Source organism: Massilia niabensis (genome assembly GCF_042655085.1).
Classification (GTDB): domain Bacteria; phylum Pseudomonadota; class Gammaproteobacteria; order Burkholderiales; family Burkholderiaceae_D; genus Telluria; species Telluria niabensis.
In genome coordinates this window covers 112,479-224,334 of record NZ_JBHSMU010000015.1, presented here as the reverse complement: position 1 = coordinate 224,334, position 111,856 = coordinate 112,479, and the positions used below count along the sequence as shown (strand labels likewise).

General features: G+C 63.7%; 106 protein-coding genes (2 of these 106 only partly in view). 43 read left to right on the top strand and 63 right to left on the bottom strand.

From position 1 onward, the window contains the following. Nucleotides 1–1,242, top strand: partial view of a zinc-ribbon and DUF3426 domain-containing protein gene (locus tag ACFPN5_RS15495; RefSeq protein WP_379784656.1) — the 3' portion only. The gene continues 249 nt to the left of window position 1, outside the view; the window shows 1,242 of its 1,491 coding nt (coding positions 250–1,491); its start codon lies off the left edge, out of view; the stop codon is at nucleotides 1,240–1,242. Between the two features lie 4 nt (nucleotides 1,243–1,246). Then, nucleotides 1,247–2,188: a carbohydrate kinase family protein gene (locus tag ACFPN5_RS15490; protein ID WP_379784655.1), complete on the top strand. Its 942-nt coding sequence runs from the start codon at nucleotides 1,247–1,249 to the stop codon at nucleotides 2,186–2,188. 84 nt (nucleotides 2,189–2,272) lie between these two features. On the opposite strand, the gene ACFPN5_RS15485 is transcribed toward ACFPN5_RS15490, so the two are convergent. After that, nucleotides 2,273–2,806, bottom strand: coding sequence for a YggT family protein (locus tag ACFPN5_RS15485; protein WP_379784654.1), 534 nt, complete (start codon nucleotides 2,804–2,806; stop codon nucleotides 2,273–2,275). A gap of 79 nt (nucleotides 2,807–2,885) precedes the next feature. After that, nucleotides 2,886–4,550 carry a hypothetical protein gene (locus ACFPN5_RS15480; RefSeq protein WP_379784653.1) on the bottom strand — a complete coding sequence of 555 codons (1,665 nt, stop codon included), beginning with the start codon at nucleotides 4,548–4,550 and terminating at the stop codon, nucleotides 2,886–2,888. Nucleotides 4,551–5,206: 656 nt separating this feature from the next. Here ACFPN5_RS15480 and ACFPN5_RS15475 point away from each other — a divergent pair. The 7 genes from ACFPN5_RS15475 (at nucleotide 5,207) to ACFPN5_RS15445 (ending at nucleotide 16,033) form a co-directional block, all read left to right on the top strand. Further along, entirely contained in the window at nucleotides 5,207–6,022 is an 816-nt protein-coding gene (locus ACFPN5_RS15475) for an SGNH/GDSL hydrolase family protein (protein ID WP_379784652.1), read from the top strand. A 22-nt stretch (nucleotides 6,023–6,044) separates the two neighbouring features. Continuing rightward, complete coding sequence (locus ACFPN5_RS15470) at nucleotides 6,045–8,003, top strand: MFS transporter (RefSeq protein ID WP_379784651.1); 1,959 nt, start codon at nucleotides 6,045–6,047, stop codon at nucleotides 8,001–8,003. A 450-nt stretch (nucleotides 8,004–8,453) separates the two neighbouring features. Then, a complete protein-coding gene (locus tag ACFPN5_RS15465; RefSeq protein ID WP_379784650.1) occupies nucleotides 8,454–9,305 on the top strand; it encodes a WYL domain-containing protein in 852 nt (283 codons plus the stop codon). Next, nucleotides 9,287–10,753, top strand: a complete 1,467-nt coding sequence (locus tag ACFPN5_RS15460) for a Wadjet anti-phage system protein JetA family protein (RefSeq protein ID WP_379784649.1) — start codon at nucleotides 9,287–9,289, stop codon at nucleotides 10,751–10,753. The genes ACFPN5_RS15465 and ACFPN5_RS15460 overlap by 19 nt, the downstream gene beginning before the upstream one ends. Then, nucleotides 10,750–11,427, top strand: a complete 678-nt coding sequence (locus tag ACFPN5_RS15455) for a DUF4194 domain-containing protein (protein WP_379784648.1) — start codon at nucleotides 10,750–10,752, stop codon at nucleotides 11,425–11,427. The genes ACFPN5_RS15460 and ACFPN5_RS15455 overlap by 4 nt, the downstream gene beginning before the upstream one ends. Beyond that, nucleotides 11,424–14,861, top strand: a complete 3,438-nt coding sequence (locus ACFPN5_RS15450) for an SbcC/MukB-like Walker B domain-containing protein (RefSeq protein WP_379784647.1) — start codon at nucleotides 11,424–11,426, stop codon at nucleotides 14,859–14,861. The genes ACFPN5_RS15455 and ACFPN5_RS15450 overlap by 4 nt, the downstream gene beginning before the upstream one ends. Continuing rightward, the gene (locus tag ACFPN5_RS15445; RefSeq protein ID WP_379784646.1) at nucleotides 14,861–16,033 is read left to right on the top strand and encodes a Wadjet anti-phage system protein JetD domain-containing protein; all 1,173 of its coding nucleotides are present in this window, start codon (nucleotides 14,861–14,863) and stop codon (nucleotides 16,031–16,033) included. The genes ACFPN5_RS15450 and ACFPN5_RS15445 overlap by 1 nt, the downstream gene beginning before the upstream one ends. Before the next feature lie 25 nt (nucleotides 16,034–16,058). Here ACFPN5_RS15445 and ACFPN5_RS15440 read toward each other — a convergent pair whose 3' ends face one another. After that, the gene (locus ACFPN5_RS15440) at nucleotides 16,059–16,541 is read right to left on the bottom strand and encodes a hypothetical protein (protein WP_379784645.1); all 483 of its coding nucleotides are present in this window, start codon (nucleotides 16,539–16,541) and stop codon (nucleotides 16,059–16,061) included. Between the two features lie 38 nt (nucleotides 16,542–16,579). On the opposite strand from ACFPN5_RS15440, the gene ACFPN5_RS15435 reads away from it, so the two are divergent. Beyond that, the gene (locus tag ACFPN5_RS15435; RefSeq protein WP_379784644.1) at nucleotides 16,580–17,002 is read left to right on the top strand and encodes a helix-turn-helix domain-containing protein; all 423 of its coding nucleotides are present in this window, start codon (nucleotides 16,580–16,582) and stop codon (nucleotides 17,000–17,002) included. Here ACFPN5_RS15435 and ACFPN5_RS15430 read toward each other — a convergent pair. From ACFPN5_RS15430 to ACFPN5_RS15380, 11 genes are all read right to left on the bottom strand, one after another. Further along, a complete protein-coding gene (locus ACFPN5_RS15430) occupies nucleotides 16,977–18,071 on the bottom strand; it encodes a hypothetical protein (protein WP_379784643.1) in 1,095 nt (364 codons plus the stop codon). The two genes, ACFPN5_RS15435 and ACFPN5_RS15430, sit on opposite strands and share 26 nt — an antisense overlap. A 578-nt stretch (nucleotides 18,072–18,649) precedes the next feature. Beyond that, a complete protein-coding gene (locus ACFPN5_RS15425; RefSeq protein ID WP_379784642.1) occupies nucleotides 18,650–19,762 on the bottom strand; it encodes a ribonucleotide-diphosphate reductase subunit beta in 1,113 nt (370 codons plus the stop codon). A gap of 85 nt (nucleotides 19,763–19,847) precedes the next feature. Beyond that, the gene (locus ACFPN5_RS15420; RefSeq protein ID WP_379784641.1) at nucleotides 19,848–22,790 is read right to left on the bottom strand and encodes a ribonucleoside-diphosphate reductase subunit alpha; all 2,943 of its coding nucleotides are present in this window, start codon (nucleotides 22,788–22,790) and stop codon (nucleotides 19,848–19,850) included. 561 nt (nucleotides 22,791–23,351) lie between these two features. Further along, nucleotides 23,352–23,522 carry a hypothetical protein gene (locus ACFPN5_RS15415; RefSeq protein ID WP_379784640.1) on the bottom strand — a complete coding sequence of 57 codons (171 nt, stop codon included), beginning with the start codon at nucleotides 23,520–23,522 and terminating at the stop codon, nucleotides 23,352–23,354. A 2-nt stretch (nucleotides 23,523–23,524) separates the two neighbouring features. After that, nucleotides 23,525–24,970, bottom strand: coding sequence for a sigma-54-dependent transcriptional regulator (locus ACFPN5_RS15410; protein ID WP_379784639.1), 1,446 nt, complete (start codon nucleotides 24,968–24,970; stop codon nucleotides 23,525–23,527). After that, entirely contained in the window at nucleotides 24,967–26,709 is a 1,743-nt protein-coding gene (locus ACFPN5_RS15405) for a sensor histidine kinase (protein WP_379784638.1), read from the bottom strand. The genes ACFPN5_RS15410 and ACFPN5_RS15405 overlap by 4 nt, the downstream gene beginning before the upstream one ends. A gap of 52 nt (nucleotides 26,710–26,761) precedes the next feature. Next, complete coding sequence (locus ACFPN5_RS15400; RefSeq protein ID WP_379784637.1) at nucleotides 26,762–27,013, bottom strand: PP0621 family protein; 252 nt, start codon at nucleotides 27,011–27,013, stop codon at nucleotides 26,762–26,764. Continuing rightward, on the bottom strand, nucleotides 27,010–27,819 hold the full coding sequence (locus tag ACFPN5_RS15395; RefSeq protein ID WP_379784636.1) for a cytochrome C assembly family protein: 810 nt from the start codon (nucleotides 27,817–27,819) through the stop codon (nucleotides 27,010–27,012). The genes ACFPN5_RS15400 and ACFPN5_RS15395 overlap by 4 nt, the downstream gene beginning before the upstream one ends. A gap of 96 nt (nucleotides 27,820–27,915) precedes the next feature. Continuing rightward, nucleotides 27,916–28,755, bottom strand: coding sequence for an ABC transporter ATP-binding protein (locus tag ACFPN5_RS15390; RefSeq protein WP_379784635.1), 840 nt, complete (start codon nucleotides 28,753–28,755; stop codon nucleotides 27,916–27,918). A 1-nt stretch (nucleotide 28,756) separates the two neighbouring features. Beyond that, nucleotides 28,757–29,581: an ABC transporter permease gene (locus ACFPN5_RS15385; protein ID WP_379784634.1), complete on the bottom strand. Its 825-nt coding sequence runs from the start codon at nucleotides 29,579–29,581 to the stop codon at nucleotides 28,757–28,759. Nucleotides 29,582–29,596: 15 nt separating this feature from the next. Beyond that, complete coding sequence (locus tag ACFPN5_RS15380; protein ID WP_379784633.1) at nucleotides 29,597–30,583, bottom strand: ABC transporter substrate-binding protein; 987 nt, start codon at nucleotides 30,581–30,583, stop codon at nucleotides 29,597–29,599. A gap of 218 nt (nucleotides 30,584–30,801) precedes the next feature. On the opposite strand from ACFPN5_RS15380, the gene ffh reads away from it, so the two are divergent. After that, entirely contained in the window at nucleotides 30,802–32,172 is a 1,371-nt protein-coding gene (gene ffh / locus ACFPN5_RS15375; protein WP_379784632.1) for a signal recognition particle protein, read from the top strand. 246 nt (nucleotides 32,173–32,418) lie between these two features. Then, entirely contained in the window at nucleotides 32,419–32,835 is a 417-nt protein-coding gene (locus tag ACFPN5_RS15370; RefSeq protein WP_379784631.1) for an SWIB/MDM2 domain-containing protein, read from the top strand. A 119-nt stretch (nucleotides 32,836–32,954) separates the two neighbouring features. Here ACFPN5_RS15370 and ACFPN5_RS15365 read toward each other — a convergent pair whose 3' ends face one another. From ACFPN5_RS15365 to ACFPN5_RS15350, 4 genes are all read right to left on the bottom strand, one after another. Then, the gene (locus tag ACFPN5_RS15365) at nucleotides 32,955–34,361 is read right to left on the bottom strand and encodes an alkaline phosphatase (protein WP_379784630.1); all 1,407 of its coding nucleotides are present in this window, start codon (nucleotides 34,359–34,361) and stop codon (nucleotides 32,955–32,957) included. A gap of 35 nt (nucleotides 34,362–34,396) precedes the next feature. Further along, nucleotides 34,397–35,833, bottom strand: a complete 1,437-nt coding sequence (locus ACFPN5_RS15360; RefSeq protein WP_379784629.1) for an alkaline phosphatase — start codon at nucleotides 35,831–35,833, stop codon at nucleotides 34,397–34,399. A gap of 103 nt (nucleotides 35,834–35,936) precedes the next feature. Beyond that, entirely contained in the window at nucleotides 35,937–36,593 is a 657-nt protein-coding gene (locus ACFPN5_RS15355) for a lytic transglycosylase domain-containing protein (RefSeq protein ID WP_379784628.1), read from the bottom strand. Next, a complete protein-coding gene (locus ACFPN5_RS15350; RefSeq protein ID WP_379784626.1) occupies nucleotides 36,593–38,323 on the bottom strand; it encodes a proline--tRNA ligase in 1,731 nt (576 codons plus the stop codon). Before ACFPN5_RS15350 ends, ACFPN5_RS15355 begins: the two co-directional genes overlap by 1 nt. 204 nt (nucleotides 38,324–38,527) lie before the next feature. Here ACFPN5_RS15350 and ACFPN5_RS15345 point away from each other — a divergent pair, with 204 nt between their 5' ends. Together ACFPN5_RS15345 and ACFPN5_RS15340 are read left to right on the top strand one after the other, a co-directional pair. Further along, entirely contained in the window at nucleotides 38,528–39,160 is a 633-nt protein-coding gene (locus ACFPN5_RS15345) for an RNA pyrophosphohydrolase (protein WP_379784625.1), read from the top strand. A 169-nt stretch (nucleotides 39,161–39,329) separates the two neighbouring features. Continuing rightward, on the top strand, nucleotides 39,330–39,758 hold the full coding sequence (locus ACFPN5_RS15340) for a DUF1841 family protein (protein WP_379784624.1): 429 nt from the start codon (nucleotides 39,330–39,332) through the stop codon (nucleotides 39,756–39,758). A 57-nt stretch (nucleotides 39,759–39,815) separates the two neighbouring features. On the opposite strand, the gene ACFPN5_RS15335 is transcribed toward ACFPN5_RS15340, so the two are convergent. The 3 genes from ACFPN5_RS15335 to ACFPN5_RS15325 form a co-directional block, all read right to left on the bottom strand. Beyond that, complete coding sequence (locus ACFPN5_RS15335) at nucleotides 39,816–41,336, bottom strand: SulP family inorganic anion transporter (RefSeq protein WP_379784623.1); 1,521 nt, start codon at nucleotides 41,334–41,336, stop codon at nucleotides 39,816–39,818. A 123-nt stretch (nucleotides 41,337–41,459) separates the two neighbouring features. Continuing rightward, complete coding sequence (locus ACFPN5_RS15330; RefSeq protein WP_379784622.1) at nucleotides 41,460–41,813, bottom strand: c-type cytochrome; 354 nt, start codon at nucleotides 41,811–41,813, stop codon at nucleotides 41,460–41,462. 10 nt (nucleotides 41,814–41,823) lie between these two features. Continuing rightward, the gene (locus ACFPN5_RS15325; protein ID WP_379784621.1) at nucleotides 41,824–42,159 is read right to left on the bottom strand and encodes a c-type cytochrome; all 336 of its coding nucleotides are present in this window, start codon (nucleotides 42,157–42,159) and stop codon (nucleotides 41,824–41,826) included. A 199-nt stretch (nucleotides 42,160–42,358) separates the two neighbouring features. Here ACFPN5_RS15325 and ACFPN5_RS15320 point away from each other — a divergent pair, with 199 nt between their 5' ends. From ACFPN5_RS15320 to ACFPN5_RS15310, 3 genes are read left to right on the top strand one after another with little or no spacing between them, the layout of a single operon-like run. Continuing rightward, on the top strand, nucleotides 42,359–43,213 hold the full coding sequence (locus ACFPN5_RS15320) for an AAA family ATPase (protein WP_379784620.1): 855 nt from the start codon (nucleotides 42,359–42,361) through the stop codon (nucleotides 43,211–43,213). Next, nucleotides 43,210–43,809, top strand: coding sequence for a GNAT family N-acetyltransferase (locus ACFPN5_RS15315; RefSeq protein WP_379784619.1), 600 nt, complete (start codon nucleotides 43,210–43,212; stop codon nucleotides 43,807–43,809). Before ACFPN5_RS15320 ends, ACFPN5_RS15315 begins: the two co-directional genes overlap by 4 nt. 1 nt (nucleotide 43,810) lies before the next feature. Continuing rightward, nucleotides 43,811–44,983, top strand: coding sequence for a vWA domain-containing protein (locus ACFPN5_RS15310; protein WP_379784617.1), 1,173 nt, complete (start codon nucleotides 43,811–43,813; stop codon nucleotides 44,981–44,983). A 2-nt stretch (nucleotides 44,984–44,985) separates the two neighbouring features. Here the strand turns inward: ACFPN5_RS15310 and ACFPN5_RS15305 are convergent, their stop codons facing one another. Further along, nucleotides 44,986–45,585, bottom strand: a complete 600-nt coding sequence (locus tag ACFPN5_RS15305) for a CPBP family glutamic-type intramembrane protease (RefSeq protein ID WP_379784616.1) — start codon at nucleotides 45,583–45,585, stop codon at nucleotides 44,986–44,988. A 246-nt stretch (nucleotides 45,586–45,831) separates the two neighbouring features. Here ACFPN5_RS15305 and ACFPN5_RS15300 point away from each other — a divergent pair, with 246 nt between their 5' ends. Beyond that, complete coding sequence (locus ACFPN5_RS15300) at nucleotides 45,832–47,046, top strand: cation:proton antiporter (protein WP_379784615.1); 1,215 nt, start codon at nucleotides 45,832–45,834, stop codon at nucleotides 47,044–47,046. After that, on the top strand, nucleotides 47,036–48,172 hold the full coding sequence (locus ACFPN5_RS15295; protein WP_379784614.1) for a YbdK family carboxylate-amine ligase: 1,137 nt from the start codon (nucleotides 47,036–47,038) through the stop codon (nucleotides 48,170–48,172). Before ACFPN5_RS15300 ends, ACFPN5_RS15295 begins: the two co-directional genes overlap by 11 nt. A 6-nt stretch (nucleotides 48,173–48,178) precedes the next feature. On the opposite strand, the gene ACFPN5_RS15290 is transcribed toward ACFPN5_RS15295, so the two are convergent. Further along, complete coding sequence (locus tag ACFPN5_RS15290) at nucleotides 48,179–49,387, bottom strand: MFS transporter (RefSeq protein WP_379784613.1); 1,209 nt, start codon at nucleotides 49,385–49,387, stop codon at nucleotides 48,179–48,181. Between the two features lie 101 nt (nucleotides 49,388–49,488). Between ACFPN5_RS15290 and ACFPN5_RS15285 the strand changes: the two genes are divergently transcribed. Beyond that, nucleotides 49,489–50,427 (top strand): LysR family transcriptional regulator, encoded by a 939-nt coding sequence (locus ACFPN5_RS15285; RefSeq protein WP_379784612.1) that lies wholly within the window; start codon nucleotides 49,489–49,491, stop codon nucleotides 50,425–50,427. Nucleotides 50,428–50,461: 34 nt separating this feature from the next. Here ACFPN5_RS15285 and ACFPN5_RS15280 read toward each other — a convergent pair whose 3' ends face one another. The 3 genes from ACFPN5_RS15280 to ACFPN5_RS15270 form a co-directional block, all read right to left on the bottom strand. Next, nucleotides 50,462–50,746, bottom strand: a complete 285-nt coding sequence (locus ACFPN5_RS15280) for a hypothetical protein (protein ID WP_379785724.1) — start codon at nucleotides 50,744–50,746, stop codon at nucleotides 50,462–50,464. Between the two features lie 119 nt (nucleotides 50,747–50,865). Continuing rightward, a complete protein-coding gene (locus ACFPN5_RS15275) occupies nucleotides 50,866–51,849 on the bottom strand; it encodes a gamma-glutamyl-gamma-aminobutyrate hydrolase family protein (RefSeq protein WP_379784611.1) in 984 nt (327 codons plus the stop codon). Between the two features lie 62 nt (nucleotides 51,850–51,911). Next, on the bottom strand, nucleotides 51,912–52,709 hold the full coding sequence (locus ACFPN5_RS15270; protein ID WP_379784610.1) for a response regulator: 798 nt from the start codon (nucleotides 52,707–52,709) through the stop codon (nucleotides 51,912–51,914). 300 nt (nucleotides 52,710–53,009) lie between these two features. Here ACFPN5_RS15270 and ACFPN5_RS15265 point away from each other — a divergent pair, with 300 nt between their 5' ends. Next, complete coding sequence (locus tag ACFPN5_RS15265; protein WP_379784609.1) at nucleotides 53,010–55,007, top strand: DNA topoisomerase IV subunit B; 1,998 nt, start codon at nucleotides 53,010–53,012, stop codon at nucleotides 55,005–55,007. Nucleotides 55,008–55,023: 16 nt separating this feature from the next. Continuing rightward, nucleotides 55,024–57,351: a DNA topoisomerase IV subunit A gene (parC, locus tag ACFPN5_RS15260; protein WP_379784608.1), complete on the top strand. Its 2,328-nt coding sequence runs from the start codon at nucleotides 55,024–55,026 to the stop codon at nucleotides 57,349–57,351. Nucleotides 57,352–57,424: 73 nt separating this feature from the next. Here the strand turns inward: parC and ACFPN5_RS15255 are convergent, their stop codons facing one another. From ACFPN5_RS15255 to ACFPN5_RS15245, 3 genes are all read right to left on the bottom strand, one after another. Continuing rightward, entirely contained in the window at nucleotides 57,425–57,982 is a 558-nt protein-coding gene (locus ACFPN5_RS15255) for a hypothetical protein (RefSeq protein WP_379784607.1), read from the bottom strand. Nucleotides 57,983–58,126: 144 nt separating this feature from the next. Next, nucleotides 58,127–59,542 carry an IgA Peptidase M64 gene (locus ACFPN5_RS15250; RefSeq protein WP_379784606.1) on the bottom strand — a complete coding sequence of 472 codons (1,416 nt, stop codon included), beginning with the start codon at nucleotides 59,540–59,542 and terminating at the stop codon, nucleotides 58,127–58,129. 82 nt (nucleotides 59,543–59,624) lie between these two features. Beyond that, on the bottom strand, nucleotides 59,625–60,074 hold the full coding sequence (locus tag ACFPN5_RS15245) for a hypothetical protein (RefSeq protein ID WP_379784605.1): 450 nt from the start codon (nucleotides 60,072–60,074) through the stop codon (nucleotides 59,625–59,627). Between the two features lie 181 nt (nucleotides 60,075–60,255). Here ACFPN5_RS15245 and ACFPN5_RS15240 point away from each other — a divergent pair, with 181 nt between their 5' ends. After that, nucleotides 60,256–60,783 (top strand): hypothetical protein, encoded by a 528-nt coding sequence (locus ACFPN5_RS15240; RefSeq protein WP_379784604.1) that lies wholly within the window; start codon nucleotides 60,256–60,258, stop codon nucleotides 60,781–60,783. 36 nt (nucleotides 60,784–60,819) lie between these two features. Here ACFPN5_RS15240 and ACFPN5_RS15235 read toward each other — a convergent pair whose 3' ends face one another. The 3 genes from ACFPN5_RS15235 to ACFPN5_RS15225 all read right to left on the bottom strand — a co-directional run bounded on the left by ACFPN5_RS15235 (nucleotide 60,820) and on the right by ACFPN5_RS15225 (nucleotide 63,228). Next, complete coding sequence (locus ACFPN5_RS15235; RefSeq protein WP_379784603.1) at nucleotides 60,820–62,034, bottom strand: cyanophycinase; 1,215 nt, start codon at nucleotides 62,032–62,034, stop codon at nucleotides 60,820–60,822. Nucleotides 62,035–62,103: 69 nt separating this feature from the next. Beyond that, nucleotides 62,104–62,541 (bottom strand): GNAT family N-acetyltransferase, encoded by a 438-nt coding sequence (locus ACFPN5_RS15230; RefSeq protein ID WP_379784602.1) that lies wholly within the window; start codon nucleotides 62,539–62,541, stop codon nucleotides 62,104–62,106. A 90-nt stretch (nucleotides 62,542–62,631) separates the two neighbouring features. Beyond that, on the bottom strand, nucleotides 62,632–63,228 hold the full coding sequence (locus ACFPN5_RS15225; protein ID WP_379784601.1) for a hypothetical protein: 597 nt from the start codon (nucleotides 63,226–63,228) through the stop codon (nucleotides 62,632–62,634). A 130-nt stretch (nucleotides 63,229–63,358) separates the two neighbouring features. Here ACFPN5_RS15225 and argH point away from each other — a divergent pair, with 130 nt between their 5' ends. Further along, nucleotides 63,359–64,756 carry an argininosuccinate lyase gene (gene argH / locus ACFPN5_RS15220; protein ID WP_379784600.1) on the top strand — a complete coding sequence of 466 codons (1,398 nt, stop codon included), beginning with the start codon at nucleotides 63,359–63,361 and terminating at the stop codon, nucleotides 64,754–64,756. 31 nt (nucleotides 64,757–64,787) lie between these two features. On the opposite strand, the gene ACFPN5_RS15215 is transcribed toward argH, so the two are convergent. Then, on the bottom strand, nucleotides 64,788–65,216 hold the full coding sequence (locus tag ACFPN5_RS15215; protein ID WP_379784599.1) for a hypothetical protein: 429 nt from the start codon (nucleotides 65,214–65,216) through the stop codon (nucleotides 64,788–64,790). Nucleotides 65,217–65,431: 215 nt separating this feature from the next. Here ACFPN5_RS15215 and ACFPN5_RS15210 point away from each other — a divergent pair, with 215 nt between their 5' ends. Next, nucleotides 65,432–66,067, top strand: coding sequence for an SAM-dependent methyltransferase (locus ACFPN5_RS15210; RefSeq protein WP_379784598.1), 636 nt, complete (start codon nucleotides 65,432–65,434; stop codon nucleotides 66,065–66,067). A 37-nt stretch (nucleotides 66,068–66,104) separates the two neighbouring features. Here the strand turns inward: ACFPN5_RS15210 and ACFPN5_RS15205 are convergent, their stop codons facing one another. The 6 genes from ACFPN5_RS15205 to ACFPN5_RS15180 form a co-directional block, all read right to left on the bottom strand. Next, nucleotides 66,105–66,401: a hypothetical protein gene (locus tag ACFPN5_RS15205; RefSeq protein WP_379784597.1), complete on the bottom strand. Its 297-nt coding sequence runs from the start codon at nucleotides 66,399–66,401 to the stop codon at nucleotides 66,105–66,107. Nucleotides 66,402–66,602: 201 nt separating this feature from the next. After that, complete coding sequence (locus ACFPN5_RS15200) at nucleotides 66,603–68,516, bottom strand: hybrid sensor histidine kinase/response regulator (protein ID WP_379784596.1); 1,914 nt, start codon at nucleotides 68,514–68,516, stop codon at nucleotides 66,603–66,605. A 421-nt stretch (nucleotides 68,517–68,937) separates the two neighbouring features. Then, nucleotides 68,938–69,582 carry a glutathione S-transferase family protein gene (locus ACFPN5_RS15195; RefSeq protein ID WP_379784595.1) on the bottom strand — a complete coding sequence of 215 codons (645 nt, stop codon included), beginning with the start codon at nucleotides 69,580–69,582 and terminating at the stop codon, nucleotides 68,938–68,940. Between the two features lie 282 nt (nucleotides 69,583–69,864). Then, entirely contained in the window at nucleotides 69,865–71,211 is a 1,347-nt protein-coding gene (locus ACFPN5_RS15190; protein ID WP_379784594.1) for an amidohydrolase, read from the bottom strand. 90 nt (nucleotides 71,212–71,301) lie between these two features. Next, nucleotides 71,302–71,724 carry a GFA family protein gene (locus tag ACFPN5_RS15185; RefSeq protein ID WP_379784593.1) on the bottom strand — a complete coding sequence of 141 codons (423 nt, stop codon included), beginning with the start codon at nucleotides 71,722–71,724 and terminating at the stop codon, nucleotides 71,302–71,304. Between the two features lie 61 nt (nucleotides 71,725–71,785). Next, on the bottom strand, nucleotides 71,786–72,562 hold the full coding sequence (locus tag ACFPN5_RS15180; protein WP_379784592.1) for a hypothetical protein: 777 nt from the start codon (nucleotides 72,560–72,562) through the stop codon (nucleotides 71,786–71,788). Nucleotides 72,563–72,587: 25 nt separating this feature from the next. Here ACFPN5_RS15180 and ACFPN5_RS15175 point away from each other — a divergent pair, with 25 nt between their 5' ends. Next, the gene (locus ACFPN5_RS15175; protein WP_379784591.1) at nucleotides 72,588–73,391 is read left to right on the top strand and encodes a lipid II flippase Amj family protein; all 804 of its coding nucleotides are present in this window, start codon (nucleotides 72,588–72,590) and stop codon (nucleotides 73,389–73,391) included. Between the two features lie 48 nt (nucleotides 73,392–73,439). Then, nucleotides 73,440–73,667 (top strand): hypothetical protein, encoded by a 228-nt coding sequence (locus ACFPN5_RS15170; RefSeq protein WP_379784590.1) that lies wholly within the window; start codon nucleotides 73,440–73,442, stop codon nucleotides 73,665–73,667. 17 nt (nucleotides 73,668–73,684) lie between these two features. Here ACFPN5_RS15170 and ACFPN5_RS15165 read toward each other — a convergent pair whose 3' ends face one another. The 13 genes from ACFPN5_RS15165 to paaA form a co-directional block, all read right to left on the bottom strand. Then, entirely contained in the window at nucleotides 73,685–74,242 is a 558-nt protein-coding gene (locus ACFPN5_RS15165; protein ID WP_379784589.1) for a cupin domain-containing protein, read from the bottom strand. Between the two features lie 94 nt (nucleotides 74,243–74,336). Then, a complete protein-coding gene (gene paaZ, locus ACFPN5_RS15160) occupies nucleotides 74,337–76,427 on the bottom strand; it encodes a phenylacetic acid degradation bifunctional protein PaaZ (protein ID WP_379784588.1) in 2,091 nt (696 codons plus the stop codon). A 101-nt stretch (nucleotides 76,428–76,528) separates the two neighbouring features. Then, nucleotides 76,529–77,122 carry a phenylacetic acid degradation protein PaaY gene (locus ACFPN5_RS15155; RefSeq protein WP_379784587.1) on the bottom strand — a complete coding sequence of 198 codons (594 nt, stop codon included), beginning with the start codon at nucleotides 77,120–77,122 and terminating at the stop codon, nucleotides 76,529–76,531. 5 nt (nucleotides 77,123–77,127) lie between these two features. Next, nucleotides 77,128–78,333 (bottom strand): 3-oxoadipyl-CoA thiolase, encoded by a 1,206-nt coding sequence (gene pcaF / locus ACFPN5_RS15150; RefSeq protein WP_379784586.1) that lies wholly within the window; start codon nucleotides 78,331–78,333, stop codon nucleotides 77,128–77,130. Between the two features lie 14 nt (nucleotides 78,334–78,347). Continuing rightward, a complete protein-coding gene (gene paaK / locus ACFPN5_RS15145; protein WP_379784585.1) occupies nucleotides 78,348–79,664 on the bottom strand; it encodes a phenylacetate--CoA ligase PaaK in 1,317 nt (438 codons plus the stop codon). 34 nt (nucleotides 79,665–79,698) lie between these two features. Then, nucleotides 79,699–80,136, bottom strand: a complete 438-nt coding sequence (gene paaI / locus ACFPN5_RS15140) for a hydroxyphenylacetyl-CoA thioesterase PaaI (protein WP_379784584.1) — start codon at nucleotides 80,134–80,136, stop codon at nucleotides 79,699–79,701. Then, nucleotides 80,129–81,715 (bottom strand): 3-hydroxyacyl-CoA dehydrogenase PaaH, encoded by a 1,587-nt coding sequence (gene paaH, locus ACFPN5_RS15135; protein ID WP_379784583.1) that lies wholly within the window; start codon nucleotides 81,713–81,715, stop codon nucleotides 80,129–80,131. The genes paaI and paaH overlap by 8 nt, the downstream gene beginning before the upstream one ends. Then, complete coding sequence (gene paaG, locus ACFPN5_RS15130) at nucleotides 81,712–82,503, bottom strand: 2-(1,2-epoxy-1,2-dihydrophenyl)acetyl-CoA isomerase PaaG (RefSeq protein ID WP_379784582.1); 792 nt, start codon at nucleotides 82,501–82,503, stop codon at nucleotides 81,712–81,714. Before paaG ends, paaH begins: the two co-directional genes overlap by 4 nt. A gap of 29 nt (nucleotides 82,504–82,532) precedes the next feature. Continuing rightward, nucleotides 82,533–83,609 carry a 1,2-phenylacetyl-CoA epoxidase subunit PaaE gene (gene paaE, locus ACFPN5_RS15125; RefSeq protein WP_379784581.1) on the bottom strand — a complete coding sequence of 359 codons (1,077 nt, stop codon included), beginning with the start codon at nucleotides 83,607–83,609 and terminating at the stop codon, nucleotides 82,533–82,535. Between the two features lie 17 nt (nucleotides 83,610–83,626). Further along, the gene (paaD, locus tag ACFPN5_RS15120; protein WP_379784580.1) at nucleotides 83,627–84,145 is read right to left on the bottom strand and encodes a 1,2-phenylacetyl-CoA epoxidase subunit PaaD; all 519 of its coding nucleotides are present in this window, start codon (nucleotides 84,143–84,145) and stop codon (nucleotides 83,627–83,629) included. A 10-nt stretch (nucleotides 84,146–84,155) separates the two neighbouring features. Then, the gene (paaC, locus tag ACFPN5_RS15115; RefSeq protein ID WP_379784579.1) at nucleotides 84,156–84,923 is read right to left on the bottom strand and encodes a 1,2-phenylacetyl-CoA epoxidase subunit PaaC; all 768 of its coding nucleotides are present in this window, start codon (nucleotides 84,921–84,923) and stop codon (nucleotides 84,156–84,158) included. A gap of 8 nt (nucleotides 84,924–84,931) precedes the next feature. Beyond that, nucleotides 84,932–85,216 (bottom strand): 1,2-phenylacetyl-CoA epoxidase subunit PaaB, encoded by a 285-nt coding sequence (paaB, locus tag ACFPN5_RS15110; RefSeq protein WP_078033736.1) that lies wholly within the window; start codon nucleotides 85,214–85,216, stop codon nucleotides 84,932–84,934. A 28-nt stretch (nucleotides 85,217–85,244) separates the two neighbouring features. Then, nucleotides 85,245–86,234, bottom strand: coding sequence for a 1,2-phenylacetyl-CoA epoxidase subunit PaaA (gene paaA, locus ACFPN5_RS15105; protein WP_379784578.1), 990 nt, complete (start codon nucleotides 86,232–86,234; stop codon nucleotides 85,245–85,247). Between the two features lie 119 nt (nucleotides 86,235–86,353). On the opposite strand from paaA, the gene paaX reads away from it, so the two are divergent. From paaX to ACFPN5_RS15080, 5 genes are all read left to right on the top strand, one after another. Beyond that, nucleotides 86,354–87,286, top strand: a complete 933-nt coding sequence (gene paaX, locus ACFPN5_RS15100; RefSeq protein ID WP_379784577.1) for a phenylacetic acid degradation operon negative regulatory protein PaaX — start codon at nucleotides 86,354–86,356, stop codon at nucleotides 87,284–87,286. 43 nt (nucleotides 87,287–87,329) lie between these two features. Continuing rightward, nucleotides 87,330–88,463 (top strand): M14 family metallopeptidase, encoded by a 1,134-nt coding sequence (locus ACFPN5_RS15095; RefSeq protein ID WP_379784576.1) that lies wholly within the window; start codon nucleotides 87,330–87,332, stop codon nucleotides 88,461–88,463. A gap of 77 nt (nucleotides 88,464–88,540) precedes the next feature. Beyond that, complete coding sequence (locus ACFPN5_RS15090; RefSeq protein ID WP_379784575.1) at nucleotides 88,541–88,774, top strand: hypothetical protein; 234 nt, start codon at nucleotides 88,541–88,543, stop codon at nucleotides 88,772–88,774. Between the two features lie 186 nt (nucleotides 88,775–88,960). Further along, the gene (locus ACFPN5_RS15085) at nucleotides 88,961–90,484 is read left to right on the top strand and encodes an ATPase domain-containing protein (RefSeq protein ID WP_379784574.1); all 1,524 of its coding nucleotides are present in this window, start codon (nucleotides 88,961–88,963) and stop codon (nucleotides 90,482–90,484) included. Continuing rightward, nucleotides 90,471–92,198 carry a response regulator gene (locus ACFPN5_RS15080; protein ID WP_379784573.1) on the top strand — a complete coding sequence of 576 codons (1,728 nt, stop codon included), beginning with the start codon at nucleotides 90,471–90,473 and terminating at the stop codon, nucleotides 92,196–92,198. Before ACFPN5_RS15085 ends, ACFPN5_RS15080 begins: the two co-directional genes overlap by 14 nt. A gap of 174 nt (nucleotides 92,199–92,372) precedes the next feature. Here the strand turns inward: ACFPN5_RS15080 and ACFPN5_RS15075 are convergent, their stop codons facing one another. The 3 genes from ACFPN5_RS15075 to pmbA are packed head-to-tail and all read right to left on the bottom strand — an operon-like array spanning nucleotide 92,373 to nucleotide 94,456. Beyond that, the gene (locus ACFPN5_RS15075) at nucleotides 92,373–92,795 is read right to left on the bottom strand and encodes a DUF1801 domain-containing protein (protein WP_379784572.1); all 423 of its coding nucleotides are present in this window, start codon (nucleotides 92,793–92,795) and stop codon (nucleotides 92,373–92,375) included. 28 nt (nucleotides 92,796–92,823) lie between these two features. Then, entirely contained in the window at nucleotides 92,824–93,063 is a 240-nt protein-coding gene (locus tag ACFPN5_RS15070; protein WP_379784571.1) for a hypothetical protein, read from the bottom strand. A 40-nt stretch (nucleotides 93,064–93,103) separates the two neighbouring features. After that, on the bottom strand, nucleotides 93,104–94,456 hold the full coding sequence (pmbA, locus tag ACFPN5_RS15065; RefSeq protein WP_379784570.1) for a metalloprotease PmbA: 1,353 nt from the start codon (nucleotides 94,454–94,456) through the stop codon (nucleotides 93,104–93,106). Nucleotides 94,457–94,550: 94 nt separating this feature from the next. On the opposite strand from pmbA, the gene yjgA reads away from it, so the two are divergent. From yjgA to ACFPN5_RS15045, 4 genes are read left to right on the top strand one after another with little or no spacing between them, the layout of a single operon-like run. Beyond that, a complete protein-coding gene (gene yjgA / locus ACFPN5_RS15060) occupies nucleotides 94,551–95,150 on the top strand; it encodes a ribosome biogenesis factor YjgA (RefSeq protein ID WP_379784569.1) in 600 nt (199 codons plus the stop codon). After that, nucleotides 95,131–95,760, top strand: a complete 630-nt coding sequence (gene mog, locus ACFPN5_RS15055) for a molybdopterin adenylyltransferase (protein ID WP_379784568.1) — start codon at nucleotides 95,131–95,133, stop codon at nucleotides 95,758–95,760. The genes yjgA and mog overlap by 20 nt, the downstream gene beginning before the upstream one ends. Then, nucleotides 95,757–96,425 (top strand): alpha/beta hydrolase, encoded by a 669-nt coding sequence (locus ACFPN5_RS15050; RefSeq protein ID WP_379784567.1) that lies wholly within the window; start codon nucleotides 95,757–95,759, stop codon nucleotides 96,423–96,425. The genes mog and ACFPN5_RS15050 overlap by 4 nt, the downstream gene beginning before the upstream one ends. A 50-nt stretch (nucleotides 96,426–96,475) precedes the next feature. Further along, a complete protein-coding gene (locus tag ACFPN5_RS15045) occupies nucleotides 96,476–96,673 on the top strand; it encodes a hypothetical protein (protein WP_379784566.1) in 198 nt (65 codons plus the stop codon). A 21-nt stretch (nucleotides 96,674–96,694) separates the two neighbouring features. Here the strand turns inward: ACFPN5_RS15045 and ACFPN5_RS15040 are convergent, their stop codons facing one another. Continuing rightward, nucleotides 96,695–97,213 carry a carboxymuconolactone decarboxylase family protein gene (locus ACFPN5_RS15040; RefSeq protein WP_379785723.1) on the bottom strand — a complete coding sequence of 173 codons (519 nt, stop codon included), beginning with the start codon at nucleotides 97,211–97,213 and terminating at the stop codon, nucleotides 96,695–96,697. A gap of 177 nt (nucleotides 97,214–97,390) precedes the next feature. Here ACFPN5_RS15040 and ACFPN5_RS15035 point away from each other — a divergent pair, with 177 nt between their 5' ends. After that, entirely contained in the window at nucleotides 97,391–98,716 is a 1,326-nt protein-coding gene (locus ACFPN5_RS15035; protein ID WP_379784565.1) for an aspartate aminotransferase family protein, read from the top strand. A 21-nt stretch (nucleotides 98,717–98,737) separates the two neighbouring features. Here ACFPN5_RS15035 and ACFPN5_RS15030 read toward each other — a convergent pair whose 3' ends face one another. From ACFPN5_RS15030 to ACFPN5_RS15020, 3 genes are read right to left on the bottom strand one after another with little or no spacing between them, the layout of a single operon-like run. Continuing rightward, nucleotides 98,738–99,586, bottom strand: a complete 849-nt coding sequence (locus ACFPN5_RS15030) for a fumarylacetoacetate hydrolase family protein (RefSeq protein ID WP_379784564.1) — start codon at nucleotides 99,584–99,586, stop codon at nucleotides 98,738–98,740. 47 nt (nucleotides 99,587–99,633) lie between these two features. Continuing rightward, nucleotides 99,634–100,008: a c-type cytochrome gene (locus tag ACFPN5_RS15025; RefSeq protein ID WP_379784563.1), complete on the bottom strand. Its 375-nt coding sequence runs from the start codon at nucleotides 100,006–100,008 to the stop codon at nucleotides 99,634–99,636. Continuing rightward, complete coding sequence (locus tag ACFPN5_RS15020; protein ID WP_379784562.1) at nucleotides 100,005–100,604, bottom strand: c-type cytochrome; 600 nt, start codon at nucleotides 100,602–100,604, stop codon at nucleotides 100,005–100,007. Before ACFPN5_RS15020 ends, ACFPN5_RS15025 begins: the two co-directional genes overlap by 4 nt. A gap of 90 nt (nucleotides 100,605–100,694) precedes the next feature. Here ACFPN5_RS15020 and ACFPN5_RS15015 point away from each other — a divergent pair, with 90 nt between their 5' ends. The 4 genes from ACFPN5_RS15015 to ACFPN5_RS15000 are packed head-to-tail and all read left to right on the top strand — an operon-like array spanning nucleotide 100,695 to nucleotide 104,901. Further along, nucleotides 100,695–101,090, top strand: a complete 396-nt coding sequence (locus tag ACFPN5_RS15015; RefSeq protein WP_379784561.1) for a c-type cytochrome — start codon at nucleotides 100,695–100,697, stop codon at nucleotides 101,088–101,090. Further along, nucleotides 101,087–102,016 (top strand): cytochrome c oxidase subunit II, encoded by a 930-nt coding sequence (gene coxB / locus ACFPN5_RS15010; protein WP_379784560.1) that lies wholly within the window; start codon nucleotides 101,087–101,089, stop codon nucleotides 102,014–102,016. Before ACFPN5_RS15015 ends, coxB begins: the two co-directional genes overlap by 4 nt. Further along, on the top strand, nucleotides 102,013–104,541 hold the full coding sequence (ctaD, locus tag ACFPN5_RS15005; protein WP_379784559.1) for a cytochrome c oxidase subunit I: 2,529 nt from the start codon (nucleotides 102,013–102,015) through the stop codon (nucleotides 104,539–104,541). The genes coxB and ctaD overlap by 4 nt, the downstream gene beginning before the upstream one ends. 3 nt (nucleotides 104,542–104,544) lie before the next feature. Further along, entirely contained in the window at nucleotides 104,545–104,901 is a 357-nt protein-coding gene (locus tag ACFPN5_RS15000) for a hypothetical protein (RefSeq protein ID WP_379784558.1), read from the top strand. 6 nt (nucleotides 104,902–104,907) lie between these two features. On the opposite strand, the gene ACFPN5_RS14995 is transcribed toward ACFPN5_RS15000, so the two are convergent. The 3 genes from ACFPN5_RS14995 to ACFPN5_RS14985 form a co-directional block, all read right to left on the bottom strand. Then, entirely contained in the window at nucleotides 104,908–106,224 is a 1,317-nt protein-coding gene (locus tag ACFPN5_RS14995; protein ID WP_379784557.1) for a PQQ-dependent sugar dehydrogenase, read from the bottom strand. Between the two features lie 93 nt (nucleotides 106,225–106,317). After that, a complete protein-coding gene (locus ACFPN5_RS14990) occupies nucleotides 106,318–107,598 on the bottom strand; it encodes an MFS transporter (protein WP_379784556.1) in 1,281 nt (426 codons plus the stop codon). Between the two features lie 11 nt (nucleotides 107,599–107,609). Further along, a complete protein-coding gene (locus ACFPN5_RS14985; RefSeq protein ID WP_379784555.1) occupies nucleotides 107,610–109,016 on the bottom strand; it encodes a KamA family radical SAM protein in 1,407 nt (468 codons plus the stop codon). A gap of 294 nt (nucleotides 109,017–109,310) precedes the next feature. Here ACFPN5_RS14985 and ACFPN5_RS14980 point away from each other — a divergent pair, with 294 nt between their 5' ends. Together ACFPN5_RS14980 and ACFPN5_RS14975 are read left to right on the top strand one after the other, a co-directional pair. After that, nucleotides 109,311–109,766: a cache domain-containing protein gene (locus ACFPN5_RS14980; protein ID WP_379784554.1), complete on the top strand. Its 456-nt coding sequence runs from the start codon at nucleotides 109,311–109,313 to the stop codon at nucleotides 109,764–109,766. Nucleotides 109,767–109,823: 57 nt separating this feature from the next. Then, nucleotides 109,824–111,557 carry a methyl-accepting chemotaxis protein gene (locus ACFPN5_RS14975; RefSeq protein WP_379784553.1) on the top strand — a complete coding sequence of 578 codons (1,734 nt, stop codon included), beginning with the start codon at nucleotides 109,824–109,826 and terminating at the stop codon, nucleotides 111,555–111,557. On the opposite strand, the gene ACFPN5_RS14970 is transcribed toward ACFPN5_RS14975, so the two are convergent. Next, nucleotides 111,550–111,856 carry the 3' portion of a DNA-3-methyladenine glycosylase gene (locus tag ACFPN5_RS14970; RefSeq protein WP_379784552.1) on the bottom strand. It continues 275 nt past the right edge of the window, so the window shows 307 of its 582 coding nt (coding positions 276–582); its start codon lies beyond the right edge, outside the window; its stop codon occupies nucleotides 111,550–111,552. The two genes, ACFPN5_RS14975 and ACFPN5_RS14970, sit on opposite strands and share 8 nt — an antisense overlap.

Sequence of the window (111,856 nt, the reverse complement as noted above, 5' to 3'; positions counted from 1 at the left end):
GACGACGCCCTGCCCTTCGTCATCGTCGAACCCGAGGACAGCACCGCCCCCGACAGCCCGGCCGCGCCAGCGCTGCCCGAGTCGCCGGATTTCGACGGCCAGCCGGTCTATACGCTCGACTTCGACCACACCTTCGACCCGCTCGGCATCCTGCCGAAGGTGGCGTCGCCCGACGCCGGCGGCGAGGCCGAACCCGCCGCGCCGGCGGACGAGGACATCGATCCGCTCTCGCTGCTGCAGCCCTGGTCGCGGCCGCCGGCTGACGCCGAGCCAACCGTGCAGGAAGTGCCGTCCGCGCTTGACGATGAGGGTGAGGCTGAGGCTGAGGCTGAGACGGCTGTCGTGGCCGCCGAGCCTGCCCCAGCGGCGCCTGCGCATGCACCTGCGCCTGCCGCCGTGGCACCAGCACCCGCCGGCCGCTACGAGCCCACCTTCGACCTGCCCGTGGACGAAGAGCTGGTGGCAGCGCCCCTGCCCGGCCACGAGCCCGATCCTCAGCCAGTTATCAGCGCCGCGCCGCAGGCGAAGCAGCGCGCCCACGACGCGCCACCGCTGCTGACGCGCGAGTCCGCTGCCAGCATCGCTACCGCCCCCGCAGCGGCCTTGCCGCCGATGGCAGGCACGCCGGCCGCCAAACGTGCCGAAAAGGCTGCCGCGCGCCGCTCCAAGCTCACCCCGACCAAAATCGGGTCGCAGCCGAAACTGCGCGTGGCGGAGATCGACGAGCCTGAATTCGTCAAGCGCAGCCGCCACCAGGAGCAGCTTGGCCGCACGCGCAGGATCGCCATGCTGGCGGGCTCGATCGTGCTGCTGCTCGTGTTGATCGCGCAAGGCGCCATCACCTTCCGCAACGCCCTCGCCGCCCGCTTCCCCTCGACGAAAGCCGCGCTGGCCTCCAGCTGCGCGCTGCTGGGCTGCCGCGTCGAGCTGCCCGCGCAGGTCGACAAGCTCGTCATCGAAACGGGCGAACTGACCACCTTGGGGGGCAACGCCTATTCGTTCACGACCGAGCTGCGCAACGGCGCCGGCACCGCGCAGGCCTGGCCGAGCCTGGAGCTGACCCTGATCGACGCCAACGACAAGCCACTGGTGCGCCGCGTGTTCCCCCCAACTGACTACCTCGCGCCGGAAACGCCGCTGGCGAACGGCATGGCGCCCGGCGCCGAGCAACCGGTCAAGCTGCGCTTTCGCGTGGACGACCTGAAACCATCCGGCTACCACATCGCCGTCTTCTACCCCTGAATCTATGACCCACACCACCCTGATCTGCGGATCGCTGGCTTTCGACAAAATCATGCAGTACCACGGCCGCTTCGCCGAAACGCTGCTGGCGGACCAGCTGCACCGCGTCAACGTCTCGTTCCTGGTGCCGACCCTGCGCACCGAATACGGCGGCTGCTCGGCCAACATCGCCTACAACCTAAAGCTGCTGGGCGGCGACCCGCTGATCATGGCGACCATCGGCCAGGACGGCGGCGACTACCTCGAGCGCCTGCGCAACTTCGGCATCAAGACGCGCGCCATCAAGACTATTCAAGACGCCTACACGGCCCAGTGCTTCGTCACGGCCGACCAGGACAACAACCAGATCAACGCCTTCCACCCTGGCGCGATGCAGTTCTCGCACGAGAACAACGTGGCCGACTGCGGCGCGCTGCGCGTCGCCATCATCGCCCCGGACGGCCGCGACGGCATGCTCAAGCACGCACGCGACTGCGCCGCGCAGGGCGTGCCCTTCATGTTCGACCCGGGCCAGCAGCTGCCGATGTTCAGCGGCGAAGAACTGCTCAGCTTCATCGAGCAGGCTACCTACCTGGCCGCAAACGACTACGAATTCGAGATGGTGATGGAACGCACCAAGCTGACGCTCGAGCAGATCGCAGCGCGCCTGGACGCGCTGATCGTCACGCGCGGCGAGAAAGGTTCGGAGATCTACGCCGGCGGCGAACGCTACGACATCCCGGCCGTGCCGGCGGCCAGCGTGGTCGACCCGACCGGCTGCGGCGACGCCTACCGCGCCGGCCTCCTGTACGGCATCGCCCAGGGCTACGACTGGAACACGACGGGCCGCCTGGCCAGCCTGCTCGGCTCGATCAAGATCGCCCACCAGGGCGGCCAGAACCACACGTTCACCCCTGTTGAAATCGCCAACCGCTTCGAAGCCGCCTTCGGCTACCGTTTCAATTAAGCTGGGCACACGCAGCGCAAAAAAAATGGGCAGCCCAGGCTGCCCATTTTCACATCCGGCCGGAAGACCTCAATACGGTCCCGCTCAGTATGGTCCCGGTATCACAATCCTCAGCAGGTACAAGGCAATCTGCAGCAGCAATACCGCCACCAGCACTGACAGATCCAGCCCGCCGATCGGCGGCACCACCCGGCGGATCGGCCGCAGTAGTGGAGCATTCAGCTCGTGCACGAACGGCGCCAGCGGCGCGTGCGGATTGACCCAGCTGAAGATGGCCTCGATGATCAAGAGCGCGACGAAGCCGTAGATGATCCACTTGATGAAGCGGGCCAGCGCGAACAGGAACACCTGTTCCCCACTGACGCCGGCAAGCAGGTAGATCGAGGTCGCGAGCAGCACCACGAGGAAGGCCGCGATCAGGCTCGCCCAGTCGTAGCCGCCGGCGCCCGGCACGATGCGGCGCAACGGCTTGACCAGCCAATCGCTCAGCGTGAAGGTGAACTGCGCCACGGACGAGGGAGGACGAACGCGGATGGCCTGCATCCAGAAACGCAGGAGCAGCACCGCACCCAATATGGTGGCAACGGTATCGACGATCAACTGAAGAATGGGCAGCACGACTACTCCTTGAAATAAAAAACCGCTGTGTGAACAGTTCACACAGCGGTATTTTGCCCTAAGCGGGCGTGTCCTGCTGTTATGGACGGCTGCTGGTCGGGAACGGCCAGGCGGCCGCCGGCGACAGCGTGGTCTTCGCAGCCGGAGCCGCTGCGGCTGGCTTGGCCTCGGCGCCTGCCTGGGCGGCCGGCTGCGCTGCCGGTTGGCCTGCCGGCTTGCCGTCGGCGCTGGACGCGCCCTTGGCGGCCGGCTTCTTCGCTGCCGGCTTTTTCGCTGCCGTCTTGGCCGCTGCCGCTTCAGGCTTGGCTTCGGCTTTCACCGCTTCAGGCTTGGCTTCGGCCTTCATCGCTTCTGGCTTGGCTTCGGCTTTCGTCGTTTCAGGTTTGGCTTCGGCCTTCGTTGCTTCAGGCTTGGCTTCGGCCTTCGTTGCGGCTGGCTTGGCAACCGGCTTGGCTGCGGCTGATTTGGTCGCTGCCGCTTTCGGCGCTTCCGTTACGGCTGGCTTGGCTGCCGGCTTGGTGGCTGCCGCCTTGGCTGGGGCCTGGGCTGCAGTTTTCGTAGCTGCGGTCTTGGCTGCAGTCTTGGTCGCTGCCTGCTTCGCTGGTGCCTTGGCTGCAGTCTTGGCTGCTGCCTGCTTCGCTGGTGCCTTCGTGGCGGTCTTGGCTGCTGCCTGCTTCGCTGGTGCCTTCGTGGCGGTCTTGGCTGCTGCCTTGGCTGGTGCCTTGGCCGCGGTCTTTGCTGGAGCTTTGGCTGTAGTCTTGGCCGGAGCTTTGGCTGCGGTCTTTGCTGGAGCTTTGGCTGCGGTCTTTGCTGGAGCTTTGGCTGCGGTCTTTGCTGGAGCTTTGGCTGCGGTCTTTGCTGGAGCGTTGGCTGCGGTCTTGGCTGGAGCTTTGGCTGCGGTCTTGACCGGAGCTTTGGCTGCGGTCTTCGCTGGAGCTTTGGCTGCGGTCTTCGCTGGAGCTTTGGCTGCGGTCTTCGCTGGAGCTTTGGCTGCGGTCTTCGCTGGAGCTTTGGCTGCAGTCTTCGCTGGTGCTTTGGCTGCGGTCTTCGCTGGTGCCTTGGCGGCGGTTTTCGCTGGAGTTTTGGCGGCAGTCTTGGCTGGGGCCTTGGCTGCAGTCTTGGCTGGCGCCTTGGCTGCAGTCTTTGCTGGTGCCTTGGCTGCAGTCTTTGCAGGTGCCTTGGCCGCAGTCTTGGCTGGTGCTTGCGCGGCGGCCTTGGCTGGTGCCTTGGCGGCCGTCTTCGCAGACGTCCCCTTGGCGGCGGTCTTGGCTGGTGCTTTGGCAGCAGTCTTGGCTGGTGCTTTGGCAGCAGTCTTCGCTGGGGCCTTTGCTGCGGTCTTGGTTGCGGCTGCCTTGACTGGCGCTTTCGCCGCCGGCTTGGTCGCTGCGGCTTTTGCTACTGACTTGGCTGCGGTTTTTGCTGCCGGCTTTGCGGCGGCAGTCTTCTTCGCTGCCGGCTTGGCGGCGACTTGCTTGGCTGCCGGCTTGGCCGCAGCTTTTGCTGCCGGCTTCGCTGCAGCTTTTGCCGCCGGCTTCGCAGCCGGTTTCGCCGCGGCCTTGGCGGCTGGCTTTGCTGCAGCCTTGGCCGCTGGCTTGGCTGCCGGCTTGGCGGCCGTTTTTGCAGACGTCCCCTTGGTGGCGACAGCCGACTTGGCAGCTGGTTTTTCTGCGGCGGCCTTGGCGGCCGGTTTGGCGGCAGTCTTGGCTGCCGGTTTTGCTGCTGGTTTCTTTGCGGCTGTTGCCATTTCGTTCTCCTTCTCTGCGATGAGAAAATACGCTACAAGGTTGAAATCCGGCCGACCCTGGAGTCAGGCGAATGGTTCATCGGCACTACCAATCGGTTACTGCCATTGAACCCGGCACCAGCTGAACTGCTGCAACTCCTCACGATTGCAGCGCTTCAGCCAACGACGTCGGGACACTCACCCACTACTTCAGTAGCGCTTTCACATCGCTACCCTCGCGGGCACGAAAAGAAAAAGCCGCCTTGCCTGAAAAAGATCAGGCAGTGCGGCTTGTTCTTTTCGTTACGCTTTTTGTGCATACTGATGGTATCAGCGTCCCAAGAATTCGATCGGTTTAGTTTGCCCCGGAACATGCAAAAACTTCCATGTTCACGTTTTGACAAATTCAATCACGTAAAGTACACGAAAACCTTGTCAGTGCGCAACCCGCGCACAGTTAAAACGCCCTATTGGACCATTTAGCGACGCCCCGTGCACGCAAGAGAGCTTGATCAGGATCAGTCGAAGCGCACATGACGTAGTGAGCGCCCGTCGAAAAGCACCCGCGAATGCGTCAGAGCCAGCATAAAAACGGCTGAATTTCCCCCTCCCCACCATGTCTAATCTCGAAAACGATAGCGCGCCTGCCGCTGGCACGCTGAACAAGGGAGAGGGAAATGGCACGACGAAACGTGTTTTGGGATGAGCGGGATATGGAGCGCGATGGCGAAAGAATTTATCCCTCCATCCTGGCCATTGGCGACTCCTGGTTCTGGTACCCCTTCCCCGGCGGCTCCCTCATCAGCCAGCTTGGAAAACTTGTCGAATCAAAAGAGCACAACATCCTGGCGCTTGGCTATAACGGTGCCGAAGCTTTCGACTATGTCTTCGGCAAGTATGAAAAAGCCGTACGCAGGGCCTTGCAGCTGTACGGCGACAGCCTGTCTGCCGTCTTTGTCAGCGGTGGCGGAAACGATTTCGCCGGATTCAACGACTTGCGCCCACTCCTGTTACGGGATTGTTCCAAATCAAAGAGCGCGAAAGCCTGCTTCAATGCGTCGCCCGGTGGAGAACTGCCCCGCCTGATGGAAAAAATCCAGAACAGCTATATCACCCTGCTCGGTCGTATCCTTATCCACTGCCATTCGCCTGGCTTCAAACGCATCTTTATGCATAACTACGATTACGCGATCCCGTCCGGTATCGGGGTATTCGGGCAGCAGGCCACCTGGCTGAAAGCCGCGCTGGACGATGCAAAGGTCCCGGGCGAATACCAGGCCGCTTGCATTCGCTATGTCCTCGATCAGTTCACCCTGGCCCTGGAAGAAATCGTCCAAAAGAACAGTGACCGTGTCGTGCTGGTGAACAGCAATGGGACACTCACGCCCTCCGACTGGGCCAATGAGCTGCACCCCAGGCAAAGCGGCTTCAAGAAGATTGCGAACGAGCGGTGGAAGCCGGCATTGCAGCAACTCGGGCTCGCGGCAGCATAGAAACAGGACAAGAGAGGCGGTCATGATCGACGATGCGGGCGCGAACGAGATGCCGCTGACGGCTACTGCGCTGAAAGCCTCGGGCGGCGGTGTTCCGATGGAGAAGATCATTGTGGCGATCCATGGGGTCGGAAACCAATTGCGCAGCAGTACGATCCGGTCCGTGGCGCGCCGCTTCGGCGACCGGAGCACGCCTCCGCTGCCCGTCATGCCCCTCGGTTACTTCAGTAGCGCGGCTGGCAGCAATGTGCGGTGGAGCCGGCTCGACGCCAAGCCGGACGACGTGCTGGCGAAAATCGGTTTTGCAGAAGTCTATTGGGCCGATATTCCCGCCCAGGTCGTGAAAGCGAATGACACGCTGGAAGAAACCAAGGCGTGGGGACGTACCGTCGTCAGCCGTGCTGAATCCGTGTATGAGAAATCGGTCCCGAATGGAAACCTGACGCCCCAGGACTTCGCACTCGGCATCGGCGTGGTGGAGGAACTCATTGAAACGATCGACGTCCTCGAAAACCTCTTGTGGGTAACGGCCAAAGCCGGCGTGTTCAAGTTCGAGATCGGGGAACTGCTCCGCGATTATGTTGACGATGTCCAGATCGTCACGGATTTCCCCGTGTATCGGGAAAAAATCCTGTATCGCCTGCACAGCGCGCTGGCGGCGATCGTCGCCACTTATCAGGAAACCTATCCGGGACGCGTGCCCGACATTTACCTGGTGGCGCACAGCGAAGGCACGGTCATCAGCCTGCTGGGCCTGCTCCAGGCGCTGTCGAACCAGGTTATTCCGGACCATGAAGACCCGGCAAAATCGGTGGACACCTCGTGGGTCACCTTCGTTCGTGGCTTCATGACCATTGGATCGCCCATCGACAAGCACATTACCCTGTGGCCCAAGCTGTGGGACGACTTCAATATGACGAGCAGTACCGACGAATCCGGTGCAGTCGTGCTCACCACTGGAAACCAGACCCCGGTACGGCTGCCGCGCAAAATCAAGTGGCGCAATTATTTCGATTATGGCGATCCGATCGGCTTCAAGCTGGAAAGCGCAGTCGATCTTTTACAGGACAAAGGCTGTGCAGCCTTTGAGTTCGCCACTGCGGAACATGATTTCGGATTCAGCCGTTACCCGATGCCGGGCAAGGCGCACAACGACTACTGGGACGATGCGGATGTGTTCGGCCACTTTATCGAGGATGTCGTCATCGGATCCGGCCAGGCCCAGCCACCGGCCAACCGGAGGTTTGCCAGTGTTATCAGCAAGTGCATCCCTTACTTCGCCACCTTCCTGCTGCATCTCATCGCAGTGTTTGTACTGTACAAGGCGGTCACTGCCACCTCGGATACGATATTTACAGCAGAAATTGTCTTGTCCGCGGGCGCCATTGGCTTGCTTGGCGTTTTATTGACGTGCATTACCGTGGCGGCGCGCATCCCCCGCCTGGTCAAACCAAACGGCGCGCGATGGGAAATCGTGTCGATGATATTTCTCTTGATTGGCGCGCTTTGCGTGGCCTATTTACCGACAGACGTGGCAACATTTTTAGGCGAGCGCCTGCCGAGCTTGCCGTTCACCTTGTATCCTGGCGACGAATCGGCGGCAAAGACCGCGCTGATGACTGCGGCCGTTTTTGTCGTCGTCATTGCCGGCTGGGTGGTGCCGCGCAGGCCAAAGCTGAGCCGCAGGGCATTGCTCGGTTCCGGTGCGTGCGTGATCGCCTATATCATCGGCGCACGACTGTTTTTTGACGACAGTATTGACGCGTTACCGATATGGCCCGTCATTCTTGCAGGATTGATGTTTCTGTACCTGTGGTGGCTGGCGATCATGCTGTTCGACCTGACCTTCGTCTGGCACCGTTATGTGCGCGAAGCGGTGTTCGTCCAGGCACTCAGATGCTGGCGCCGCCGCGAGGACGCCAAGCCGCGACCCATGATGGGCCTCGGTCCCGAACCGCCCCCTGTGGGCAGTCCGGTATAAAAGGTGCTGCCTGCCTTGCAGGCAGCACCGGAAATACCTGCACCGGACGTCACGCGACACACAGTCTTACATTGAGCTTGCTGTCGTCTCAAGCACTTACGGAGTCCTGCGCCTTTTTGGGAACGACACCCGGGCACATAGTCTTACTTTTTTTTCAAATCGCGACAGATAGTTGTACATTCTCTGACCTGCTGTCGATAGAAGAGAACCACACTGGACCTAATGAAGCCATCTACATCACCGACAGCCAACACCAGCCGCTACAACGAACTGCAGCGTCACTGACGGCATGGTGAAGGACAGCCATGGCTGACATCACCGATGGCCTCAAGGAACTGCGTCTACATAGCATGGCCGGCGACTGGATGCAGCGCGCATCTTATCAAAAATCACATCTTATCCAAAAAGATATGTTATCCTAAAAAATAACAACTCTTGCGCGATCTCCCCATGTCCGAAGTGTCCGACGTACCGCTAGAAGAACTGGCCCTCTTGCTTCAATGGGAGGGCTGGCTGAGCAACGCTCGTGTTCGCGAAGTCTGTGGCGTGCAAGCCGTCCGCGCGAGCGTGCTGATCCGTCAGTTTCGAGAGGCCCACCCCAAATGGCTTTATCACGACACTAAGACCAAGGCCTATTACCCCACAAGGGCATATTTCGAGCACGTGCGCAAGCAACCGTCACGGCGCGCCTACGCCGACAACTTAGTACGCTACCTTGCCTTGGTCGGCTTACCTTATGCGACACCAGTTAAGCCCGATCATCGCTACTTGGTCACGGCTCATACAGACCTATCGACCCCGTTCCCCCTTCACTTCGCCGCGCTACACGCTGCTGCGCGCGAACGGCGCGTTGTGCGCATCGCCTATCGCTCCATGACGCACCCTGAGGCGCATTTCCGTGAGATCTCGCCGCATACGGTGGTGCGCGCCGGGCGGCGCTGGCATGTCCGCGCATTTTGCGACGTGGCCAAGGACTACCGCGACTTCACCCTGGGGCGTATTGCCGGCGTCGAAACCTTGGAGCGGACGGCAGAACGGTACGTTGAACATGACATAGCCTGGCAAACACAAGTAAAGGTACGTCTTTTCCCGCATCCTGCGCTCACGCATATGCAGGCGGAGGTAATTCGCGCTGAGTACATGGGCGGAACGGCCGGACTTGTTGAGACCTGCCGCGGCGCGCTGCTCAAATACTTTGTGCAAGATGCGAGGGCGGCCGTCTCGGACGCCCAGCAGCCGCCGGAATACCAGCTAGCCGTCGAAAACGTGAAGGAGATCGAACCGTGGCTCTTCCTGAAGTAGTTCCGATCCGCGCCAAGCCGTTGTACCCGGACCTTTTCGGACGCCTGCCGGGCGACCTATTCAAGCCCCTTGCGTCGGCTAACCATGAGCGGTACTGGGCACTCCTTACCCGGCTGCACCGCAATCGATTTGGTCCAGATGCACCGCTGCCTCCGGCGGAGGGGTTACCAGTACGTGACCTCGTGGTCGACATCGAGCGGGAACTATCCGAGAACGACCCATGGGAAGAGGAGGACGGCACTACGCCCACCACCACCTCCATCAATGCACGCGCTCACATGATCTTGGGTCGTCTGGTTGAGACTGGGTGGCTGGAGAAAGGAAAATATGGGGCGGAGAAGGTAATAACGATGAGCCCTGTCATCGGACACTTTCTCGATCAGCTTGTCAGCTTCGCTGAAAGTGGGCCCGTCTACATCGGCGCGAAGATCCATTCCATCGAAGGCCTTATCGACCGTGTACACGACGGCGATGCAGGCGGTGATGTGCTCATGGAAGCCGCACAGCAAACCCGCAACCTACTCCAGTACGTGCGCAATACCAGCAACCTCATCCGCGAGATGATGGCCTCGCTGCGCAAAACGAATAACCCAGCTGATTTCGTCAACCAGTTCTTCGATTACATCGAGCGGGTCTTCCTTGGCGACTACCGTGAACTGCGCACGCGCGAGCATCCGCTCGCCAAGCGGCACGCCATTATGCGTACGGTGGAAGCGGTCGATGAGTCACCGGACGAACGCAACCGCTTAGTCGAGTGGTACGATGAAAACCGGTTCCCGGGCGACCGCCGCCGCGCCGAGGTGCAGTACGAACGAGACTTGTCGCGCCTACGTGAGCTGTCCCGAATGGACGAATATCTCGACAGGCTCGATAACGAAGTGCGCAGGGCGAACCGGCAGGCGCGCGTCTACCTTGACTATTCCATCCGAACGGTGCGTCCCATCGACCAACTGGTGCGCAATGCCATCCATGCTCTTGAAGTGGGCAAAGTGATCGATCTCGGTGACCCCTTCCCAGCGGGTGGCCTTGTGAGTGCCGATGGTTTGGCGATGCCCCGGACGAGGACCGCACGTCCTCAGGCAAGTGCGCTGCGTACGGTTCAGCCGTCACCTATGGAGATTGCGCGCTCGCGCTTGGCCCAACGGGCGATGCATGCACGGATGCTGTTTGGGCCAAAGCTGACAGCCTACTTACTCGCCCAAGCCTCCAATAACGAGGTAGGTTCGAACGCACTTGATACCTCCACCGTGGAAAACGGCCGGGCTTATCAAGAGCTGGCTAAGATCGCGTTCCACCTTCGCGCTGGAGACGTCAAGGTCAAGCGTGACGCCGCTTCGCAAGTGCCGGGGTTCGTCGTCACCCCGCAAGGAAACACCGAAGAAGACCATCCATTCATCAGCGGAGTCCCGTTTTCGGTGGCCCGTCGGACACAAAGGAGCAAGGCATGAACGGACACTGGCTGGCGCTCACTGAGCGCAGTGGCGGCACCTATACGCCGGAGGAAATCGAAGTCGCCCTATACCGTCTGGTGACGGAGCAGGTGCTCTACCACAGCGACCGGCGCAGCAGACGTGATTACGACATCGTCGCAAGCTACGAGCGGGATCTGCGGGGCGCGCTTGCGGCGCTGGGCGTGGAGCTGCATGTGGACCGTGCCTTGCGCTATGCCTACGCTTTGCCACGTCACGCGAAGACGGGAGCGATCAGCACCGGCCAGACCATCTTCGCCCTGATCCTTCGCCAGATCTACGACGAAGCTCTACGTCAAGGTAAGGATGTCAGTGACAGCGGCGAGGTGATGTGCGACCTTGTCGAACTGGAGGAAAAATACCGTCTCCTGACAAAACGGCCGTTCCCGGCATCGAAAAGCGAGCTGCGCGACTACGTGCGCGCCGCCCGACGCTGGGGAATCGCGCGGGTATCGGATGGCACCGGGAACGACCTGCCCGAGTCGGCACTGCAGGGCCAGGACTTCGTCATCCTTATCCGCCCTGCTATCACCGTCGTACTCGGCGAGGCTGCGCTCTCGCGCATTGCGGGGTGGGCCGCTACCGGTGCGGAAGATCATACGGAAGTTGGTACAGCTATCGAGGAAGACAGTATGGAGAGCGAAGAGCAATGAAACAACTCGTCAGCATCAAACTCATACAGTTCTTCCTGTACGAGAAGGAAGAGTTTCAGGTTGGCCTAAACACGGGTATTTTCGGCCCGAACGGCGCGGGCAAAAGTGCAGCTCTAGATGCCGTCCAGATCGCTCTCTTTGGCGCAAACCAGAACCTTACCGCGCTCAACGCGCAAGCCGAGGACGCCACTGGCAAGCGGACCATTCGTGAATACTGCCTTGGCCAAAGTGGTGGCCCCGACGAGCGTGCTCGTGATGTGGCCACAACCTATATTACGCTGACGTTTCGCGATACCGACACGAACGCACCAGTCACCGTGGGAGTCTGCATTCACGCGTCGGTGGATCAGGAGCGTCACGAGGTTCTCGGCCGGTACGTGATTCCCGATTTGGAGCTGGCCATTGGGGACCATCTCGAAGAGGCCGACGGCAAGCTCAGACCACGTGACTGGAAGAGCTTTCGCCACAGCCTATTACAGCGCTCTCGACTACCCGAGGATGAGATCATCTTCACGAGCAGTGGTGAACAATTCGTCAAAGGGTACCTGCTAGCACTGCGCGGCAAAAATGGCGCGGCCAATATGCAGGCGTTCCAGCGCGCGCTCCGTTTCGCGTTGCGGCTGAACCTCGGCAGCTCGGTCGATGGAATCGTGCGCGACGAGATCCTGGAACATAAGCCTACCGACACCAAAAAATTCAAGGACAACGTCCGCTCATTTAAAGAACATGTTGACCTCATCGCCACCGTCAAAAGCAAGATCGCAGGCGGCGAAGCGATTGTCGAGCAGCTCGCCAAGGCACAGCAGGAGTCAGTACGGGCGGCCACGTGGGATGCAACGCAAGTCGCGTGCATACGCGAAACGATGTTCTCACGACTTGAAGAAGCCCGTCAGTCCAAGCTGGCGGCGGACGAGCAGCATGGGTTGGCCTTGGCGCAGCTCGACAACGCGAAAGAAGCCCTTTCCAGCACCCGCGCATTGATCGACCATCTGCGTGTGCAGCGCGATGCCCACCATGCTCACCGCGACCATGGGGCCCTGCAAGCGTCCATCGAAGAGGGCCGGCAGCGCATCACACGATCGGACCGAGAAGTGTCAGCGTTCCTCTACCAGACAGACAAAATCCTCGCTAATTGTGCTGCCCACCCGGCCTTACTTAGCTCCACGGCCAGCACGCTGTTGGCATGCCGCGCCAAGCTGCCCAGTGCTGTCGACGATGCGCTGGGACTCTCACAAGGGGATCGTGACACTCTCGGCGAGATCGTGCGTAGGCAGGCCAGCGCCGTCGGCGGCGAACTCATGAAGCTGGCGATGGCGCTAAACAATGAACTCGCACACAAACAGGCGGACCTGACCAAGGCGCAGGACGAGCTGGATCAGATCAACACGGGCGGTCCAGGCCTGTCGGGGGACACAAAGCGGTTGTGGGCGGCGCTGAAGGCGTTGGGTCTGCATCCCGAGCCGGTGTTCCACCTGGTGCGCGTGACCGACGCTACGTGGCAGCCAGTCATAGAAGCGATGCTCGGGTCACACCGCGATGCGTTGATCATTCCCGAAGGCGAGGAGCGTGCCAGCTTTGACTGCTACCAATCACTTGATGGCATCTATGGCATCAAGATGGGCATGGCATCGCGGCAAAACCTTGGATTTGTACCAAAAACCGGTTCGATTGCCCAACTTATCGTCGGGGACAATCCTGCCGCCGTGGCCTACGTGCGCGCCAAATTCGTCGACTTCATGTGCGCGGAATCAAGCAAAGACGCGCTGGCCGCCGGTCGCGCATTGACGAAGGATGGAATGCGAGTTGCCGGGGGAGACCTCGACCGTATCCGGCCCGTCCCGGCAAAAGAGTTCCGTTTGGGGCGAACCAACGCCGACCGGCGTGCCGAGCTCGCTCGCCTTGTCAGCCGCCTCACAACCGAAGTCGTGCAGCTCCAAACGCAATACAACGTAGTCGATGCTTTGGTTAAGGATGTCGGGTGGCTGAGCCGCCCAGCAACATGGGAACAGGTGCTAGCCACCATCGCACTGGCCAAGCAGGCCCGCGACGAGAAAGCTCTGCTCGATGAGCGCATGGCCAACAGTGCCGATGTCGAATATCAGCGTTTGAACCGCGATCTGGAAGCGGCGATGAAACGCATGCCCACGCTAGAAAAGGAACTTGAGGGCTTTCAAGAAAGAATATTGACAGCAAATAGCAGAGCGGTAACCGCCCAGCAGTCAGCGCACAAGGCCGAAGAGGGGCATGCCGAGGTGTCAGACACGTTTAATACGGCGCGCGCTAACCCCGACTACGATCCGACACTCGCATCTACTCTGTGGGATCAATGCCTTGAGCAGTATGGGGAAGCCTATGAGGCAATGGCAGGGCATTGCCGCAAACAGGCGGATGCAGCGCGCGTCCGACTTGAAAATGCGAAGTCTCGTGGCATGAGCTCGTTTGGTACCTTCTTGACCGATCACCGCGAACAGGTTGATCTCAGCGTGCAGGAGAACTGGCGGCAGGCACGAGACTGGGTTGCAGCGCTGATCCAGCGTCTACGCGATATCGCGCTGGTTGAACATGAAGCGCGCGCTGAGGAAGCCTATCGCGTAGCGCAGGATGCGTTCACGACCGACGTAGCCGTCCGCTTAAATGAGCAAATTGAGGCCATGGAACGCACACGCAGTCGCTTGAACACCGCACTGCTCGCCTGCCCTGCGTTTTCCAACAACGAACGCTATGAGTTTGTGATCACGCCGCGCCCGGCATTGGAAGGTCTGCTGAAATTCGTACGTGATGCTGCTGGCTTGATGTTCTCACCCGGCGGGGAGATGCCCGAGCAGTTCAGGATGCTGCTGGACGACGTGGTGGTCGATGGCAATCGCGGTGCGCGCAACGCGCTGGAAGACTACCGCGAGTTTTTCTCCTTCGACATTGCAATCCATCGCGAGGATCCGTCCACGGGCACGCGTCGACGCATCGGCTATCTTAGCGCACGTCTAGGCAAAGGCTCCGGTGGTGAGCATCGCGCGCCACTTTACGTTATCGCCGGTGCAGCGCTGTCATCTGCATACAAACTCGACGCCAAGAATCGTGACAGCATGGGCCTCATCATGCTCGACGAGGCTTTCCACCGAATGGACGTCACGAACATCATCGCCACCATGCGCTATTACGAGGACTTGGGATTACAGGTTCTCCTTGCCGGGCCCGGCGAACACTTAGCCACGTTGACGGCCTTCCTTCATCGTTACTATTTGCTGGTGAAGGGTACGAGCTCCAACGCTATCGAGCTGGATCGCCATACGATCTCGGCAGAGGCGCGTGAGCTATACCGTTCGGACCTGCCTGAATTTCATCCCGAACTCGTCGACGAAGAGTTGCGGCGCATTGTCGCACCTACCGCCCATACCGCAGATAGTTCCGGTGTAACACAGCTTGTGGAGGCTTAATGGAGCTTGCATACAGTTTGCTGGGACAACTCCTGACAGCATCCGAGCGTGCGCACGCGGGTGTGAGGACGCGCCCGGCGGTGCTGACAGCCCACGATTTGCGTGCTTACCGCGAGACGAAGTCACTGAAGGAAAAGGACGAGTTTGAGGCAGTAATGAAGGCGTGCCGTGCACAACACGCGGTGAATTTATTTTGGGATCATGGGGCGGGGTCGGCGAGCGACGCATTTATTAAACGGGTATGCGCCATCGACGTGCAGGCACTGGCGTCATTTGTCGGACGCACTCCGCACAGCACATTAGTAGCCGCAGCGCGCGCCTCACTGGCGGCCCATTTCGAAGCGCACCCAGTTCTGGAGCAAGTGTTAGCGCAATGGGACCGCTTAAAGCTCGTACGCCGCACGGGGCCGGCAGATATGGCTGATTGGGTGGACGCTGTCAGGATCTTAGAGCTGGCTATGGATATGCAGGCTGAAGCAAGCATTCAGCTTCCAATACGCGAGGCTAGCTACCGCATTTTCCACGATACCAAACGTTTAGAAAAGTTGGCTGGCCCAGTCGATGTTCTGCTTTTAGGCGATATCGATACGGCGCCGCGGTCCGCAAATGACGTCTGGCAGGAGCTAGGACTGTTTCGTGAAGAGCAGCCATTTCGCCTTTCCGGGAATGTTGTGATTCAGCGGACACGGGTGACTGCAACGCTGGATGCGCCCTATGCCGCGTTCTCTGCCACGACCGTGCTGGGACTCCAGACGCCGCCAAAGTATGTCCTTAGCATTGAAAACCTCACGACGTTTCACAGCGAAGCTCGCAGGCTGTGCGACGAGCCAGTGCTTGTTTTGTACACAAACGGCATGCCGAGCCCTACGTGGCGAGAGGCTTACCTGCGCTTGGTTCACTCCACACCGCTGGAAACGCCTATCCGTCACTGGGGCGACGTAGACGAGGGAGGCTTTCGTATTGCCGCCCTCTTGGCATCGGACCTGCGAAACGCGAACCGCATGCTATCGCCGTGGCGCATGCATCCAGACGATATCGCCAAGCCGCTGCGTCGCCCCGCGTCCGAAGCTCTGGCTAACCGCATGGCATGCCACGCAAGAAAAGCAGGTTGGGACGATCTGGCCAGGCAGGTGCAACTCGCAAAGATTACCGTGGAGCAGGAAGGGCTCTAGACGGCCGTGTAGCTGATTGATGGCTTCATTTGTTCTTCCTGCTCTCTTGCCAAGCTAACCAGCCTTCCCGGTGCGCTCTCGCATCATGAAGCGCGTGATGCCATGGTCCGTTACGTTCGTGATATCGCACCACGGCATGATGAAATTCCGATGAATCGACATGTCTACGTAAATCGTATCTACCTGTTAGGTTCGATGGGCGTGTATCGCCAAACGCATCGAGAAGGAATTCCCAATCCGTAAAGCTGTCGCAAGCGACGGTGACGCTGCGTGGCAGCGTTGTGAACCATGATGTTAAGCGTGCCGAAAATTCGTCCCAGCTGAGTGCCGGTCCTGCTCTCCCAAGCTTTGGAAGAACTGCCGCACGGACAAACGAATTGCACCAATCGACTCTATAATCGGCCCGTTCCATATACAGCTCATGCTGGCCATCTTCAGCAACCATTCCTATGCTGATCAGGTCGCAGTTCAATGAGTCCGTGAATTCCGTGTCGAGAAATATCAGCATTAGATTCCAGCTTCAGTCTATTGAATAGCAATTTTCATATGAATTTTCCGATGATGACTGACGGGCTGAGCTCATCACGAAGCTCGCAACGTTCAACGTACACTTCACCATCTAGGACAATTCCGTTGCTAAATTCATACCGATGCGCACAGCGCACTGTATGTGCAGCCCCAGTCACAATATCCTGTTTTGGGATATTCCTGCGGAGATGCTCCCATCCGTGGATGAAATCTATCCATGATCCTCGGTATGTACAATTTATTGAGTTGCTTAAACAGGCTAGAGAAACGGCTGAGATCACGCAAGTAGAACTCGCCAAGAGACTCGCAAAGCACCAGTCGTATGTGGCTAAGGTTGAAAATCTCGACAGACGACTTGACATCGTTGAGCTCGTCGACTGGCTTCATGCCCTTAAGATCGTGCCTCAAGAGTTCACTAATCGCTTGTCCTGGTGGCGGTAGTCCAGGTACTCTCGCCACGAACATCTTCTTTTCGACACAAACGCACAGCACCGCTCTCTCCCATGCGGATTGCAATTGCCGCCCCTCTTCTTTCGAGGTTCGCCATGTGGGACCGGTGCGTGTTAAGTTGCCGACCGGCCTCACTGGGAGTCAGGTAGTTAGTGCGTAGACGTTTCACCTGTTCGACGTCAACCTTCTTAACGAGACGCCATGGACCGAGAGCCAAATGCTGGACAATTCCGCCTTTGATCCACGTCTTGGTAAGGGCAGTGACGCTAATTCCGATATCTTCTGCAGCGTCAGCAACACGCATCCACTCTGGGCTGTCAAGGAGCTTTTGAAATTTTCGAAGCGAAGAGCGTTTGACAAAAATCGGTCGAGTGATGGGACTCTCCTGAATAAGGAAACCCTTTCGAACTAGTTGCGCTACCTTTTGCGTGCTAATCTGAAGTATCGCAGCGACATCGCTCATCGGCAACGCTCTAGGATATCGACGAATAGGCTGGTGCCCATGTGGCCGCCTTCCCGTTCTTGTCGGATACTCTTCAATGGCTGCTATTACCTCACTGTCGATCTGCGTAAGGGCATCACGGCGAAAGAGCGAAGTCATAACAGCATCCAGGCCAGGCCCACCTACAGGGTAAACGCCGATACTTTGCAGTTTCTCTCGAAGATTCGTCGAGTTTACGCTCCACTCGCTAGCCAAGGTGCCGACTAATACAAATTCATTCTCGAACTCAAGCAGCTTATCCAACGGGACTACTGTCTTGCGTCTCCCCCCAAAGGTGCATGAAACGCTGGCGAGCCATCCAGCCCGTACCAATGTCCGAACAACGTCGGGGTGAACCCTTAATCGTTCGCCCACAGCGATGATATCTGCCCATTCGTGCGATTCCCTGACTATCGTGTAGCGCCTACGATTGACACTTGAAGTACCCGATTCTCGATGGCGGATCACCCGATCAATGTCCATCGCCGAAATTTTCTGCTGCCTACCGCCATAGCTTGGCCAATTCACCGTCCCGTTACGGATAAAGTTCTGAAGCTGAAAATGCGAAATTCCTAGCACGGCGCATACCTCATGGCACGTATATTATTTTAGCAGTAATAGACGTTTTTTGCCCCGCTATTATGCGAGTTGAACTGTATAAGAATCAAAGATTGCCATTTACAGGCATCGCTGCCAGCAATCAACGTTCCCGCACTTTATACAGGTAGGAAGATTCGCCTGTCCCTCCGCAGGGAACACATATCTTTAGCTTTCCGAGTGCAGGCCACGCGCCTGTGCCTCCACACATCGCGCAGTCGTCGCCCTTTTCTACTAGTATTAATGCACGAGTCAATCGGAAGTTCCACTCGTCTAATATCATATCGTTCTGTTCTGAATTCATCACTAAATAGGTGATTTGCAGAGCTCTGTGTCACAGCCCCAATTTAATATATCCGTCTATAAAATTATCCTTTTTTAGGATATTTTTTTGGAAAAGAAAGCCTCGGGAACCGAGGCTCAAAAACAAACTGGTTACGCTAAGGCATTAAACAACTTCGCGACGGCACTTGATTATGCATGTAGTAACATTTTTGTCGTACTAAGTAAAAGTATGCGTCGTAAATGTAAGACTATGTGCCGCGCGACGCCGGATACCATCAATCCCAGTTCAGCGCCCCACCCGTCTGGTACTCGGTCACGCGCGTCTCGAAGAAGTTACGCTCCTTCTTCAGGTCGATCATCTCGCTCATCCACGGGAACGGGTTCTCTTCGTTCGGGAACAGCGGATCGAGGCCGATCTGCACGGCGCGGCGGTTCGCGATGAAGCGCAGGTAGCCCTTGAACATCGGGGCGTTCAAACCCAGCACGCCGCGCGGCATGGTGTCTTCGGCGTAGCGGTATTCCAGTTCCACGGCTTCCAGGAACAGGGTCTTGATCTCGTCGCGGAAGGCCGGCGTCCACAGCAGCGGGTTTTCCATCTTAATCGTGTTGATCAGGTCGATGCCGAAGTTCACGTGCATCGACTCGTCGCGCAGAATGTACTGGTACTGCTCGGCGGCGCCCATCATCTTGTTCTGGCGGCCCAGCGCCAGGATCTGGGTGAAGCCGACGTAGAAGAACAGGCCTTCCATCAGGCAGGCGAAGACGATGATCGATTTGAGCAGCTTCTGGTCGTTTTCCAGCGTGCCGGTCTCGAATTTCGGGTCGGTCAGGGTCTCGATGAACGGGATCAGGAACTGGTCCTTGTCATGGATCGAGGCCACTTCGTTATACGCGTTGAAGATTTCCTGCTCGTCCAGGCCGAGCGACTCGACGATGTACTGGTAGGCGTGGGTGTGGATCGCTTCCTCGAACGCCTGGCGCAGCAGATACTGGCGGCATTCTGGCGCCGTGATGTGGCGGTAAGTGCCCAGCACGATGTTGTTGGCGGCCAGCGAATCGGCCGTCACGAAGAACCCGAGGTTGCGCTTGACCAGGCGGCGCTCGTCTTCCGACAGGCCGTTCGGGCTCTTCCACAGCTCGATGTCGCGCTGCATGTTCACTTCCTGCGGCATCCAGTGGTTCGCGCAGCCGGCCAGGTACTTGTCCCAGGCCCACTTGTACTTGAACGGCACCAGCTGGTTGACGTCGGTCTTGCCGTTGATGATGCGCTTGTCGTCGGCGTTCACGCGCTTGGCGACCAGGGCGGCGTCGACGGCTGCGGGTTCGCCTGCGCCTTGCGGTGGACGCGCAACTGGCGCGCTCGTTGGTTCATCGTCCCATGACAGCATGATAGTTCCTTCTTTTCTATTCTAGACGGCAGCGCCCGGCGCGAAGGCCGGGCGTGCATTTCAATTTTTAATACTTACTGCCAGCTTATTGGCAAGCTTCGCATTCATCGAAACCGGCGTCGCCAGGACGCAGGTAGCAGGCGGCGCCCTCTTCGATTTCCGCCGTGGCGGCCGAAGTAGAAGTAACAGCGGTAGCCGCAGGTGCAGCAGCAGCCGCTGCCGGAGCGGCATGACCCACCATGCCACCCGAGACCGACACCGCATTCAGCGCGCCGGTACGGCTGGTCGACTTCTCCATGTGCGTCGCCGCGATGGTGCGCAGGTAGTAGGTCGTCTTCAGGCCGCGCAGCCAGGCCAGCTTGTAGGTTTCGTCCAGCTTCTTGCCCGAGGCGCCGGCCATGTAGATGTTCAGCGACTGCGCCTGGTCGATCCACTTCTGGCGGCGCGATGCCTGCTCGACCAGCCACTTCGGCTCGACTTCAAACGCGGTGGCGTAGATGTCGCGCAGGTCTTGCGGCACGCGGTCGATCTTCGACAGCGAACCGTCGAAGTACTTCAGGTCGGCGATCATGACTTCGTCCCACAGGTCGCGTGCCTTCAGGTCGCGCACCAGGTACGAATTGATCTCGGTGAACTCGCCCGACAGGTTCGACTTCACGTACAGGTTCTGGAAGGTCGGCTCGATGCAGGCCGACACGCCGATGATGTTCGAGATCGTCGCGGTCGGTGCGATCGCCACGCAGTTCGAGTTACGCATGCCGAACTGCTTGATGCGGTTGCGCACCAGGCTCCAGTCCATCGATTCGCTCGTGTCCTGCTCGAGGTAGCCGCCGCGCTCGTCCGCCAGCAGCTTGATCGAGTCCTGCGGCAGGATGCCGCGGTCCCACAGCGAACCCTCGTACGACTCGTAGCGGCCGCGCTCTTCGGCCAGCTCGGTCGAAGCTAGGTAAGCAAAATAGCAGACGGCTTCCATCGAACGGTCGGCGAATTCCACCGCTTTGTCCGAGGCAAACGGCACACGCATCATGTGCAGGCAGTCCTGGTGGCCCATGATGCCCATGCCGACCGGGCGGTGGCGCAGGTTCGAATTGCGCGCCTTCTCGACCGCGTAGTAGTTGATGTCGATGACATTGTCGAGCATGCGCATCGCGGTGCGGATCGTCTTTTGCAGTTTTACATGATCCAGGCCATCGCCCTTCATGTGCTGCGGCAGGTTGATCGAGCCCAGGTTGCAGACCGCGATTTCGTCGGCGCTGGTGTTCAGGGTGATCTCGGTGCACAGGTTCGACGAGTGCACGACGCCGATGTGCTGCTGCGGCGAGCGGATGTTGCACGGGTCCTTGAACGTGATCCATGGGTGGCCGGTCTCGAACAGCATCGACAGCATCTTGCGCCACAGGTCGAGCGCTTCGATCTTCTTGAAGACCATCATTTCGCCGCGCTCGGCTTTCGCTTCGTACGCCAGGTAGGCGGTCTCGAAGGCCTTGCCGACCAGGTCGTGCAGGTCCGGGGTTTCGCTCGGGGTGAACAGGGTCCAGTAGCCCTTTTCCATCACGCGCTTCATGAACAGGTCGGGAATCCAGTTCGCCGTGTTCATGTCGTGGGTGCGGCGGCGGTCGTCGCCGGTATTCTTGCGCAGGTCGAGGAATTCCTCGATGTCCATGTGCCAGGTTTCCAGGTAGGCGCAGACCGCGCCCTTGCGCTTGCCGCCCTGGTTCACGGCCACGGCCGTGTCGTTGACCACTTTCAGGAACGGCACCACGCCTTGCGACTTGCCGTTGGTGCCCTTGATGCGCGAGCCGAGCGCGCGCACCGGGGTCCAGTCGTTACCGAGGCCGCCGGCGAATTTCGACAGCAGCGCGTTTTCCTTGATGGCGTCGTAGATGCCTTCCAGGTCGTCGCCGACGGTGGTCAGGTAGCACGACGAGAGCTGCGAGCGGCGCGTGCCCGAGTTGAACAGGGTCGGGGTCGAGCTCATGAAGTCAAACGACGACAGCAGGTTGTAGAACTCGACGGCGCGCTCTTCGCGGTCCGCTTCGCGCAGGGCCAGGCCCATCGCGACGCGCATGTAGAAGGCTTGCGGCATCTCGATGCGGGTGTCACGCACGTGCAGGAAGTAGCGGTCGTACAGGGTCTGCAGGCCGATGTAGCCGAACTGCAGGTCGCGGTCGGCGACCAGGGCTTTCGCCAGGCGCTCGAGGTCGTACTTGCCCAGTTCGGCGTCGAGCAGTTCGTTCTCGATGCCCTTGGCGATGTATTGCGGGAAGTAAGTCACGTACTCGGCCGCGGCTTTCGCTTGCGGGACTTCCTTGCCGAAGACTTCCTTGCGGATCGTGTGCAACAGGATTCGTGCGGTCACCTGGCTGTAGGCCGGGTCCTTTTCCATCAGCGCGCGCGCAGCCAGGATGGCGGACTTGTGCAGCTCTTCGACCGGCACGCCGTCGTACAGGTTTTTCAGGGTCTCGGCGACGATCGCATCGGCGTCGACGTGCTTTTCCAGGCCGACGCAGGCGGCGTTCACCAGGCCGTGCACGGCATCCATGTCCAGCGGACGGCGCTCGCCGCCGTCGATCACGTGGATCTGCGGCGCGGCGATCTGCGATCCACCCGCAGCTTCTTTTGCTGCGCGGCGCTCTTCCATCTGCTTGGCGCGGTACAGCACGTAGGCGCGCGCGACATCGTGCTCGCCCGAGCGCATCAAGGACAATTCGACCTGATCCTGCACATCTTCGATGTGGAAGGTGCCGCCGTTCGGCTGGCGGCGCATCAGGGCAGCGACCACGTTGTTGGTCAGCTCTTCCACCAGCTCGCGGATGCGGGCCGAAGCCGCGCCCTGGCCGCCGGCCACGGCCAGGAAGGCCTTGGTCATCGCGACCGAGATCTTGTTCGGCTCGAACGGCACGACGGCGCCGTTACGGCGCAGGATGCGGTAGTCGGCGCGGGCGGCCAGTTCGGCGGCGCTGTTGCCGCTGGCTGGCGTGCCTGGTGCCGCGTGCGGGTGGATGGAAATGTCTTGTGAAGTCTGCATGGGGCCTCCAGGAAGGGCAGTCAGGCTGCCCCTATGGTTGTCGGTCGATCGCCCGCAAGGGCGGGCAGCCAATATGTATTAAAAATTCGAAACAAAAAACTGCAAAGCAAAACGCATCCCGGCCAGCCGGATTCACCAGGCTGGACGACGTTCTCGCGGATGGATTAACTTGCTTGAAACAAATATGAAGCTGTTGAGCTATTGCTGTCTGTGTCACACGCCAGATCTTGAATACTTGAGTCTGGTACCACTAGATCTAGTGCCTTGGTTTGACAATGGACTAATTGTAGTACCGGGGCGGCGCAAGTCGCAAGCGATTAAATTTCCGAAATCAGGGGTTTTTTACACGCGCAGCTCTTGACATTGGATGGTTTGACATCGAATGCGACGTCGCAGGTAAGTGAGCACTAACCTGCTGCTTAAAGCTTGTTCAGCACACGCCGGCATTGCCCAATCGCAGTGCAGAGTGCACTATTTTGCACTGGCAAAAAGGCAACGCTTTTTGACAAGTTCAGGGTTGAGATGACGCAAAGCCGGGTGCCAGGTCACCACGCATCGACTTCACCCCGGCCGGCTGCCTGTCGGCGCCACGGGCGCCACGCAGGCATTCGCCCTGCTGTCCCATTGCCCGCCGGCCTTGCGGCAGGCATTGGCATCGCGTTCACTCTTCATCCACATCAGGGCGGCGACAATCGCAATCGCGAGGGCCATATACCGTAAGCGTTTTGGCATGGTTAATTCTCCGGAGCCTGGATATCGAGTTTCTGCATCTGGTAACGCAGCTGGCGCACGCTGATGCCCAGCAGGCTGGCGGTCTTCGTGCGGTTGAACTGGGTCTGCTGCAAGGCGCGGCCGATGATGTCGCGCTCAACCTGTTCGAGGTAGGCCGGCAGGTTGCTCGGCAAGGATTCAGGGCCCAGCGCTGCCGCTTCGACGGCAACCGGTGCCGCCGGAGACGGCGGCGGCACGGCCGATGTGGGCGCGATGGCCACCACCGGAGACGGCGCTGCCTCGGGCCGCGCCATCTCCGCGAGCCGCGCCGCTTTTAAGGACAAATCCTCGACCTCGATCATGCCGCCATCGGCAAAGGCCAGCGCCCGTTCCAGCACGTTCTCCAGTTCGCGCACGTTGCCGGGGAAGGAATACGCGCGCAAGGCCTCCAGCACCCCCGGCCCGAGCGCGGCGCCGCCGGGCCCGGCCAGGCGCGCCAGGATCGCGTTCGCCAGCACCGGCAGGTCATCTAACCGTTCGCGCAGCGGCGGCAGCGTCAGCTCGATCACGTTCAGGCGGTAGAACAAATCCTGGCGGAAGACGCCGGTCTCGACGCATTTCGCCAAATCCTTGTGCGTGGCGCTGATGATGCGCACGTCCACCGGTTCCTCCAGGGTGGCGCCGATCTTGCGCACGCGCCGCTCCTGGATCGCGCGCAGCAGTTTTACTTGCATCGCCAGCGGCAGGTCGGCCACTTCGTCGAGCATCAGGGTGCCGCCGTTGGCTGCCTGGAAGAAGCCTTCTCGCTCTTCCCCGGCGCCGGTGAAGGCGCCCTTGCGGTGGCCGAAGAATTCGGACTCCATCAGGTTTTCCGGGATCGCGCCGCAGTTGACGGCGACAAATGGCCGGGCCGCGCGCGAACTCTGGGCGTGGATTTCGCGCGCCGCCAGTTCCTTGCCGGCGCCGGATTCGCCGTTGATCGCAATTGGCGCCATCGAGCGCGCCAGGCGCGCGATCTGGGCGCGCAGCGACTGCATGGCTTGCGAATTGCCGATCAGGCGCGAGCCGGTGCCGCCCTCGCCCTGCGCGGCGCCGGCAGGCGTTTCGGAGAGCTTCAAGGCCGAGCGCACCATCACGCGCAGCTCGTCCAGCACGACCGGCTTGGACACGTAGTCGAAGGCGCCCGCCTTCAGTGCCACCACGGCGTTCTCGGCACTGCCGAAGGCGGTAATCACGGCGATCGGCGTTTTCGAGCTGCCCGAGACTTCGCGCACCAGCTCCAGCCCCAGCCCGTCGGGCAGGCGCATGTCGGTCAGCACCAGCGCATAGGCGTGATCGGCAACCAGCCGGCGCGCTTCGCGCAGGGTGGCGGCGCAGTCGACATCGAGTCCCATCTTGACGAGGGTGATCTCGAGCAGGTCGCGCAGGTCGGGTTCGTCGTCGACAACAAGGATGCGGGGAGAACTCATGACTGCCTTTCAAGAACCGGGCGCGCCGCGCCGGGCGCGGGCGGCTGGGCGAAGGTGATGACAAACCGCCCGCTCGCCCCGGCATCGGCGCCTGGGCGCAGGTCGAAGCGCGACTCGTAATCGAGCTTCGCGCCATTGTTCAGGCACAGCTCGCGCGCCAGGTACAGGCCCAGCCCCGTGCCCTTGCTCGAGGTCGTGTAGAAGGGCTCGAACAGGTGGGCGCGCACTTCGGGCGTGATGCCGGGGCCGTCGTCCTGCACGTGCAGTTCCAGCGTACCAAAGGCGTCGAGCTCGGGCCAGATGCGGATGCTGCCGGGTGCGCGGCTGGCGTAGCGGATGGCATTGCCGAGCAGGTTGACGAGCACTTCCCGCAGGTGCAGCGCGTCGAAGCGCACCTCGATGGCGCCGGCCCCTCCGAGCCACACTATATCATCGGCCAAACCCTGGGTTTCGCAGAATTCCGCCTTCAGCTCGGCCAAAAATTGCGCCAGCAGCAGCGGCTCCGCATACGGCTGCGCCTTGCGCGACAGCTGCAGGATGTCCTCGACCATCCGGTTCACGCGCGCCACGTTGTCGCCGATGATCTTGAGCAGGCGCACCTCGGCCTTGCCGTGCAGGTCCTCGGCCAGCAGCGCCGTGGCGTGGCCGATCGCCGACAGCGGATTCCTCACCTCGTGCGCGATGCTCGCGGTCAGGCGCCCCATCGACGCCAGTTTCAGTTGCTGCGCCTGGTTTTCGATGGCGCTCACGTCCTGCAGGAAAACGACATGGCGGCCAGGGGCGCCGGGGCCGGCTCCGGCAACCTGTGCAAAGCGCAGTTTCAGGTGCGCCGGCTGGTCGCGCCGCGCGCGCAGGCCACCCTCGCCAGCTGTCGCTTCCTGGAACGGCTTCAGGATCACCCAGGCCGCATCCGGCCCGGCCTCGCCCGGCACCGGCTGAATTGCTGCCAACTGCGCGGACAGCGCGGACGGGATCGCTCCCGTGCCGAGCCAGGCGGCAAACGCCTGCGCCACCGGCTCCAGGCCCGGCTCGTCCATGCGCAGCAGCGCCGCACCCTCGAACCCCAGCATGCGCCGCGCCGCCGGGTTGGCGGTATGGATCGCGCCGTCGGCCCCGACCACCAGCACGCCGTCGCCGACGTCCGCGATGACGATCTCGTTGATCGCCTGCTGCACCTGCAGGTCGGCGCCGCGCTGGGCGGCTAGTTCTTCCTGGCCGATCAGGCGCGCCGCCAGCCGGTTAACCAGCCAGACCACGGCGAAAAAGGCGATGCCGTACATCCCGCCGCGCATCAGGGCCGGCTCGCCGTGCGTGACGGTCTGCCACAGCGCCTCGAGCAGGATGAAGATGGTGGCGAGCGCTGCCGAGAACAGCGCCAGCACCAGCGGCGCGAGGATCGCGGCGCCGGCGAGCGGGAACAGGTAGAGGATGCCCAGGCCGCTGCGCACGCCGCCGGCGGCGAGATACAGCAGCGAGATGACCGCCAGGTCGACTGCGACCTGGGCCCCCAGCTGGGCCAGGAAGCGCCTGCGCCACAGGGTCGTCAGCGCGCCGAAGCAGAGGGCCGCGCCGAGGTAGAAGAAACAGGTGCGCGCATACGCGGGTGCAGCCTGGGCCTGGCCACCGCGCACGTCGAAGGCCAAGTACAGGATCAGCACCAGCGCGATGACGATGCGCGTGACGTTCAGGGCCTGGAGCGAGCGCCAGAACGTGTCGCGCGCCTGGCTGGATAATGGCAAGGACAGTGGCAAGGACAGGGGCAAGCGCGTACTCAATGTGTTGGCGCGCCCATCAATTGTTCAACTTGGCGGCATGGGCGGGGCTGCAGTAGTCCTGGCCCTCGGCGCGCACGGCTTCCGAGGCCGGGAAATGCAGGCCGCAGTGCGCGCAGCTGGTCATGTTTTCGATGACGGCGGTGCTCTGCGCGGCGGGCCGCGGCGGCGGCACATGCGTCTCGGCACGGCGGATGGCGGCTCTCAGCTTTGCCCTGATGGCAAACCCGACCACGATGATGAGGATGACCCAGAACACGATGCGGCTCATGCGACACCCCGCTGCAGCACGACTTCGAGCACGAAGCGGCTGCCGACATAGGCCAGCGCCAGCGTGGCGAAGCCCGCCAGCGTGAAGCGCAGTGCCGTCTTGCCGCGCCAGCCGCGCCAGCGCCGCCCGGCCAGCAGGGCCGCGAACAGGAGCCAGGACAGCAGCGCGAACACGTTCTTGTGGTCCCAGCGCATGGCGCGGTCAAAGAGCTGCTCGGAGAACACGACGCCAGACAGCACCGTCAGGGTAAGCAGCACGAAGCCGATCCCGATCAGGCGAAACAGCAGCTTTTCCATCGTCAGCAGGGCCGGCAGCTGGTCGAGCGCCCCGCCGAACCAGCCGCTGCCGGCGACCACGGTGCGCGCATGCAGGCGCGTTTCCTGGAGCGCCATCAGCACCGCGTGGAAGGCGGCGATCGTCAGCGTGCTGTAGGCCAGCACTGCCACTGCGACGTGCCAGCCGAAGGCGCTCGACTGCCCCTGCAGCGGCATCAGCGCGCCCGGGAACAGCACCGGCAGCAAGGTCGCCAGGACGGCGCAGGGCATGACCAAGCGGCGCAGGCCGTCGAGGGCGAAGTTGCGGTTCTCGACCCAGTAGGCGGCAACCGACACCCAGAGGGCGGCCGAGAGCATGATGGCGAAACCGATGCGCAGGCTGCCGGGGGCGAACGCATCGCTCCACAGGGCGGCGCCGTGCACGGCCCAGGCCAGCGCGGTCACGCCTGAAATGACAGCGCCCCGGCTTGAAGGCAGCAGGGCGCAGGCCGCGTACAGGAAAGCCGCGGCAAGAAAAAGGGTGTTGTGCATAACGGCAGTCTACACCAACGGGCACCACCGGTGGCAGGGCGGCCGGCAGCGGCCCTGCCACCGGCAAGCGCGTTTCTACAACTTCTTTCCTGCTGCCTAATCCACCGCCGCCATGCGCAGCTCGTCGCTGTGGTGGCGCTGCTGCTCTTCCATGACGAGGTGGCCCAGCTCGCGTTTGAGCTCGTTGAAATCGGGCGCGGCCGGGTCGCGCAGGCGCGGGATCTCGACCAGCATGTCGCGCTTGACCGTGCCGGGGCGGTAAGTCATGACGACGATGCGGTCGGCCAGGTAGATCGCTTCCTCGATGCTGTGGGTCACGAAAATGATGGTTTTCTGCAGTTCCGACCAGATGCGCAGCAGCTCGTCCTGCAGGTTGCGCCGGGTCAGCGCGTCGAGGGCGCCGAAGGGCTCGTCCATCAACATGATCGGCGAATCGAGCGCCAGCACGCGCGCGATCGCCACCCGCTGGCGCATGCCGCCGGACAGGTCCTTCGGGTAGCGCGCGCGAAAGTCCGACAGCGACAGCATTTTCAGGAGCCGCTCGACGATGGCGTCGATCTCGGCCTTCGGCCGGCGCTTGATTTCCAGGCCGAACGCGATGTTCTTCTCGACCGTCATCCATGGGAATAGCGCGTACTCCTGGAACACCATCCCGCGCTCCGGGCCGGGTCCGGTCACTTCCCTGCCGTCGACCAGGATGCGGCCGGAACTGGGCAGCGAAAAGCCCGCGACCGCGTTGAGCAGGGTCGACTTGCCGCAGCCCGAGGGACCGAGCAGGCAGACGAACTGGCCGTGCGGGATGGCGAGGTCGATATCCTGCAGCGCCACGACCTGGCGCCCTTCGCTGGCAAAGACCTTGCCAACGCCGTTGACGCGGATATGCGCTGCGTGGGCCGCAGTGGATGCCGCAGTGGATGCATTAGTGGAGGTGTTCATCTCAGTGCTCCAGGCCGCGGTGCCAGCGCAGCAGGTAGTTGTTCAGGCGGTTCATGCCAATGTCGATGGCCAGGCCCAGCATGCCGATGGTGATCATGCCGGCGATGATCTTGTCGGACCAAAAATACTCGCGCGCTTCCAGTATCCGGAACCCGAGGCCGTTGTTCACCGCGATCATCTCGGAGACGATGACGACGATGAAAGCGGTGCCGATGCCGATCCGCACACCCGACAGGATGTAAGGCACGGCGGCCGGCAGGATCACGCGCAGGAACATGGTGTTCCGGCTGGCGCCGAGGTTGCGCGAGGCGCGCAGATAGATGCCGTCGACCTGGCGCACCCCGGCGATGGTGTTCATCAGGACCGGGAAAAACGCGCCCAGCGCAATCAGGAACACAGCGGGCGGGTTGCCCAGCCCGAACCACAGGATCGCCAGCGGAATGTAGGCAATCGGCGGGATCGGGCGCAGGATCTGTACCAGCGGGTTCATCCACGCATAGACCGCCGGGCTGGCGCCCATCGCCAGGCCCAGCGGCAGGGCCAGCGCGCCGCCGATGGCGAAGCCGACCACCACCCGGTACAGGCTGGTCAGGGTGTCGACCACCAGCTCGCCCGAGAACGCCCACGACCACCAGTCGCCGCCGGTGTACTCCGCAAAAGGCGCCAGCGGCAGCAGGTACTCGACCCACTTGCGCCCGACATCGATCGGCGCCGGCAGTACCTGGGGATTGACCAGGCCCGCGCTGGCCACCGATTGCCACAGGACGATCGCCAGCAGCGGCACCACCATGCCGATTGCAAGCTCGCGCCAGTTCCGCTTTTCCATGTTCGCTCCTGTCTTTCAGTTCACGTTCAGGTTTTTCTTGGCCGCGGCCAGCATGTCGGTGCGCACCCAGTCGCGCGCCACGGGCGGCTGGCGCATGCGGCCGACGCCGGTCTTCATCATGGTATCGGTCGTGACCTGGATGTGCTCCGCCGTCACGTCATACGAAAACGGCGCATTGCCGATCGCGTCGTTGTAGTCGTCCACGCTGATCTGGCCCTTGAACAGCACCTCGCGCACGTATTTCGCAGCGAGGGGCTTGTTCTCGATGAAGGTTTTGGTCGCCTCGACAAAGCAGCGCATGAATTTTTCGGCGGTCGGGCGCCGCTCGCGATAGAACTTTTCGGTCATGACCATCGTGCGCACCGGCTCGCCGATCGCGGTGCCGTAGGGTTTCAGCACTTCGGCACCGAAACCCTTGTTGATCGCCTGCGAGGCCTGCGGCTCGGACTGCATCATGGCGTCGATCTGCTTGCCCAGGAGAGCCCCGTTCAGGTCGGGATAGGACAGGTAGACCAGCTGCACATCCTTGCCGGGTGCGGCGCTCGAGCTCAGCTTGTGCTTGTCCAGCTCGGCCATGAGCAGCACTTCCTGGATCGCGCCGCGCGTCACCCCGACGCGCTTGCCCTTGAGTGCGGCCACGTTCGTGATGTTCAGCCCGGGCCGCGCCACCAGGCGCGCCCCTCCCCTGGCAAAGCCGGCCACCACCAGCACCGGCGCGCCGCCGGCCCGTCCCGAGATCGCCGCTTCCGATGCGGTGGCGCCGACATCGAGCTCGCCGGCGATAATCGCCTGCATCACGTCCAGCCCTTTCGCGAAGGTCTTTTCCTCGACCCGGATCCCGCAGCGGGGCGCGATCTCCTTGATGTATGAGACGGCGCCAAAATGCGCCAGTTTCAGGTTCCCGAGCCGCACCACCGGTGCGGCGATCCGATCTTCGGCCTGGGCGCCGCCCGTCCCCAGGAGGACGAATGCGACCAGGGCCTTGCCACATGCTTTTTTCATGCACTTCTCCGTTTTTCATGCATCAAGACGATGCCAAAAGGAAAGAACTCTCCGCGAATCGAGAATGTGTCAGATAAAGCAAGCCCGGCTTTTGATGCGGCACAGATACCACAGCCAAAAATTCGCGTTACGCATCCCGCATTGGCGGGCAGGCCGGCTGACCGCAGGGTAAAATGGAGGTTTGCCGAATGCCGTCCCCTTATATAGTCAGGTAGAACATGCTAGATAACCTTACCCAACGCCTTGCCAAGGTCGTCAAGACGATGCGTGGCGAAGCGCGTCTGACCGAAGCGAACACCGCCGAGATGCTGCGCGAAGTGCGCCTGGCCCTGCTCGAGGCCGACGTGGCCCTGCCCGCGGTGCGCACCTTCATCGCCAACGTGAAGGAAAAAGCGCTGGGCGAAGAAGTCGTCGGCTCGCTCAGCCCCGGCCAGGCGCTGGTCGGCGTGGTGCAGCGCGAGCTGGCCTCCCTGATGGGCGCCGACCTCGGCCCGGAAGCGACCCAGCTCTCGTTCGCCCAGCAGCCGCCGGCGATCATCCTGATGGCCGGCCTGCAGGGTGTCGGTAAGACGACCACCGTCGGCAAGCTCGCCAAGTACCTGAAGGAACAGAAGAAGAAAAAGGTCCTGACCGTCTCGGCCGACGTGTACCGCCCGGCCGCGATCGCGCAGCTCGAGTCCGTGACGAAGCAGGTCGGCGCCGACTTCTTCCCGTCCACCTCGACCGACAAGCCGGTCGACATCGCGCGCAATGCGCTGGACTGGGCGAAAAAGCACTACCACGACGTGCTGATCATCGACACCGCCGGCCGCCTCGGTATCGACGAAGCGATGATGCAGGAGATCGCCGCGGTCCACGCCGCCGTGAAGCCGATCGAGACCCTGTTCGTGGTCGACGCCATGCTCGGCCAGGATGCGATCAATACCGCCAAGGCCTTCAACGACGCCCTGCCCCTGACCGGCATCGTGCTGACCAAGCTCGATGGCGACTCGCGCGGCGGTGCGGCCCTGTCGGTGCGCCACGTCACCGGCAAGCCGATCAAGTTCGCCGGCGTGTCGGAAAAGCTCGATGGCCTGGAAGCCTTCGATCCGAGCCGCATGGCTAACCGCGTGCTCGGCATGGGCGACATCCTGGCGCTGGTCGAAGAAGCGCGCAAGGGCGTCGACGAGAAAGCGGCAACCGACCTGGCCAACAAGATCAAGGTGGGCGGCCGCTTCGACATGAACGACTTCAAGGCGCAACTGGCGCAGATGAAGAAGATGGGCGGCATGGCCGGCCTCATGGACAAGCTGCCGGCGCAGTTCCAGCAGGCGGCCGGCAACGCCAACATGGACCAGGCCGAAAAGCAGGTGCGGCGCATGGTCGGCATCATCGACTCGATGACGCCGCTTGAGCGCGCCAAGCCGGAACTGATCAAGGCCAACCGCAAGCGCCGCATCGCCGCCGGCGCCGGCGTGCAGGTGCAGGAAGTCAATCGCATGCTGACCCAGTACGACCAGATGCAGACGATGATGAAAAAACTGAAAGGCGGCGGCCTGATGAAGATGATGCGCGGGATGAAGGGCATGATGCCTGGAGGGATGCGCTAAGCGCGTTTTCCTGCTTTAAACCCGCTCCCGAACGCCGTGCCCGCATCTTGCCGGCGCGGCGTTTTTACACCTGTTTTTGACCGATTCTTCACTCTATGACGCCGAGTTGCGTATAAACCCTGTTTTTTGGGCTTGTCAGAGTGAAAAAGTTTAGAAAAAGACTTGCAGGAACAGTAAAACGCCACCAATATAAGCCGTGCGATGTATTGCGCAATTTCTCATATTGTTCGTTTAGGAGGCTCGAAGATGGCAACAGCCAAGAAATCCCCAGCAGCGCCCGCAAAGAAGGCGACGTCTGCGAAGACGTCGGACAAACCGGCAGCCGCAGCCAAGCCTGCAGCGAAGAAAGCAGCAGCTCCTGCCAAGGCAGCAGCGCCAAAAGCAGCAGCAGCAAAGAAACCGGCCGCAGCGCGCAAGCCAAACGCCGCTTTCATGAAAGAACTGACGCCATCGGCCGAGCTGGCTGCAGTGGTCGGCAACAAGCCGCTGCCACGCACCGAAGTGACGAAGAAAGTCTGGGAATACATTAAGAAACTGGACCTGCAAGCTGCAGACAACCGCCAGATGATTAATGCCGACGACAAGCTGAAAGCTGTTTTCGGCGGCAAAGAGCAGGTCTCGATGTTTGAAATGACCAAACTCATTTCGAATCATCTGAAATAAGAAAAGTCTGGCTGTCCGCTAGCCTGAACGTTAAAAGCCCCGATCGCAGATCGGGGCTTTTTGTTTTGGAGAGGAATATACCTCTCCGTCACCGACCGCGGCGGCGCGGCCCGCGTCGATTAATACCCGAACGCCGCTTTCATCAGCGTGAACACATGCGTGTTCTCGATCGTCCCCTTGAACGGCGCCGAACCGGCGCCGGTCGCATACAGCTTCACGTCGCCGCCGCCGTGCGATTCGCTCGACCAGCGCACGCCGCTCTCCTGGCGATAGTCGTGGGCGAGCGCCTGCGCGCTGTCGACGTCCGCGCGCACGTCGGGGCGGTTCGGGCCGTTGCCGAAGACGAGCGCCGTATAGGTCTTGCCGTCGGCGTCCTTCGTCGGCTGGCCGTCGCCGACGTTGCGCACGATGTCGAGCACCGGATTACCGCGCTTCGCATAGCCGTTCAGGACCATCGTGTGGTCGTGGTCGGCGGTGACGACGATCAGCGTGTTGTCCAGGCCCGGATCGAGCGCGCGCATGCGCTCCACCGCCGCCTGGATCGCCTCGTCAAACGCCACCGTCTCCACCAGCGCATTCCTCGCATTCGTGTCGTGCAGGGCGTGGTCAATCTTGCCGCCTTCGACCATCAGGAAGAAGCCCTTCGGGTTCTTCGACAGCAGCTCGATCGACTTGGTCGTCATCTCGGCCAGCGTCGGCTGCTCGGGACGGCGCTTGGCCGCGTAGTCGAGGTGGCTTTCGGCGCTGTAGATGCCGACGAACTTGCGCCCCGTGGGGGCGGACGCCATGTCGGCGCGGGTATTGGCCACGAAGTAGCCCTGGTTTTCCAATTCCGCGATCAGGTTGCGGCCATCGCCCCGGCCCTTCGGGTTGGTCTTCGCGTCAAAAGGCGTGAAGTGGTTGCGCCCTCCCCCCATCAGCACGTCGACGCCATCGAGCAGGCGTGCGTTGTACCCGGCGCCGCCCGGCACCACCTGCTGGGCGATGGTATAGGCCATGTCGCGGTCACACACGTGCGAGAAGGTCGAGGCGGGCGTCGCGTGGGTCAGTTCGGTGGTGGTGATCGCGCCCACGGCCTTGCCGCCGGCCTTGGCCAGTTCCAGGATCGTCATTGGCGCGCTGCCGTTGTTCCCGCCGTTTACTGTACTGCAGCGGTCGATGCTGGCAATGCCGTTTGCATCCTTGGCCGGCGCAACAGGCTTGGCATCCTTCAGCGAGATCACGTCGTTGTTGATCTTTACGCCGGTCATGTACGCGCCCATCGAGGGCGCGCTGTCGGTCACCTGGGCGTCGGCGGAATAGGTCTTGATGCGCGCCGTGCGATCCAGGCGCTCGAAGTTCAGCAGGCCGTCTTCGCCGGCCTTGAAGATGCGCGCGGCGGTGATCGTGGTCGGGCCCATGCCGTCGCCGAGGAAGAAGATGATGTTCTTCGCTTGCGGTTTGGCGGTGGGCACTGCGGGTGCAGCTTGTGCGTTCAGGGTGAAGCAGGCTGCGACAAGCAGCGCGGAGAGTCGGATGGTGGTCATCGGGTGCTTTCTGGCGGCGGTGGTCATCATGTAACTCACAGGCCCGCCGCGGTCTTGATCAGGCTGAAAACGCGGGTGTTGTCGATGGTGCCGCGGAACAGCTCCGCATTGGCGCCAATCGCGCCAAGGTAGACATCGGCGCCACCATGGGTCTCGGCACCGGTACGGGTGCGCACCACGGCTTCCTGGTGGTAGTCGTCGGCGGCGGCCATCTCGTCGGTCAGCTGAACAATCTTGCGGCTGCCCTGCACGCGGTGTTCGCCCGTGCCGAAGCCCAGGATCGTGAACGGCGCGCCGTCCTTGTCCAGGCGGATTTTCCCGTCCGGGATGCTGCGCACCAGGCCCAGGATGCCGGGGTTGGTAGGCGTGGTCTTGCCGGTGCGCGGCGAGTAGCCGTTGATCAGCAGGGTGTGGTCGTGGTCGGCGGTGGCGACGATCAGCGTGTTCTTCAGGCCCGGATCGATGGCCTGCATCTTGTCGATCGCGCGTTTGAGGGCCGCGTTGTAGCTCACCGTTTCCTGCAAGGCGCGCTTGGCCTGGGTCGCGTGCAGCGCATGGTCGATCAGGCCGCCCTCGACCACCAGGAAGAAGCCGTTCGGGTTGCGCGCCAGGATGTCGATCGCCTTGTCGGTCATGTCGGCGAGCAGCGGCTGCTTGACCGGATCGCGCGCGGCCTCGAAGGCCAGGTGCGACTGGCCGAACAGGCCGATCACCGGCTGCGGCGTGGCGGCCAGCGCCGTCATTTGCGCGGTGTTGGTTGCGACGCGCCAGCCCTTGGCCTGCAGTTCGTCGACCAGGTTGCGCCCGTCGGCGCGCTTGCCGCCCTGCGCGAACGGCGTGAAGAACTGGGTGCCGCCGCCGAACACCAGATCCAGGCCGTTTGCGCCCAGGGCCTTGTTGTAGCCGGCGCCGCCGGGCACGAGGGCTGCGGCGATGTCGGTTTCCAGCCTGCGCGTGCAGGCGTGGGCATAGGTCGCGGCCGGGGTGGCGTCGGTGACGTTGGTGTTGGTGACGACGCCGGCGGCCATGCCGCGCGCTTTCGCCAGTTCGGCCAGGGTCGGCACGGGTTTGCCGTTCTCGCAGCGGCTCACCAGGCGATTGCCATTGGCATCCGCGGCCGGGGAAATGGCGCGCGTCTCAGTGGACATCGAGATCACGTTGTTGTTCTGCTTTACGCCCGTCATGTAGGCCGACATCGACGCGGCGCTGTCGGTCACCTGCGCATCGTTCGAGAAGGTTTTGACGAAGGCCGATTCGGGCAGCGTGTCGATGGTCAGTTCGCCGTCTTCGCCCGCGTGGTAGATGCGCGCCGCGGTGAGCGTGTTGATGCCCATGCCGTCGCCGAGGAAGAAGATGATGTTCTTTGCCTGTCCGTCCACGGCAGGACGCGGATTGGTGCCGGCCGGGCCGGTCGAAGCGCAGCCGGCAAGCGCCGCCAGCGCGCACGCGGCGGCGAGAGTATTGATTCGCATGATGGATGTTGTGGCGGGAAAAGCGGGAAGTCTACACCGGGACGGGGGGCTGTGGTTCGGTTGATATGTTGTGGGATTGTTGGAGGCGCCGGCTGGCGCCTCCCTACCGCTGCGCCACCTGGACCGGATTGAACTCCCACTTCTTCCACGCCGCCAGCACCGCGTTCGGGTACTGCGGACGGCCGCGGCTGCCGTTGTAGCGGCCGAGCGCGAGATACAGGTTGCCGCGTTCCATGTCGATGTACATGCGCAGGATCGAGCAGCCGTAGCGCAGGTTGGTCTGCATGTGGAACAGTTTGCGGCGGTCGTTGTCGCCGATGACCTTGGCCCAGAACGGCATCACCTGCATGTAGCCGCGTGCGCCCGCGATCGACACGGCGTACTTGCGGTAGGCCGATTCGACCTGGATCAGGCCCAGCACCAGGCCCGGATCGAGCCCGGCGCGGGTCGATTCGTACCAGGCCGATTCCAGGAATTCGGTACGCGACTGCTCGTCCGGCAGGCGCTTCTTCAGGCGCGCCGACATCTCCGTGAACCAGGCCTGGTAGCGCACGCGCGCCGCCTCGTCGCGAAAGCTCGGCTTCGGCGGGCGCGTGTCGGCGATGGCATTCGCCAGCGCCAGGCGCACCGAATCGGCCATCGCTTCTTCCTTCTGGTTGCCGGCGTACGCCGGCACGCCGGCAAGGGCGGCAGCCAGGGTTGCAAAGCGCAAGGCGCCTCCCAGCCAGGCCGCGGCCCGGCTGTGTACCTTCGTCGGCATCACTGGCCCAGCTTGCCCTTGATGAAGCCGGCAAGATCCGCTACCGGCACCGCCGTGGCCTCGGACTCGCGGCGGCCCTGGTATTCGAGGTTGCCCTCTTTCAGGCCGCGCTCGCCGATGACGACGCGGTGCGGCACGCCGATCAGTTCCCAGTCGGCGAACATCGCGCCCGGGCGCAGGCCGCGGTCGTCGACGATCACATCGATGCCCGCCGCCAGCAGCTCGGCATAGAGCTTTTCGACCTGTTCCTTGACCATCTCGCTGCGGTCCATGCCCATCGGGCACAGCACCAGCTGGAACGGCGCCAGCGCGTCCGGCCAGACGATGCCCTTGTCGTCGAAGTTCTGCTCGATCGCCGCGCCCAGGATGCGGGTCACGCCGATGCCGTAGCAGCCCATCTGCAGCGGTGCAGGCTTGCCGTTCTCGTCGAGGAAAGTCGCGTTCATGGCCTTCGAGTACGCTGTGCCGAGCTGGAACACGTGGCCCACTTCGATGCCGCGCTCGATCGCCAGCACGCCCTGGCCATCCGGCGACGCGTCGCCTTCGACGACGTTGCGCAGGTCGGCAACGATTGGCTCCGGCAGGTCGCGGCCCCAGTTCACGCCGGTCAGGTGGAAGTCCGCCTCGTTGGCGCCACATACGAAGTCCGCCATGTTCGCGGCCGTGCGGTCGGCAACAATCGTCACCGGCTGCTTGGGGGCGACCGGGCCCAGGTAGCCCGGCACGGTGCCGTAGACTTCCTGGATTTCGGCTTCCGTCGAGAAGCGGTGGTTGCTCAGGCCTTCGACCTTGCCGACCTTGACCTCGTTGAGCTCATGGTCGCCGCGCAGCAGCAGCATGAAGTACTGCTTCGTCACCTTGCCGTCGACTTCCTTTTCGACCGTCAGCGCGATGGTTTTCACCGACTGCGACAGCGGCAGGCCGAGCAGTTCGACCACGCTTTCGCACTTGGTCTTGCCTGGGGTCGGCACTTTTTTCATGTCCTGCGTCGCCGCGCCGCGCTCGCCGATCGCCATTGCCTCGGCCGCTTCCATGTTGGCCGCGTAATCCGAGTTCGGGCAGTACACCAGCGCGTCTTCGCCGGTGGAGGCGATCACGTGGAATTCGTGCGAGCCGGTGCCGCCGATGGCGCCGTTGTCGGCTGCCACCGCGCGGAACTTCAGGCCAAAGCGGTTGAAGATGCGCACATAGGCATCGAACATGACCTGGTACGACTTCTGCATGCCTTCGACGTCGCGGTCGAACGAATAGGCATCCTTCATCGTGAACTCGCGGCCGCGCATCAGGCCGAAGCGCGGACGGCGCTCGTCGCGGAACTTGGTCTGGATGTGATAAAAATTCAGCGGCAGCTGGCGGTAGGATTTGATTTCGCCCCGCACGACATCGGTGACCACTTCTTCCGACGTCGGCTGGATCGCGAATTCGCGGCCATGACGATCCTTGACGCGCATCAGTTCCGGACCCATCTTGTCCCAGCGGCCGGTCTCCTGCCACAGCTCGGCCGGCTGCACGACCGGCATCAGGAGTTCGAGGGCGCCCGACTTGTTCATTTCTTCGCGGATGATGGCCTCGACCTTGCGGATCACGCGCAGGCCGGTCGGCATGTACGTGTAGATACCGGAGCCGAGGCGCTTGATCATCCCCGCCCTCATCATCAGCTGGTGGCTGACGATCTCGGCGTCGGACGGCGCTTCTTTAAGAGTTGAAATAAAAAATCGTGAGGCGCGCATATCGATGAATTCTTTTTAAAAAGAGAGAGTTATAATCGACCTAATTTTAAAGGATTAGCTGGCTGATGCGTCCAATCTTTGTACAAATGGGTCCGGAACACGCAGCGTCCGCCGTTTTCGTCACGAGCGAGGGCAGTTGACGCGAGGATTTGTAGGTAAAAATATAACGGACACAGAGGCCGGCAGAAAGTTTCGAGGTGCACTATGCTCGATCGGGAAGGGTTTCGCCCCAACGTCGGCATCATCCTGCTGAACGCCAACAACGAGGTGTGGTGGGGCAAACGGGTGCGCGAGCACTCATGGCAGTTTCCGCAAGGGGGTATCAAATACGGCGAGACGCCGGAACAGGCCATGTACCGCGAGCTCGAGGAGGAAATCGGTTTGCGCCAGGAGCATGTCAAGATCGTGGGCCGCACCCGCGACTGGCTGCGCTATGAGGTGCCGGACCATTTCATCAAACGCGAGATCCGCGGCCATTACCGCGGCCAGAAGCAGATCTGGTTCCTGTTGCGCATGGTTGCGCGCGACAACGACGTGAACCTGCGCCTGACCGACCATCCGGAGTTCGACGCCTGGCGCTGGCACGATTACTGGGTGCCGCTGGACGTGGTCATCGAGTTCAAGCGCGATGTCTACCAGCGTGCATTGCAGGAGCTGTCGCGCTTCCTCTCGCTGCCCGCGAATGGCGGTGCGCACACCGAGCGCCGCCACAGCGCGCGTTACCTGCGCCAGCCGCGCGGCCAGGGTAATGCGGGCGGAGCCGGCGCCGGGAAAGCGGCTCCCAAGCTGCGTGAGACTGTAGTCGAATCGCAACTGATGCTGGCGCCGGACAAGTAGCGTATAAGCAACATTCGCTGCAAGGCGACAAAGGCAGGCACACCGTGCAAACGGTGTCGCCTGCTTTTTTTTCGCGGGCGCGGAGCGGCGCTGCACGGCGCCACCGCCGGCGCCCGGGCCGCCATCGCGTTACAATGGCGCCCCTCCCTTTCGTTCCCGATTCCTTCCCATGTTCACTCCGTCCTCGCACGACGTGCGCCGCTTTTTCTGCGAAGCCTACCGCAAGCAGCGCGCTGGTGAAATCCTGACGCCGATGGACGCCATCGCCGCCGACTGGATCGTCCAGCATCCCGAATACCACGACGCCCTGTTCGATGCCGACGAAGCCGTCGCCCGCGATTATTCAGTCGAAGGCGGCCAGCCGAACCCCTTTCTGCACCTGTCGATGCACCTGTCGATCGCCGAGCAGGTCTCGATCGACCAGCCGCGCGGCATCAAGGCCGCCCACGACCTGCTGGTCGCCCGCATCGGCGAGCATGACGCCCACCACGAAATCATGGAGTGCCTGGGCGAGATGATCTGGAAGTCGCAGCGCACCAGCACGCCGCCCGATACCGAGGCGTATATCGAATGCGTGCGGCGGCGCGCGACGCGTTGAGGCTTTAAAAAAAGCGATACAAAAAAAGCGGCCAAGGCCGCTTTTTCGCATCATGTCTTAACTTAGTTGATCGTCGGCGACCCGATACCGCGGGTCTTCCACCACATTCACTTCGATCATGTCCTGCGCGCGGCCGAGCAGCTCGCGGCAGTCCGCGCTCAGGTGGCGCAGGTGCAGGCGCTTGCCCAGCGCCCGGTAGCGCTCGGCCAGGGCGTCGATCGCCTGGATCGCCGAGTGGTCCATCACGCGGGCGCGCAGGAACTCGACCACCACGTCCTGTGGATCGTCCTTTGGCGTGAACAGCTCGTTGAAGTTGGCGACCGAGGCAAAGAACAGCGTGCCATCGAGTTCATAGACCTTCCAGCCCTGCGTATCGACGCTGGTCCGCGCCCTGATCTGCTTCGCATGCTGCCAGGCGAAGACGAGCGCCGAGACGATCACGCCGACGATCACCGCCACCGCGAGGTCGAACACCAGCGTGATCGCGGCGACCAGCACCACCACCAGCGTGTCCGCGCGCGGCACCTTGCCGATCGTGCGGAAGGTGCCCCACTCGAAGGTCTTCTCGCACACCACGAACATCACGCCGATCAGCGCGGCCAGCGGAATCTGCTCGATCCAGCTTGACCCAAACAGGATGAACGACAGCAGGAACAGCGAAGCCGCGATGCCCGACAGACGGCCGTAGGCGCCATTGTTCACGTTGATCATGCTCTGCCCGATCATCGCGCAGCCGCCCATGCCGCCGAAGCAGGCCGTGACGACGTTGGCCGCGCCCTGCGCCATGCATTCGCGGTTCGGCTGGCCGCGCGTCTCGGTGATCTCGTCGACCAGGGTGAGCGTCAGCAGCGACTCGATCAGGCCGACGCCCGCCAGCACCAGCGCATACGGGAAGACGATTTTCAGGGTGTCGAGGTTGAACGGCACATCGGGCAGCGCAAACTGCGGCAGGCCGCCGCCGATCGAGCCGAGGTCGCCAACGGTCTTCGATTCGATGCCAAGCAGCGCCGCGCCGAGCGTGACCACCAGGATGCCGACCAGGGTCGCGGGCACCGCCTTCGTGATGCGCGGCGTGATGTAGATCACCGCCATCGTCGCCGCCACCAGGCCCAGCATCGTGTAGAGCTGCGCGCCTTCCATCCACTGCGGCACGCCGTCCGGCCCTGCCACCTTGAAATGCCCGAACTGGGCAATGAAGATCACCAGCGCCAGCCCGTTGACGAAGCCGAGCATCACCGGATACGGCACCATGCGGATGAACTTGCCGAGCCGCGCGGCGGCGAACAGCATCTGCAACAGGCCCATCAGCACGATCGCCGCGAACAGGTACTGCACGCCATGCTCCACGACGAGCGCCACCATGACCACGGCCAGCGCCCCGGCCGCACCCGAAATCATGCCGGGCCGCCCGCCAAAGGCGGAGGTGATGAACGACACCAGCACGGCGGCGTACAGGCCCGTCAAGGGCGACACGTGGGCGACCAGGGCAAAGGCGATGGCTTCGGGGACCAGCGCCAGCGCGACGGTCAGGCCGCTGAGCAGGTTGGTTTTCAGGTAAGCAGGTGAGACGGACTGCAAGATGACGACTCCAACAATGGCGCGAACGCCGGAAAAATAAAATCCCCCGGTGCGGCTGGCACGCCGCATCCGGGGGATGCTCATACGATGTCAACTCGTCCGGCGAACCGGCGGCAGGCTATTTTACTTGCGCACGACCAGCTGCGACGGCAGGCTGGCGAGGTAGGCGCCGATGTCGATCATGTCCTGGTTCGACAGCGGCTTCGCAAAGCCGGCCATGATCGGGTTGCTGCGGCCATTGGCCTGGTCGCCGCCACGCTTGTACGCCCGCAGCGCGTGCGCGATGTAGTCGGCGTGCTGGCCGGCCAGCTTCGGATAGCTCGGGTCGATCGGCTTGTTATAGTCGGCGCCATGGCAGGAGGCGCAGTTGTACTTCTTGGTCAGCTCCTCGCCGCGCTTGACGTCGGCGGCAAAGCTGGACGATGCGGCAGTGACGGAAACGGCGCCGAAGGCCAGCGCGATGATCAGTTTTTTCATGGCGTAGTCCTTACTTCCGGCTCTGGGCGTTCTGCTGCGAATAATAGGCGGCGACGTCGGCAATGTCCTGGTCGGACAGGCTCATGGCAATCCCGCGCATCGACGGATGCTTGCGGTCGCCCTTCTTGTAGGCGTGCAGCGCGGATTCGATGTACTTGGCGGACTGGCCGCCGATCATCGGCACCTGGTAGACCTCCGGGAAGGTGGCCTTATAGCCCGGGATGCCGTGGCAACCGATGCACATTTCGATCTTGTTCGGCGCTGCCTTCGCGTTGCCGACAACATCCGCGGCGGACGCAGTGGCGGCACAACCGGCCAGGACGAGTACTGCCAAAAGTTTTTTCATGGTGGGAATCGCAAGATTTTTAATCGAATACCGCTACCGCACGAACTTGGCTAAAACCTGTTGATATAGATTTTATTACTACTAACCTATGGATTCTAGCCCAACAAAAGATTGCAGTCTACCAACCTCGTGCGCCCCCTCCGCCGGCCTGCCGGTTCTGGCATATACTCGGGATTTTCCCTCCTGACGATTGACGCGTATGCAAGCCCACACCCGCTTCGAAGGCACCGAAAGCTATGTCGCCACCGACGACCTGAAACTGGCCGTAAATGCCGCCCTCACCCTGCAGCGCCCGCTGCTGATCAAGGGCGAGCCGGGCACCGGCAAGACCATGCTCGCCGAAGAGGTAGCGGCGGCGCTCGACATGCCGCTCCTGCAGTGGCACGTGAAGTCCACCACCAAAGCCCAGCAGGGCCTGTACGAATACGACGCCGTCTCGCGCCTGCGCGATTCGCAGCTGGGCGACGAGCGCGTGCGCGACATCCATAACTATATCGTCAAGGGCGTGCTGTGGCAGGCTTTCACGGCGCCGGAACCCGTGGTGCTGCTCATCGACGAGATCGACAAGGCCGACATCGAATTCCCGAACGATTTATTACGCGAACTCGACCGGATGGAATTCTTCGTCTACGAGACGCGCGAAATGGTCGTCGCCAAACACCGCCCGCTGGTCATCATCACCTCGAACAACGAGAAGGAACTGCCGGACGCTTTCCTGCGCCGCTGCTTCTTCCACTACATCAAATTCCCGGACCGCGAGACGATGGCCGACATCGTGCAGGTGCACTACCCGCGCCTCAAGCAGGAACTGCTGGCCGCCGCGCTGCAAAGTTTTTACCAGGTGCGCGACGTGCCCGGCATCAAGAAGAAGCCCTCGACCTCGGAATTCCTCGATTGGCTCAAGCTCCTGATGGCCGAGGACATACCGGCCGAAGCCCTGCACAGCCAGGACAACAAGGCCGTGGTGCCGCCGCTGCATGGCGCGCTGCTCAAGAACGAGCAGGACGTGCACCTGTTCGAGCGCCTGATTGCCATGGCGAGGACCAACCGATGACTCCCGTGAAAGTGGCGGTCGAGCCGGTAACGCTGGAATTCAACGGGGTGCGGCTCGAGCCTTTGACGCTCGAGCACGTGGATGGCCTGCGCGCCGCCGCCGCCGACGGCCAATTGTGGAACCTGCGCGTGACCTCGGTGCCGGAGCCGCACCGCACGCAAGCCTATGTGCACACCGCGCTCGAAACACCGAACCGCGTCGCCTTCGCCGTGGTGGATTCGTCATCCGGCGCGGTGCTGGGCACGACCAGCTACCACGACATCCTGCCCGAGATCGGCCGCGTCGAGATTGGCTACACCTGGTATGCGAAGAGCGTCCAGCGCAGCCATGTGAACACCAGCTGCAAGCTCCTGCTGCTGTCGCACGCTTTCGACACGCTCGGCTGCGCAGTGGTCGGTTTTCGCACCGATAACTTCAATCATGCCTCGCAGGCGGCCATCGAACGGCTGGGAGCGAAGAAGGATGGCGTGATCCGCCACCACTTCGCGCGCCGTGACGGCACCGTGCGCGACACCGTCATGTACAGCATCGTGCGCGGCGAGTGGCATGAGATCAAGACGCACCTGCACTACCTGCTTACCCGACACGCCAACTGAGATGCTGATCGATTTTTTCTTCGCCCTGCGCAGTGCCAAGGTTCCGGTCTCGATCAAGGAATTCCTGACCTTGCTCGAGGCGCTGGAAAAGAGCGTGATCGCGCCCTCGCTCGACGAGTTCTACTACCTGGCGCGGCTGGTGCTGGTGAAGGACGAAGCCCATTTCGACAAGTTCGATCGCGCCTTCGGCAGTTACTTCAAGGGCATCGAGGCCGTGTTCGACACGACGAAGGGCGAGATTCCGCTCGAATGGCTGATCAAGCGCATGGAGCGCGAGCTCACGCCGGAACAAAAGGCGGCGCTGGAAAAATTCGGCTACGACAAGCTGATGGACCGCCTGAACGAACTCCTGAAGGAACAGAAGGAGCGCCACGAAGGCGGCAGCAAATGGATCGGCACCGGCGGCACTTCCCCTTTCGGGCACGGCGGCACCAATCCGGAAGGCGTGCGCATCGGCGGCCAGGGCCGGAATCGCACGGCGGTGAAAGTCTGGGACCAGCGCAGCTACCGCGATTACGACGACGAGCGGGAACTCGGCACACGCAACATCAAGGTCGCGCTGCGCCGCCTGCGCCGCTTCGCGCGCCATGGCGCGCTCGACGAATTCGCGCTCGACGACACCATCCGCGCCACGGCCAGCAACGCCGGCTACCTCGACATCCGCATGCAGCCCGAGCGCAAGAACAGGATAAAAGTGCTGATGCTGCTCGACGTGGGCGGCACCATGGACGACCACATCGAGCGTACCGAGGAACTGTTCTCGGCGGCGAAGAGCGAATTCAAGAACATGGAGTTCTACTACTTCCACAACTGCGTCTACGACTACCTGTGGAAGAACAACCGGCGCCGCCATGCGGAGCGTTTTCCGACCTGGGACATCCTGCGCAAATACCCGCCCGACACGCGCGTGATTTTCGTCGGCGACGCCACCATGAGTCCCTACGAGGTGCTGTCGCCGGGCGGCTCGGTCGAGTACCACAACGAGGAAGCCGGCGCCGAATGGCTGGCGCGCTTCTGCAATGCCTTTCCGAAATTCGCCTGGCTCAACCCGGAACCGGAAAGCCTGTGGCAATACCGCCAGTCGATCGCCGTCATCCGCCAGATCATGAACAACCGGATGTTCCCGGTGACGATCGAAGGGCTGGAGCGGGCGATGCGGCTGCTGAGTAAATAGGGTTAGCTGCGCGCACCACGCAAGACGTTACGCACCACATACAGGCCGACCACATCCAGCGCCGTATGCACCAGCACCGCCGCCAGCAAGCCCACGTACTGGTAGATAAAGCCCAGCGCCACGCTGGCCCCGAACACGCCCGCCGCCTGCACCAGCGTCGCCAGGTTCAGTTTGCGGAACTGGTACACCGGCGTATGCGTCAGCAAGAAAATAAGCGAGGTGATCCACACCCCCAGCAAGGGCTGCAGCGCCGCGCGGAACAGCAGCTCTTCCCCGATCGCCGCCGCCAGGCTGATCCACACGGGATTGAGTCCGGATAAATCGAGGCGGCCATACGCCGTGATGGTATTGCGGGTCGCCTCCGATTGCGCCGTCAGGCGGAAGCTTACATACGAGGCGACTGCCGCCAGCGCCGACAGGCCAAGCCCGAACAGCAGCTGCGAGCCCCAGCCCATCGGCCCCGTGAACACGGCACGCGGTGCGTCCTGGGCCGCGAAAATGATCACGAGGGCGAGCAGCGAGAATGAGACGCAGGTCAATACCTGGGCGGTCAGGCGGATCGGGGGACGCTGTTGTGGCTGGCTTGGCGGTTGGGAAGACATGAAGGCGCGTCGGGCAGGATCGACGAATGAGGAATCGGAAGGCCATGGGCCGCAAGTAGGGCGTCGCCCTGGCGACACCGTTCGCCATTCTACCAACGCCGCCGCGCCTGACGACGAACACGTCAGTTGATAGAGACACCTGGCGGCACCAATCGTGCGCAGGTTCGGCCACCCCTGCCTTGTAAAATCGGCAAAAGACCAGCCCGTAGCGAGCCTTGCTTTCCCTCACTATTTCAAGGACCTTGCATGCCCGACCTGCTGCCGTTCCTGACCAGCCTCGCGTGGCCCTTCGCGCTCGCCATCGCGTGGATTGCGGGGGAATTCGGGCAGCGTTGGACGGGTTTGCCGCGCATCAGTTTCTACGGCCTGGTCGGCTTCGCGCTGGCCGGTCCCCAGCTCGGCGTGCTGCCCCTGCCCGACGGCGGCGCCGTGCCGATGCTGGCCGACGTCGCTTTCGGCCTGATCCTGTTCGAACTCGGCTACCGCATCAACCTGCGCTGGCTCAAGAGCAATCCATGGATTGGCGTTTCCGGCCTGGTCGAGTCGCTGACCACCTTCATTGCCGTCTACCTGATTGCGCTCGCCTTCGGCACGCCGCAGCTCACCGCCCTGATGCTGGCCTCGCTGTCGATGGCAACCTCCCCCGCCACCGTCGTGCGTGTAATCAACGAGCAGCGCAGTTCGGGCCAGGTAACCGAGCGCGTGCTGCACCTCACCGCCCAGAACTGCGTCCTCGCCGTGTTCGCCTTCAACGTCGTCGTGGCTTTCTGGATCTTCCGCACCTTCGAGGACCTGGGCGACGCCATCTGGAACAGCCTGGTGCTGCTGGCCGTGTCGCTCCTCACCGGCGCCGTGTTCGGGCTTGCCGTGCCGGCCCTGCTGCGCGCCATTGGCAACCCGCGCCAGGATCCGACCGTCGCGTTTGCGCTGGCCGTGATCCTGCTGGTGGCCATCTCGTACGCGGGCGGACTGTCGCCGGTCGTGTCGACCCTCGCCTTCGGCCTCGTCGCGCGCCACCGCCGGGTGGCGTTCAGCCAGGCGCAGCGCGGTTTCGGCGCGCTGGGCGAATTATTGACGGTGCTGCTGTTCGTGTTCGCCGCTTCCACCCTCGACTGGGAGAAAGTCGCCGCCGGCAGCCTGCTGGCGGTCGTCATCGTGCTGGCGCGCCTGGTGACCAAGACGGCGGGCGTCGCCGCATTCGCACACCTGTCGGGCATATCGTGGCGCAAGGGGGCCCTGTCCGGGGTGGCGCTCGCGCCGCTGTCGGTATTCGTCATCCTGCTGCTCGAGCATGCGCGCCTGGCCGGGGTGCACCTGGTCGAGCAATTGCAGTCGGTGGCGGCGGTGACGATGATGCTGGAGGTGTTCGGCCCGATCATCATCCAGCGCGCCCTGATGTGGGCTAGAGAAGCGCCCGAGACCAACGCGCAGACCAGGCCGGAGACCAACCATGCCGCTTGAACCCTTCACCCAGTCAACGCCGCTGACTTTCGGCGTCGAGCTCGAGCTGCAGCTGGTCAGCCTCTCCGACTTCGACCTGACCGCGGCCAGCCCCGACCTGCTGTACCTGTTGTCGCGCAAGCCCTTCCCCGGCAATGTCACGCCCGAGATCACGGAGAGCATGATCGAGATCAACTCGAGCGTGCATTCGAGTTACGCGCCCCTGCTGGCCGAGCTGCAGGACATTCGCGACACCCTGGTGACGGCGGGCGACACGCTCAACATCGGCATCGCCGGCGGCGGCACCCATCCGTTCCAGCAATGGTCCGAGCAAAAAATCTTCCCCAAGCCGCGCTTCGAGCATTTATCGTCGCTCTACGGCTACCTGGCCAAGCAGTTCACCGTGTTCGGCCAGCACGTGCACATCGGCTGCGGCAATGGCGACAACGCCATGTACCTGCTGCACGCACTGAACCGCTACATCCCCCATTTCATTGCCTTGTCCGCCTCGTCCCCGTTCGTGCAGGGGCACGACAGCCATTTCGATTCCGCGCGCCTGAATTCCGTCTTTGCTTTTCCGATGAGCGGGCGGGCGCCCTTCACGCTCGGCTGGCAGGACTTCGAGACGGCGTATTACGCCAAGATGGAGCGCACCGGCATCGTCAAGAGCATGAAGGATTTTTACTGGGACCTGCGCCCGAAACCCGAATACGGCACGATCGAGCTGCGCGTCTGCGACACGCCGCTGACGGTGGAACGCGCCGCCGCCCTGGCCGCCTACCTGCAGGCCCTGTGCAGCTACCTGTTGCAGCGGCTGGAAGCGCCCCCCGTCGAGGACGATTACCTCGTCTACAACTACAACCGCTTCCAGGCCTGCCGCTTCGGGCTGGAGGGCACGATTTCGCACCCGAAGAGCTACGAGAACGTATCGATCCGCGAGGACATCCTGGCGACCTTGCGCAAGATGGAGTCGTATGCCGAAGAGCTGGGCAGCATCGAGGGCTTGCGCCACCTGGAGGCGGCCGCGGCGGGCGGCAGCGATGCGGCGCTGCTGCGCCAGCAGTACGAGCGCCAGGGCAGCGTCGAGGGGATGGTGCATGCGGCCATTAATTGGTTCCGCGGGGAGCGGCGGTTTCGTCGCAGGTAGGCACGCTTACGCGGCATCCGGGGTGGCCGCCTGCCCGGCATACTCACCGATCCAGGCCAGCAGGCCGGTCACAGGCAGCGCCATGCCAGCCAGCAAGGCGGCATGCCAGCCCTGGCTCGCATACAGCCAGCCGCCGACCGCCGAACCAAAGGCGCCCCCGGCGAAGAACAGCGCGAAATACAGGCCGTTCAGGCGGCTGCGCACCTCGGCCCCGAGCGTGAACAGTGCGCGCTGGCCCAGCACCAGGTTGGCGGCGACGGCTGCGTCCAGCACGATGGCGGCAAGGGCCAACAGGCCCAGCGCGAGCCAGTGCGACTGCGGCGCCAGCAGTGGCAGGGCGAAGCTGAGCGCTCCCAATGCCAGCGCTGCGGCCGTGGCCTTGAGCGTATGGCCGGCGTCGGCAAGGCGGCCCGCGATGGGCGAGGCAACCGCGCCCGCCATGCCGAGCAGGGCAAACACCGCGATCCCGCCCTGCGTCAGACCGAAGGCCGGGCTGGCCAGCGCCAGCGGAACCACCGTCCAGAACAGGCTGAACGCGCCGAACAGGCCTGCGTGATAGAACGCGCGCCGGCGCAGCAGCGGGGTACCGCGCAACACGGTCCACAGCGAAGTGATCAGGGCGAGATAGCGCAGCTTCGCCTCCGGATGCCGCTGCGGCAGGCGCAGGCGCAGCACGGCTGCCAGCACGAAGACCAGGACGGCGGCGATGCCGAACACGGCCTGCCAGCCTCCGGCTTCGGCCATCAGGCTGGCGGCCGGCCGTGCCACCATGATGCCGAGCAGCAGGCCACTGACGACCTTGCCGACCGTGGCCCCGCGCGTGGCTTCGGGCGCCAGGTGGGCCGCGAAGGGCACCAGCACCTGGGCCACCACCGCGCCCAGGCCGATCGCCAGCGCGGCGAACAGGAACTGCGCGCTGGTCGATGCGGTCGCCGCCAACAGCAGGGCGGCGCCGGTCGCCAGCAGGCCGCAGACGATCAGCCGGCGGTTCTCGAACAAGTCGCCAAGCGGCACGATGAACAGCAGGCCCAGGGTATAGCCGACCTGGGTGAGTGTCACGACCAGGCCGGCGGCGGCGGGCGCCAGGCCGATGGCTGCCCCGATCGGGCCGACCAGGGGCTGAGCGTAATACAGGTTGGCAACGATGATGCCGGCCGCCGTGGCCAGCAACAGGACCAGTCCGCGCGACAGGGTGGGTTCATGGGGGGATTGCATGATGCGCTCCTTGGGATAGGTTGATTCCATTGTAAGGAAGCATCGACTAAAGATAATGAGGGCATAATGCACTTACATATTTCATTTAATGTGAACAATCCATGGACAAGCTCCGGGCCATGCACGTCTTCGTGCGCATTGTCGACGCCAACAGTTTCTCGCGCGCGGCCGAGACACTGGACCTGCCGCGCGCCGCGCTCAGCGCCACCATCAAAAAACTGGAAACCTACCTCGGCGCCCAGCTCCTCCAGCGCACCACGCGCACGCTGTCGCTGACACCCGAAGGCGAACGCTACTACAACGAATGCGCCACGATCCTGGAAGCCGTGGAGGCTGCCGAAGCCCCTTTCCTCGGACAATCGGCGGCGCAACTGCAGGGACGCCTGCGGGTTGGCCTGCCCGGTTCACTGGGGCGGAAGATCGTGCTGCCGCACATTCACAGCTTCCGGGAGCGCTATCCGGACCTCGACCTGATCATCAGCCTGACCGACCGCCTGGTCGATTTGACCCAGGAAGGCATTGATTGCACAGTGCGGGTAGGGACACTGCCGGATTCGAGTTTCATCGCCCGCCGACTGGGGACGATGCGTTTCCTGCTGGCGGCTGCACCGGGATACGTGGCGCGGCGCGGTATGCCGGCCCATGTCGGCGACCTGGCGTCCCACGAAGGGATCATGCATTTCTCGGGTCGCACAGGGCGTGCCTTCGATTGGGAACTGGAGACCGCCGAGGGGGTGGTCAAAGTGGCGGTCGGCGGCGGCCTGGCGGTGAACGACGCGGACGCCAACCTGGGCTGCGCGCTGCAGGGCCTGGGCCTGGCGCAACTGGCGCGCTACCAGGCGCGCCCTTACCTGGCCAGCGGCGAACTGGTCGAGGTGCTGCCCGGCGTCACGCCGACCGCCATGCCGGTGTCGCTCCTGTATGCGCGTGGGCGCATGGCCAGTCCGCGGCTGCAGGCGTTTGCGCAGTGGTTGGGCGAGGTCTTCTCCAGGGAACCGGATGTGGGACCGGACCCAGACGGCATTGAACAGCGTTCATAGCGTCTTGTTGGGACCGCGGCTGCGAACCCATTTCCTAGGCCAGGCGCGTTCCCAGCCTGTTCCCCATCATCCGCTCGATGAAACTGGGTTTGGCAGGCGGTGGCATGCCATCGTCCACCAGTCCCGCCCATTTCTCGCACAACTGCTCGCAGGTAGCACGCAGCACCGGATCGAGATCGGGCAGGCGCGCCAGTGCGCACAGGTGGCGCTCGATGACGGACGCCAGGCGCACGCAGGGACGGTCGTTGCCGTCGCGCGCCGTGTAGTGCGACATCAGGTGCAGCACGGACGCGAGCATGACGGCATCCCGCTGAGGCATGCCCGGCGCGGGCGGCAGTGGTTCATTTGCGAACTGGTCTTTCATGGCGATCCCCTTCATATAAATGAGAATGATTCTCATTCATTATGCTGAAGGGGCGGATGGGATGCAAGGAGAAACTACAATCGTGTTTCGCGTGCCGCCCGCAAGAATTCGTCCAGCACCGGCGTGCAATCGAGCAGGTCCGTCCCGCCCGCCCTGTGGAATTCCGGATGCCACTGCAGCCCCATCACGAAATCGGCCGGCTCGTAGCGGATCGCTTCCACAATTCCGTCCGGATACGAGACTGCCTCAATGCGCACCCCTCGTCCCAGTTCCTTGACCGCCTGGTGGTGGATCGAATTGACGATCGGCCGCGCCACATGCGGGAACATGTGGCCCAGGGAGGAACCCGGGGGGAACTCGATTGCGTGGCGGTGCGCGTCGTAGTCGGTGTGCACGTGCGCCAGCGCCTCGGGCCTGTTGGTCGCCACGTCCTGGTACAGCGTGCCGCCAAAGGCGACATTGATCAGCTGGCAGCCGCGGCACACCCCCAGCACCGGCTTTCCGGCCTCGACGAATTCGTGCAGGAGCTCGAGCTCGTACAGGTCGCGCGCGCGGTCGCCGCTCCATTCGGGACGGGTGGGCGATTCGGAATAGGTTTGCGGCGACACGTCGGCCCCGCCCTGCAGCACCAGCCCGTCGAGGTGGCGCGCATAGTGGCGCAGCGTGATGTTGCTCGGGTGGAGCAGGCCGTTCGTGTTCACCGTGGGGATCATGAAGACCAGCACGTCGCGCGACATCACCCACTGCGCGATCGACTCTTCCAGATACTGCAGGTTCTTGCTGCGCAGGCCAGTGGAGCCGGGTTCGGGATGGAAGATACGGGCCGAGACGCCGATGCGCAGGGTACGGCGCATGAAGTCCCGGCTGAAGCGGTCGCGCAGGGCTCGCCAGCGCGAGGACAGGACGCGGCCGACCAGCGAGAGCCGGGTGTCGCCGGGACGGCTGTAGCGTGCCGGTCCGTCCGAGCGGCGGTCGGGCACGCGCTGCGGCGCATCGGCGCGCGGCTCCAGCGGCGGGCCAAGCGCTTCGCCGCGCTGCGGTTGGGGATCGTCTGCCATGGCCTTAAATATAGCCCTGCCATTTTCGCGCACGATTCGAAGTTGTAACAAATTCCGAATGTTCAAGCCAGGCGCTGCAGCATTGCCACCAGACTGCGATCCCCCACCGGCTTGTCGAGCAGCCCCCGCACGCGGGCATCGCGCGCGCGCTCGCTGTCGTACGGGAAGCCCTTTCCGACCAGGAGCACGACGGCGGTACGCCCCGCCCCTTCCTGCGACTTGATGGCGAAACTCAGGGCATAGGGGTCGATATTCGGCGCCGCGGTATTGATCATGGCTAGCGATACCGGCATCTCGTCGCACAGGCGCACGGCGGTCGGCGCGCTGTCGGTCCAGGCAATCGCCAGCGGGCGTTCAAAGGCGAGGCGCGCCAGGTGGTCGCGCAGGGCGCCGCCCTTGTCGACGATGAGCACCTTGCCGGGGCGTGGCGGCTGGCGCCGCAGCGCGCAGCCGTCGATGGCCGGCCCGAGGCGGGGCTGGCGCCGGCGTTCGGCCAGCAGCGGCTCGCCGCGCGCGGAGAGGAGCGCCAGCGCGCGCCGCCGTTCGGCCAGCAGCCGGGCCATGGCCTCGTGCAGGACGGAGGGCTCGACCGGCGGCTCGACGTGGACATGGCCGTCGCCGTCGCTGCCGCCTACCAGCAGCGCCGGCGGCGCACAGCGCATGCCATCCAGCTGCGCCAGGGCGGCGGGACTGGTGCCGTCGGCCAGGACAATGTCGGGCTCCTGTAGACTGTCATCGTGCAGGGGGGAATACAGTGGCCCGGAACGCGGCGCGTCTGCCAGCAGCGCGGCCATGCGCTCGCCCTCGCCGGGCGAGAAGCCCAGCAAGCGGACGGCGGTTGGAATTTTCTGTGCATGCATAAGAATTCACCCGGTTCGTGCCACACAATAGCCTTGACCTGTTGCACGTCGCGTCATGGCGCGACGCCGAACCTTGCGATAATAACTGTATGCATGTACAGTACTGCCTAAGCCCGCGCCCTCGCTCGACGGTTTTCCAGGGCTGCCTGGTGTGGCAACCGCGTTAGCAAGCGTGGTAGCAACCGTGCGTACCAATCTAGTCACGTTTGTGCGTGTTGACAAGCACAATCCAACACGCCATTCCTGCATTTTCCTCACGACAAGATAGAATGCGCAGGCATTCGATAAAACCTGATCAGCATGGCAACCAAGAAACCCGCACCCGACTACAGCGAATCATCCATCCGTGTCCTGAAGGGACTCGAACCCGTGAAGCAGCGTCCGGGCATGTACACCCGGACTGAAAACCCGCTGCACATCATCCAGGAAGTGATCGACAACGCCTCCGACGAGGCGCTCGGCGGTTACTGCAAGAACATCGGCGTGTCGCTCAATGCCGACGGCTCCGTGACCGTCGAGGACGATGGCCGCGGCATCCCGGTCGGCATCCACCCGGAAGAAGGCGTCTCCACGGTCGAGATCGTGTTCACGCGCCTGCACGCCGGCGGCAAGTTCGACAAGGGCTCGGGCGGGGCCTATGCCTTCTCGGGCGGCCTGCACGGCGTCGGCGTGTCCGTCACCAACGCGCTCTCGAAGCGCCTGGAGATCACGGTCTTTCGCCGCGACGACGAAGGCAACGGCGTCCACCGCCTGACCTTCGCCGACGGCGACGTGATCGAGCCCCTCACCTCCGCGCCCTTCGAGCGCGGCGGCAAGAAGAACGGCACCCGCGTCACCGCCTGGCCGGACGGTAAATATTTCGATTCGCCGAACATCCCGATGGGCGACCTCCAGCGCCTGCTGCGTTCGAAAGCCGTGCTGCTGCCGGGCGTGACGGTCACCCTCACCATCGAGAAGACCGGCGACGTCCAGACCTGGCGCTACGACGAAGGCCTGCGCGGCTACCTGATGGAAGCCATGAACCAGAGCTCGAGCGGCCAGACCGTGATCCCGCTGTTCGAGGGCGCGGCCTATGCGGCCCCTGGCGACGAAAGCTTTGCCGAAGGCGAAGGCGCGGCCTGGGTCGTGGCCTGGAACGAGGAAGGCGGCGTCGTGCGCGAGTCCTACGTGAACCTGATCCCGACGCCAAGCGGCGGCTCGCACGAGTCCGGCCTGCGCGACGGCCTGTTCGGCGCCGTGAAAGGCTTCGTGGAGCTGCACGGCCTGCTGCCGAAGGGCGTGAAACTGCTGCCGGAAGACGTGTTCGCGCGGGTGTCGTTCGTGCTCTCGGCGAAGGTGCTGGACCCGCAGTTCCAGGGCCAGACCAAGGAACGCCTGAATTCGCGCGACGCGGTCAAGCTGGTGTCGACGTTTACGAAACCGCCGCTCGAGCTGTGGCTGAACCAGCACGTCGAATACGGCAAGAAGCTGGCCGACCTCGTCATCAAGCAGGCACAGTCGCGCATGCGTTCGCTGCAAAAGGTCGAGAAGAAGAAGTCCTCGGGCGTGGCCGTGTTGCCAGGCAAGCTGACCGACTGCGAATCGACCGACCTGACCCGTAACGAACTGTTCCTGGTCGAGGGCGACTCCGCGGGCGGTTCCGCAAAAATGGGCCGCGACAAGGAATACCAGGCGATCCTGCCGCTGCGCGGCAAGGTCCTGAATACCTGGGAAACCGACCGCGACCGCCTGTTCGCGAACAACGAGATCCACGACATTTCGGTGGCGATCGGGGTCGACCCGCACTCGCACGGCGATTCGCCGGACCTATCGAATCTGCGCTACGGCAAAATCTGCATCCTGTCGGACGCGGACGTCGACGGCTCGCACATCCAGGTGCTGCTGCTCACCTTGTTCTTCAAGCACTTCCCGGCCCTGTTCAGGCACGGCCACATCTGCGTGGCGCGCCCGCCGCTGTACCGCGTCGACGTGCCGCCGCGCGGCAAGAAGCCGCTGCAAAAGCTGTACGCGCTGGACGACGGCGAACTGCTGGCGATCGAGGACAAGCTGAAAAAAGATGGCCTCAAGGAAGGCAGCTGGAACATCTCGCGCTTCAAGGGCCTGGGCGAGATGAACGCCGAGCAGCTCTGGGAAACCACGATGAACCCGGACACGCGCCGCCTGCTGCCGGTGGCGCTGGGCGGTTTCGATCACGGCGAATCGAGCGCGCGCTTCAATATGTTGATGGGCAAAGGCGAAGCCGCCGCCCGCCGCGCGTGGATCGAGGAACACGGGAACGAGACGGAAGCGGATATTTGATCGAACACACTGAATTATGACTACCCAAGCAAACCTCTTCGAACAAGCTGCCGAGCCGGCCGACGACCTTGAAACGCTGACCCTGTCGACCTTCGCCGAGCGCGCCTATCTCGACTACGCCGTCTCGGTGGTCAAGGGCCGCGCCCTGCCGGATGTGGCCGACGGCCAGAAGCCGGTGCAGCGCCGCATCCTGTACGCGATGAACGAGCTGGGCCTCGGCCCGACCGCCAAGCCGCGCAAATCGGCGGCCGTGGTCGGCGACGTGCTCGGTAAACTGCACCCGCACGGCGACCAGTCGGTGTACGACGCGCTGGTGCGCATGGCGCAGGACTTTTCCCTGCGCTACCCGCTGATCGACGGCCAGGGCAACTTCGGCTCGCGCGACGGCGACGGCGCCGCGGCGATGCGTTACACGGAAGCGCGCCTGACCCCGATTTCGCGCCTGCTGCTCGACGAAATCGACATGGGCACGGTCGACTTCCAGCCGAACTACGACGGCTCGACCAACGAGCCGCGCACGCTGCCGGCGCGCCTGCCGATGGTGCTGCTCAATGGCGCTTCCGGCATTGCCGTGGGTATGGCGACCGAGATCCCGTCGCACAACCTGCGCGAAGTGGCCGAGGCCGCGGTCGCCATGATCCGCAATCCGAAGATCTCGAACGCCGAGCTGATGACGCTGATGCCAGGCCCGGACTTCCCGGGCGGCGGCCAGATCATCACCCCGGCCTCGCAGATCGCCGACATGTACGCCAGCGGCCGCGGTTCGCTGAAGGTACGTGCGCGCTGGAAGATCGAGGAACTGGCCCGCGGCCAGTGGCAGGCGGTGGTCACCGAACTGCCACCGGGCACCTCCGCCGCGCGCGTGCAGCAGGAAATCGAAGAGATCACCAACCCGAAGGTCAAGCTGGGCAAGAAGACGCTGACGCCGGAACAGATCGCGCTCAAGCAAACCATCCTGAACTCGCTCGACACGATGCGCGACGAGTCCGGCCGCGAAGCGGCGGTACGCCTGGTGTTCGAGCCAAAATCGAAGAACCAGGACCAGAACGAGTTCATGCTGCTGCTGCTGGCGCATACCTCGTTGGAGACCTCCAGCCCGATCAACCTGGTGATGATCGGCGGCGATGGCCGTCCGCGCCAGAAGGGCCTGAACGACATCATCCAGGAGTGGATCGACTACCGCTTCGTGACGGTCAAGCGCCGTACCGAATTCAAGCTGGGCAAGGTCAACGACCGCATCCACATCCTGGAAGGTCGTGAGATCGTCCTGCTGAACATCGACAAGGTGATCGCGATCATTCGTAATTCGGATGAGCCGAAGGCGGCGCTGATGGACGAGTTCCGCCTGTCCGACCGCCAGGCCGAGGACATCCTGGAAATCCGCCTGCGCCAGCTGGCGCGCCTGGAAGCGATCAAGATCGAGCAGGAGCTGGCGCAGCTGCGCGGCGAGAAGGACAAGCTGGAAGACATCCTGGCCAACCCGTCGACCATGAAGCGCACGATCATCCGCGAGATCGAAGCGGACGCCAAGCAGTTCGGCGACGACCGCCGCACCATCATCGAAGAAGCGCAAAAGGCCGTGGCCGAGCAGAAGATCATCGACGAACCGGTGACGGTGATTATTTCCGAAAAAGGCTGGGTGCGCGCGCGCACCGGCATCGGGCACGACCAGGCCCAGTTCACCTTCAAGCCGGGCGACTCGCTGCTTGCCGCCTTCGAATGCCGCACCGTCGATGCACTGGTCGGTATCGGCGACAACGGCAAGACCTATTCGGTGCCGGTGGCTGCCCTGCCCGGCGCGCGCGGCGACGGCGTGCCGATCACGACCCTGGTCGACCTGTCGGGCGGCGTGCGCATATTGCACTACTTCGCCGGCAATGCCGACACCCGCCTGCTGCTGGCCGCCTCGAACGGCTTCGGCTTCATCTCGAAGGCGGGCGACATGGTCAGCCGCCTGAAGGGCGGCAAGTCCTTCATCACGCTGGACGCCGGTGCGGTGCCGCTGGCGCCGCGCGTGGTGCAGGACCAGGCCGGCGCGGTGGCCTGCCTGTCGAGCAGTGGCAAGGTGCTGGTGTTCGGCATCGACGAGATGAAGGTGCTGACCAACGGCGGGCGCGGCGTGACGCTAATCGACCTCGACCCGAAGGAAACGCTGCTGGCAGCGCAGCCGATCAGCCAGAAAGGCGTCAACGTGATCGGCACTTGGGCCGGCTCCAAGCCGCGCGTGGTCGAGCTGTTCGCCTCCGGCCTGGAACCGCACTTCGGCAAGCGCGCGCGCAAGGGCAAGCCGCTGTCGGCCAAGCTCAAGGCGACCGACCTGGCGATGCGCTCCACCGGCGAGTAATTGCCGTCACGCCTCTGCAACACCAAAAAAAATGCCGGCTCATGCCGGCATTTTTCATTTACATCCAACCCAATCAGTTCTTGGCTGCGGCCTTGTGCACGTCGGCCATCGCCTCGGCGCGCGCCTGCTCGGCCTTGGCCGATGCGGTCGCCTTGTCGGCGGCGGCGTCAACCTGCACTTTCAAGGACTTTTCGTCGGCCTTGATCATCGCTTTCTCGGCCTTCAGGTTCGCTTCCGATACCTTTTCCTCGGCACGGGCGATCACCGTGGCGCGGTCTTCCGGATCGGCACGGGTGATATTCTCGGCCGCTTCCGCATGCACCTTCACAGCCTTGGCGTGCGCCTTGGCTTTCTTTTCCTGGGCGTCGGCGACGGCCTTGGTGGCTTTCTCGTCGGCCTTGGCAACAGCCTTCATTTCCTTCGCTTCGGCCTTGGCGACATCGGTCTCGGCACGGGCTTCGGCCTTCACGATGGCTTTGGTGGTGCGGGCGGTGGGGTTCGTGTTCGTGGTCGTGGTGTTCGCGACGGCGGCGTTCGGCGTCGTGGTGGTCGTGGTCGTGGTGACGGCGGTCTGTGCGTAAGCGCTGGTGGCCAGGAAACCGGCGATCAGGGTGGCAAGCAGTTTGTTCATGTTGTGTCCTTTCGATGCTATGGTGGGTCGCGGGTCTCTTGCCCGCGCTTTTAACTTTTTGCTAAGTTAACCCCAGAATAGGCGCTGTCGAAAGCCGGGTCTGTTCGCCACCACACAGTTGCTTTTTGCGTCAGATCAGGAGGATCAAGGCCTCGCCTTCCCCGCGTACAGGTCAATGATGTCCGTAATGCCGTCCTGGCACACCGGGCAGAACGCGTCGCTGCGGTCGAACATCAGGCACTGCATGGCCGGGCGGTAGTAGCCGCTCGCTTCGTAGTTCGCGCCCTCGAAGGCGCCGATCGCGTGGCGGTGCGGCTGCTTCGCGAACAAGGCCTTGGTACGGGCCAGGTCTTCGCGGAACAGCGCATTCATCTCGCTCTCGGGACGGTTCGCTGCCCGCAGCGCGGCGCGACGTTTTTGATAGGCGCGCGAATCTTCCTCGTACTTCGCCTTTGGCCAGGGCGTCGGCAACGGCGTGCCCGCCTTGACGTGCTGCTTCCATTTCAGCCTGGCCGGATCGCGCAGGGCGGTCACGTTCGGCTCCCATGGCTCCATGCGCGTGCTGGTGGACGCGTAGGCCACGGGCGAGGTGTAGTACTCGTCCGCCAGGCCGGCGAAATGGTGGCCGAACTCGTGCACGAACAGGTAATCGGCCCATTCGTTGCCGGCCGCCGCCGTGCTGAACTGGCCGAAGATGCCGCCGCCGCCATAGGTCTCGTTGCTGACCAGAATTTCGATGAATTCGTAGGGCGCGTGCTGGGCGATGTCGCGCAGCGCGCGATTGTCGAGCGTGAGCACGTAGCGCTCGCTGCCGAAGATGTCGTAGCGCGTGCCCAGCGGGGACGCCTTGTGCACCCCGGTCGAGGGACGCGAGACGCCCGACTCCTGGGTCGGCACGGCCAGCGCCCAGACGTTGAAATCGTTCGCGCGCTCCCTGAACGGCGATACCGTAAAGAGGTGCTTCGACAGGCGGCGCGCATCCGCCTCGAATTTCGCCATGTCCGCCTGCGTGTAGCCGTCGCCCATGATCAGGAGGTCGACCTTCTGCGGCGACGGTCCGCTGACGTGCACCGGGATCGGCTTCGCGGGCGCCGGCGGCAGCTTTTTCACCACCTCGGGCGCATCGGTATCGACTTCCACGCTCCAGGCCACCGAGAAGTCGTTACGCTCGTCGCGTTTCAGGATGCGCACCCGCACCGGACGGTCGGGCTTGGGAAAGCGGACCGACTCCTGGAAGGATCGGCTCATCTTGCCCGCTTCTTCCGTCGTGCGCCACTCGCCGAAGATGGTCGAGAAGCCGCGCGAATACAGCAGGTCGCCCGTCTTCGCATCCACCACCTCGACCCGGTTCTGGCCGCGGTTGGTGTTGTCCAGGCTGCGCGTCGTGTCGCCGGCCCAGGGCAGCGGCTCGATCAGTACCTGTTCCAGGGCATAGGTGTCGGATAAAGCGTTGCCGCTGTGGGTATAGTCGACGCGGACGGTGGCGGGTTGGGCGGCCCCGGCAATGCCGGCGCAGAGCGCCAGCCCGGGGACCAGCAGTCGAATCAGACGGGCAAACATGGAATTCCTTCGCGGTGAATATCGCACATTGTAATGCTGACAAGGGCGCTCGAATACCTCGGCATGCGCCTGGCCAATAGCCTCAATTCAGCCACATAAGCTGCGCAAAGACGCCTGCGGCGAATACGAGCTTGAGTGCAAAATAAGTGGCGATGCCCATCCCCACTGCGGTCCAGCGCGACCGGAAAAGGCCGCCTTCGTTCCGATACCGGGCATGTGTGCGCGCAAGAAGATGCCGGGCTACCATCCACCAGAGGATGACCTGCAGAAGATGAGGAAGCAACTGCGAAATCACATCTGGCGGAACGCTGAAAATCAAATAAAACCAGAGCGCAATCAACGGCCCAAACCAGGCAGCGCAGGCACGAAGCCGATCGGATAAACCAAGGGTTTTCAGGTCACAACAGGTCAAATACGCTATCGCCAGCGGCCCGCCAAACAGGCCCGCGAGCGCAAGTCCGCCGGTACTGAAAATCCGGGGCGCAACGTCGCGGGCATCTGTGGCGGACGGGCTGCCTTCGTGAACTTGCATGATTTCCCTTGTGCATGAGTTCCGCTCATTGTAGTGTCGAAACAATCATAAAAGCCGGGTCGGAATGTCGATGAATCGAATATTGAGTGCAGTGGTGCTAACGTTGATCAGTGTATTTCCCGCATGTGCGGGCGCGTCACCGGAAATTCGTTTCTGGCAGTGGTTCTAGGCGAACCAGGAAATGCTGTACGAGTTCGAACGGGATCAAGAGCGGATCTTCGATAGCTTGGCCGCACAATTGCACAAAGTAGACAAGGACTTGACCTTCGAGTTTGGTCCTAAACAGGACGGCAAGCGCGAGTTCGTCATTAGCGCGGGTGGAATACGTGAGGCGTTCCCCAAGGTGGAAGCGCTGCACGCTGCGGCGCCGGCTTTGCCGAACTGGACCATCGTAAAGTTCCGGCCGAGGCGTGCACCGTTCGACATTCGCGTCGGGGAGAAGGGTGTCAATGCGGCCGACGTCCATGTCGTGCTGCACGCGCAGGGTGAAAAAGTCGGGCTGACTGTGTCGATACCGGGTTACAAGGCGAGCGAGCACACTCCCTATGCCACGATCGGGTATCTCTTCCTCGACCAGACCCTTGGCGAGTTCGACGTAGAGACGCGTGTCGGCGCAATCCAGTTCCAGGCGCCATCGGGCTCCGATACCATGGCCGTGTCCTTGCACGAATTACCTGCTGCCTTCGATGCCTACTTTGCACGCCGATAAGCACGCCAGCGGCCCGCCCGTTCGCGCTGCCCATGGCTACTTGTACTGATACAGCGGCCTCCTCACCACGATCGGCCGGATATCGAGCCGCACGTTGTAGACCGAATACGCCTCGGTCGCGGCCGACATGTAGCCCACGCTCTCGCCCGTGCGCGAGAAGCGGAATTCGAAGCCGAGGTCGGGCTGCACGCCGTGCGGGCTGTCGAGGGTGAGGCCGATGGCGTCGACCTGGTCGCTGTCGATCAGCTTGCCCATCAGGTCGACCACGGTGCTGTTGCCGAGAATGTCGGCCGAGAACAGCGGCTCGCGGTAGTAGGGACGGGCCGGGTCGAGGCGGCCGTCGGCCTTGTCCGGCGCGGGGGTAAACGTGTGGCTGGCGATGTTGAAGCGGTCGCCGTTGTCGAGGTAGCTCAGCTTGACGTTGCTGACGTTGAAGGCGCCCTGCTGGGCCCGGGCGCTGGACAGGTCGACCACCAGCGCGCCCTTGTAGCCGACCACCTCCACGTCGCGATTCGGACCGACGATCATCGCCGTGTTCTCATCGATGCCCAGCCCCAGCTTGTAGCCCTTTTGCAGCATGGCCGGCAGCATGCGCGCAAAGCGCCCGCGCACCAGCAGGTGCTGGTCGACGAAGACGTCGTTGCCGATGAAGCCGAGGCCGGGCGTGATTTCCTGGCCGTCGGTGAGGCCGAGTTTCAGCGTGGCCAGGATCGGCTTCGGGTTGCCGAACATGGTGCTGCTCATGATGGCAGCGCCCGCACTGCTGCCGGCAATCACGCCGCCGCGCCGGTACAGGTCCCACAGGGCATCGAGCACCAGGGTGTTGCTGCCGTCCGGGCGGCGCAGCGCGCGCGTGATGCGGGCCTGGTCGCCGCCGGCGAAGTAGGCGCCGCCAGCGTTGCGTACGGCGGCGGCAAGTTCGGGATTGTCGGCGGCGGCCTGGTAGTCGGTGCCGGTCAGGCGCACTGCGACCGGCACAAAAAATCCCTGCGCGCCATATTTTCCGAGCCGCTCGACGAGGGCGCTGCCGGCTTTTTCAGGATTGGCCGAGGCCGAGGCGAATACCGCGATACGGGCGCCCTGCCCGCCCGCGAGCTGCACGATGCGCTCCCACACGGCGGCATTGTCGGGACGCAGCGCACCGCCGATGATGACGAGCGACCCCTTCGAGGCCGGCAGCTCGGCGGCCTGCGCGGAAAAAATGGTCAGCAAGGAAACAACAAGTGCGACAGCACCAGCGATCGGCCACATACGACCTCCTTCACGATCACAGCCAATCCACAGCGTGATTCGGGAGGTCGGGCGGCATGTTGAGCTGAGTCAGGAGAGATAAATGTTCGGAAAGTAACGCTCCATCAGCGTTTCCGGATTGCGCGGCGCGGTGAAACCGAAGCGTTCATACAACCCTTGCGCGTCGTTAGTCGCGAGCGTGAAGCGGCGCAGGCGCTGCAGGCTGGGATGGCGCAGCACGGCGGCCACGAGTTGCTTGCCGTAGCCGTGCCCGCGGTATTCCGGCAGCACGAACACGTCGACCATATTGGCAAACGTGGCGAAATCGGTGATCACCCGGGCAAAGGCGATCTGGCGCCCGTCCAGGTAGCCGCCGAAGCAGAGTGAATTTTCGATGGCCCGTTCGACCAGCGGCTGCGAGATTCCCACCGCCCAGCTCGACTGCTCGCTGAGGAAGCGGTAAATCATGGGAATGTCGAGCCGTTCCTGATCGGTGCTGACCTGGAAACTGGAGTCGTTGGTAGTCATTGCCGTCTTATCTGAGGATCAATCTGGCGAAAAAACCAATTCTAGTCCCGTTTGCACTTTCGATAAGATTCAATTGGACTGGGTGGCAAACTAGCGGGGCGCCGCTCCCTGGCGGCCCTGCAGATAGCGTTCTGGCAGCACCAGCCCATTGTCTTCCGCGCGCCAGACGAGGTTGGCGATCCACCAGCGCTTGCCGTCGTGCGCGAGCTGGATGCTGTTAATGCCGCGCAAGAAGGGCTTGGCATCGTTGGGCGAACGCAGCAGTTCATAGGTGCTGAACACGTGCACCAGCTGGCCGAAGGACTCTGTGGTGCGCGCGACTTCGCGCTCGTAGAAGCCGCTGGTGTTGAAGGCGCTCATGTTGCGGCCGATGTAGTCCTCGACCGTCATCGCGCGCAGGCCGAAGCCGCCTTCCGGGCGCGCCGCGATCACCATCAGTTTCGCGTCGGGCGCGAACAGGGCGCGCATCCGGTTCCAGTTACGCGGCGCCCCGGCGGGGCCGGAAATCACGTCGTACAGGGCGGCAACGATGGAGTCGACCGAGGCGCCGTCGGCTTCCCTGGCCGCCGCCGGCTGGGCCGGGGCGAGTTGTACCGGCGGCGCCGGCTGCGCCAGCGCAGTGCCGCTCCCCCCGCCCGCGCCAAGTGCGATTGCAGCGGCAAAGCCGAGCCTCGTCCATCGTTTCATCGTGTTCTCCCAGGTTGCATATGTTGACATTCGAATAATGGGCCATTTTGCCTTCTTTGTCATCCCGCAGCCACCTCGGCGACCCTGCAAGTTAGCGGTTTATAATCTGGTAAATCAACCGGAACCCACCATGACCGAACAATTCTCCAAAAAAGCCGAAGCCTGGTCGGCGCGCTTCTCCGAACCTGTGTCGGACCTCGTAAAACGCTATACCGCCTCCGTCTTCTTCGACAAGCGCCTGGCCATGTTCGACATCGAAGGGTCGCTCGCCCATGCCGAGATGCTGGCCGCGCAAGGCATCATCAGCACGCAGGACCGCGCCGAGATCGAGCGCGGCATGGCGCAGATCCGCAGCGAGATCGAGGCCGGCAGCTTCGAGTGGCTGCTCGACCTCGAAGACGTGCACCTGAATATCGAAAAACGCCTGACCGAACTGGTGGGCGACGCCGGAAAACGCCTGCACACGGGGCGCTCGCGCAACGACCAGGTGGCGACCGACATCCGCCTGTACGTGCGCGCGGCGATCGACGATGTCGTGGCATTGCTGGGCAATTTGCGCACCGCGCTGACGGACCTGGCGGAGCGCCACTTCGACACCATCATGCCGGGCTTTACGCACCTGCAGGTGGCGCAGCCGATTACCTTCGGCCACCACATGCTCGCCTACGTGGAGATGTTCGGCCGCGATGCCGAGCGCATGCTCGACGCGCGCCGCCGCGTGAACCGCCTGCCGCTGGGCGCCGCGGCGCTGGCCGGCACCACCTTCCCGATCGACCGCCTGCGCGTGGCGAAAACCCTCGGCTTCGAGGACGTCTGCCACAACTCGCTCGACGCCGTCTCGGACCGCGATTTCGCGATTGAATTCACGGCGGCGGCGTCCCTCATCATGATGCACGTGTCGCGCATGTCGGAAGAACTGGTCATGTGGATGAGCCCGCGCGTCGGCTTCATCGACATTGCCGACCGTTTCTGCACCGGCTCGTCGATCATGCCGCAAAAGAAAAACCCGGACGTGCCGGAACTGGCGCGCGGCAAGACCGGCCGCGTCTACGGGCATCTGACTGCCCTCCTGACCCTGATGAAAGGCCAGCCGCTGGCCTACAACAAGGACAACCAGGAAGACAAGGAACCGCTGTTCGACACCGTCGACACCGTGCTGGACACGCTGCGCATCTTCACCGACATGGCCGGCGGCATCACCGTCAAGGCGGACAACATGCGCGCCGCCGCCCTGCAGGGCTATGCCACCGCCACCGACCTGGCCGACTACCTGGTGAAAAAGGGCCTGCCTTTCCGCGACGCGCACGAAGCCGTGGCACACGCAGTGCGTGCCTGTGACGACGCACAATGCGACCTGTCGGAGATGTCGCTCGAGCGCCTGCGCACATTCTCGCCGCTGATCGAGGACGACGTGTTCGCCGTGCTGACGCTGGAAGGCTCGGTGGCCGCGCGCGACCATGTCGGCGGCACCGCGCCGAACCAGGTGCGCAAGGCTATCGAACGCGTGCGCGGGCAGCTCGCAGGCTGAGGAGACTGCCCGGGCGCGCCTGCCGCCGCGCTCAGCGGCGGCAGGCCAGGCGTAGCGTTTCGTGCTCGCGCGCGACCACCCGTAGCGGCGCGTCGTCGCCGCAACGATAGACGACGGTCAGGCGCTTCTCTTCGTTATAGGCTGGGTCACCGCACAGGTGATTGCCGGCCAGCACGGCACCGTTGCGTTCGACTTCACGGCGCACCGCCTGGCGCGCGTCGCACATCCCACGCCGCGCGCCGTACTGGGCCTCTTCGACGCGCACCCGGCCCCAACCCTGGCCGCGGCCACGGTCGCCGCGGTCGCCACCACCGGCACGCAGGCCGGCGGCATAACCGTCCTCGTAACCACGGCGATATTCCGCACTCTGGGCAAACGCCGACGTGGACACACTGGCGGACGCGGCGGCCAGGGCCAGGACGGCGGCCACGCGCATGAGGTGTTGGTTAGCAAGTCGCATTATTTTCTCCCGATGGGGTTGGATGGGGTGCAGCTATCGTGCGGCCTCGGCCGGCGCTGCACGCATGTCCAGAGTGTGTACCGAAAGACAGCAAAAGCGGATGATGACACTGTAAAAAGAGTGTCAATCTGTAAGCAGCAGCCGTACGCCGCCCTGCCTGGCCGCGCCATCGGTGGCTTGCTGTATCATCCCGCTCCTGAAAACGAAAGCCGCACATGCTCATCATCACCATCAAACAGGGTAAGGAAAAAGGCCTGCTGGCCGGCGACCCGTGGATTTACGTCTCCGCCATCGACAAGGTCGACGGCAAGCCGCAAGAGCGCAGCAAACCGGGCGCCACGGCCATCGTGCAATCCTCCAGCCGCCAGTTCCTGGCCCGCGCCGCCTACAACGCAAAGTCGCAGATCGCCGCCCGCGTCTGGACCTTGCGCGAGGACGAACCGATCGACCACGCCATGATGAAGCGCCGGGTGCAGGCGGCCGTGGCGCGCCGCGCCGATGCCTGGCGCACCGCCGATCCACAGGCGCTGTTCCAGCTGATCGATGGCGAAAAGGATGGCTTGCCGGGCCTGCTGGTGCACAGCTATGGCGGGGGCGACGGCTACCTGGTGTGCCAGTTCAATGCCGGCGGCGTCGAGATGTGGAAGGTGCCGATCGTGCAGGCCTTGCTGGCTGCCACCGGCTGCCGCAACGTCTACGAACGCTGCGATCAGCTGCTGCGCCAGGGCGAAGGACTGCACGTGCTGTCGCGTGCGCTGGTTGGCGACGAACCGCCGCAGAAGTTGATGGTGCGCGAGGGCAAACGGCTGGCGCCGATGGATATCCGGACTGGGTTTACTTACCCGCGCTGAGGGGGAGGCGCGCTGGGTTAACAGTACCGTTGCTCGATCACACGGGCGGTGCAGGATTTCGTGCGCGCAATTCATCGAAGGTCACGACGTCCCCGTCCTCCGTCGTAAAGCGCAGGTTCTCGACCGGCACGCCGACGCGCTGGCTGGCATAGATGACTTTACCCGTCCCCTTGTAGTACTCGTTCTTCGCGGGTTCAATCACCAGAATGAGGTTCGGATCACGCTGCAGAGCCAACCGGAGTGCGTCGGCAAGCTCGTCCTGCTCAACGAGCTTGCGTCCATCAAGCAAAATGGTCTCGTCGTCCAGAATCACTGCCTTTAATTGATTGTCCATAAACTCTTAATTTGAAGTGAAACATAGCGCGCTCATGCCGAATGCAGACCTGGCTTCGCAGTACGCTTCCGGCCCCAACCGTGCCCTACTGAAGCAGGAGCGACGACCGCTTCTGGTGGATAGGGGCGGTATTGTAGCGTCCGCTTCCGACCCAAAGCGGACTATGCGACGCCTAAGCGGAACTACGTCAAGGCGAAAGGTTTAATGGCGGACACTACGGGGACTTACTGCTGCCAACACCTCAGACAGCGCATCGAGATCTGCAGGCTTAACGAAGTAATGATCAAATCCGACCTGCGTAGCCTTGTCCCGATCACGCCTCGTTCCGAAACCGGTCAGAGCTACTAAGACAGGCTGCATGGACGATATCTTCCGAATGTTGGTAGCAAGGTCGTATCCGCTGCTGTCGGGCAGGCCAATATCAAGAATGCACACGTCTGGTGCAAATGATTTGAACATTTCCAGCGCCTGGGTTGCCGTGTGCGCAAGCGACACTTGGTGTCCCATAGTCGAAAGGAAAAATTGCATCATTTCAGCTGCATCAATGTTATCGTCCGCGAGCAGAATCGACAGGTTAGGATTGGCAACAGGCAGTTCAACAAGACGGTCAACGCTGCGCCGATCTGGAACAACTTCGTCTGGTGCCAGGGACGGTATACACGCAATGAACCGACTGCCCCGGCCCAGGCCTTCACTGTGGCACTTTACTGTGCCGTTATGCAGCTTGATCAGGCTGCGTACCAGTGCCAGCCCAATACCAAGGCCCCCCAAGGTTCTATCTGACGTACGCTGGACCTGCTCGAACAACTCGAACACGACCTCCTGTGTGGCCGGGTCGATGCCGATACCGTTGTCCATCACGACGATACAGACATCCCCAGCGGTAACTGACATCTCGACGCTGATGGTTCCTCCAGGGGGAGTGTACTTCGCCGCGTTGTTCAGAAGGTTGGCGACAACCTGAATCAGCCGCTTTTCGTCGCCTTTTACGTGAGCCTTGGGAGGGGCAAGCGTGATTGTGAGCGTGTGTTGGCGGCTCTCAATGAGTGGCCGCACTTGCTCGATCGCCGCGTTGACCACTAGCTTCATGTCAATCGGGGCCATATCCAATGTAATCTGCCCGCGTGACACACGCGACACGTCCAGTAAATCATCCACCAGCGCGCTCATGTGTTTGACCTGACGAATGATGACTTGACTTGCTTTCTTTGCGGGGCCGGCCTCGAGTTTACCCAAGGCAAGCAACTCGGCAGCAGCACTTACCGGAGCTAACGGGTTGCGCAACTCGTGCGCAAGCATGGCCAAAAATTCGTCTTTGCGGCGATCCGCATCGCGCAGTGCTTCTTCCATGCGCCGCCTTTCGCTCACATCGTGAAAAACAATGACACTACCGCTTGGCTGTCCCTCTTTCCCAGGAATCTCGGACCGGCGCATTTCGATAATATGCTGGTTGCCGTCACGTGCGCGAAGCACTCGCATCGCACGCGAAGTCGTGTCGCGGGTTTCAGTTCGACCGGACCCGTCATCCTCAGCGCCGAACCCATTCAGCTGCACGGCGTTGAAAATCTGTTCGATCCGAAGCCCTTTCGCGTCCTCCTGCGACCAGCCTGTCAAACACTGGGCTTGATAGTTGACGTATTCAACAGCACCTACCTCATCGAGCGAAATGACTCCGTCCGCGATGGCACTAAGTGTCAGCTCAGCGCGCTCCTTCTCGGCTGCCAGGTTGTCCTGCAATTGCTTCAGGTTGGTTAGATCACGAGTGACCTTGCAAAATCCTTCGAGCTCGCCGCTGTCGTTACGAATCGCAATCAGCTCGACCAAGGCCCAGAATAGCGACCCGTCTTTGCGCTTGCGCCAAGCCGACTCTTGGAAGGTTCCTTGCTTGGCTGCGTCCTCGAGGTTATGTTCTGGATGGTTGCGGCGCTTGTCCTCATCCGTGTACAGAATACCCAGGTGCTGGCCGATTGCCTCATCTTCGGAAAAGCCTTTCATGGCTTCCGCTGCCGGATTCCACGTCTGAATCACCCCTGAGCGATCTGTCAGAAAGATCGCATAATCGGAAACTTTCTCGACCATACGAGAAAAGCTAAGCTCTAAGAACGTGTTGGTCATTTGCTTCCTCAACAAAGAATCAAACCAAGATAATTGCAACAAAGTTGTCGCTATGTCTCAACTATACGTTGATCATTTTTTGGGAGGCGGACGACTGCTTCTGGCCGATTGCAGTCGTTCGTAACGTCTGCCATCGACCTAAGTGAACGTTCAAGATTGCGTTACTAGGAAGCTATTAAAACGGATCCAGCCATCACGTCGAATTAGCCTGCCTATCGATTTTGCAGGACCAGTCCATCGATCCGTATAGATGTTTTCCGGATTTCATCATAGCCGAGGCTCCTGCCACGTCGTTACTGAACCACGAGGACTCGGGTAGCTAATACTCCTGCTAGCATCTGTAGTATTTCGCAAAGTAACGGTACCACCATAGACAGTTCTGCCTCTGTCTCGCGACAGATACCCAGTCTGGCGGCACTAGTCAGGCTTGCGCGGCCGCCCAGTCGTGCAGGCCTTCAATCTCGCACATCTGTATCCAACTGGGCCGGGCAGTGACACGCAGCGCGAGGGCGTTAAGGTAGGGCCAGGTGGTGGCGGGACGCGGCATATTGCGTGCCCAGCGCATGTACATGGTCAGTTGAAGATCGGCGCTGGAGAAAGCGTTCCCGAGCAGGTAGGGGCCGTGCTGTGCAAGATGACCGTCGATGCGTTCTAGCGTTCCTTCGATCTTCATGCGCACCGCATCCCGCATGGCGACCGAATAGTCTTCCATGCCGAGGTCGCTGGGATAGAACCATTGGCGGTACAGCCCTCCCAGGTGGCTCGACAGGTGCACGGTCCACTTCAGCCACTCGGCTCGCCCGGACGTGCCCGCCGGCGGTGCTAAGCGCGCTTCCGGATGGCGTTCGGCCAACAGCATGACCAACGCCGCCGATTCCTGCACCGCGACATTGTCCACGACCAGAGTGGGTACCATGCCGGTTGGATTGAGCTTCAGGTAGCCCGCGCCGTGCTGTTCGTTCCTGCCGAAGTCGACTAGCTGTAACTGATGCAGCGTGCCGGTTTCAAGGAGCACGGCGTGAACAACCATGCTTGCCGATCCTGGCGAGTAATACAATACGTACATCTTGTTTCCTTCGCTGTTGTTTTCCTTGGTATAGAGCAGAGTCGAAATTATCGGTGCGTGAATACCAGTCCAATATCGCTTCCCAAGCCCAGGTGCGCCGGAGGGAATTCGCGGACTTCAATCTGGCATAACGCGCCTCATGCGGATCTCAACTGACGCTAAACCGTTTTTTTAGCTGGCCTGGGCAGGTTGCCCAGCGAACGACCGCTTCTGGCCGATCACGGACATCAAAACAGGCTGCGCGGCACCTTGCCTATACAAAGCCCGGCATACGCAACCAGTTCACATTGCCGGCTTGAGCAGCTCCATCACCGACGCTGCCAGCGCCGCGACACCAGTGCGGATGGTGCGTTCGCGGTCCGGCGCGAAGTTGGCCGTGTGCGAGCCCGGCGTCTGTTTTCCGGCCGCCTTTGCTGCGGCGTATTCCTTTGGCTCAACCATACCCAAGCGCAGCTGAATCGAAGGCACCTTGGCGACCCGTCCGAACTCACCGAAGTCTTCGGATGCGGACGAAGGTGCAATCGGTACGACATTGGCTTCGCCCAGCGACTTCTTCAGCGAGCTGCCGAGCCTGGCCGCCAGGGCCGGATCGTTGATCACCACGTCGCTCGCTTCCTTCGGATCGACGGTGACCAGGGGTTGACGTGCCGTGCCGGCCGCGGCCGACTCCGCCTTGGCAATGCGCGCGATCGCTTCCAGCATGTGCTGCTGCACCTCTGATTTATACGACCGCACCGTCAGCTCGAGCTTGGCTTCGTCGGGAATGACGTTCCGTTTGGTTCCGGCATGGAAGGTCCCGACGGTGACGATGGCCGGTTCGAAGGGGCTGACCTCGCGCGACACGATCGACTGCAGCGTGACGACTGCCCTCGCGGCAATCAGGACCGGGTCCTTCCCCAGGTGGGGCGCTGCGCCATGGCCGCCCTTGCCGTAAAAGGTGATGTCGACCGAGTTCGATGCGGCGGACGCCGGTCCGGAGACGATCCCGACCTGGCCGGCCGGAATCAGGTTCGTATCGTGGATGCCGAGAACGAAGTCCGGCTTGGGAAAGCGCGTCAGCAAGCCATCCTTCAGCATCGCCTTGGCGCCCTGGAGAATCTCTTCGGCCGGCTGCCCGACAAACACCACTGTCCCGCGCCATCCTGCCTTGTTCGCCGCCAGGATCGCCGCGGCGCCGACCCAGGAAGTCATGTGGATATCGTGGCCGCAGGCATGCATCACGGACGTGGTGTCGCCATTCCCGGCCTTGGCCACGACGGTGCTGGCATAGGGCAGCCCGGTCTGTTCCTTGATGGGCAAGGCATCCATGTCGGTGCGCACCATGACGGTCGGCCCGTCGCCGTTGCGCAGGACTCCCACCACACCGTAACCGCCTACGCGCTCGGTCACCTGCAGCCCAAGCTTGCGCAACTGCGCCGCCATTTTCGCCGCTGTCTTTTCCTCCTGCAGGGACAATTCGGGATGGCGGTGCAGGTCCTGGTACAAGGCGTCGAGCGAGGGATAGATGGCGTCGAGCGTCGGCTTGAAGGGCGCGTCGGCGGCAGAACAGAAAGGCGTGCCAAACAGGGCTGCCGCTGAAAGCAGCGCGAAAACGCCCTTGCGGTGGATGAGATTCTTCAGGACGGGCATGTTCGCTCCAAATGTATTTATGGACAGCAAAGCACAGGATAGCCCAGCCATTGCTATAAATACACCTGAATATTGCCCGGCTTCAGGCCCTCATTCATCTGGCTGTTGAGGTGATTGCGGAAAGTGAGGAATCGCCGGATCAAGGCACAGCCATTGCTGCGCGCTTGCGGTGTAGATGTCGAGCATGGGTTTGAAGTCCGACGCATCGTCCAGCGACGGAAAGCGAATCGAGGTGAATTGTGCATTCGCTTCGCTTTGCGTGAACAAAGGGGTGCCGCAGTCGGCGCAAAAGCTACGGGTTGCTGAAGCGCCGCTGCTTCCACGCACCGCGTAGGTCTTCGGCGTGCCGCTGACCTGGAGATCGGCAGTCATGACGACGATGCCCGACGCAAAAGGAGCGCCGCTCGAGCGCTGGCAATCCGTGCAATGGCAGTTGATCATGACAAGGGGCGCCTGCGCGCCTTTGTAGCGGATCGCCCCGCATGCACACCCGCCCGAGTAAGGAATTTTCATATCGTGCTCTCCTGTTGATGCCTGATTTATACCTTGCAGCCCGAAGCAGACGCTCGGCTGTTCAGAAAAGCTGCGCAGGAATGGGCGTTTCCGCGTCCCTTCGCCTGGCTAGTCCGGCCTTTACATAGGCCAGCCATTTGTCGTCGTCGCTGATCCTCCCGTTGACGACCTCGATTTTCTCGAAACTGCGCCAGGTCACCGGCGAACCCAGGAACACGAGATAGGTGGCGCCAACGACGAAGCTCGGATAGATGCCGCAGTCGCCTTCATTCATCACCCGACCACCGCCGCGTTTCCAGAATACCGGGTTCGTATGATGGTCGAAGCTCGTGTCCCTGTCGTCGCCTGCCGCGCCGCTGCCCGTCGAAAAGTCGCTCCAGTGCTTGCCCTGCTTGCCTCGTCCCATGACCGTGAAAACGCCCCGGTCTTCACCCGCCAGGCGTTGCCGCACGAGGAAGCGGTACTCGATGTCCCTGCCCTCGACAGGTATCGCACTGATGACCTCGGCCACCGAGACATCGGTTGCTGCCATGATTTGCTCATCGACGCTGATCAACTGCTGTCTGGGCGCTACGCGACATGCCCAGCCGTTCTGGGCGACGAAGACGGAGAGCAGAAGCACCAGGCTGCGCAATGGAACAGTTTTGTTGCTGGACGATGGTTTTGACATACGGCTTTCGATGACGGTAAAGGGATGGCAACCCGTGACTGGGAGTAGCAGGCATCCCGAAACCCAGTGTACGAGGATGTTGTCCTTGCGGCAAATAAAACAGTTTCGGGCACTCCTGGTCTCCTGCGGCAATCTTCGGTTGCTGTGACCGCCGTTCAATGTCAGCATGCATGTTTTACAACACGGCGCGCACATGGACACCCAGCTCTTGCTGATCTGCTTCCTGACTTTCGTCATCCACCTGATCGGCACGCTGGCCTATTCGGTGCGCATTGCTGGGGTGCGCACGCGGCGCATCGCGGTGTCGTTTGCGCTGTTTTCCATCCTGGTGCTGGTGTCGCGTACCTCGAATTCCTTCCTCGGGCCTTTTCTGGCCAAGCGGGTCGAGTCGAACCTGGCGGGCACGGTCGTCACGAACCTGCTGGCGGACTTTCGCTGGCTGCTGGTCTCGGCCGCATTGGCGACAATTGTCGGCGCCCTCCTCATCCCCACTTTCCAGCGCGTGTTCTGCCGCGCGGTCGCTCACTTCCAGGTGCACCGTTCGGTACCGAAGCTGATCCTGCACGGCTTTTTCAAGGGCGGCCTGTCGTACGTGAAGGATTCGGCGACGCTGCCCGCCAGCGCCAACGTGAGCGCGCTGCGCGGCAAACGCAGCGTGTCGCTGTCGATTACCTTGCTGAATGTCGGCGCCACGGCGCTGTGGACGGTCGGGGTGTTCGCGGCCATGTACGCGGGCGCGCTCGACCCGGAAGTACGCGTCACGTCGAGCACGCTGTCCTCGATCATCAATGGCGGCGCGACCATCATGATGGCCGTGTTCATCGATCCGCACATGTCGGGCATGACGGACGATGTCGTGGAAGGACGGGTGAGCGAATCGCAGTTTCGCCACGCCATCGTGTGGCTGGTGGGCAGCCGGCTGGCCGGCACCCTGCTGGCGCAAGTGCTGCTGGTGCCGTCGGCGGCGCTGATCGTGACCGTGGCGCGCGCCTTGTAGGCCGCCCCTCTCGCTAGAATCCGAACAAGACCATAGCGGAGGACGCAGATGCAACGCTACAAAAACCTGAGCGGCGAATCCGGCGTGATCGCCTACGACATCGGCGACCGCTCGATCACGGTGCGCTTTTCCGGCGGCGAGCGCTATCTCTACACCGACCAGAGCGCCGGCGCAGGCAATATCGCCGAAATGCAGCGCCTGGCCACGCTCGGCACCGGCCTGTCGACCTACATCAGCCAGGTGGTCAAGGACCGCTACGAGCGCAAGCTCGACTAAGCCGCTCTGAGGCTGGCTCAGCCGCGTTCCTCCGGGTGCGGATCCGTGCGGTACACGCGCTGCCCGATCGTATGCTCCTCGACACCGGGGCTAACGGCAGGCACGGCGGGAGTACCGCGCTTCGGATAGGGCGTGCCGTCCTTGTGCGTAAAGCTGTCGCTGGCGCCGTCGTACATCAGGTCGATGTCCGGATAAGTAGCCCGGTCTTCCGGAACATTCGGCCCTACCGCCAGGAACAGCGCATTGCCCCAGCTGCGGTTGACCAGGTGGTGGCCGTTCGGGCGGCCGGCCGGAAAAGCCGCGCAGTCGCCGGCGCGCATCAGCGTTTCGCCCTCGTCCGTCACCAGCGTAAGTTCGCCCGACACGACCATGACGAACTCGTCTTCATGGGTGTGCCAATGGCGCTGGGACGATGCCGCGCCCGGCTTGAGCTCGACCAGGTTGACGCCGAACTGGCTCAAGCCGCCTGCCTCGCCCAATGCCTGCCGGCTGCGCCCATTGACCGCCTCGGCGAAGGGTTCGGGATAACCGGTTCCGGTCAATACGGGAATACTGCTCAGGTCTAACCGCGACATACACACTCCATGGCAATTGACGACAAGTGAAGGGATGCAGGCAGGACGCCTGCGTCCATTGCATCATTATGCACGCCTTGCGCCGCCGCGCCTTCTACGACACCGGTTGTTGTGCTGTATCAACGCAATGGTGTTCCTGGTGCTTTTGCACCAGCGTCAGGATGTCGTAGCTGGCCACCAGTTCGTCGTGCTGGTTCGTCACCTGCACGTCCCACGCCACCACGCCCTGGCCGCGGCCCTGTTCGTCGGTGCGGTTGCGGTCGACCTTGCGCTTGCAGGTCAGGCGCGCGCGGATGGTGTCGCCAATCGCGACCGGCGCCACGAAGCGCAGGTTATCCAGGCCGTAGTTGGCCAGCACCGGCCCCGGCGCCGGCGACACGAACAGGCCCGCCGCCGCCGACAGCACGAAGTAGCCGTGGGCGATGCGCTTGCCGAACTGCGTGTCTTTCGCTGCGATCTCGTCGAAGTGCATATAGAAGTAGTCGCCGGAGACGCCGCCGAAGTTGACGATGTCCGCTTCGCTCACGGTGCGGCGGTGGGTCAGCAGCGAGTGGCCGATTTCCAGGTCCTCGAAGTGGCGCCGGAACGGGTGGAGCTCCGATTCCTTCACTGCACCGCCGCGCACATACTCGCCCGTGACGGCAGTGAGCATCGTCGGCGAGCCCTGCACCGCCGCGCGCTGCAGGAAGTGCTTTACCGCGCGGATGCCGCCCAGCTCTTCGCCGCCGCCGGCGCGGCCCGGGCCGCCGTGTTTCAACTGCGGCAGGGGCGAGCCGTGGCCGGTCGAATCAACCGCGGCTTCCCGGTCGAGGATCAGCACGCGCCCGTGCGAGGCGGCCGCGATCGGCACCGCGTGCGCGGCAATCGCCGGGTCTTTGGTCGCCAGCGTGGTGACCAGGCTGCCGCGGCCCAGCGCCGCGAGGTGCAGCGCCTCGTCGATGTCGCGGTAGGTCATCATCGTGCTGACCGGGCCGAAGGCCTCGATGTCGTGCACGGCCGTGTTGATGGCCGCGTTGCGGCACAGCAGCAGGGTCGGCGAGAAGAAGGCGCCGCTGGCGCAGTTCTCACCCACCGGGTTGAAGCCGTGGTGGGCGCCGAAGATGACCTCGTTGCCGCGCGCGAGCATCTCGACCCGTTCGCTCACATCGCGGTGCTGGTCCATCGAGGCCAGCGCGCCCATGCGCACGCCTTCCATCTTCGGGTTGCCGACGACAATCTTCGCCAGGCGATCTCGCAGGCGCTCGCCCAGGGCGTCCACCTGCCCCTCGGGGACGATGATGCGACGGATCGCCGTGCACTTCTGGCCGGCCTTGCCGGTCATCTCGCGCGCCACCTCCTTGACGAACAGGTCAAATTCCGGGTCGTCAGGAGTGACATCCGGCGCCAGGATCGCGCAATTGAGCGAATCGGCTTCGGCGGTGAACGGCACCGACTCGCGGATCAGGTTCGGGTTGGCGCGCAGCTTGGCGGCGGTGTCGGCCGAGCCGGTGAAGGTGACGGCATCGAAACCGGTCAAACGGTCGAGCAGGTCGCCGGTCGAGCCGATGACGAGCTGCAGCGCGCCTTCGGGCAGCAGGTTCGACTCCATCATCATCTTGACGACGGCATGGGTCAGGTAGCTCGTGGCCGTGGCCGGTTTGCCGATGCAGGGCATCGCGGCGAGGAAACTCGGCGCGAATTTCTCGAGCAGGCCCCAGATCGGGAAATTGAAGGCGTTGATGTGCACGGCCAGGCCGCCGCGCGGCACCAGGATGTGGGTGCCGGCAAAGCCGCCGCGCTTGCCCAGGGCGATGGCCGGGCCTTCGTGCAGCACGTTCGACGACGGCAGTTCGCGCCCGCCCATGCTGGCGTAGGCGAACAGGGTGCCGATGCCGCCCTCGACGTCGACCCAGCTGTCCTGGCGCGTGGCGCCGGTCAGGTGCGAAATCTCATACAGCTCTTCCTTCCGGTCCATCAGGTACAAGGCGAGGGCTTTCAGGCGCTGGGCGCGGGTCTGGAAGTCGAGCTTCATCAGGCCGGGCACGCCCGTCTTGCGGGCGTAGGTCACGGCTTCGTTGAAGTCGATCTTTTCCAGGTGGGTGTGATACACCAGCTGGCCGTCGAGCGCGCTGTGCAGCGGTGTGTGCGCTTCCTGGCCGATCCAGCGGCCGCCGATCCAGCTTTGCAGTGTGCTTGCTTGTGGCATGTTCTTGTCTCCTCAGGATGTTTGCGCAGGTGGATTGCGGATGCCGCAACCGCGTGGGGTACTTGAAGCCAGTGGCTTCAAGTACGAGCCCACCCTACGGATTATTTTTTAGGCGCGTGGCCGCTGTTAAACGCAAAGACGGGCCGGTCCGGCTCGATTTCCGTGAATGCCTCGACCTCGCGCATCGTGTTCAGCGAGCGCACCGCCAGCTCGTGGTACTGCCGGGTGCCGAAGCTCTTCCACTTGATTTCTTCTTCTTTCAGTTCGCGCATCACGCGCGCAGGCGTGCCCATGACCATGCTGCGCGGCGGGATCACCATGCCGGCCTTCACGAAGCTCATCGCGGCGACGATCGATTCCTCGCCCACGACGGCGCCGTCCATGACCACCGCATTCATGCCGACCATCGCGTTGCGCTTGACGCGGCAGCCATGCAGGACGGCGCCGTGGCCGATGTGGCCGTCGACCTCGATCACGGTTTCGCCGTTTTCGAAACCGTGCATCACGCAGCTGTCCTGCACGTTCGCGCCCTCTTCCAGCACCAGGCGCCCGAAGTCGCCGCGCAGCGAAGCCAGCGGGCCGATATAGCAGCGCGGGCCGACGATGACGTCGCCGATCAGCACCGCCGTTGGGTGCACAAAGCTCGTGGGATGCACGACCGGGCGCACGCCGTTGATTTCGTAGACTTTCACCATGGTTTCTACACTCGTTCGATGATCAGGGCGATGCCCTGGCCGACGCCGATGCACATCGTGCACAGCGCGTAGCGGCCCTTGGTGCGCTGCAGCTGGTACACCGCTGCCGTGACCAGGCGCGCGCCGGATGCGCCCAGCGGGTGGCCAAGCGCAATCGCGCCGCCGTTCGGATTCACATGTTCGGCGTCGTCGGCCAGGCCCAGGTCGCGCATCACGGCAAGACCTTGAGCGGCAAAAGCTTCGTTCAGTTCGATCACGTCCATCTGGCCGATCGTGAGCCCGGTCTGCGCCAGCACCTTTTTGGTGGCGGGCGACGGGCCGAAGCCCATGATGCGCGGCGCCAGGCCGGCGGTGGCCATGCTGACGATGCGGGCTCGCGGCGTCAGGCCGAAGCGCTCGGCCGCGGCGCTTGATGCAATCAGCAGCGCGCAGGCGCCGTCATTCACGCCCGAGGCGTTCCCGGCGGTGACACTGCCGTCCGGCGTGACCACGCCTTTCAGTTTCGCCAGCGCTTCAAACGTGGTGTCCGGACGCGGATGTTCGTCGGTGTCGAACACGCGCGATTCCCCTTTCTTGCCGTGCAGCGTGACGTGCACGATCTCATCGCGGAAAATCCCGGCGGCGTTCGCGCGCGCCCAGCGCTGCTGGCTGCGGATTGCGAACGCATCCTGGTCGGCACGGTTGATGTTGAATTCACGGGCCACGTTCTCGGCCGTTTCCGGCATCGAGTCGATGCCGTACTTCGCCTTCATCAGCGGGTTCACGAAGCGCCAGCCGATGGTGGTGTCTTCGATTTTCGCCGCGCGCGAAAAGGCGGAATCGGCCTTGCCCATCACGAAAGGCGCGCGCGTCATGCTTTCCGAGCCGCCGGCAATGATCAGGTTGGCTTCGCCGGCGCGGATCGCGCGGCCGGCCAGGCCAACCGCATCCAGGCTTGAGCCGCACAGGCGGTTGATGGTATTGCCGGGCACTTCAGGCGGCAGGCCGGCCAGCAGGCCCGCCATATGACCCACGTTGCGGTTGTCTTCGCCTGCCTGGTTGGCGCAACCCCAGTACAGGTCGTCGACCATGGACCAGTCCACGCCCTTGTTGCGTTCGATGAGCGCGGCGATCGGCAGCGCGGCCAGGTCGTCGGCGCGCACGGAGGCGAGCGCGCCGCCGTAGCGGCCGAAGGGGGTGCGGACGGCGTCGCAGATGAATGCGTCGGTCATGAAAAATCTCCTCGTTAGTTGTTCTTGGGGCGTTTGTCGACGACGCGCCGGGCCTTGCCGGTCAGGGTGCGCTCGATGCCCATCGGGGGCAGCAAGCTCACTTTGGTCGTCACGCCGACATGGGTTTTGATGCATTGCTGGAGTTCCCTGGCGAGCGCTTCCACCGCCTGCGACGGCTCGCCGCCGTTCCGCAGCTCGCCGAACACTTCCAGCGTGTCGAGATGGCCGTCGCGCGCGACCAGCAACTGGTACTGCGGCGCCAGGGCCGGCATCTTGAGGATCAGTTCCTCGATCTGGCTCGGGAACACGTTCACGCCGCGGATGATCAGCATGTCGTCCGAGCGGCCCGTGATGCGGCCCATGCGGCGCATCGAGCGCGCCGTCGGCGGCAGCAAACGGGTCAGGTCGCGCGTGCGGTAGCGGATGATCGGCAGCGCTTCTTTCGTGAGCGAGGTGAACACCAGCTCTCCCTCTTCGCCGTCGGGCAGGGTTTCGCCCGTATCCGGGTCGATGATCTCCGGATAAAAATGGTCTTCCCAGATGACGGGACCGTCCTTGCTTTCGATGCACTCGCTGGCCACGCCCGGCCCCATCACTTCGGACAGGCCGTAGATGTCGACCGCGTCGATGCCCGCTTCCTGTTCGATGGTGCGGCGCATGGCGTCGGTCCAGGGTTCGGCCCCGAAGATGCCGAGCTTGAGCGAGGACGCCGCCGGGTCGAGGCCCTGGCGCCTGAACTCCTCGACGATATTCAGCATGTACGAGGGCGTGACCATGATGATCGACGGCTGGAAGTCCTGGATCAGCTGCACCTGTTTTTCGGTCTGCCCGCCCGACATCGGCACCACCGTGCAGCCCAGACGCTCGGCACCGTAGTGGGCGCCGAGGCCGCCCGTGAACAGGCCATAGCCGTAGGCGACGTGCACCATGTCGCCGGCACGGCCGCCGGCAGCGCGGATCGAGCGTGCCACCACATCGGCCCAGGTGTCGATGTCCCGCTTCGTGTAGCCGACCACCGTCGGGCGGCCCGTGGTGCCGGACGACGCATGCACGCGCACCACCTGCTCGCGCGGCACGGCGAACAGTCCGAACGGATAATTGTCGCGCAGGGTCTTCTTCTCGGTGAACGGGAATTTCGCCAGGTCGGCCAGGGTCTTCAGGTCGCCGGGATGCACGCCCGCCTCGTCGAACGCCTGGCGGTAGTGCGGCACGTTCTCGTAGGCGTGCTGCAGCGACCACTGCAGCCGTTTCAATTGCAGCGCCTGCAGTTCGTCGCGGCTGGCGCGCTCGATCGGTTCAAGCTCGCCCGGCGTCGGAATACGTTGGACCATCTGGACCTCCTGGTTCTGGATTACGCGCTTGGAGTTAAGCAAGCACCTCGGCCACCATCCCGCTCACACGATGCGACTTGCCGCGGAAAAGCGCGATCGTGCGCCCTTCCCCGTCCCTCACGGTGACGTCGTAGACCCCGGTTTTGCCGGAGAGCGCCTGCTCCACGGCTTCGGCGCTCAAGACGTCGCCTTCCCGTCCCGGGGCCAGGTAGTCGATCGTGCAGCCGGCGCCGACCGTATTGAAATTGTGCGAGTTGCAGGCAAACGCAAAGGCGCTGTCGGCCAGCATGAAGATATAGCCGCCGTGGCAGGTCGCGTGGCCGTTGAGCATGTCGCGACGAACCCGCATCGTCATGCGCGCGTAGCCGGGGCGGATCGCATCGAGCGTCATGCCCAGGGCCTGGCTGGCCGGGTCGCGCTCGTACATGGTCTTGCCGGCCAGTTCGGCCAGTGCCTGGAGATCCTTATGCATGAAAACGCGGCTCCACTGGGTTGGCGGCGAGCTTGCGGCGCAGCAGCGGCGACACGCGGTAGCGGTCTTCGCCATACGTGGCGCCGAGGTTGGCCAGCACCGTCACCACGTGGTGCAGGCCAACGCTGTCCGCCCAGGCCAAGGGCCCGCGCGGGTAGTTCACGCCCTTCTGCATCGCGATGTCGACGGCGCGCGCGCTGCAGACGCCCTGGTTAACGGCGTCGGCCGCTTCGTTGGCGAGCATGGCGACGGTGCGCATCACGGCCATGCCGGGCACGTCGTCCAGCCGCGTGACGGTGAAGCCGGCTGCCTGGAACAGGCCGACCGCGGCGTGCCAGGCCTCATCGCTGCACTGGTCGGCACGCGCCAGCGCGATGCGCGTGGCCTTGGCATGATCGAACAGCAGGTCGTAGACGACCGTATTGGCGTGACGGTTGGCGGCGGCGCGCTCGGTGGCGCTGCGGCCATCGGTAAGAAAAATCGCGGCACCGCTGCAGTGGAAGGCCGGGGCCTCCTGCGTCTCGGCGCCATGCAGTGGCCTGTCGTGTGGATCATGATGCGCGACCGTGAAGCCGGCGGCGGCCAGGCGCGCTTCCATCGGGCTCAGGACGCTGGTCTTGATTTCGCGCGACATGCTGATGGCGACCGTGTTCGGGCGCGCCTGCGCTGGTTCGGCCTGTGCAACCGGCTTGGACGCATCCTCGCCATAGCGATAAAAACCGCGGCCCGTTTTACGGCCGAGGAAACCGGCGTTCACCAGTTCCTGCTGCACGACCGAGGGCGTAAAGCGCCCGTCGCCGTAATAGGCGGCGTGCACCGACTGCGTGACCGAGAAATTCACGTCGTGGCCGATCAGGTCCATCAGCTCGAAGGGCCCCATGCGAAAACCGCCGCCGTCGCGCATGACGGCGTCCAGCGTGGCGGCATCGGCGGCGCCTTCCTGCAGCAGGCGCAGCGCCTCGGCATAGTACGGACGGGCGACACGGTTGACGATGAAGCCGGGGGTCGATGTCGCGTGCACCGGCTCCTTGCCCCAGGCCTGGGCGGTGGCGTACACCGTATCGGCCACGGCCTGCTCGGTCGCCAGGCCACTGATCACTTCGACCAGCGCCATCAGCGGCACCGGGTTAAAGAAGTGCATGCCGACCAGGCGTCCGGGATGCTTCAAGGGTGCGGCAATCGCGGTCACCGAGATCGACGAGGTGTTCGTCGCCAGGATGCAGCGTTCATCCATTATGGCTTCGAGTTCGGTGAACAGCGTGCGCTTGGCGTCCAGGTTCTCGACGATGGCTTCGATGACGAGCGCGGCCTCCTTCACGCCGTCGAGCGTGTCGACCGTTTGCAGGCGTTCGCGGGCGAGCTCCGCTTCCTCCGCGCCCATCCGGCCCTTGTCGACCAGCCTGGCGTAGACCTTGCCGATCTCGCCGATGGCCTTGGCGGCCGCACCCTCGCGCGTATCGAACAGGCGCACCGGATGGCCGCTGGCGGCCGCGATCTGGGCGATGCCCGAACCCATGGCGCCGCTGCCGATGACGGCGACGATACTGTCTTTTGCCAGACCCAACTGAGCTTCCATCATTCCCCCTTGAACTGCGCCGGGCGCTTGGCGATGAAGGCGGCGACGCCTTCGCGGTAGTCGTGGCTGTAGCCAAGTTCGCGCATCATCTCCCCTTCCAGCTTGAGCTGTTCAGGCAGCGTGTTGGCGTAGCTCGCCTGCAGCGCCTTCTTGGTGAAGGCCAGGCCGCGGGTTGCAGCGCTGGCGAAATGGTCGGCCATGGCCATGGCCTCGTCCATCAGCGCTTCGTCCGGCAGGCAGCGCCAGATCAGGCCCCACTCTTCCGCTTTTTCGGCCGGGAGCTTTTCGCCCAGCATGGCCAGGCCCGTCGCGCGGGCCTGGCCGATAAGGCGCGGCAAATGCCAGGTGCCGCCGGTGTCCGGAATCAGGCCGAGTTTACAAAAGGCTTCGATGAAGCTGGCGGACTTTGCGGCCAGCACGATATCGCAGGCCAATGCGAGATTGGCGCCGGCGCCGGCGGCCACGCCGTTCACGGCACAGATGACGGGCATCGGCAGGCTGCGCAAGGTCATCACCAGCGGCGCGTAGAATTTTTCCACCGATTCACCGAGATCGACTCCTGGCGCGCCCGGCGCGACGGCGCGGTCACCCAGGTCCTGTCCGGCGCAGAAACCGCGGCCGGCACCGGTCAGCACCAGCACGCGCACCGATTTGTCGGCTTGCAGTCTTTCCAGCGCGTCGCGCACTTCGAGGTGCATGGCCTGGGTAAAACTGTTCAGGCGGTCGGGGCGGTTCAGGGTGAGGACGGCGACGCCGTTCTCGATCGTGAACAGGATCGATTCGTAGCTCATGATGGTCTCCGCGTTGTTATTCGTACTTGTTATTCGTGCTGGTCGAAGTTGACGACCACCTTGTCCGTGATCGGGAAGGCCTGGCAGGAGAGGACGAAACCGCGCGCGACTTCGTAGTCTTCGAGTGCGTAGTTCACGTCCATCTCGACATTGCCGTCGACGACCTTGCAACGGCAGGTCGAGCAGACGCCGCCCTTGCACGAATAGCGCATGTCGATGCCGGCGCGGATGCCCGCATCCAGGATCGACTCCTTGTCCTTGTCCATCGTGAAGCTGGCGGCGCTGCCATCCATGATGACGGTGACTTCGGTCTGCTGGCGGGCGCCCGCTTCGACCGGGCGCGGCTTGTGCTCATGCTTCGGAATGCTGGCGGCGAACAGCTCGATGCGGATGTTTTCCTTTGCCATGCCCGCTTCCTGCAGCGACCTGGAGACGCCATGCATCATGTCTTCCGGACCGCAGATGAAGGCGATGTCGATATCCTGGATATCGATCCAGTGCTTGAGGAAAGCGCTGCACTTCTCGCCCGTGATGCGGCCGTTGAAGAGTTCGATGTCCTGCTGCTCGCGGCTCATCACGTAGACCAGTTTCAGGCGCCCCATGTAGAGGTCCTTCAGGTCGGTCAGCTCGTCGCGGAAGATGACGGAGGACGAAGCGCGGTTGCCGTAGACGAGCGTGAAGCGGCTCTTCGGCTCGGCCTGCAGGGTGGTCTTGATGATCGACAGGATCGGGGTGATGCCGCTGCCGGCGGCAAAGGCCAGGTAGTGGCGCTCGCTGTCGGGCTCGAGGGGCACGTTGAAGTGGCCCATTGGCGGCATCACTTCCAGCGTGGCGCCCGGCTGCAGGCTTTCGTTGGCCCAGCTCGAGAACAGCCCGCCCGGCGTGCGCTTGATCGCCACGCGCAGCAGCTCGTCCTGCACGGCCGAGCAGATGGAGTAGGAGCGGCGCACGTCTTCGCCGCCAATGGTCGCGCGCAGGGTCAGGTGCTGGCCCTGCTGGTAGGCGAAGGTGGATTTGAGTTCAGGCGGGACGGCGAAGGTGACGGCGATCGCATCGCGCGTCTCGTGCTTCACCTGGGCCACGGTGAGTGGATAGAATTTGCTCATGGTCGCTTGGTGGCCACTCAGTGGCACTTGAAATAATCGAAAGGCTCGCGGCAGTCGAGGCACTTGTAGAGCGCCTTGCATGGGGTCGAGCCGAACTGGCTGGTCAGTTGGGTGTGCTTGCTGCCGCAATTCGGACAGGCGACTTCCGGTTCCACGAAGGCACCGCGTTTCACACCGCCGCGCAGGCCGCTGATGTCGATGGCCTGCTGCACGGGCGGCGCGATGCCATAGCCCTTCAGGGCGGCCTTGCCAGCTTCGCTCATCCAGTCGGTGGTCCAGGCAGGGGACAGGCGGCTGATTAACCTGACCTTGTCCAGCCCGTGCGCATGCAGCGCTTCGGTCACGGCTTCGCTGATGACCTGCATTGCCGGGCAGCCGGAATAGGTCGGCGTGATCGTGACGACGCATTCGTCGCCAGTGAAGGCGACGTCGCGCACGATGCCGAGGTCCACCACCGAAATCACCGGAATCTCCGGGTCGGGGACCTCGCCAAGCCAGGCCCAGACTTGGCTTGCCGTGACGCTCTGCGCACTCATTGCCACCCCCTTACCACTCCGCTCCGGGATAGGCGCGCTGCAAGAACTGCATCTCGGCCAGGATGAAGCCCAGCCGCTCGCTGTGGCGGCCCTGCTTGCCGCCGCGCTGCATCCAGGCGTCCGGCGACGGCATCGTCAGGGTCGCCTCCGCCAGGATTTCGCCCACGTGCTCGAGGAAGGCGGCGCGCAAGGGCTCGACGGGCGGGGCGATGCCCTGCTCCACCATCGCGTTGTCGACCTCGTCGTAAATAAACACTTCGCCGCTGTACATCCAGAGGTCGTCGAGCGCGGCCTGCATCATCCGGTGGCTGACATCGGTGCCGTCGCCCAGGCGCACCACCAGGTCGCCGCTGCGGCGCAGGTGGTAAGTCACTTCCTTGAGCGATTTTTCGGCGATCTCGGCGATGCGCCCGTCGTTTGACTTGAGCAGGCCCCCCATCAGGAAGTAGTGCCAGGTGTCGAACAGGAACTGGCGCATCATCGTCTCGGCATAGCTGCCGTTCGGCTGCTCGACCAGCAGGACGTTGCGGTACTCGCCGGCGTCGCGGTGGAAGGCGAGCTTGTCTTCGTCGCGGCCTTGTCCCTCGAGCTCGCCGGCATAGGTCAGCCACATGCGGGTCTGGCCCAGCAGGTCGAGCGCGACGTTGGTCAGCGCCATGTCTTCTTCCAGCGCCGGGCCCTTGCCGCACAGCTGCGAGAGCTGCTGCGACAGGATCAGGGCGTTGTCGCCCTGGCGCAGCAGATACTGAAGCTTGAACTGCGTGATCTTTGCGTCCACGGGCGTGCTCACAGGTTCTTGACTTCTTCCGGCATCGGGAAGAAGGTCGGGTGGCGATAGACCTTGCTGTTGGCCGGCTCGAACAGCGCTTCCTTGTCGGCAGGGCTGCTGGCGACGATGTCGGCGGCGCGCACGACCCAGATCGAGACGCCTTCGTTGCGGCGGGTGTAGACGTCGCGTGCGTTGTTGATCGCCATTTCGGCGTCAGGGGCGTGCAGGCTGCCGACGTGCTTGTGGGCGAGGCCGTGCTGGCTGCGGATGAATACTTCCCACAGGGGCCATTCTTTGCTCATGCTTGTCTCCGGTGTTTCAGGATATTTTTTATGCGGCGGCTTTGCGGGCGGCGGCCTTTTCAGCGTGGGCGACCAGCGCGTCGCGGAACCATTCGCCGTCGTCCCAGGCTTTGACGCGGGTGCGCAGGCGCTCGCGGTTGCAGGGGCCGTTGCCCTTCAGGACGTTGTGGAATTCGCTCCAGTCGATCTCGCCGAATTCGTAGTGGCCCGTGGCTTCGTTGAATTTCAGGTCGGGGTCGGGGACCGTGAGGCCCAGGTATTCGGCTTGCGGCACGGTCTGGTCGACCATGCGCTGGCGCAGTTCGTCGTTCGAGAACAGCTTGATGCGCCATTTGCTCGACTGCGCACTGTTGACCGACTCGGCGTCCGACGGGCCGAACATCATGAGCGACGGCCACCACCAGCGGTTCAGCGCATCCTGCGCCATCGCCTTCTGCTCAGGCGTGCCCTTGGCCAGGCTCATCATGATGTCGTAGCCCTGGCGCGCGTGGAAGGACTCTTCCTTGCAGACGCGGATCATGGCGCGGGCGTAGGGGCCGTACGAGCAGCGGCACAACGGGATCTGGTTGATGATCGCCGAGCCGTCAACCAGCCAGCCGACGGCTCCCATGTCGGCCCAGCTCAGGGTCGGGTAGTTGAAGATGCTCGAGTATTTCGCCTTGCCGGAGTGAAGCGCTGCCAGCAATTCGTCGCGCGAGACGCCCAGGGTTTCGGCGGCGCTATATAAATACAGGCCGTGCCCGGCTTCGTCCTGGATTTTTGCCAGCAGCACGGATTTGCGCTTCAGGGTCGGCGCGCGCGTCACCCAGTTGCCTTCGGGCAGCTGGCCGACGATTTCGGAGTGCGCGTGCTGGGAGATCTGGCGGATCAGCGTCTTGCGGTACGCGTCCGGCATCCAGTCCTTCGCTTCGATCTTCACGCCGGCGTCGATGCGGGCCTGGAAGGCCTGCTCATCGGGCGACATGTCTTCCTCGGTCTGGACCTTCTTCAGCCCCGTTTCCACCAGTTGCGCGTACATGGTCAGTCTCCCATTGCAAACATCGTGGATAGATAATACGATACAGAAAACGAGATGTACACCGAAATTTTGAATCATATTGAGAAGCAACATCGTGCAGCGACAACGGACGGGATCGCATGAAACAACTGACCAGCCCTGATTGGATTGCCCACTCGCTCGCCGCGGATCCGCCACGTTCCAAGTCGCTCGTGATGACGGTGATGGGAGATACGATTGCGCCGCATGGCGGCGCAATCTGGCTGGGCAGCCTGATCGAATTGCTGGCGCCGCTTGGCGTGACCGACCGCCTGGTGCGCACCAGTGTGTTCCGGCTGGTGCAGGAAGGCTGGCTGACGGCCAGCCGCGAGGGCCGGCGCAGCCGCTATGGATTCGATCCGAAGTCGCTGCCGCGTTTCCAGCGCGCCGACCGCCGCATCTACGCCCCGCCGGGGCTGCATTGGGACGGCCACTGGACGCTGGTGCTGGCGCCGAACGGCAGCATCGACGGCGATGTGCGCACGGCGGTGAGGAAAGAGCTGGAGTGGGAAGGTTTCGCGATGCTGGGGCCGGGCGTGCTGGCGCATCCGGCGGCAGATACCGAAGGGCTGCTGGACGCCCTGCATCGCACCGGCGCGGCGGGCCGCGTGTTCGTCTTGACCTCTTCCGAATTGCCGGGCGCCGGCTCGCGACCCTTGCAGGAACTGGCGCAGGATGGCTGGGACCTGACGGCGGTCGCGCGCAGCTACGTCGGCTTCATCGGGCAGTTCACGCCGCTGCTGGCCCTGCTGCGCGAGGAAGCGCAGGTGGCGCCCGAGGCCGCGTTCGTGATCCGCTCGCTGCTCATCCACGCCTACCGGCGCCTGCAGCTGCACGACCCGATGCTGCCGATCGAGCTGTTGCCCGATCCGTGGCCGGGGTCGGATGCCTACGAGGTGGCGCGGGCGATCTACCTGCTCGTGCATGCGCAGGCCGAGGTGCACGTGGATGCGGTCTTGCGGCGCGAGGACGAATCGGCGCCGTCCGCCGACGAGGCGTTTTACCTGCGGTTCGGCGGGTTGCGGAGCGTGTAAAACCGCGTATCATCTCGGCTTTACGCCATCAATGGAACCTACCATGTCCATCAAGATCAGCAGCCAGTTCGACGCTGGCGCCATCGAGATCGTGAACGCCACAAGCGCGAACGCCATCGACCTGAACATCCGCAAGGATTCGCACGCCGACATCACCCAGTGGTTCTACTTCCGCCTGCAGGGCGCCCAGGGCCAGGCCTGCACCATGCGCCTGCTCAACGCCGGCCAGGCCGCCTACCCGAAGGGCTGGGAAGACTACCACGCGATGGCGAGCTATGACCGCGTCAACTGGTTCCGCGTGCCGACCTCCTTCGATGGCGACGTGCTCACCATCGAGCACACGCCGGGCATGGACAGCGTCTATTACGCCTATTTCGAGCCGTATTCGTGGGAACGCCACCTCGAGCTGCTCGACCGCGCGCAGATGAGCGAGAACGTGCGCATGCTCGACCTGGGCTCGACCGTCGATGGCCGCGACCTGAACATGCTGGTCATCGGCGAGCCTGGCGAAGGCAAGAAGAAGGTCTGGGTCATCGCGCGCCAGCACCCGGGCGAGACGATGGCCGAGTGGTTCGTCGAAGGCATGCTCGACGCCCTGCTCGACCCGGCCCACCCGTTCGGGCGCCAGCTCCTGAAGGAATCGGTGTTCTACGTGGTCCCGAACATGAACCCGGACGGCTCGGTGCGCGGCAACCTGCGTACCAACGCGGCCGGCGCCAACCTGAACCGCGAGTGGCTGAACCCGACCATGGAGCGCAGCCCGGAAGTGTTCCTGGTGCGCCAGAAGATGCACGAAACGGGCGTCGACCTGTGCCTGGACGTGCACGGCGACGAAGGCCTGCCGTATGTCTTCATCGCCGGCAGCGAATCCCTGCCGACCTTCACCGCCGAGCAGGCCGCCGCGCAACAACGCTTCAGCGACGACTTCAAGATCGCCAGCCCGGACTTCCAGGACGTGCACGGCTACGGCGCCACGCCCTATACCGAAGAAACGCTGACCATGGGATCGCCCCACATCACGCACGCCTTCGGCTGCCTGTCGCTGACGCTCGAACTGCCCTTCAAGGACAACGCCAACGACCCCGACCCGCTGGTCGGCTGGGACGGCGCCCGCAGCGCCCGCCTCGGGGCGGCAGTGCTGCAACCGGTGCTGCAGTCGATCCGCGCGATCAAGTAAATGGAGTAATCTCGAAAGTAAGCTCATGCCCCGCCCGCCAGCCGGGGCATTTTTTTCACCCTCATAGATTGAACACCATGACCATCTTCTCCGCCCCCGTATTCGACGCCACCGTGATCTATAACGGACAGGAACTCTTCAAAGGCCGCGGCGCGGCCGAGATGTGGGCCGAAAGAGTGGCCAAGGAAATCGAGTCTCCAGTGACGGTCGAGAAGATCGGCACCGGCTGGGCGCTGCGCGGCAAGGTCGACGGCGTCGACGTGACCTGGGGTATTTACGGCCAGCGCCTCAGCCGCGTCGAGCCTGCTTGACATTTCCGCCACACCGCTCTCGGCGGCACCATTCCTGCACAGCGGCAACTGCCCAGCCGCGCCCGAACCGCACTATAATCACAGTTTGACGGCACCGCTCAGTCTGCGGGGCCACCACCACCGGTCGGGCAAGCCGCGTCACAGCAGTACCGCTGCAGTTGCCCCAGACACATCAATAGGTCGTACATGAATTTCGCAACTTCCGAGCGCCCTGCAGCGCCCAGCCCACGCATGTCGACCGGCGTTGCCGGCCTCGACGACATCCTGGGCGGCGGCCTCACGCCGCAGCGCATCTACCTGGTCGAGGGCTCGCCCGGCACCGGCAAGACCACGCTCGGCCTGCAGTTCCTGCTCGACGGCATCGCCAGGGGCGAAAGCGGCCTGTACATCACCCTGTCCGAAACGCGCGACGAGCTGCGCGCGGTCGCCGCCACCCACGGCTGGTCGCTCGATGGCCTGTCGATCTTCGAGCTGGCCGGCGACCAGGTCCTCGACATCGATGCCCAGCAGTCGATCTTCCACCCGTCGGAAGTCGAACTGGCCGAAACCACGCACAACGTGATGGATCAGGTCGACCAGCTCAAACCCGTGCGCGTGGTGTTCGACAGCCTGTCGGAAATGCGGCTGCTGGCGCAAAACCCCTTGCGCTACCGGCGCCAGATCCTCGCCCTGAAGCAGTTCTTCAGCGCGCGCGGCTGCACCGTGCTCCTGCTCGACGACAAAACCAGCCAGTCCGACCAGCACCTGCACAGCGTCGCCCACGGCGTCATCAGCCTGGAACAGATCGCCAAGGAATTCGGCAAGGAGCGCCGCCGCGTCAACATCATCAAGATGCGCGGCATCCGCTTCCGGGGCGGCTTCCACGACTACAGCCTCGATACCGGCGGCATCACCATGTTCCCGCGCCTGGTGGCGGCAGAGCACATGGGCGAATTTACACCGCAGATCAGCTCGAGCGGCTCGATCGGTTTCGACCACTTGCTGGGCGGTGGCCTGGTGCGCGGCACCAACACACTGATGGTGGGCCCATCCGGCATCGGCAAAACGACCCTCTCGGTGCGCTGCCTGCTGTCGGCGCTGGAACGCGGCGAGAAGGCTTCGTTCTACCTGTTCGACGAGGGCCTCGGGACCTTTTTCGCGCGCAGCGCGGCGCTCGGCATGGAGCTGCGGCCGTATGCCGAGAGCGGCCAGTTGCGCCTCCAGCACATCGACCCGGCCGAACTGGCGCCGGGCGAGTTCGCACAGATGCTGCGCGACGCGGTCGAGCAGCATGGCGTCAGCTTCATCGTCATCGACAGCCTGAACGCCTATTTGCAGGCAATGCCGGGCGAGCAGTACCTGACGCTGCAGATGCACGAGCTGCTGTCCTACCTGAACCAGCAGGGCGTAACCACCGTCCTGGTGCTGGGCCAGCACGGCCTGATCGGCGAAGTGCGCACCGATGTCGACCTGAGCTACCTGTCCGACACGACGGTACTGCTGCGCTTCTTCGAATCGAACGGTCACCTGCGCCGCGCGCTCACCGTCATCAAGAGCCGCACCGCGGCCCATGCGCTGACCATCCATGAATTGCAGCTTAGTAACGGTGGCGTGCGCATCGGCGCCCCGCTCGAAGGCTTCGAGGGCGTGCTGACCGGCCTGCCGAGCTATCGCGGTGCCACGCCGATGATGTCCACTGCTCCCAATGTCACCGACGATGTTGGCAAATAAGGCGTCCGAAGAACGCATTCTTGTTTTTGCGCCGCGCGGGCGCGATGCTGAAGTCATGTGCGCGGTGTTGACCGGCGACGGCTTCGATTGTGACATCATGGACGGCTTCGACGCCTTTGCGGCGCATATCGAGGCCGGCGCCGGTGCGGCCATCGTTGCCGAGGAAGCGCTGGCCGACGTCGACCTGGCGCGCCTGCGATCCTGGCTGGAACACCAGCCTTCCTGGTCCGATTTCCCGTTTGTGGTGCTGCTGGGCAAGATGATCGGCCTGCCGCCGGAGGGCGCCCGTGCCCGCATCGGCGAGCTCGGCAACGTGATCCTGCTCGAACGCCCCCTCAACGCCCAGACCCTGCGCAGCGCCGTGGCCTCGGCCCTGCGCGCGCGCCGGCGCCAGTACCAGTCGCGCGACGTGCTGGCCGACCGCGAGCGCACCGCGCACAGCCTGCGCCAGAGCCAGGAAGCGCTGGTGCACTTGAACGAAACGCTGGAAGCGCGCATCGAGGAACGCACGCGCGCCCTGGCCCAGGCCAACGACCGCGTGATGAACGAAGTCATCGAGCGCGAACGGGTGCAGCAGGCGATGGTGCAGCTGCAGAAGATGGAAGCGATCGGCCGCCTGACCGGAGGCATCGCGCACGACTTCAACAACCTGCTGAACGTGGTCCAGGGCAGCATGGACCTGATCCTCCTGATGTCCAAGGACGAGGTGGCAAGGGGCCGCGCCGAGGTGGCGCGCCGCGCCTGCCAGCGCGGCGCCAAGCTCACCAGCCAGCTGCTGGCCTTCTCGCGCAACCAGAACCTGGACCTGCGCCCACTCGATGTCGATGCCCTGTTCGAGGGCGTGCAGGAACTGGTGGCCACCTCGCTCGGCTCGAACGTCCGCCTCCAGTTCGCCGTCGAGGCGCCGGGCACGAGCATCATGGCCGACAGGAACCAGATGGAAATGGCGCTGCTGAACCTGGCTATCAACGCACGCGACGCCATGGAAGGCGGCGGCGAACTGGCTTTCCATGCCGGCCCTGCCACGCCCCCCGCAGACCTGCTTCCTGCCGGCGACTATGTCCGCATTGCGGTCACCGACAGCGGCGAAGGCATGCCGCCCGAAATTGCCGCGCGCGTGTTCGAGCCCTTCTTCACGACCAAGGGCGTTGGCAAGGGCACGGGCCTGGGCCTGTCCCAGGTGTACGGCATGGCGCAGCAGTCCGGAGGCGCCGCGCGCATCCTGAGCGAACGCGGCGTCGGCACGACGGTGGAAATCTGGCTGCGTGCCGCCGGGGCGATCGACGACGCCGCTCCGGCGCCCGTTGCATCCACTGCGGCACCGCGTCCGGGGGCGCAGATCCTGGTGGTCGAGGACGACGATTTTGTGCGCGAATCGATGGTCGAATCGCTGCAGGCGCTCGGCCACACGGTGGCGCAGGCGCCCAACGGCGAAGCCGGCCTGCGCGAACTCGAGCGCGCCCAGCCCGACCTGATCATCACTGATTATTTAATGCCGGGCATGACCGGCGCGGAACTGGTGCGGCGCGCACGCGTGCTGTTGCCAAGCGTGCCGATGATCATCGCCACCGGCTATGCCGACATGAAGGCGATCGAACAGGTGATCGGCGACGACATGCTGCTGCGCAAACCGTTCCAGCTCGCGGAACTGGCGGCGATCGTCGAGCGGGCCTTGCAGAAGGTGGATAGCGAGGCGGCGTCGAGCGCGGCCTGAGCGCAGATTTTGTAGGGTGGGCTCTTGAGCCCACGCGGTCGTACCTTTGCAGACCGCAGCGTTTGCGAGCATCGCAGGAGGCATGCACCGTCGGCCGCGTGCCGCTTTTCGATATGCATATGCAGCACCGCGTGGGCTCGAGAGCCCACCCTACGAACTACGAACCTGACGCGGTCAGGCGCTGCCGTAACGGGCCTGGACCGCCGCTACCGAGCCTTTGAGGAGTTCGTCCAGCACGTCCAGTTCGACATCGACCAGCTTGCGCACGTACAAACAGACTTTCCCTGTCTTGTGCCGGCCCAGCCGGGCCAGCAAGGCGTCCTGGCCCTCGAAGCCGGCCATCAGGTACAGGCTGATGTCGCCCTTGCGCGCGGCAAACCCGAGCACGCAGGAATCGCCTTCGCGGCCGCTGTCGTAGCGGTAATGGTAGCTGCCAAAGCCGACGATTCCCGTTCCCCACATCACGGGCGGCGCACCGGTTGCCCGGCGCATCATCTCGACCAGGACCTCGCAGTCGGCGCGCCGTGCCGCGTCCGGAACCGCGTCCAGATACGAGGCGACGGAGACATCGGTCGGCAGTGTCTTGTTGCCGCTCATGGCGCCAGCCGGACCCGCAAGCGGCCAGTTACAGCTTGATGCCGAGATGCTTCTCGAGCCAGGCGTGCGCATCCTCGACGGTATCGAAGTGCACGGTCGCAATCACCGTCTTGTCGCTCGCCAGGAAGCTGGCATACACCCGCTTTTCGTCAGCCGGGCTGAGCAGATCGGACTGCGGCGCCAGCTCGACCGTTGCAACCAGGTCGAGGTTCAGCAGGACGGCCTTCTTCGGGTTGTTGTCCTTGTCGATACGAACGAATTTACTCACGGCTATCCTCTGGTTGAATCAAATACTTCAGGTACGACGTTTACTCGCCTGCGATGACCATCTTTTCAATGAGAATCGAGCCGGTCGACTTGTTGCCGCGCGTTAGCACGTCGTTGCCGATGCCGACGATTTGCTGGAACATCTCGCGCATGTTGCCGGCGATGGTGATTTCCTCGACCGGGTACTGGATGACGCCGTTCTCGACCCAGTAGCCCGAGGCGCCGCGCGAATAGTCGCCGGTGACGTAGTTCACGCCCTGCCCCATCAGCTCGGTGACCAGCAGGCCGGTGCCCATCTTGCGCAGCATGCCCTCGAAATCGTCGGCCAGCTTCGTGTCATCGGAGGTGATGGCCAGGTTGTGGGAACCGCCGGCATTGCCGGTGGTTTTCATGCCGAGCTTGCGCGCCGAGTACGAACCCAGGAAGTAACCCTGCAGCACGCCATTGTCGACCACCTTGCGGCGTACCGTGCGCACGCCTTCTTCGTCGAAGGGCGAGGAGCCGGCTTCGCCGATCAGGTGCGGGTCTTCCAGGATCTGGATGTGCTCGGGGAAGACCTGCTTGCCGAGCGTGTCGAGCAGAAAACTCGACTTGCGGTACAGCGAGCCGCCCGACACCGCCTGCACGAAGGCGCCGACCAGGCCGGCGGCCAGCGGCGCCTCGAACAGCACCGGGCAGGTGCGGGTGTTGAGCTTGCGGGCGTTCAGGCGCGCCAGCGCGCGCTCGGCGGCGTAGCGGCCCACGGCTTCCGGTTTCGCCAGCTTTTTCGGGTCGCGCGCCGAGGTGTACCAGTCGTCGCGCTGCATCTTGTTGCCCTTGCCGGCAATTGGCGCCACCGACATCGTGTGGCGCGAGAACGGGTAGCCGCCGATGAAGCCGCGCGTGTTGGCAGCCACGAAATGCGACTGCTGCACGTAGACGCTCGCGCCTTCGCTGTTGGTGATGCGGCGGTCGACCTCGAACGCGGCGTTCTCGCAGCGCTGGGCCAGCTCGACCGCTTCTTCGGTGGAGATCTGCCACGGGTAGCACAGGCGCAGGTCGCGCGGGTTCATCTCGAGCATGTCGGCGTCGGGCAGGCCGGCGGCATCGTCCTCGGCGGTGAAGCGGGCGATGTTCCAGGCCGCCTCCACCGTGGCGCGCAGCGAGGTTTCCGAGAAGTCGGAGGTGCTGGCGTTGCCGCGGCGCTGGCCGGCATAGACGGTGACGCCAATGCCCTTGTCCTTGTTTTGCTCGATGGTCTCGATCTTGCCACGACGTACCGACACCGACAGTCCGCTACCCTCGCTGATTTCCACCGAAGCGTCGGTGGCGCCCTGCTCGCGGGCAAATGCAAGCACGTTCTGCGCCAATTCTCGCAATTGGTCCTGGGTATGGGTAAAAACGGTGTCGTTCATGTGTGTTTTTCGTAGCGAGCCCTAAAACAGTTATCATAGCAGCCGTTTACTGTTTTTACTGATCGGCTCAGCGCCAATCGGATCATCTAATATCATGCCTAATCCAAACCGCGGCGCCGTGGGCTTCCAGTCCAACGAGTTCGAGCAAGAATACGAACGCCCTTCGAAGTCTGAACTCAAGCGCCAGATGGACGACTTGCAGAAGCTGGGAGCGCTGCTCGTTGCCGAACCGCGCGACCGCGTCAAGCGCGTTCCGATGCCGGAGGACGTGAAGGATGCGATTCTCATGTGCCAGACCATCACCAACCACGAAGGGCGGCGCCGCCAGCTGCAGTTCGTCGGCAAGAAGATGCGCAGCCTGAACGAAGAGGAAGTGGCCGTCATCCAGCGCACCATCGACAGCTGGAAAGGCGCCTCGAAGGCCGAGACGGCCGCGCTGCACGCGCTCGAGCGCCGCCGCGACAAGCTCCTCACCGACGACACGGCGCTGACCAAGCTGCTGGAAGAGAATCCGGAGCTCGACGTGCAGCACCTGCGCACCCTGATCCGCAACGCGCGCAAGGAGCAGGCCGAATCGAAGCCACCGAAGGCCTACCGCGAGCTGTTCCAGATCCTGAAGGACTTGAGCAAGAAGGCGAAGCCGGCGGCTGGAGAAGACGACGAGGCGGGTGACGATGAGCCTGCAGACGAGTAAGGACGAGTTAGTCATCGGCCTGGTCTCGGTCTCCGACCGCGCCAGCGGTGGCGTCTATGAGGACAAGGGCATCCCTGCCCTGCAGGACTGGCTGGCCGCGGCCATCACCACGCCCTACCGCATCGAGCCGCGCCTGATCCCCGACGAGCGCGCCCAGATCGAGCAGACGCTGGTCGACCTGGTCGACCAGGCGGGCTGCCACCTGGTGCTCACCACGGGCGGCACCGGCCCCGCGCGGCGCGACGTCACGCCCGAGGCGACGCTGGCCATCGGCACCAAGGAAATGCCGGGCTTCGGCGAGCAGATGCGCCAGATCAGCCTGCAGTTCGTGCCGACCGCCATCCTGTCGCGCCAGGTCGCCGTCATCCGCGAGAACGATTCGCACGCGGCGCTGGTCATGAATTTGCCGGGCCAGCCGAAGGCGATCAAGGAAACGCTGGAAGGATTGAAGGACGCCGACGGCAAGGTGCTCGTTGGCGGCATCTTCGCGGCTGTTCCCTACTGTATCGACCTGATCGGCGGCCCCTATATCGACACCAATCCGGCCGTGACGACCGCATGGCGCCCAAAATCGGCGCAGCGTCCGGCCTCTACCCAGGACAACGCATGAGCGACCTGCTGCAAAACATCGAAATCGAAACCAAACCGAATCCGGAAATCGCGATCATCTGGCTGCACGGCCTGGGCGCGGACGGCAACGACTTCGTGCCGTTGGTGCGCGAACTCGACCTGGCAGGGCTGCCCGGCATCCGCTTCGTCTTCCCGCATGCGAAGACGATCCCGGTCACCATCAACGGCGGCTACGTCATGCGCGCCTGGTACGACATCACCGGCGCCGAACTGACCCGCCGCGAAGACGAGACCGGCCTGCGCGACTCGCAGCGCGACGTCGAGGCCCTGATCGCCCGCGAAAAATCGCGCGGCATTCCTGCCTCGCGCATCATCATCGCCGGCTTCTCGCAGGGTTGCGCCATGACCCTGCAGACCGGCCTGCGCCACCCGGAAAAGCTGGCCGGCATGCTGTGCCTGTCGGGCTACCTGCCGCTGAACGAAAAAGTGCCCCACGAGCGCACCGAAGAAAGCATCGACACCCCGATCTTCATGGCGCACGGCCGCCAGGACCACGTGGTCCCCTACCTGCGCGGCGAGCAGTCGCGCGACATCCTGAAGGATCTCGGCTACCAGGTCGAGTGGCACGCGTATCCGATGCAGCATTCGCTGTGCTTCGACGAGGTGCAGGATATTTCAGCCTGGCTGAAAAAAGTACTGGCTTAACCAGCCTCACCCACGGGAGCCTCGGCTCCCGTTTTACATTGGAGGTCAACATGGCCAAGAAGGAAGAACTCGACGAAGAAACGATGGCACTGATTAACTGGTGCATCGAAGTCGAAAAGCATTTGGTTGCCGGCGGCGCCACGCAGGAACAGGCGCAAGAGCACATCGAGGAACAGGTAGAGTGGTTCACCGACCTGTTCTATGACGGATTGACGCCGGAAGAGGCGGCGAAAGAAGCGCTGGCGTAAGCCGGCAGCTTCCTTGTAACTCTAGTCCGGCAAGGGCGCGGCGCTCGACACCGGCACTTCGGTGCGCGCCGTGTTCATCACCATTGCCAGGAAGGTGTAATAGCCGTTCAGGCCCATCAGGTCGACTACGCCCTGCTCGCCGAACAGCGCGAGCGCGTCGGCGTAGGTCCGGTCCGATACCGCTTTGTTCTGGTGCAGCTCGATGCAGAAGTCGTGCACCACCGATTCGTCCACCAGCATGTATTCGGGCCGCTCGCGGCGCGCAATCGCATTGATGACGCCTTGCGGCACGCCCACCTGCGCCGCAATCGGCGCGTGGATCGCCCACTCCACTCCCTGGTTCCACTGGCGCGCCGTGACCAGGATCGCCAGCTCCGACAGGCGCACGCCGATGGCGCTGCGGTAGCGCAGGTACTCGCCCATGCGCTGGGCGTTTTCCAGCAGCTCGGGACTGCGCAGCAGCGGCACGAAGGGGCCGTAGAGCGCGCCGCGCGGGCCGTTGATGACCGCCTCGGCGGCGCTGCGCTGGGCGTCGGTCATCTGGTCCAGGGGAATCGGGCGGAGGCGGTCGCTGGTGGTCACTGAGGGTCACCCTTATGCAAGTCACGAAAATGTCTGAACGGAAAAATATTCGCACAGCTTCCGGCAAAGATCAAAGAAATCCGGGCCCGGCCAGCTTATTGTCAACCGTCAACTTTTTTTGTTGGAGGGAAAGACGTGAGCCACATCATCCATCGCAGCCTGCGCCAGACGCCGCCCATTGCAGCGAGCGCGTCGGGCATCACGATGTTCGACACCGCCGGCAATGCCTATCTCGACGCCAGCGGCGGGGCGGCCGTGTCTTCGCTCGGGCACGGGCACCCTGACGTGATCGCGGCGATGCATCGCCAGATCGACCGCTGCGCCTACGCGCATACGGCCTTCTTCACCACGGAAGTGGCCGAGGAGCTGGCCGAACGGCTCATCGCCCGCGCCCCGAGCGGGATCGACGCGGTCTACCTGGTATCGGGTGGGTCGGAAGCGATGGAGACCGCGCTCAAGCTCGCCCGCCAGTATTTTGTCGAAGGGGGAGAAACCCGGCGCTCGGTCTTCATCGCGCGCCGCCAGAGCTACCACGGCAACACGCTCGGCGCACTGGCGGTCGGCGGCAACGAGTGGCGCCGCAAACCCTTCGCGCCGCTCCTGATGGACGTGCCGCGCGTGGCGCCCTGCTACGAGTACCGCGACCGCGCCGCGCGCCAGAGCGTGGACGACTACACCGCTGCCCTGCTCGACGAGCTGGAAACGGCGATCATGGCGGCCGGGCCCGAGCGGGTGATCGGTTTCGTGGCCGAGCCGGTGGTGGGCGCCACGGGCGGCGCGATCCCCCCGACGCCGGGTTATTTCAAGGGCGTGCGCGAGATCTGCGACCGCCACGGCATCCTGTTCATCGCCGACGAAGTCATGTGCGGGATGGGCCGCACCGGCACCATGTTCGCCATCGAGCAGGACGGCGTGGCGCCGGACATCATCACCGTGGCCAAGGGCTTGGGCGCGGGCTACCAGCCGGTGGGCGCGGTGCTGGCCCAGGGCGCGATCGTCGACCGCCTGCGCCACGGCAGCGGCAGCTTCCTGCACGGGCACACCTATATCGGCCATCCGGTGGCGGCAGCGGCGGCACTGGCGGTGCAGCAGGTGATCGAGCGCGACAATTTGCTGGAGCAGGTGCAGAAGCGCGGCGCGACACTCAGGCGCATGCTGGGCGACGTGTTCGGCAAGCACGAGCATGTCGGGGACATCCGCGGGCGCGGGCTGTTCGTCGGCATCGAGCTGGTGCAGGACCGGGCAAGCAAGGAGCCGTTCGCGCCCGCCTGCCGCGTGCATGCGGCCATCAAGCAGGAGGCGATGGCGCGCGGCTTGATGGTGTATCCGATGGGCGGGACGATCGACGGCCAGCGCGGCGACCACATCCTGCTGGCGCCGCCGTTCATCGTCACCGCGCACGAGCTGTCGGAGATCGTGACGAGGCTGGAAGAGGCGGTCAACGCCGCGCTGAAGATCTGACCGCGACCGGCCTGCATCACGTCACTTCGGAAACGCCACCACTTCGGCCTGCTGTTCCCCCAGGCCCGCAATCCCCAGCCGCAGCGTATCTCCCTTCTTGAGGAAGCGCTGCGGCTTGCGTCCCATCCCCACGCCCGGCGGCGTGCCGGTGGTGATGATGTCGCCCGGTTCGAGCGTCATGAAGCGCGACAGGTAGCTGACGATCTGCGCCACCGAAAAAATCATGTTCGCCGTATTCCCGGTCTGCATGCGCTTGCCGTTCAGCTCCAGGTAGAGGTCGAGGTCCTGCACGTCATACACGTCGTCGCGGGTGACCAGGAAGGGCCCCACCGGGCCGAAGGTGTCGCAGCCCTTGCCCTTGTCCCACTGCGAACCCATCTCGAACTGGAACGCGCGCTCCGAGACATCGTTCACCACGCAATAACCGGCGACGAACTTCAAGGCGTCTTCTTCGCTCACGTACTGCGCGCGGGTGCCGATGACGACGCCCAGCTCGACTTCCCAGTCGGTCTTTTTTGAACCCTGCGGCAGCCGGATCGGGTCGTCCGGGCCGTTCAGGGAGCTGATCGCCTTGGTGAAGAACACCGGCTCGACCGGCACCGCGGCGCCCGTCTCGGCCGCGTGGTCGGCGTAGTTCATGCCGATGCCGATGAACTTGCCGATGCCCTTGACCGGCACGCCCATGCGTGGATTGCCGCGCACCAGCGGCAGCGTCTCCGGGTCGATCTTCGCGAGTTTGCGCAGTGCGCGGTCGTTCAATACCGAGGCGTCGATATCGGGAATGACGCCGGACAGGTCGCGCAGGCGCCCTTCTTCGTCGAAAAGGCCCGGCTTCTCTTTGCCCAGGCGGCCATAGCGCACCAATCTCATCGTTTTCTTCCTGTTGGGAGGGGAGCGAATGATACCAAAAGACCTGCTTACTTCTCCGGCCTCAGCAACCAGGCGCTCATGTCGAGGGCATCGCGTTCGCTCACGCCCATGGCAGGCATCGCGGTGTTCGGGTCGATCGATTGCGGGTCGCGGATCCAGCGCACCAGGTTGGCCTGGTTGTTGGGCAGGCCGCCAGCAATGAAGCGGCGTTCGGCGAGATCGGCCAGCGGCCGGCCGACATAGGTTTCCGGGCCGCTGACGCCAGGGATCATGTGACAGGCGCGGCAGGCATGCTGGGCCAGCGCGGCGCGGCCGCGTTCCGGGTTGCCCTGCAAGCCATTCGCGGCGCTCCCGCCCGCGCCCTTGCCGCAGCCGGCCAGCAGCGCCAGCGCCAGCACCACAGGGACGATGCGCGCGTTCATTGCGGCACCTGCCCGCTGGAGGGCGCCGGCGGCGGCGCGCCGGGTGGCCTGCCAGCCGACGCGCCCACCGCTGCCGTGACGGCCGCGTAATCGCGCGCCGACATTGTCGGCAGCGCTCCCATGAAGGCAACCACCGCCCACAGGTCGGATTCGCTCAGATGGAATTCCCAGGCCGGCATGCCGCTCATCTTGATGCCTTCCCGCGTGATCCAGTACAGCTCGCGCGGCTGCCAGCGCGCGCTGGCGTCGATCAGCGGCCCGGGCAACGGCTGCATGCTCTGGCCGATCTTCGACTGGGCGAAGCCGGGCGCGCCATGGCATTGCGCGCAATTGGCGCTGTAGAGCAGCGCGCCGCGCGCCACCTGCTGCTGCGCGCCGAGCGGCGGCACTGCCACTTCGCGCGCGTGGTGCCGCACGGAGTAGCGCATGGCTTCTTCAAGGAAGGTATAGACCGGCTGGATGTGCTGGCCCGTGGCACTGATGTCGTACCAGCCGGCACGCCACACGACCGCCCCGGCGACAGCGCTTGCCACGCCCGCCAGCACCAGCGTGGTGGCGGCGGTCTTCAGGATCAGGCGGGTTCGGTTGCTTGGCATCGGTGGCGGTTCGCTAGGTGCGCACTGTTGAAAAATTGCTATCTTTTCTCTTGTATTATATAGAGCCGTCAGTCATCGCCGGATTCAATTGTGCGCAATCAATCTTCACCTCCTGCCTTGCCGCCGGCCCGCCTGCTCCAGGCCCTGGGTCTGTGCCTGGCGCTGACCGGCTGCGGCGAACGCACTACGCAGGCCGCTGTTAAAGGCGGCGACCCTGTTCAAGGCCAGCGCCTGATGGCGCAATACCAGTGCACCGCCTGCCATGCCATCCCCGACGTGCCTGGCGCCGCCGGCAACTTCGGGCCGCCGCTCGAGGGCTTCGGGCGGCGCAGCTACATCGCCGGCGGCATCCCGAATACGCCCGACGCATTGACGCGCTGGCTCGACAACCCGCAATCGATGAAACCCGGCACGCCGATGCCGGACCTCGGCGTCTCGCCAGGCGAAGCGCGCCACATGGCGGCCTACCTGGCCACGCTGCGATGAGCGCGCCGCTTCAATCGGTATTCCATCCGGCCGGCCCCGATGCGGCCATCATCACGCAGCTGACCTGGGTACTGTTCGGCGGCGGCGCGCTCATTTTCGCCGGCGTGATGGCGCTCACGGCCTTGAGCCTGCGCCGCAGCGGGCGTCCGGTGTCGCCGCGCTGGTGGATTCTTGGCGCCGGCGTTGCCTTTCCGGTCGTGGTGCTGAGCGCGCTCCTGGTGTGGAGCACCTGGCGCAGCACCGAACTCTCGCCGCAGACCTCGCGCGGGGCGATGTCGATCGGCGTCACCGCCAAGATGTGGTGGTGGGAAGTGCGCTACCACGACCCGGTAAGCGGGCGCGAGTTCGCGGGCGCCAACGAGATCCGCATCCCGGTCGGCAAACCCGTCTACCTTGGTCTCACCTCGACCGACGTGATCCACAGCCTGTGGGTGCCGGCCCTGAACGGCAAGATGGACACCGTCCCGGGCCGCGTCAACGGCCTGCGGCTGCAGGCCGACAAGCCCGGCATCTACCGCGGCCAGTGCGCCGAATACTGCGGCGAACAGCACGCGCGCATGGCGCTGCACGTGGTGGCGCTGCCGCAGGATGAATTCGACCGCTGGTTGTCGAGCGAGGCGCAGCCTGCGCGCGAGCCGACGTCTCCCCTGCTCGTACGCGGACGCGCCGCCTTCCTCGAGCAGCGCTGCCAGGCCTGCCACACGATCCGCGGCGTGGCCGAAGGCGCGCGCCTGGGGCCGGACCTGACCCATGTCGGCGGCCGTACGCACATCGGCGCCGGCACGCTGCGCAATCACCGCGGTACGCTAGCCGGCTGGATCGCCGACCCGCAAGCCATCAAACCGGGGGTGCGCATGCCCGCCGCCCTGGACATCGACGGCCCCACGCTGAACGCGCTCGCCGCTTACCTCGAGCACCTGAAATGACGCAGACAGCCATCCACGCATCACTCCCCAAGGGCTTGCCAAGCTCCCTGCCCCGCCCCGAGGACGAACTGCCGCGGTTGAAAAAGGCCTGGCGCACCCCGACCGGCCTGCGCTTCCTCACCAGCGTGAACAACACCAGCATCGGCCTGCTCTACATCGGCACGGCGCTGCTGTTCTTCCTGCTCGCCGGCGTGCTGGGCCTGCTGATGCGCACCCAGCTGGCGGTACCGGAAAACGCTCTGCTCAGCGCCTCGGTCTACAACCAGGTCTTCACGATGCACGGCACCGTGATGATGTTCCTGTTCGCCATTCCCATCGTCGAGGCGCTCGCGGTCTACCTGCTGCCGAACATGCTGGGCGCGCGCGACCTGCCCTTCCCGCGCCTGTCGGCCTACGCGTTCTGGGCTTACGCGATCGGTGGCCTGGCCTTCTTCTGCACGCTGTTCTTCGGGCTGGCGCCCGACGGCGGCTGGTTCATGTACCCGCCGCTGACCGGCAAGCAGTATTCGCCCGGCCTGAACGCCGACTTCTGGCTGCTCGGGATCGGCTTCATCGAGATTTCGGCGATCGCCGGCGCCATCGAACTGATCGTCGGCATCCTGTTCACCCGTGCGCCCGGCATGACGCTGGCCCGCATGCCGGTCTACGCCTGGGCGATGCTGGTGGTGGCCGTGATGATCGTGTTCGCCTTCCCCGCCATCATTGCCGGCACCATGCTGCTGGAACTGGAACGCGCCTTCGACTGGCCGTTCTTCATTGCCGAGCGCGGGGGCGACCCGATCCTGTGGCAGCACCTGTTCTGGTTCTTCGGCCACCCCGAGGTCTACATCATCTTCCTGCCGGCCGCCGGCATGGTCTCGACCATGATTCCGACCATCGCCGGCACGCCGCTCGTTGGCCGGCGCGCGATCATCGTCGCCCTGGTCGCCGTATGCTTCTTCAGCTTCGCGCTGTGGGCGCACCACATGTTTACCGCCGGCCTCGGCGTGATGACGATGAGCTTTGTGTCGGCCGCCAGCATGGCCGTCGCGGTGCCGACCGCGATCCAGGTGTTCGGCTGGATCGCCACGCTCTGGCGCGGCAAGGTCGTAATGACCGCCCCCGCGCTGTTCCTGGCCGGCTTCATGTTCATTTTCGTGCTTGGCGGCCTGACCGGGGTGATGGTCGCGGTGCTGCCCTTCGACTGGCAGGCGCACGACACCTATTTCATCGTCGCCCACCTGCACTATGTGCTGGTCGGCGGGATGGTGTTCCCGGTGTTCGCGGCGCTGTACTACTGGCTGCCGCTGATCAAGGGCCAGCGCATGTCGGAACGCCTCGGCAAATGGGTGTTCTGGCTGATGTTCGGGGGTTTCAATATCGCCTTCTTCCCGATGCACATCACGGGACTCATGGGCATGCCGCGCCGGGTGTATACCTACCAGGCGGAGATGGGCTGGGACGCCCTGAACATGGTGTCCACGGTCGGCGCCTTCGTGCTGGCCGCCGGTGTGCTGCTGTTCGTGGTCGACGCCGTGCGCACGCTGCGCCGTCCCGAGCAGCCGGTCGGCAATCCATGGAATGCGTCCACGCTCGAATGGCTGCCGTCCGAAGACTATGCCACGCGCAGCATCCCGCAAGTGCATTCCGCCGACCCGCTGTGGGACCAGCCGGGGCTGGCCGAGCAGGTCGAAGCGGGACAGCATTACCTGCCCGGCACCGTCAGCGGCGGGCGTGAAACGATCGCCACCAGCCCGATCGCGGGCAAGCCGCTGTACCTCCTGATCCTGCCGGGCGACAGCTGGCTGCCCTTCATCGCAGCGGCGGGCACGGCCGGCTTCTTCCTGCTGCTGACGGTCAAAATGATGGTCACCGCCTGGGCCTGCGGCATCGCGGCAGTGGTCGCCACCGTGGTCTGGCTGTGGGGCTCGGACCGGGTGCCGCCGATCCTTGATGCGAAAGTGTCGGACGCGCTGGTGCTGCCCGTCGGCGCGCGCGGCAAGCTCTCGCATTCGTGGTGGGCGACCATCATCATGCTGGTGGTGGACGCGACCATCTTTGCCTCCCTGGTCTTCGCCTACATCCATATCTCGATGCGGCTGGAGGTCTGCCCGCCGCCCTCGGCCAGCCTGCCCGGCCGGATCTGGCCGATGCTGTCCGGCGCGCTGCTGGTGGCCGGCTCCGCCCTGATGCTGCTGGGCGCGCGCGGCATCGGCAAGCGCTGGCTGCCGTGGCTGGTGCTGGCGGCCACTGCCTGCACGGCGGCCGGCTTCCTCGTCGACCTGCACGGCTACGGGCTGGCGGGCCTGGACCCGCGCTCGCAGGCCTGGAGCGCGACGATCGCGGCCATCGTCGCCTACCAGGGCTTCCACGTGGTCGTGCTGGCGATCGCCGGCGTGTATCTCGCCGCGCGCGCCTGGTCGGGCCGCCTGACGGGGCGCAGCCGCGCCACCTTCGACAACACCGCCCTGATGTGGCATTACACGACGCTGCAGGGCATTCTCGGGGCGCTGGCGGTGCACGTCGTGCCCCTGCTGATGGAGTGAAGGATGGAGTTACTGAAGGAGTTACCGAGGCCCGAAAGGTTTTTCAGGAAGCTGACACGGGGGACACTGCCGCTGCTGGTGTGGGCGGCGCATTTCGCCGCCTGCTACGTGCTGGTGGCGTTCCAGTGCAGCCCGGCAGGATTCGCGCCGGGCAATCCGCACCGGCTGCCGCTGGCGGTGATGACGCTCGTCGCGCTGGCGGCCTGCGCCGCGCTGGCCTGGCGCGCACGCGGGACGCTGGCCGGAGGTGACGAGCACACGGCGCTGCTGGACTGGGCGGCGGCGGGGACGGCCGTGCTGGCGTTTATCGGGATTGCGTGGACGTCGGTGCCGCTGTGGTTCGTGGAGAGCTGCGGGTAGGCGGATTTATTGCGCCGCCCGCACGCGCCAGATGACATTACCCACGTCATCCGCCACCAGCAAGGCGCCCGCCTTGTCGATCGCCACGCCCACCGGACGGCCGAGCGCGTCGCCGTTCTTGTCCACAAAACCGCTCAGCACTTCGACCGGCTTGCCGTTCGGTTTGCCGTTCGCGAACGGCACGTAGACGACGTTGTAGCCCGACAGCGGCTTGCGGTTCCAGGAGCCGTGCTGGCCGATGAAGGCGCCGTTGGCGAACTGCGGGCCGAGCTTTGCGCCTTCGGCAAAGGCCAGGCCGAGTGCGGCAACGTGGGCGCCGAGCGCGTAATCGGGCACGATGGCCTTTGCCACCAGGTCCGGGCGCGGCGGCTTGACGCGCTCGTCGACGTTCTGGCCGTAATAGCTGTACGGCCAGCCGTAGAAGCCGCCGTCCTTCACCGAGGTCAGGTAGTCGGGCACGAGGTCGCTGCCGATCTCGTCGCGTTCGTTCACGACCGTCCACAGCACGCCGGTCTGCGGTTCCCAGGCCATGCCGTTCGGGTTGCGCAGGCCCGAGGCAAATAGCCGCGTGGCTCTGCTCTTGATGTCGACTTCGAGGATGGCCGCGCGGTTGACCTCGATCTCCATGCCGTTTTCGCCGACATTGCTGTTCGAGCCGACCGTGGCGTACAGCTTGCCGCCGTCGCGGCTGGCGATGATGTTCTTGGTCCAGTGATGGTTCAGCCCGGCCGGCAGCGGCGCCACCTTCTGCGCGACGTCCGTAATCTCGGTGGCGCCTTCCCTGTACGGGAAGCGCACGATGCCATCGGCATTCGCCACGTACAGCGTCTCGCCCACCAGCGCCATGCCGAAGGGCGAATGCAGGCCCTTGAGGAAGACCGTGCGGGTCTCGATCGTGCCGTCGCCGTTGGCGTCGCGCAGCAGCGTGATGCGGTCGGCGCTTGGCACGCCCGCTCCCGCCTTTTTCATGACCATGCCCATGATCCAGCCCTTGATACCCGGTTTTTTCGTCTCGGGCGTTTGCGGCTTGTTCGATTCGGCCACCAGCACGTCGCCGTTGGGCAGCACGTGGAGCCAGCGCGGGTGGTCGAGGCCCGTTGCCAGCGCATCGACCTGCAGGCCGGGGGCCGTTGCCGGCTTGCCGCCCTGCGGCCAGCCTTTGGCGGGCGCGATGTTGACCGTCGGGATCAGGCTTTTGTTGGGCGCCGGCAGCGCTGGCGCTGGGCCGACACCGGCACCGGCGGGAAGGGTCGACCTGTCGCCGCACGCGCCAAGGGTGAGCAGCAGGGCTGCAGCAAAGGCGGGGGCCGAGCGAAGGCGCATGGTGTTCTCCTGAACGGAATCGGGCAACAGCAGCCGATTGTAGCAAGATCGGCAATACTGTCGCACGCGATTCCGCCAGGCGGCCGTGCAGCCTCAGGCGGCGGTCTGCACCTCGTCGACATCGACTTCCGCCCCCGCCGACGCCGGCGCCATCCGCTGCCGCGCCCATCCCAGCAGGCCCGGCAACTGCAGCAGCACTAGCAGCCCGAACGCGGCCTGGTAGGCCAGCCCCGGATAGCGGCCGCCGGCATCGGGCTGCCACAAGCCGATCACCAGCCCGAACCCGGCCTGCACCAGGAAGGCGCCGACAAAAATCAGGAGGTTCAGGCAGGTCGCGGCGCGCCCCGTCAATTCGCGCGGCATGCTCTGGGCGACGATCGCGTATTCGATGCCGGTGATCGTGCCCACCAGCGTGAACAGCACCGACAGCAGCTGGAAGCTCGGCCTGTAGCCGAACACGAAGGCTGCCTGCACCAGCACGAACAGGAAGATGCCGGCGCCGGCGACGTCCAGCGGCGTGATGCCGCGCCGTCCTGCCCACTCGGTGATCATGCCGACCGCAATGGCGCCGAAAATGACGGACGCCATGCCCAGGTACAGCAGGTAGGCCACCGCATCGTCGGGAAAGCGCGCCACGTCCGACAGCCAGCGCCCGATCCACAAGCCCTGGATGCCGAAGAAGATCGCGTGCGGCAGCAGCACCAGCGAGGTCGTGCGGCGAAATACCGGGTTGCGGTAGACGCTCATGATCGAGGCGATCATCGGCGGGCGGCTGCCGGAGGGTGGCGTGCCCCTCGGCGTGAACAGCCAGATCAGCGCGCCGCTGGCCGCGATCAGGAGCGCCAGCACGAGGAACAGGCCGCGCCAGTCGGTGTGTTCGAGCACCATGCGCACCGGCATGGTGCTCGACGCCGCGCCCAGCCCGCCGACAGCGATCAGATAGCCGTGCACCGAAGGCAGCCGGGTCGGCGCGATCCAGGTCGAAAGGGCCTTGACCGCCGACATGAAGCAGCCGCCCAAGCCGCAGCCCATCACCGCACGGGCCAGCACCAGCTGCGCGAAGCTGTTTCCGCGAGAGAACATCAGCGCGCCCACTGCCGCCAGCAGCATCAGCACCAGCTGCACCTTGCGCGGACCGTAGCGGTCGAGCGCGATCCCGACCGGCAGCTGCACCAGCGCGAAGGCAAAGAAGAACGCACTGGTGAGCAGCCCCAGCTGGCCGGGCGTGAGCGTGAGCGAGCCGACCAGGTTCGAGGCCAGCACCGCGTTCACATTGCGCAGCAGCGAGGACAGGTAGTGCCCGAGCGCGAACGGCAGGAACACATAGAAGAAAACCGCCACGCCGGACAGGCGTGGCGCGGTTTGGTCGCCCATGGCGTTTGGCGTCAGGCAGCGCTGGGCTGGCTGTCGCTGGCGCGGCGGTCGTGCTGCGCCTGGACGATCGGGATCACCCGTCCGGCCGGCGTGTAGTGGCCGCCGTCCCCGCCCTCTTCTTCGAAGAAGAACTTCTTGCGGCCGAAAGCGGGCTTCAGGTGGTCGAGCCAGGTGGCCTCGGCATCGTACTTGGCGAAGAAGGGCTTGCGTACCCATTCCGGATTGCGCGCCTGCAGGAACTGCAGCGCGAACAGCTTTTCGCCATTGATACTCACCACACCGTCGATCACGACCTTGCCCGGGAAGGCGCTCATCGAGGGCCCGCGCACGGTGCGCGACAGGCCCGACACCATCGAATAGGCCTGCTGGAAGACTTCGTGGGCGCGCGCCAGCGGCAGGGCGAAGTAGTCGCTCGGGCCGGTGTCGCGCTCGACGAACATATAGTAGGGAATCGCGCCCAGGCGCACGCCAGTGGTCCACAGCTCGGCCCAGCTCTTCGGGTCTTCGTTGATGTGGCGGATCAGCGGACCCTGCATGCGCAGCGTGGCACCGGTGCCGACAATGCGTTTCACCGCCTGCTGGGCAATCGGATGGCGCAGCTCGACCGCGTGGTTGTAGTGGCCCATGATCGCCAGGTTCTTGCCGGCCTTGACCACGCGCTCGAACAGGCGCATCAGGTCGTCCGAATCCTTGTCCGAGACGTAGCGCTGCGGCCAGTAGGCCACCGACTTGGTGCCGATGCGGATGTTCTGGATGTGGGCCAGCTCGGGCGCCAGCAGCGGCTCCAGGAATTCGGCCAGCGAGCGCGTATTCATGATCATCGGGTCGCCGCCGGTGATCAGGACGTCGGTCACGTCCGGGTGGGTGGCGAGATAGGACACCAGTTCCGAGCACTCGCGGGCATCGAACTTCATGTCGTCCATGCCGACGAACTGCGGCCAGCGGAAGCAGAAGGTGCAGTAGGAGTGGCAGGTCTGGCCCGAGCTCGGGAAGAACAGCACGGTTTCCTTGTACTTGTGCTGCAAGCCCTTGAGCGGCGCATCGTTGACGCGCGGGACGTTGTGGGTCATCTGGCCGGCCGGGTGCGGGTTCATGCGCATGCGGATCTGGTGCACCAGCTTTGCCGTGGCGGCGTTGTCCTTCTTGTGCAGCACCAGGTCGCGCAGCTGTTCGTATTCGCGGGCGGGCAGCATGTCGCGGTGCGGGAAGGTCAGGCGGAAGATCGGGTCGTCCGGGATGCGGTCCCAGTCGATCAGCTGGTCGAGCACATATTCATTGACCCGAAACGGCAGCACATGCGAAACCACCTGCACGGCCTCCTGCAGGTCAGGGCTCATCCATTGCCATTGGCGCGCAAGCGCGATGGTCTGGCGCGTATAGGGCTTGAACTTGGCGGGCGTCGTTTCGGTGGTGGTCACGTCATGCTCCTGGAAAGGAAAGATGGTGGGACGCCGGTCGAATTCTTGACTAAGAAATTGCCGACGAGAATTTATCGTAGGAGCCGTAGGGCATGTTGGAGTTGCACACAATCAACAGAAAGTGTTAAAGATTTCCGTGGCGCATGTTTCTTTGCTTCAAGACATGTTGCATCCTTTCCGCACTCCTTACCCGCTTGCGATGGCACAAATTGCCTGCAGGAAGTGGAGCGTACATTCCTCAATGCACTTAGGAAAGTTCCACTCCATGCACGTCTTATCGAAAGGATTGTCTCCATGAAGCTGCTCGCCACTGCCACCGCCCTGTGCCTCGGACTTGCCTGCTCCGGTGCACTGGCCAACGAACCCACTGTAAAAGACGCGATCGCGATGGCTGAACGCGGCGCCGCCCTGGTCAAGGCCAAGGGCAAGGAAGAAATGATGAAGCGCATCAACGCCAAGGATCCGGATTTCGTCCAGGGCGAGCTGTATGTCGACCTGCGCGACGTCAAGACCGGCATTGTTCTGGCGCACCCGTACAACCCGTCGATCGTCGGCAAGGACCTGACCGACGTACCCGATGCGAACGGCAAGAAATACCGCCGCGAGATCATCGAGCTGGCCGCCGCCAAGGGCAAGGGCTGGGTCGACTACATGTACAAGAACCCGACCAGCGGCAAGATCGAGCCAAAGACCACCTATATCCTGCTGGTCGACGGTGTCATCCTGGAAGCGGGTCTCTACAAGAAGTAAGCGCGGTTCCACCTGGGGCGGCTTCGGCCGCCTTTTTTATTGGTACAGGAGAAGAGCATGCTGAAAAAACTACGGATTGGCCCGAAGCTGCTGCTGGCGCCGGGATTGGTGCTGGTGCTGCTGACGCTGCTCTCCGGCGCCGCCTATTACGGCATGGTGCGCCAGCATGCCTCGCTCGAGAACATGGTGCAGGTGCGCGCGGCGCGCCTGCAGGACACGGCCGATGTCGCCGGTGACGCCAAATACGCGCACGCGAACATCTACCAGCTGCTGGCCTGGATCAGCGGCAGCTTCGCCAAGAACCGCCTGGACGCCCTGATTGGCGACATCAACAAGAAACACGGCGACATCAAGACCCGCCTGGACGCGCTGGCGAAAGTGGCCAATCCCGCCGAGCGCAAGCTGATCGACGCTTCCAGCACGGCGCTGGCGGCCTACCGCAAGGGGGTGCTGGAAACGATCGAGATGGCGCAGGTCGACCAGTCGATCGCCACCAACTCGATGCAGAAGGCGGAAAAGGACTTCGGCATCCTGAACGCCCGGCTGGCCGAGCTGTCGACGCTGGAAACGCGCCTGAGCGAAGAAGCCTATGCGGCGGCCGGCGACGAGTTCCGCACGCTGGGGATGTCGATGGCGGTGCTGGTGGTGCTGTCGATCGCGCTCTCGCTCGCCGTAACGATGCTGGTGCGGCGCGCCATGCTGGCCGACATCCGCGCCATTTCTGACGTAGTCGCGGAGCTGGCCGAAGGCCGCCTGGCCAGCGCCACCGCCAGCACGGGCCGCGACGAGATCGCCGACACCTCGCGCGCGCTCGACCACACGATCGCCACCCTGAACACGACGCTGCACGCGATACTGACCTCGGTGCGCTCGATCGACACCGCCTCGAAGGAAATCGCCACCGGCAACCTGGACCTGTCGACCCGCACCGAAATGCAGGCCGGCTCGCTCGAGCAAACCGCCAGCGCCATGGAAACCCTGACCGTGGCCGTGAAGGACAACGCCAACAATGCGCGCCTGGCGACCGACCTGGCGGCGGAAGCGGCGCGCCTGGCTTCGCACGGCGGCCAGGCCGTCGGCCGCGCGGTGACGACGATGGAATCGATCCGCGCCAGCTCGCGCAAGATCGTCGAGATCATCGGCGTCATCGACGGCATCTCGTTCCAGACGAATATCCTGGCGCTGAACGCCGCGGTGGAGGCGGCGCGCGCCGGCGAACAGGGGCGCGGCTTTGCCGTGGTGGCCTCCGAAGTGCGCACGCTGGCCCAGCGTTCGGCGGCCGCGGCCAAGGAGATCAAGGCCCTGATCGCCGATTCGGTGGCGATCATCGACGGCGGCGCGGTATCGGTCAACGAAGCGGGCAGCAGCATGGGCCACATCGTGGCCTCGGTGCAGCAGGTGAACGACATCATCGAGCGCATCAGCGTGGCCAGCACCGAGCAGGCCGAGGGCATCGCCGAAGTGAACCGCGCAGTCGGTCAGATGGACGACATGACCCAGCAGAACGCGGCGCTGGTCGAGGAGGCGGCTGCCGCCGCCGAAAGCCTGCACGAGCAGACGGTGAACCTGGCGCGCGCGGTGTCCGTGTTCCAGATCGAGGGCGTCGAACCCTTCTCGGCATCACAAGCCGATTCGCAGGACAACGAGGCGGGCGACGGCACCGAGGCGTTTCACGACCCGCTCGAGCGGCGTGCCCCGGACAGCCCGCTGCGCACGCGCGCGCCGCGCGCCCTCACCCACAGCGACCAAGGCGACGCTGCCGGGCGGCGCCGCCGGTCCAGCGTTACTTGAACGGGCGGCTGACGAAACGCGAGCCGGCCAGGCCGAAACGCCAGGGCACGTCCATCGCCTTGGAGATGCCGATGCGCGGCCCGGCCACCACTTCCAGCCCGGGCGCGGCCGCCTCGAGCAGGAAGGGCGGCTGCGCCAGCGAGCGGCCGTTGAAGGCGCGCGTCACGTCCAGCGCCTGGCACAGCTTGCCGGGGCCGGAACACAGCTGCACCGCATCCTGGGCGTCGCGCCGCGCGCGCATGGTCTCCAGCCCGGCAAGCGGCTCGATCGCCCGGATCAGAACCCCGGCGCCGTGCCCC

Bases quoted from the DNA above. Each gene is read 5' to 3' on its own strand.
- ACFPN5_RS15490 (WP_379784655.1), top strand. From the start codon at position 1,247: ATGACCCACACCACCCTGATCTGCGGATCGCTGGCTTTCGACAAAATC.
- ACFPN5_RS15480 (WP_379784653.1), bottom strand. From the start codon at position 4,550: ATGGCAACAGCCGCAAAGAAACCAGCAGCAAAACCGGCAGCCAAGACT.
- ACFPN5_RS15475 (WP_379784652.1), top strand. From the start codon at position 5,207: ATGGCACGACGAAACGTGTTTTGGGATGAGCGGGATATGGAGCGCGAT.
- ACFPN5_RS15470 (WP_379784651.1), top strand. From the start codon at position 6,045: ATGATCGACGATGCGGGCGCGAACGAGATGCCGCTGACGGCTACTGCG.
- ACFPN5_RS15465 (WP_379784650.1), top strand. From the start codon at position 8,454: ATGTCCGAAGTGTCCGACGTACCGCTAGAAGAACTGGCCCTCTTGCTT.
- ACFPN5_RS15455 (WP_379784648.1), top strand. From the start codon at position 10,750: ATGAACGGACACTGGCTGGCGCTCACTGAGCGCAGTGGCGGCACCTAT.
- ACFPN5_RS15450 (WP_379784647.1), top strand. From the start codon at position 11,424: ATGAAACAACTCGTCAGCATCAAACTCATACAGTTCTTCCTGTACGAG.
- ACFPN5_RS15445 (WP_379784646.1), top strand. From the start codon at position 14,861: ATGGAGCTTGCATACAGTTTGCTGGGACAACTCCTGACAGCATCCGAG.
- ACFPN5_RS15440 (WP_379784645.1), bottom strand. From the start codon at position 16,541: ATGCTGATATTTCTCGACACGGAATTCACGGACTCATTGAACTGCGAC.
- ACFPN5_RS15435 (WP_379784644.1), top strand. From the start codon at position 16,580: ATGAATTTTCCGATGATGACTGACGGGCTGAGCTCATCACGAAGCTCG.
- ACFPN5_RS15425 (WP_379784642.1), bottom strand. From the start codon at position 19,762: ATGCTGTCATGGGACGATGAACCAACGAGCGCGCCAGTTGCGCGTCCA.
- ACFPN5_RS15420 (WP_379784641.1), bottom strand. From the start codon at position 22,790: ATGCAGACTTCACAAGACATTTCCATCCACCCGCACGCGGCACCAGGC.
- ACFPN5_RS15415 (WP_379784640.1), bottom strand. From the start codon at position 23,522: ATGCCAAAACGCTTACGGTATATGGCCCTCGCGATTGCGATTGTCGCC.
- ACFPN5_RS15410 (WP_379784639.1), bottom strand. From the start codon at position 24,970: ATGAGTTCTCCCCGCATCCTTGTTGTCGACGACGAACCCGACCTGCGC.
- ACFPN5_RS15400 (WP_379784637.1), bottom strand. From the start codon at position 27,013: ATGAGCCGCATCGTGTTCTGGGTCATCCTCATCATCGTGGTCGGGTTT.
- ACFPN5_RS15395 (WP_379784636.1), bottom strand. From the start codon at position 27,819: ATGCACAACACCCTTTTTCTTGCCGCGGCTTTCCTGTACGCGGCCTGC.
- ACFPN5_RS15390 (WP_379784635.1), bottom strand. From the start codon at position 28,755: ATGAACACCTCCACTAATGCATCCACTGCGGCATCCACTGCGGCCCAC.
- ACFPN5_RS15385 (WP_379784634.1), bottom strand. From the start codon at position 29,581: ATGGAAAAGCGGAACTGGCGCGAGCTTGCAATCGGCATGGTGGTGCCG.
- ACFPN5_RS15380 (WP_379784633.1), bottom strand. From the start codon at position 30,583: ATGAAAAAAGCATGTGGCAAGGCCCTGGTCGCATTCGTCCTCCTGGGG.
- ffh (WP_379784632.1), top strand. From the start codon at position 30,802: ATGCTAGATAACCTTACCCAACGCCTTGCCAAGGTCGTCAAGACGATG.
- ACFPN5_RS15370 (WP_379784631.1), top strand. From the start codon at position 32,419: ATGGCAACAGCCAAGAAATCCCCAGCAGCGCCCGCAAAGAAGGCGACG.
- ACFPN5_RS15365 (WP_379784630.1), bottom strand. From the start codon at position 34,361: ATGACCACCATCCGACTCTCCGCGCTGCTTGTCGCAGCCTGCTTCACC.
- ACFPN5_RS15360 (WP_379784629.1), bottom strand. From the start codon at position 35,833: ATGCGAATCAATACTCTCGCCGCCGCGTGCGCGCTGGCGGCGCTTGCC.
- ACFPN5_RS15355 (WP_379784628.1), bottom strand. From the start codon at position 36,593: ATGCCGACGAAGGTACACAGCCGGGCCGCGGCCTGGCTGGGAGGCGCC.
- ACFPN5_RS15350 (WP_379784626.1), bottom strand. From the start codon at position 38,323: ATGCGCGCCTCACGATTTTTTATTTCAACTCTTAAAGAAGCGCCGTCC.
- ACFPN5_RS15345 (WP_379784625.1), top strand. From the start codon at position 38,528: ATGCTCGATCGGGAAGGGTTTCGCCCCAACGTCGGCATCATCCTGCTG.
- ACFPN5_RS15340 (WP_379784624.1), top strand. From the start codon at position 39,330: ATGTTCACTCCGTCCTCGCACGACGTGCGCCGCTTTTTCTGCGAAGCC.
- ACFPN5_RS15330 (WP_379784622.1), bottom strand. From the start codon at position 41,813: ATGAAAAAACTGATCATCGCGCTGGCCTTCGGCGCCGTTTCCGTCACT.
- ACFPN5_RS15325 (WP_379784621.1), bottom strand. From the start codon at position 42,159: ATGAAAAAACTTTTGGCAGTACTCGTCCTGGCCGGTTGTGCCGCCACT.
- ACFPN5_RS15320 (WP_379784620.1), top strand. From the start codon at position 42,359: ATGCAAGCCCACACCCGCTTCGAAGGCACCGAAAGCTATGTCGCCACC.
- ACFPN5_RS15315 (WP_379784619.1), top strand. From the start codon at position 43,210: ATGACTCCCGTGAAAGTGGCGGTCGAGCCGGTAACGCTGGAATTCAAC.
- ACFPN5_RS15310 (WP_379784617.1), top strand. From the start codon at position 43,811: ATGCTGATCGATTTTTTCTTCGCCCTGCGCAGTGCCAAGGTTCCGGTC.
- ACFPN5_RS15305 (WP_379784616.1), bottom strand. From the start codon at position 45,585: ATGTCTTCCCAACCGCCAAGCCAGCCACAACAGCGTCCCCCGATCCGC.
- ACFPN5_RS15300 (WP_379784615.1), top strand. From the start codon at position 45,832: ATGCCCGACCTGCTGCCGTTCCTGACCAGCCTCGCGTGGCCCTTCGCG.
- ACFPN5_RS15295 (WP_379784614.1), top strand. From the start codon at position 47,036: ATGCCGCTTGAACCCTTCACCCAGTCAACGCCGCTGACTTTCGGCGTC.
- ACFPN5_RS15290 (WP_379784613.1), bottom strand. From the start codon at position 49,387: ATGCAATCCCCCCATGAACCCACCCTGTCGCGCGGACTGGTCCTGTTG.
- ACFPN5_RS15285 (WP_379784612.1), top strand. From the start codon at position 49,489: ATGGACAAGCTCCGGGCCATGCACGTCTTCGTGCGCATTGTCGACGCC.
- ACFPN5_RS15280 (WP_379785724.1), bottom strand. From the start codon at position 50,746: ATGCCTCAGCGGGATGCCGTCATGCTCGCGTCCGTGCTGCACCTGATG.
- ACFPN5_RS15275 (WP_379784611.1), bottom strand. From the start codon at position 51,849: ATGGCAGACGATCCCCAACCGCAGCGCGGCGAAGCGCTTGGCCCGCCG.
- ACFPN5_RS15270 (WP_379784610.1), bottom strand. From the start codon at position 52,709: ATGCATGCACAGAAAATTCCAACCGCCGTCCGCTTGCTGGGCTTCTCG.
- ACFPN5_RS15265 (WP_379784609.1), top strand. From the start codon at position 53,010: ATGGCAACCAAGAAACCCGCACCCGACTACAGCGAATCATCCATCCGT.
- parC (WP_379784608.1), top strand. From the start codon at position 55,024: ATGACTACCCAAGCAAACCTCTTCGAACAAGCTGCCGAGCCGGCCGAC.
- ACFPN5_RS15255 (WP_379784607.1), bottom strand. From the start codon at position 57,982: ATGAACAAACTGCTTGCCACCCTGATCGCCGGTTTCCTGGCCACCAGC.
- ACFPN5_RS15250 (WP_379784606.1), bottom strand. From the start codon at position 59,542: ATGTTTGCCCGTCTGATTCGACTGCTGGTCCCCGGGCTGGCGCTCTGC.
- ACFPN5_RS15245 (WP_379784605.1), bottom strand. From the start codon at position 60,074: ATGCAAGTTCACGAAGGCAGCCCGTCCGCCACAGATGCCCGCGACGTT.
- ACFPN5_RS15240 (WP_379784604.1), top strand. From the start codon at position 60,256: ATGCTGTACGAGTTCGAACGGGATCAAGAGCGGATCTTCGATAGCTTG.
- ACFPN5_RS15235 (WP_379784603.1), bottom strand. From the start codon at position 62,034: ATGTGGCCGATCGCTGGTGCTGTCGCACTTGTTGTTTCCTTGCTGACC.
- ACFPN5_RS15230 (WP_379784602.1), bottom strand. From the start codon at position 62,541: ATGACTACCAACGACTCCAGTTTCCAGGTCAGCACCGATCAGGAACGG.
- ACFPN5_RS15225 (WP_379784601.1), bottom strand. From the start codon at position 63,228: ATGAAACGATGGACGAGGCTCGGCTTTGCCGCTGCAATCGCACTTGGC.
- argH (WP_379784600.1), top strand. From the start codon at position 63,359: ATGACCGAACAATTCTCCAAAAAAGCCGAAGCCTGGTCGGCGCGCTTC.
- ACFPN5_RS15215 (WP_379784599.1), bottom strand. From the start codon at position 65,216: ATGCGACTTGCTAACCAACACCTCATGCGCGTGGCCGCCGTCCTGGCC.
- ACFPN5_RS15210 (WP_379784598.1), top strand. From the start codon at position 65,432: ATGCTCATCATCACCATCAAACAGGGTAAGGAAAAAGGCCTGCTGGCC.
- ACFPN5_RS15205 (WP_379784597.1), bottom strand. From the start codon at position 66,401: ATGGACAATCAATTAAAGGCAGTGATTCTGGACGACGAGACCATTTTG.
- ACFPN5_RS15200 (WP_379784596.1), bottom strand. From the start codon at position 68,516: ATGACCAACACGTTCTTAGAGCTTAGCTTTTCTCGTATGGTCGAGAAA.
- ACFPN5_RS15195 (WP_379784595.1), bottom strand. From the start codon at position 69,582: ATGTACGTATTGTATTACTCGCCAGGATCGGCAAGCATGGTTGTTCAC.
- ACFPN5_RS15190 (WP_379784594.1), bottom strand. From the start codon at position 71,211: ATGCCCGTCCTGAAGAATCTCATCCACCGCAAGGGCGTTTTCGCGCTG.
- ACFPN5_RS15185 (WP_379784593.1), bottom strand. From the start codon at position 71,724: ATGAAAATTCCTTACTCGGGCGGGTGTGCATGCGGGGCGATCCGCTAC.
- ACFPN5_RS15180 (WP_379784592.1), bottom strand. From the start codon at position 72,562: ATGCTGACATTGAACGGCGGTCACAGCAACCGAAGATTGCCGCAGGAG.
- ACFPN5_RS15175 (WP_379784591.1), top strand. From the start codon at position 72,588: ATGGACACCCAGCTCTTGCTGATCTGCTTCCTGACTTTCGTCATCCAC.
- ACFPN5_RS15170 (WP_379784590.1), top strand. From the start codon at position 73,440: ATGCAACGCTACAAAAACCTGAGCGGCGAATCCGGCGTGATCGCCTAC.
- ACFPN5_RS15165 (WP_379784589.1), bottom strand. From the start codon at position 74,242: ATGTCGCGGTTAGACCTGAGCAGTATTCCCGTATTGACCGGAACCGGT.
- paaZ (WP_379784588.1), bottom strand. From the start codon at position 76,427: ATGCCACAAGCAAGCACACTGCAAAGCTGGATCGGCGGCCGCTGGATC.
- ACFPN5_RS15155 (WP_379784587.1), bottom strand. From the start codon at position 77,122: ATGGTGAAAGTCTACGAAATCAACGGCGTGCGCCCGGTCGTGCATCCC.
- pcaF (WP_379784586.1), bottom strand. From the start codon at position 78,333: ATGACCGACGCATTCATCTGCGACGCCGTCCGCACCCCCTTCGGCCGC.
- paaK (WP_379784585.1), bottom strand. From the start codon at position 79,664: ATGGTCCAACGTATTCCGACGCCGGGCGAGCTTGAACCGATCGAGCGC.
- paaI (WP_379784584.1), bottom strand. From the start codon at position 80,136: ATGCATAAGGATCTCCAGGCACTGGCCGAACTGGCCGGCAAGACCATG.
- paaH (WP_379784583.1), bottom strand. From the start codon at position 81,715: ATGATGGAAGCTCAGTTGGGTCTGGCAAAAGACAGTATCGTCGCCGTC.
- paaG (WP_379784582.1), bottom strand. From the start codon at position 82,503: ATGAGCTACGAATCGATCCTGTTCACGATCGAGAACGGCGTCGCCGTC.
- paaE (WP_379784581.1), bottom strand. From the start codon at position 83,609: ATGAGCAAATTCTATCCACTCACCGTGGCCCAGGTGAAGCACGAGACG.
- paaD (WP_379784580.1), bottom strand. From the start codon at position 84,145: ATGAGTGCGCAGAGCGTCACGGCAAGCCAAGTCTGGGCCTGGCTTGGC.
- paaB (WP_078033736.1), bottom strand. From the start codon at position 85,216: ATGAGCAAAGAATGGCCCCTGTGGGAAGTATTCATCCGCAGCCAGCAC.
- paaA (WP_379784578.1), bottom strand. From the start codon at position 86,234: ATGTACGCGCAACTGGTGGAAACGGGGCTGAAGAAGGTCCAGACCGAG.
- paaX (WP_379784577.1), top strand. From the start codon at position 86,354: ATGAAACAACTGACCAGCCCTGATTGGATTGCCCACTCGCTCGCCGCG.
- ACFPN5_RS15095 (WP_379784576.1), top strand. From the start codon at position 87,330: ATGTCCATCAAGATCAGCAGCCAGTTCGACGCTGGCGCCATCGAGATC.
- ACFPN5_RS15090 (WP_379784575.1), top strand. From the start codon at position 88,541: ATGACCATCTTCTCCGCCCCCGTATTCGACGCCACCGTGATCTATAAC.
- ACFPN5_RS15085 (WP_379784574.1), top strand. From the start codon at position 88,961: ATGAATTTCGCAACTTCCGAGCGCCCTGCAGCGCCCAGCCCACGCATG.
- ACFPN5_RS15080 (WP_379784573.1), top strand. From the start codon at position 90,471: ATGTTGGCAAATAAGGCGTCCGAAGAACGCATTCTTGTTTTTGCGCCG.
- ACFPN5_RS15075 (WP_379784572.1), bottom strand. From the start codon at position 92,795: ATGAGCGGCAACAAGACACTGCCGACCGATGTCTCCGTCGCCTCGTAT.
- pmbA (WP_379784570.1), bottom strand. From the start codon at position 94,456: ATGAACGACACCGTTTTTACCCATACCCAGGACCAATTGCGAGAATTG.
- yjgA (WP_379784569.1), top strand. From the start codon at position 94,551: ATGCCTAATCCAAACCGCGGCGCCGTGGGCTTCCAGTCCAACGAGTTC.
- mog (WP_379784568.1), top strand. From the start codon at position 95,131: ATGAGCCTGCAGACGAGTAAGGACGAGTTAGTCATCGGCCTGGTCTCG.
- ACFPN5_RS15050 (WP_379784567.1), top strand. From the start codon at position 95,757: ATGAGCGACCTGCTGCAAAACATCGAAATCGAAACCAAACCGAATCCG.
- ACFPN5_RS15045 (WP_379784566.1), top strand. From the start codon at position 96,476: ATGGCCAAGAAGGAAGAACTCGACGAAGAAACGATGGCACTGATTAAC.
- ACFPN5_RS15040 (WP_379785723.1), bottom strand. From the start codon at position 97,213: ATGACCGACGCCCAGCGCAGCGCCGCCGAGGCGGTCATCAACGGCCCG.
- ACFPN5_RS15030 (WP_379784564.1), bottom strand. From the start codon at position 99,586: ATGAGATTGGTGCGCTATGGCCGCCTGGGCAAAGAGAAGCCGGGCCTT.
- ACFPN5_RS15025 (WP_379784563.1), bottom strand. From the start codon at position 100,008: ATGAACGCGCGCATCGTCCCTGTGGTGCTGGCGCTGGCGCTGCTGGCC.
- ACFPN5_RS15020 (WP_379784562.1), bottom strand. From the start codon at position 100,604: ATGCCAAGCAACCGAACCCGCCTGATCCTGAAGACCGCCGCCACCACG.
- coxB (WP_379784560.1), top strand. From the start codon at position 101,087: ATGAGCGCGCCGCTTCAATCGGTATTCCATCCGGCCGGCCCCGATGCG.
- ctaD (WP_379784559.1), top strand. From the start codon at position 102,013: ATGACGCAGACAGCCATCCACGCATCACTCCCCAAGGGCTTGCCAAGC.
- ACFPN5_RS15000 (WP_379784558.1), top strand. From the start codon at position 104,545: ATGGAGTTACTGAAGGAGTTACCGAGGCCCGAAAGGTTTTTCAGGAAG.
- ACFPN5_RS14995 (WP_379784557.1), bottom strand. From the start codon at position 106,224: ATGCGCCTTCGCTCGGCCCCCGCCTTTGCTGCAGCCCTGCTGCTCACC.
- ACFPN5_RS14990 (WP_379784556.1), bottom strand. From the start codon at position 107,598: ATGGGCGACCAAACCGCGCCACGCCTGTCCGGCGTGGCGGTTTTCTTC.
- ACFPN5_RS14980 (WP_379784554.1), top strand. From the start codon at position 109,311: ATGAAGCTGCTCGCCACTGCCACCGCCCTGTGCCTCGGACTTGCCTGC.
- ACFPN5_RS14975 (WP_379784553.1), top strand. From the start codon at position 109,824: ATGCTGAAAAAACTACGGATTGGCCCGAAGCTGCTGCTGGCGCCGGGA.